The organism is Polaromonas sp. C04 (genome assembly GCF_002002705.1).
In the GTDB taxonomy this organism is placed as follows: domain Bacteria; phylum Pseudomonadota; class Gammaproteobacteria; order Burkholderiales; family Burkholderiaceae_C; genus Rhodoferax_A.
Genome location: NZ_MUNS01000028.1, coordinates 54284 through 167018 on the forward strand (window position 1 = coordinate 54284; position 112735 = coordinate 167018).

The window sequence follows — 112735 nt, forward strand, 5'->3', positions numbered from 1 at the left end:
ATACTCGTCGTGCTTGTCGAACTTGCCGGCCGTGGGCGTGAGTGCGCGCACGATGTCCTGCGCGACCGACGGCTTTTCTGCAATGACCAATGTTTTATTGAAAGCTTCGCTTTTCATCTGACTACAATCCAGTTCTCTCGCGGGCGCGCAGGCGCCCGCACATGCACACGTGGGCGCACGCGCCCACACATGAATTCACCATACCAAATTTTCAGCCGTGCCCAAAAACCCGTCGTTTGCATCAGGCCGCCGCATTCAAACCCGCCGCTCGGGGGTGCACGGCAAGGGCGTGTTCGCCGTGCAGGACATTGCCGAGGGTGAGACCATCATCGAGTATGTGGGCGAGGTGGTGACGTGGAAGGCCGCGCAGGCGCGCCATCCACACGATCCCAAGGATCCGAACCACACGTTTTACTTTCACATCGATGAAAAGCACGTGATCGACGCCAAGTTCGGCGGCAACTCCTCGCGCTGGATCAACCACTCGTGCGATCCGAACTGCGAGGCCGACGAAGAGGGCGGGCGCGTCTTCATCAAGGCGCTGCGCAACATCGCGGCGGGCGAAGAGCTGAACTACGATTACGGCCTGATCATCGACGAGCGCTACACGCCCAAGCTCAAGGCCGAGTACCCGTGCTGGTGCGGCGCGAAGAACTGCCGCGGCACGCTGCTGGCGCCCAAGCGACGAAGGAGTTGAAGCCATGAGCACACAGGTCATTGCCTGGCCCACGCAGGCCATACAGGCGGCGGTGGCGCCGTCGCTGCCGGGTTTTGCGGTCGAGGTGCTGTCCGAGATCGACTCCACCAACACCGAGCTGATGCGCCGCGCCCGGGCCGGGCGCATGGCGCCGGTGCTGCTGCTGGCCGAGCAGCAAACGGCGGGGCGCGGGCGGCTGGGGCGGGACTGGCAGAGCCAGCGGGGCGAGTCGCTGACGTTCTCGCTCGGCCTGCCGCTGGCGCCGGCGGACTGGTCCGGGCTGTCGCTGGCGGTGGGCATCAGCGTGGCGGAGAGCCTGCACCCGGACATCCGCCTGAAGTGGCCCAACGACCTGTGGCTCAGCGATGCGCGCGGCGAGCGCAAGCTGGCCGGCATCCTGATCGAGACCGCCAGTTTTGGCGAGCTGCGCTACGCCGTGATCGGCGTGGGCCTGAACATCACGTCTCGCGACGGCGCCGGTTTGGCCACGCCTCCTGGCGGGCTGCAGGAGCTGCTGCCCGGCGTGGACGCGCCGCAGGCTCTGGCGCGCGTGGCGGCGCCGCTGGTGCAGGCAGTGCAGGCTTTTGAGGCGCTGGGTTTTGCGCCGTTCCAGGCCCGCTTCAACGCCCGCGACGTGCTGCGCGACCGCGAGGTCAGCGTCAGTGACGGCCAGGGCGGCGAGACCCGCGGCAGTGCCCACGGCGTGAGCGAGACCGGCGCGCTGCTGGTGCACACCAAGGCCGGCATGCAGCCAATCACCAGTTCCGAAGTCAGCGTGCGCCCCCTGCACTAGCGCGCAGATCCGTCCGCCTGCTGCCGTGCTGAGACTGCTTGCCCTGCTGCTGTTGCTGGCCAATGGCGCCTACTTTGCCTGGTCGCATGACTGGCTGCGCCTGTATGGCATGGGGCCCGTACAGCAATCCGAGCCGCAGCGCGTGGCGCAGCAAATCAGGCCGCGGGACCTGCTTTTGTTGAAGGACGGCGCAACCCCGGCCGCCACGGCGTCTGCACCGGCTGGCACGCAGGGCTCGATACCCTGAAAATGGCAGCGGCCGGCAAAGCGCTGCAAGTCTGCCCCCGAACTACTTGAAACGGAATCCACCATGCCACTGAAGCTCTACTACGCCCCCGGCGCCTGCTCTTTCGTGCCCCACACCCTGCTGGAAGCCACGGGCGAGCCCTACGAGCCCTTGATGGTCAAGATCCACAAGGGCGAAAACTACGAGCCGGCCTACCGGAGCGTCAACCCGCGCAGCCAGGTGCCGGTGCTGGTCGATGACGGCGAGGTGATCACGCAGATCGTGGCCATCGTGACGTACCTGGCCGAGCGCTTTCCGGGTATGGGGTTTTTGCCCGCCGAGCCGCTGGCCAAGGCGCGGGTGCTGGAAACGCTGGCGTGGATGAACAACACCGTGCATCCCACCTTTACCCATATCTTCATGCCGCAGAAGTTCGCCGACAACCCGGCCGTGCATGGCGACCTGAAGCGCTACAACACCCAGCTGTACCGCGGCATGCTGGGCGAACTGCAGGCGCTGGTGGCGGCGGCCCAGGCGCGCGGCTGGGCCTGGCTCGGGGGCGAGCGCTTCGGCCCGCTCGACGCCTATGCGCTGACCCTGCTGCGCTGGGGCAGCATCGCGGGCATCGATCCGGCCGGTTTCCCCGTGCTGTGGGCCGCCGTGCAGCGCACCGCCGCGCTGCCGCACGTGGCGCGCGTGATCGAGCGCGAGCGGCTGCAACTCAATCTGTATCGACCAGGGTAGTAGAGCCCCCACGCTTGTCGCTGCGCGTACTACGCTGCCCTCCGAGGGGGCTGAACTGGCTCGGGGCGGCCCTTCGCGGCGTTCATGTCGTAAAGCGCACGCTGAAGCGCGCGCCGGGCGGCATCTGTCCGGGGTGCGCATCTTCCAGGCTGACCGCCGCGCCATGCTGGCGCGCGATCTCGAGCACGATGGGCAGGCCCAGGCCGGAGCCGTCGGCCTCGCTGCCCAGCACGCGGTAAAAGGGCTGGAACACCAGGTCCTGCTCCGCCAGCGGAATGCCCGGACCCGAATCCTCCACCTGCAGCAGCAGCACCTTGCCGAAGGTGTCGGCCAGCACGCGCGCGGTGACCACCCCGGGGTGCTCGGCGCTGGACGGCGTGTAGTTGATGGCGTTGTCCAGCAGATTGCGGATCAACTCCGTGAGCAGCGTGGCATTGCCCTCGAGCAGCACGCCCGGCGCGGCGGGCTGCGCGCCCTCGTAGCCCAGGTCGATGCGCTTTTCCAGCGCACGCGGCAGGCAGTCCTGCACCGCGTCCATGGTCAGGCGCACCAGGTCGCAGGGCTGGCGTGCAAGGCTGGCGCCGCTGCTCTCGGCGCGCGCCAGCGCCAGCAGCTGGTTCACGGTGTGCGTGGCGCGGATGCTGGAGCGCCCGATCTGGCGCAGCGACTGCTTGAGATCGTCCGTGGAGCCCTCGCGCAGGGCCATGTCGGCCTGCATGCGCAGGCCCGCCAGCGGTGTCTTGAGCTGGTGCGCGGCATCGGCCAGAAAGCGCTTTTGTGTCGCGATCGAGTCCTTCAGGCGCGTCAGCAGGTCGTTCACGGACGACACCAGCGGCGCCACCTCCAGCGGCACGGCCTTGTCGTCGAGCGGGCTCAGGTCGTCCGGGCGGCGCGCGCGAATGCGCTCTTCGAGCTGGCTCAGCGGCTTGATGCCACGCACCAGCGCCAGCCACACCAGCAGCACGGCCAGCGGCAGAATGGCGAACTGCGGCAGCATCACGCCCTTGATGATCTCGGTGGCCAGCACCGAGCGCTTCTCGCGCGTCTCGGCCACCTGCACCAGCGCGGGCTGGGCCCCGGGCAGACCCAGAGCGACCTGGACGTAGGCAATGCGCACGTCCTGTCCGCGCATCTCGCCGTCGCGCAGACGCACGTCGCCCACGGGTGGTCTTTCCTCGTCGGTCGGCATCGGCAGGTCGCGCTCGCCGCTCAGCAGTTCGTTGCGCGGGCCGAGCACCTGGTAGTACACCTGCACGTCGTCGTCGGCGCGCAGCAACTCGCGCGCCGGCTGCGGCAGGCTGAACTGCGCCTGCTGGTTCTGCACCGAGACCAGCTGCGCCAGCGCCTGCACGTTGTATTCCAGAGCGCGGTCGAACGGCCGGTTGGCAATGCCCTGCGCCACCAGCCAGGTCAGTGCCAGGCTGACCGGCCACAACAGCAGCAGCGGCGTGAGCATCCAGTCGAGGATTTCCCCGAACAGCGAACGCTGCTCACGCTGGAACAGTTTCACGTGAGCGACGCCGGGCCGTCCCAAGGCGCGAAGGCCCCCTCGGGGGGCAGCGGCCACACGCAGTGAGGGAGCGTGGGGGCCATATTCACGGGATTTTTTCAAGGCAGTAGCCGAGGCCACGCACGGTGGCGATGCGGATCGGGCCCTTCTCGATTTTCTTGCGCAGGCGGTGGATGTAGACCTCGATGGCGTTGTTGCTCACCTCCTCGCCCCACTCGCACAGGCGCTCGACCAGTTGGTCCTTGCTGACGAGACGCCCGGCGCGCTGCAGCAGCACCTCCAGCAGGCCCAGCTCGCGCGCCGACAGCTCCACCATCTTGCCGTCGATCGTGGCCACACGGCCCGCCTGGTCGTACACCAGCGGTCCGTGCTTGATGGTGCTGCTGGCGCCGCCCATGCCGCGGCGCACCAGTGCGCGCACGCGCGCTTCGAGCTCCTGCAGCGAAAAGGGCTTGGCCATGTAGTCGTCGGCGCCATAGTCCAGCCCCTTGACGCGTTCTTCCACGCTGTCGGCCGCGGTCAGGATCAGCACCGGCAGCGCCGAGCCGCGCGCGCGCAGCTTCTTCAGCACTTCAAGGCCATGCATTCTGGGCAGTCCGAGATCCAGGATCAGCAGGTCGAACTCGTTGTTGGTCAGCAGCGCCGCGTCCGCTTCGGTGCCGCTGGCCACATGGTCCACGGCAGCGCCCGAGGCGCGCAGCGTGCGCAGCAGGCCGTCTGCCAGCACCTGATCGTCTTCGGCAATCAGAATCCGCATGCATGTCTCCGGTTAGGCGCTTTGGTGGGGTCGGCGCACTTGTGGGCAAATTCTAGGCCCGTGCCGGCTTCCAGGCCGCATAAATCTCCAGCCCGATCATCGCCACGGTCGCCACCTCAGGGCCCACGTCGGCGCGGAATTCGGCCTCCGCCTGCACCACGGCGTGCCGGAAGGCCTGCAGCCAGTCCAGCCCGGTAGGCGTGAACCGCACCAGCCGCGCGCGCGCATCGCGCGAATCGGGCGCGCGCGTGACCAGCCCCCAGGCCTCGCACTGGTCCACCAGCTGGCCCATGGCCTGTTTGCTCATGCCCGCGCGCTCGGCCAGCTCGGTCAGGCGCGAGCCCTGCAGCGACAGGTGGCGCGTGATGTGGATGTGGGCCGCGCTGACCTGGCCGCGCGCCGCCAGATTCGACAAGGCCAGCGGCACCTCGATGTTTTGCGCCATCAGCTGCAGCACGCGCTCGTCGAAACGGCGCATCGCGTGGCCCAGCAATCGGCCCAGATGGGTTTGCCGCCAGCCGTCTTCCGCCGGGGGATGCGGTGGATTTTCAGTCATCGGTCAATGGTAAATCAAACTGACTAAAAATCGCGTTTACTTTATTCGACCCGCCACGTTAAACTACTGTTCAAGCATCCAGCCTGTCGTTAACAACAGAAATCACGGCACTGGACGCCCCGAGCCCAATGGCTCATTAACCGTTGATTTTCAAGGAGTTTCCCATGGATGCACCCGTCAAGGGCCTCGCCCCCACCAGCGAAAAAGCCAAGGCCCTGCAGGTCGCCCTGGCCCAGATCGAGAAGCAGTTCGGCAAGGGCACCATCATGCGGCTGGGCGAAGGCGAGGTGATCGAGGACATCCAGGTGGTCTCCACCGGCTCGCTCGGGCTCGACATTGCGCTGGGCGTCGGCGGCCTGCCGCGCGGGCGCGTGGTGGAAATCTACGGTCCGGAATCGTCGGGCAAGACCACGCTGACCCTGCAGGTCATCGCCGAGATGCAAAAGCAGGCAGGCACCTGCGCCTTTGTCGATGCCGAGCACGCACTCGACATCCAGTACGCGCAAAAACTCGGCGTGAATCTGCAGGACCTCTTGATCAGCCAGCCCGACACCGGCGAGCAGGCGCTCGAAATCGTGGACAGCCTGGTGCGTTCGGGCGCGGTCGACCTGATCGTGGTGGATTCGGTCGCCGCGCTCACGCCCAAGGCCGAGCTGGAAGGCGAAATGGGCGACAGCCTGCCCGGCCTGCAGGCGCGGCTCATGAGCCAGGCGCTGCGCAAGCTCACCGCCCACATCAAGAAAACCAACTGCATGGTGATCTTCATCAACCAGATCCGCATGAAGATCGGCGTCATGTTCGGCAGCCCCGAGACCACCACCGGCGGCAACGCGCTCAAGTTCTACGCCTCGGTGCGGCTCGACATCCGGCGCATCGGCACGATCAAGAAGGGCGACGAGGCGATTGGCAACGAAACCCGCGTCAAGGTGGTGAAGAACAAGGTGGCGCCGCCGTTCAAGACCGCCGAGTTCGACATCCTGTTCGGCGAAGGCATCAGCCGCCATGGCGAGATCATCGACATGGGGGTGGAGGCGCGCATCATCGAAAAATCCGGCGCCTGGTACGCCTACAACGGCGAGAAGATCGGCCAGGGCCGCGACAATGCGCGCGAATTCCTGCGCGAGAACGCCGCGCTCTCGGCCGAGATCGAGAACAAGGTGCGCGAGTCGCTGGGCATTCCGCTGCTGGCCGAAGCCGTCGATGCTGCCGTATCCGAAAAAATCAAGGCTTAAATCAGCCTCCAGCCCATGCCCCACCTGCGCAGGGCGCTACTGATTTAATAGTACTGGGGACTTGATGGCTTTTGCTGCCCCGTCTCTCAAAGGCCGCGCGCTGCGCCTGCTCGGCCAGCGCGAGCATTCACGCGCCGAGCTGGAGCGCAAGCTGACCCAATACGAGGAAGAACCCGGCACGCTGGCGCGCGCACTCGACGAGCTCGCGGCGAAGGACTTCATCAGCGAGGCGCGCGTGGTCGAGTCGGTCCTGCACCAGCGCGCGCCGCGCCTGGGCGCGATGCGCGTACGCCAGGAGCTGGTGCAAAAAGGCATCGCGCCCGAGGCCATTGCCCAGGCCGTCGCCGCCCTGCAGGCCACGGAGCTCGAGCGCGCGCACGAAGTCTGGCGGCGCCGCTTCGCCGCGCCGGCGCAGGACGCTAGCGGGCGCGCGAAACAGGCGCGCTTCCTGCTGGCGCGCGGATTCGCGGGGTCGGTAGTGGCGAAGGTGCTGCGCGGCGCGGAGCCAGATGAATAGACGGAGCCCCTCTGCGCCTTCTCCCTCTCCCTCTCCTTCTCCCTCTCCCTCTGGGAGAGGGCACCTTCTCTTGAAGAAGCTGAAGCTCAGAGCCCGAGCATCAGCTTGAGGTTCTGCACCGCGGCGCCGCTCGCGCCCTTGCCCAGGTTGTCCAGCCGGGCCACCAGCACAGCCTGGCGCAACGCTTCGTTTCCGAACACGCGCAGCTCCATCTTGTTGGTGTCGTTGAGCGCCATGGCTTCGAGTTTGGTCGCCTCGCCCACCGGCTCGACCGTGACCCAGTGTTCGCCATTCGCCGCCGGCTCGCTGGCCGCGTAATGCCGCGCCAGCGCATCGTGCAGGTCGGCCACCTTCGGTTGGCCCGGCAGCAGGTCCAGATGCAGCGGCAACTCGACCAGCATGCCCTGCTTGAAGTTGCCCACTGAGGGCACGAATATCGGCCGGCGCGTGAGGCCGGTGTACTTCATGATCTCGGGCAGGTGCTTGTGCTGGAGGTTCAGCGCATAGGTCTCGAACAGCGGCGCGTGGCCGCTCTCATAGGCCTCGATCATGCTGCGCCCGCCGCCCGAGTAGCCGCTTACGGAGGGCAGCGTCAGCGGGAAATCCCTGGGGATCAGGCCCGCATCGACCAGCGGGCGAATCAGCGCGATTGCGCCCGTGGCGTAGCAGCCGGGGTTGGCCACGCGCTCGGCGTGCATCACGGCCTCGCGCTGCCCCACCACCAGTTCCGGAAAGCCGAAGACCCAGCCCGGCGCCGTGCGGTGCGCCGTCGAGGCGTCAATGATTTTCGGGCCTTTTCGCCCTGTAGCCCTTGCCAGGTCATCGATCATCGCTACAGATTCAATAGCGGCGCCGTCGTGCAGGCAAAGCACCACCAGGTCCACCGTGCCCATCAGCGCGCGCTTCGCGGCCGGGTCTTTGCGCAATTCGGGGGCGATGCTGACCAGCTCGATCTGCGGCATCTGCTGCAGCCGCTCGCGGATTTGCAGGCCAGTGGTGCCGGCCTCGCCGTCAATAAAGATTCTGGGCATTGGGTGCTCCTGCCAACGTGTTCATGAATACACTGTATGCCCGCGCCGGGTTTGGTGCATTGCAACATGATACAGTTCACAGCTGCCAAGTCCATCGTCCGCTGCGCGGCCATCGCCGCCGTATCCAGGACCAAAACCATCCATTCCTGAGAGAGACCTCATGAAGATTCACGAATACCAAGGCAAGGAAATCTTGCGTCAATTTGGTGTGCCGACGCCGCGCGGGATTCCGGCGTTCACGGTGCAGGAGGCGGTGGAAGCCGCGCAAAAACTGGGCGGCCCGGTGTGGGTGGTGAAGGCCCAGATCCACGCCGGCGGGCGCGGCAAGGGCGGCGGCGTCAAGCTCGCGCGCTCCATCGACGAGGTCAAGAAACTGGCCGGCGAAATCCTCGGCATGCAGCTGATCACGCACCAGACCGGCCCCGAGGGCCAGAAGGTGCGCCGCCTGTTGATTGAGGACGGCGCCGACATCAAGAAGGAATATTACGTCTCGGCCGTGACCGACCGCGCCTCGCAGCGCGTGGCCATGATGGCCTCGTCCGAGGGCGGCATGGACATCGAGGAAGTGGCGCATGCCACGCCCGAGAAAATCATCAAGGTGTTTGTCGATCCGGCCGCGGGCCTGACCGACGCGCAGGCGACCGAACTGGCGAACGGCATCGGCGTGCCGGCCGGCTCGACCGCAAAGGCCGTCGATGTGCTGCAAAAGCTCTACAAGTGCTACATGGAAACCGACGCCTCGCTGGTCGAGGTGAATCCGCTGATCCTGGAGGGCAACGGCAACATCAAGGCGCTGGACGCCAAGTTCAACTTCGATCCGAATGCGCTGTTCCGCCACCCCGAAATCGTGGCCTACCGCGACCTTGACGAAGAGGACCCGGCCGAGATCGAAGCCAGCAAGTTCGACCTCGCCTACATCTCCCTGGACGGCAACATCGGCTGCCTGGTGAACGGCGCGGGCCTGGCGATGGCGACCATGGACACCATCAAACTGTTCGGCGCCGAGCCGGCCAACTTCCTGGACGTGGGCGGCGGCGCGACCCCCGAGAAGGTCACCGAGGCCTTCAAGATCATGCTGAAAAATCCCAAGGTCAAGGCCATCCTGGTCAACATCTTCGGCGGCATCATGAAGTGCGACACGATCGCCACCGGCGTGATCACGGCCTGCAAGGCCACCAACCTGGGTGTGCCGCTGGTGGTGCGTATGAAGGGCACCAACGAAGAGCTGGGCAAGAAGATGCTGGCCGAGTCCGGTCTGCCCATCATCAGCGCCGACACCATGGCCGAAGCGGCGCAAAAAGTGGTGGCTGCCGTCAAATCTTGAAGCTTTGCGGGACAGACCGCAGGCCGCGCAGCGGACCAGCTCTGTCCTCAACTGACTAGGAAAACATCATGTCGATCCTCATCAACAAAGACACCAAAGTCATCACCCAGGGCATCACCGGCAAGACCGGCCAGTTCCACACCGAGAAGTGCCAGGAATATGCCAACGGCAAGAACTGCTTCGTCGCGGGCGTAAATCCCAAGAAAGCGGGCGAGTCGATTTTCAATATCCCGATCTACGCCTCGGTCAAGGAAGCCGCGGACAAGACGGGCGCGACCGTGTCGGTGATCTACGTGCCGCCCGCGGGCGCCGCCGCCGCGATCTGGGAGGCCGTGGAGGCCGACCTGGACCTGGCAATCTGCATCACCGAGGGCATCCCGGTGCGCGACATGCTGCTGGTGCGCAACAAAATGCGCGCCAAGGTGGCGGCCGGCGGCAAGGAAACCCTGTTGCTCGGCCCGAACTGTCCCGGCCTGATCACGCCGGACGAAATCAAGATCGGCATCATGCCCGGCCACATTCACCGCAAGGGCCGCATCGGCGTGGTCAGCCGCTCCGGCACGCTGACCTATGAGGCGGTGGCGCAGTTGACCGAAATCGGCCTGGGCCAGTCCAGCGCGGTCGGCATTGGCGGCGACCCGATCAATGGCCTCAAGCACATCGACATCATGCGGCTGTTCAATGACGACCCGGACACCGACGCCGTCATCATGATCGGCGAAATCGGCGGCCCGGACGAAGCCGAAGCCGCGCGCTGGTGCAAGGACCACATGAAAAAACCCATCGTCGGCTTCATCGCCGGCGTCACCGCCCCGGCAGGCAAGCGCATGGGCCATGCCGGCGCGCTGATCTCGGGCGGCGCCGACACGGCCGAGGCCAAGCTGGCCGTGATGGAAGAGTGCGGCTTCACGGTCACGCGCAACCCGTCCGAGATGGCCAAGCTGCTCAAGGCGCTGCTGTAAGCCGGCAGGCCGTGTCGTAAGCAATATTACGAACCGGCAGGCGGTGATCCGGCCGCTAGACTCCAGACAGGACCAGGAAGCGCCCGAACCGCAAGTGACGGGCGCTTTTTGCATTGACAAGCACCGGAGCACCCCATGGAGTTACTGCAAAGCCTTGATTTCTGGATCGGGTTGATCGAGATCATCTGGATCAACATCATCCTGTCCGGCGATAACGCCGTGGTCATTGCGCTGGCGGCGCGCTCGCTGCCGCCAAAGCAGCAGCAAAGGGCCATCGTGTTCGGCTCGGGCGCTGCGGTCGTGCTGCGCATCGCGCTGACCGTGGTGGCCGCCAAGCTGCTCGCGCTGCCCTATCTGCAAATCGTCGGCGGCTGCCTGCTGCTGTGGATCGGCGTGCAGTTGCTGGGCGAAGAGGAAGAGGGCGAAGGCGAGAGCAAGACCTATGGCAGCCTGCTGGCGGCGGTGCGCACCATCCTGATTGCCGACCTCGTGATGAGCCTGGACAACGTTATTGCCGTGGCCGCCGCCGCGCAGGGCAGCATGGTCCTGTTGATCTTCGGGCTGGCCATCAGCATTCCGCTGGTGGTGTTCGGTGCGTCCCTGATGGTCAAGCTGATGGCGCGTTTCCCCTTCATCATTACCGTGGGTGCGGCCCTGATCGGCTGGGTGGCCGGCGAGACCATCGTCGGCGATGCGGTCCTGAAGGGTGTGTTGGCGGCCGCCCCATGGCTGCATTACGCCGCCGGCGCGGCGGGCGCATTGTTCGTGGTGGGGGTTGGCAAGGCGCTGTCGGCGCGTAGCCACGCCGCGCCGGCCGCCGGCTGAATGCCCGCCGCCTCGGCCGGCGGCGGCACTTTTGCAACAAGTCGCGGGGCCGCCCTGTGAAGTTTCTTGTTTGCCGCCAGCGCCTCTGGTAACGTGCTGAAACAAGTATTTGCTGTCTGCATGGTCGCCGCCATGGGACCAGCCGGATGCAGTGGACAAAAGGCGGCCCGTTGATTTACCAGTTTTGCGCACATACCGACCCGGGTCTCGTCCGGGGCAACAACGAGGACTCCGTCACGTTCGACGCGTCATCGGGGCTGGCCGTGCTGGCCGATGGCATGGGCGGCTACAACGCGGGCGAAGTTGCCAGCGCCATGGCCACGACTTTCATTCGCTCCGAACTGGGGCGCTGGCTGACCGAGGCGGGCCAACAGACCGCTGCCCGTGATGTGCGCCGCGCCATGGAGATTTGTGCAGACCATGCCAACCGCGCCATCTTCAACGCAGCCAACGCCAACCCGCAGTACGCGGGCATGGGCACCACGCTGGTGGTGGCTGTGTTCCAGGGCGAGCGCCTCATGCTCGGGCACATTGGCGACTCGCGCTGCTACCGCCTGCGCGAGGGCCTGCTCGAGCGCATCACCCGGGACCACTCGCTCTTGCAGGAGCAGCTCGATGCCGGCCTGATCACGCTCGAGGAGGCGGCCGGCTCGCTGCACAAGAACCTCATCACCCGGGCGCTGGGGGTCGAGGACACCGTCCTGCTCGAGGTCAAAGAGCTTCGCACCGCGCCAGGCGACCTTTACCTCTTGTGTTCGGACGGGCTGTCGGACATGATGGACGAGGAAGACATTGCGGCCATCCTGCGCACGGACGCGGCGCTGCCGCAAATGGCGACACGGTTGATCGACAACGCCAACGCCAACGGGGGGCGCGATAATATTTCAGTGCTGCTCGCCCAGCGCAACGACAACTTTACAAAACGGGGCTTGATTTCCAGAATGCTGGGAAACTAGCCATTGATCCCAGCGGGCCACACAGCCATTACAGAAACAGGAGCCGGCCATGCCGAAAATGATCGTGTCGATCGACGGTGTCGTCATCAAGGAATTTCAGCTGACCAAGGACCGCACGACGCTGGGCCGGCGGCCATATAACGACATCGTGATCGACAACCTGGCCGTCAGCGGCGAGCACGCTGCCCTGCAGATGGTGGGCGGCGAGGTTTACCTCGAAGACCTCAACAGCACCAATGGCAGCTACGTCAACGGCAAGTCGATCAAAAAGCAGTTGTTGCAAAACAACGATACGGTCGAAGTGGGCAAGTACAAGATTCGGTTCGTGAATGAAACCGCCGGTGCGACGCCCGACAAGATCGCGGCGATGCAGCCGGCAGCGTCCGCTGCCATGACGCCGCCAGCCTCGGCCCCGGCCCCCGTTGCGGTGGCTCCCGCCGATGTGGACCTGCGCCCGGGTGCTGCCATCAAGGTGCTGTCAGGCGCAGCGGCCGGGCGCGAGGTGCAGCTGGTCAAAGTCGTCACCACCATCGGCAAGCCCGGCGTCGCGGTCGCGGCCATCACCCGGCGCCCGCTCGGTTTTGTCGTTGCGCACGTCGAAGGCGCCAGCGTGCCGACCCTCAACGGCATTCCCGTCAGCGGCGCGCCCGTCGCGCTCAAAAACGGCGACCTGCTGGAGCTGGCCGGCACGCGGATGCAGTTCATGCAGGCCTGAGGCGGTACCGCCCAGGGCGGCCAGGCGCGCCGGCCCGGGGCTTTGCCCTACGGGCGGCCCGATTTAAAGCGCATTAATGCCAACAAATACCTTTACCGGCGCCATTCAGAGCGAGTAGCCTTGAACATCTTGCCGCCATTCGATCCCGCAGGGGCTGGCGCAACCCGTTTCAAAACCAGGTAACCACACAGCAAGGGCTTGCATGAAGGTGCGCGTATTGGGCTGCTCCGGCGCCATCGCCAAAGACTGCCGAACCACGTCTTTTCTGATCGACGACGACGTGCTGATCGACGCGGGCACCGGCGTGGGCGACCTCACGCTGGCCGAGATGTACCGCATCGATCACGTGTTCCTGACGCATTCACACCTGGACCACATCGCGGCGCTGCCGCTGATGGTCGATGCGGTGGCCTCGCGCCGCAGCACGCCGCTGCAGATTCATGCATTGGCCGGCACCATCGAGGCGCTCAAGACCCACGTGTTCAACGACGTCATCTGGCCCGATTTCACGCGCATTCCCTCGCAGCAGGCCCCGCTCGTCAGCTTTCATGAGCTGGCCATGGGTCAGATCCTGTCGATCAACGACAAGCAGATCGAAGCCCTGCCGGCCGCCCACACCGTGCCGGCCGTCGGCTACGCTGTCAGCGCCGGCGGCCGCGCCTGGGTTTTCTCGGGCGACACCGAGCGCAACCCGCCGTTCTGGCAGCGGCTGAACCAGCTCGACGTGGCGATGCTGATCATCGAGACCGCGTTCAGCAACCGCGAAAAAGCGGTGGCGCTGCGCAGCCTGCACCTGTCGCCGGAGGTGCTGGCCGACGAGTTGCGCGGCATCGCCAAAGGCAAGTGCTACCCCATCTACATCACCCACACCAAACCCGCCGAAACCGAGCTCATCATGTCCGAGGTGACGCGCTTCGACCAGACCCGGCCGTTCGGCCCCGGGGTCAGTCACGACATCCGCTGGCTCGCTGCCGGCCAGGAGTTCGAACTATGAGCGCAGTCTTGCCCCCGCCCGTCGACAAGGACGCCGAGCAGGCGTTTTTCGACTCGCAGCGGCTGCCGCCCGAAAAGCGCGGCGTCACCTTCGAGGTGCTGTTTTTCCGCCAGCTCCAGCAGGTCACCACGCGCATTCATGAAACCGAGAACCTCGACCAGATCATGCTCGAGGTCAGCGACGACATCTGCAAGCTGTTCAACGCCGACCGCCTCACGCTGTATGCCGTCAACGAAGACCGCAGCGCCATCGTCTCGCGCTTCAAGACCGGCCTGAACACCACGGGCGCGCTCAAGCTGCCCATCAGTGCGCAAAGCCTCGCGGGCTACGTGGCCTTCAGCCAGCAGCGGCTCAACATTGCCGACGTGTACGACGCCGCAGCGCTCAAACGCATCGACCCGCAGCTGAGCTTCCTCAAGGAAGTCGACAAACGCTCGGGCTACCGCACCAAGCAGATGCTGGTGGAGCCCATCCTCGATGGCGCCACGCTGTATGGCGTGCTGCAGGTCATCAACAACCACAGCGACGCGCCGTTCGGCGCGCTCGAACTCGAAGGCGCCAAGCAGCTGTGCAAGACACTGGCCACCGCCATTCGCCAGCGCCGGCAAAAGGCGCAGGACGCGCGGCGCAGCAACAAGACCACGCCGTACGACGGCCTGGTGGCCGATGGCGTGCTCAGTGACGCCGAGCTCGCGCAATGCATGCAAAAGGCCCGCGAACAAGGGCGCCCGGTGGAGCATGTGCTGGTGGCGGCGTACCACCTCCAGCCGGCCCAGATCGGCGCCTCGCTGGCCCGGTTTTTCGGCGTGCCCTACGAGCCGCTCAGCCCCGGGCGCATCCGCTCCGAGATGCTGCACGGCTCGCTCAAGCGCGAATTCCTGGAGCAGCAGGGCTGGATTCCGCTCGAAGAATCGCCCGACGGCCTGGTCGTGATGTGCCTGGACCCCGAGGCCGTGCGCGGTTCGCGCGTGGTGCCGCAGGTGTTTCCGCGTGCGCGCAAACTGGCCTGGCGCGTCACCACCCAGACCGAGTTCGACGAAACCCTGGCCCAGCTGTTCGGCAGCGCCAGTGACGAGGGCGGCTCCATCGACCAGTTGCTGGCCGACCTCACGGCGCCCATGGACGACGACGGCACCGAAGACTCGCTGGAGTCCGCCGCCGCCGACAACGAGCTCGTCAAGTTCGTCAACAAGGTCATCATCGACGCCTACAACCAGAAGGTGTCGGACATCCACATCGAGCCCATGCCGGGCAAGGCCAAGACCGGCATCCGCTTTCGCATCGACGGCATCCTGGCGCCCTACATCGAAGTGCCGGCGCATTTTCGGCAGGCCATGGTCACGCGCCTGAAGATCATGTGCGACCTCGACATCTCCGAGCGCCGCAAGCCACAGGACGGCAAGATCAAGTTCAAGAAATACGGCCCGCTCGACATCGAGCTGCGCGTCGCCACCATTCCCTCGGCCGGCGGCGTGGAAGACGTGGTCATGCGGATCCTGGCCGGCGGCGAGCCCATTCCGCTCGACAAGCTGGGCCTGACGCCGCACAACAAGGCGCGGCTCATCAAGACCATTGAAAAACCCTATGGCCTGTTCTATGTCTGCGGCCCCACGGGCTCGGGCAAGACCACCACGCTGCACTCCATCCTCAAGCACCTGAACACGCCCGAGACCAAGATCTGGACCGCCGAAGACCCGGTCGAGATCACGCAAAAAGGCCTGCGCCAGGTGCAGATCAACAAAAAGGCCGGCATCGACTTCGCGCTCATCATGCGGGCCTTCCTGCGCGCCGACCCCGACATCATCATGGTCGGCGAGTCGCGCGACAAGGAGACCGTGTCCATGGGCGTGGAAGCCTCGCTCACCGGCCACCTGGTGTTCTCCACGCTGCACACCAACTCGGCGCCCGAGTCCATCACGCGGCTGCTCGACATGGGCATGGACCCGTTCAACTTCTCCGATGCGCTGCTCGGCATCCTGGCGCAGCGCCTCGCGCGCAAGCTGTGCGACTGCAAGCAGGCCTACGAGCCCACCTCGGCGGAAATCAACGATTTCATCAAGGAATATGCCGACGAACTGTGCCACACCGTGGCCTGGAAGCTGGATGCCGGCGGCGAGGCGCAAAAGCTGCTGGAAGCCTGGACCGGGCAGTACGGCAAAGACGGCAAGCTCACTTTCTACCGCGCCGTGGGCTGCGACAAATGCAATCAAACCGGCTACAAAGGCCGCGTCGGCCTGCACGAACTGCTGATTGCCGACGACATCCTGAAGAAGCTGGTGCAAGAGCGCGCCCGCGTGTCCGAGATCTTCGCCGCCGCGGTCGAGAGCGGCATGCGCACCCTCAAGATGGACGGCATGGAAAAGATCATGCTGGGCATGACCGACCTGAAACAGGTGCGCTCGGTCTGCATTAAGTGACGAAAATTGTCAGTCCCCTGGTCTGAGTGGGTCAAAAACGGTCGATCTGGAGCCGCCAAAGCGTGAAAAGGTTCACAAAAAAGCGGGATGGACGCCCTGGCACGCAACCTGCTGTAACTTATTGGCATTTCGGTTTCCTTTCGTTTCAACCAAGGAGTTTTTCATGAAGCGTTCCATGCAGAAGGTTCAACAGGGTTTCACCCTGATCGAGTTGATGATCGTCGTCGCGATCATCGGCATTTTGGCGGCCGTGGCACTGCCGGCGTATCAGGACTACACGGTCCGCGCGAAGGTGACCGAGTTGATTCTGGCAGCTGATACTTGCAAAAACGCCATCACAGAATCATCTCAGACGGGTTTGACCACTGCACCCGGAGCTAACGGCTTTGGTTGCGAAAGCGCGTCTGCCACGTCTCACTACGTTGCTTCGATTGCAACCGACGCAACCGGAGTGATCACCGTCCTGGCGCAGAACATCAGTAGTGCCGTCCCTGCTACGGCCGGTATTACTTTGACGCCTTACTCCGATGCCGCACTGAGCAGCCAGATGGCCGCTGCTGGCTATGTCTCGGGTACCAACACCCCTGTGGCCGGGTGGAAGTGTGCTGGAAACGCCACGATGCTGCAGAAGTTCCTTCCTTCCAGCTGCCGTAGCTAAGCACCCATCGTCTGAATCAATCCTTTGACGGAAGCCGCCTTCGGGCGGCTTTTTTACTGCAATTGCGTCCGCAATAGCTGCGCGATCAGGCAAGAATTGAGGAGACGGATTCATGAAAATGGAGTGGATCAGACATCAGCGGCCTTTGTTCAACTGATAGCACCAGACGAACTCTCGTGAATATATTGACCATCTTGACCACCGCCGCCTGGCTGGTGCCCAACCATTACCCGCCGTGGACCGCGGCCTGGAGTGACGGGTTGGCAATCGCAGGGCTGTTGCTGCTGCTGCCAGCCGTCACTGCAAGCATAGTCACCGGTGCTCGTGTTTCATGGCAGCTGGCGGCCATCGCCGTTGTGTGCTGCGCCGTGGTGCTGGCGCAACTCATCACCGGAAAGCTTCTCTTCGTCGGTGATGCGCTGATGGCGGCGCTGTATATCGGCTTGTGGCTCGCGGCCGTAGTGGCGGGTAGCTTGATGGCTGCCGACGACAATCGCAGCGGCGGGCTGAACGTCTTGATGGCGGCCTGGTGCTTCGCCGCGCTACTGTCGGTCGGCGTTGCGCTGGTGCAGTGGACCGGCGCGCTGAGCCTGAACATCTACGCGGCCGACCTGCCGCCCGGCGCGCGGCCCTTCGGCAACGTGGCCCAGCCGAACAACTTGTGCACGCTGTGCTTTCTCGGCCTGTGCGGCCTGCTGTGGCTACAGCAGCGCCAAAAGGTCAACGGCACCGCCTTCTGGCTGGGCGCCGGCTTCTTGTTGTGGGGCATGGTGATGACGCAGTCGCGCACCGGCTGGCTGCAAATCGGCTTGCTTGTCGTGTGGGGTCTTGCCCTGATGGAGCGCGCAAACCTGCGCATCACGCGCACGCAACTACTGGTGCTGGGCGTGCTGTTTGCGGCCGGCGTGCTGCTTTGGCCGATGGTCTGCGATGCGCTGATGCTGTCTAGTGGGCGCTCGTTTGGCGACCAGATGCGGGCCGGCCCGCGGCTGCCGTATTGGCGGGCCATGCTGGACGCGATTGGGCGCGAGCCGCTGTGGGGCTACGGCTGGCAGCAGGTGGGGGCGGCGCAGGAGCGCGTGGCGCTGGATCATCCCGTCCTCGGGTACCTTTTCGACCACAGCCACAACCTGGTATTAGACCTGTTGTTATGGAATGGCGTGCCGATCGGCGGCCTCATCATCGCGGCGCTGGCTTGGTGGTTCATTGCGCACATTCGCGCCTGTCGCGATGCGCGCGCCGTGTGGCTCCTGGCGGCGGTGGGCGGTGTGGTCACGCACGGCATGCTCGAATACCCGCTGGAGTACGCCTACTTTTTGATTCCGGTCGGGCTGGCGATGGGCGCGGTGGATGGCTTTTCGCCGGCAGGCGGGGTGTCGCTGCGTCTGCCGCGCTGGGCGGTGCTGTCGTTCACCGTGCTGCTCAGCGTGGTGTTTGTGGGCGTGGCCATGGACTACCTGAAGGCCGAGGAAAACTACCGCATCCTGCGCTTTGAATCGGCGCATATCGGAACGGACCGCATCGTGACGCCGGCGCCAAAGCTGCGCTTGCTCACGCAACTCGAAGCCTATCTGCAATTCGCGCGCACCGAGGCCACACCCGGCATGACCCCGCAGCAGGTGGACTGGATGCGCAAGGTGGCCGAGCGCTATGGGTTCTCGTCGGTGCTGTTCCGCTATGCGCTGGCGGCTGGCCTGAATGGCCAGCCCGAGGTTGCGCGCGACACGCTGGCGCGCATATGTCGCATTCATCAGCCCAAGCGCTGCGCAGAGGCCCGTGAGGGCTGGGCAGCGCTGCAGGTGCGCTATCCGCAGCTAGCGGGGGTGGAAGTGCCGAAATAACTCAGGTCAGATAACAATCGGTCTGCATACCCCGAAGGATTCATCGCCTGCCAGCGCCAAGCGTCCTCGCACATGCGCACCAGGTCGTGCTCGGCCTGCCAGCCCAGCAGGGTGCGCGCCAGGGTGGTGTCGGCATAGCAGGCGGCCACGTCGCCGGGGCGGCGCGCCACATGGCGGTGCGCGATGGGCCGGCCGGCCACGCGCGCAAAGGTGTCGACCAGCTGCTGCACGCTGACGCCGGAGCCGGTGCCCAGGTTCACGGTGATGGAGGACTGCTGCTTTGCCAGGTGGTCGAGCGCCGCCAGATGGCCGCGCGCCAGGTCCATCACGTGGATGTAGTCGCGCACGCCGGTGCCGTCCGGCGTGGGGTAGTCGTTGCCGAAGATGCTCAAGTATTCGCGCTGGCCCACGGCGACCTGGGTGATGTAGGGCATGAGGTTGTTCGGCACGCCGCTGGGCGCTTCGCCGATCAGGCCACTGGCGTGCGCGCCGACCGGGTTGAAGTAACGCAGAATCGCGACCTGCCAGTGCGGATCGGCGCGCTGCAGGTCGCGCAGCATGTCTTCGCAGACGAGCTTGGTGCGGCCGTAAGGGTTGGTGGCGCTCAAGGGCGCGGTCTCGGGGATCGGCACCTGCTGCGGCTCGCCGTACACCGTGGCCGATGAGCTGAACACCAGCCGGCGCAGATTGGCGCGCTCCATCGCCTGCAGCAGGCTGAGGGTGCCGCCCACGTTGTTGTCGAAGTAGCGCAGCGGCTGCGCGACCGACTCGCCCACGGCCTTGAGGCCGGCAAAGTGGATCACGCTGGCCACAGCATGCCGCGCGAAGACGCCGTCCAGCGCGGCGCCGTCGCGCACGTCTGCCTGCACGAACTCGAAGGCATCGCCGCACAACTGGCGCAGCCGCTCCAGCACATGCACGCTGCTGTTGCTCAGGTTGTCGACGATGACAACCCTGTGCCCCGCCTCCATGAGCAGGGCGGCCGTGTGCGAGCCGATGTAGCCGGCGCCGCCGGTGATGAGGATGGGGGGTGTCATGGGTGGGCCTGTCGTAACGCTGGATTATCCCAAAGGCCGCGCCTGCAGCGTCCCACACCTGCGGCACACTTGAGGCGTATGCAATCCATCCCGATTTTCTTCCTGATCGCCCTGCCCTGGCTCAATCCGTTTGCGCCCGGGCCGTCGCCGGCCGCGGTGCCGCTGCTGTTCTCGTGGGCCTGCGCCGCGGGTTTGCTGGCGCTGTGCAGCCGTCTCTCGGACCGGGATTTCTGCGGGCGCCTGGTCACCGCCGCCGCATGGGCCTGGCTGGCGGCCGGCCTGCTCAGCAGCGTCATGGGGCTGTGCCAGTACTTCGGCGCGGGCGCCAGCCTGCTGCCATGGGTGAACCAGACCGAACTGGGCGAGGCTTTTGCCAACCTGCGCCAGCGCAACCAGTTTGCGACGCTGACCAACATGGCGCTGGCCGCGCTGCTGTGGTTGGTGGCGACGGGGCGTTTCGGCGGACGCCGGGCTTGGCTTGGCTGGGCCGCGGCCGCGCTGCTGATGGCGGGCAATGCCGCGTCTTCGTCGCGCACCGGGCTGCTGCAACTGGTGTTGCTGTGCGCACTGGCCTGGCTGTGGGGCGGCTGGCGCCAGCCGGCCCTGCGCCGCGTCCTGTTGGCGGCCGTGCTGGCCTATGCGCTGGCCGCGGTGCTCCTGCCATGGCTGGCCGGGTTCGGGCTGTTCGGACACGATGCTTTTGCGCGTCTGCGCGCCGGCGACCGCCTTTGCGCCAGCCGCCTCACGCTCTGGGCCAACGTGCTGCAACTGATCGCCCAGCACCCCTGGCTGGGCTGGGGTTGGGGCCAACTCGCCTACGCGCACTACATCACCTTGTACGACGGCCCGCGCTTTTGTGAAATTCTGGACAACGCGCACAACCTGCCGTTGCAGCTCGCGGTGACGCTCGGCATCCCAGCGGCGCTCTTGGTGTGCGGCGGCTTTGTGTGGTGGGCATGTCGGCAGCGGCCATGGCGCGAGGCCGACCCGACGCGCCGCATGGCGTGGGCGATTCTGGCGGTGATCGGGCTGCACAGCCTGCTCGAATACCCGCTGTGGTACGGGCCGTTCCAGATCGCGTTCGGCCTGTGCCTGGCGTGGCTGTGGCTGACGGGGGCGCGCCGGAATGTGACATCAAATCGGCCTGTAGTCCTTGGTGTATCTGCGCAGTTAGCTATTGTTTCGGTAGCGTTTGCGGTGTTGACGGCCGTGCTGTACGCCGCCTGGGACTACCACCGCGTGAGCCAGATCTACCTCGCCCCCGAGCAGCGCGACGCCCCCTACCGCGACGACACGCTGGCCAAGGTGCGCGACTCAATGCTGTTCAGGAACCCCGTGCGTTTTGCCGAACTCACCATCACCGAGCTGACACCGGGCAATGCGGCGCAAATGCGCGCGCTGGCCGGCCGCTTGCTGCACTACTCGCCCGAGCCGCGCGTGATCGAAAAACTGATAGCGGCCGACGTGCTGCTCGGCCGCGATGACGACGCGCTGTTCCATCTGGCGCGCTTTCGGGCGGCATTTCCAAAGGACTATGCGCAGTGGACGGCGGACGACACCCGCCTGCCGCAAAAGCTGCGGGCGCCTGCGCCGTAGCGGGAAGGTTGATATATACCATGGTATGTATTAAGATGAACTTTTTTGAACTCGGGAGCTGCCATGCAAACTGCCAAAGTCTTCAAAACCGGCCGCAGCCAGGCGGTGCGGCTGCCGGCCGAATTCCGCTTTGACACCGATGAGGTCTTTATCCGTCGCGATCCGCTGACGCAGGATGTGGTGCTGTCACGCCGCCCCGCCGACTGGAGCGAATTTTTTGCGCTGGCCGATGCGGCGCGGATTCCAGAGGACTTTCTGGCCGATCGCGGTGACGTGGCCTCGCAGGTGCGCGAAGACCTTTGATGGCCGCGCCGACTGCGCCCGCCGCGCCCACGCGCTGGATGCTCGACACCAATATGGTGAGCTACGCGCTCAAGGGCACCCACCCCGCAGTGCGTGTGCACATGGCGCGCCACCCGCCGGCCGCGCTGTGCATTTCGGCCATCACCCAGTCCGAGCTGCTGTACGGCGTGGCGAAGAAACCGGCCGCTACCCGCGTCAAGGAGGTGGTCGATGAATTCCTGCGCTGGGTGGAGGTGCTGGACTGGAACGCCAACGCGGCGGCCATGCACGGCGCGCTGCGCGCCGATCTGGAGCGCCGTGGCGTGGGCCTCGGTGCCTTTGACTTGATGATTGCCGCCCATGCGCTGGCACTGGATGCGGTGCTGGTCAGCAATGACCGTGCTTTTGCGCAGGTGCCCGGTTTGAAGCTGGAGAACTGGGCAACGAACGAGGGTCAGGGGTGAAAGGCCATGGCCTCACGGATTGACGAAACTGCCCGACTTGCCGCCGTGCTTTTGCAGCACGCGCACATCGGTCATGGTCATGCCGCGGTCCACGGCTTTCACCATGTCGTAGATGGTCAGCAGCGCGACCTGCACGGCGCTCAAGGCTTCCATCTCCACGCCGGTGGGGCCCACGGTTTCCACGGTTGCGGTACAAAATATGGCTGAATCCCCCGCTGCATCTACGCTGTTAGCTTCGAAATCAATAGCAACCCGGGTGAGCGCGAGCGGGTGGCACAGCGGAATCAGCTCGCTGGTTTTCTTTGCGGCCATGATGCCGGCGATGCGCGCCACGCCCAGCACGTCGCCCTTCCTGGCCGTGCCGGCCTCGATCAGGGCCAGCGTCTCGGGCCGCATGGTGATGCGCCCGCCGGCCACGGCAATGCGGTGCGTGGCGGCCTTGGCCGCCACATCGACCATGTGGGCCTGGCCTTGCGCGTCGAAGTGGGTCAGGGCCGTGGCGGGGGGGACATTGCGGGTGCTCATAGGTAACAAAGGCGGTTGGTAAAAACCATTGACAGAACGGATTTTTCTTTCAAGCATCATACGGCCATGACTTACCGCATCAACATGCTCGTGCGGGCGCTGGCCGCCGCCGTGCTGGCCTTGCCCCTGCTGTTTTCACCGACGTGGTCGTACGCGCAATTGCCCACGCTGGGCGATGGCGGCGAGATGAGCACCGGCGCCGAGCGCCGGCTGGGCGAGCGCATTGCGCGCGAGCTGTACCGCGACCCCGACTACATCGACGATCCGGTGCTGGCCGAGTACGTGCAGGGCATCTGGACGCGGCTGCTGGCGGCGGCGCGCGTGCGCGGCGAGCTCACGCCCGAGATGGACGACCGCTACGCCTGGCAGGTCATCCTCGGGCGCGACCGCGAGATCAATGCCTTCGCCCTGCCCGGCGGCTACCTGGGGCTGCAGCTCGGGCTGATCGCCATCGTCGACAGCCCGGACGAGCTGGCGTCGGTGCTGGGGCATGAGCTCAGCCACGTCACGCAGCGCCACATCTCGCGCCTGATGGCGCAGCAGAGCCGCATGACGCCGCTGATGATCGGCGCGATGATCCTGGGCGTGCTGGCGGCCAGCAAGAGCCCCGATCTGGGCGGTGCCATGATCAGCGGCGGGCAGGCCGCGGCCATGCAGGGGCAGCTGAATTTTTCGCGCGACATGGAGCGCGAGGCCGATCGCATCGGCTACGGCGTCATGACGCAGGCGGGCTATGCGCCGCAGGCCTTTGCCACCATGTTCGAGAAGCTGCAGCAGGCCTCGCGCCTGAACGACAACGGCTCGTTTCCGTACCTGCGCACGCACCCGCTGACCACCGAGCGCATTGCCGACATGCAGGCCCGCGCGCAGCTGAATGCCACACCGCCGCTGCCCGCGCTGAGCCTGGAGCAGGCCATGATCACGGCGCGCGCGCAGGTGCTGTCGAATCCCGGCGTGGATGCGCTGCGCGCTGCGGTGGCCGGCGCCTCCCCGGCGGCCGCTGCCACCATGACACCCGCGCGCCAGGCGGGCGCGCTGTACGCGGGGGCGCTGGCCAGCATGAAGCAGCGCAACTTCGCCCAGGCGCGCCAACTGGTGGCCCGGCTCACGCCGCTGGTGGCCGGTGACGCGACCGCCGCGCGGCTGGCCAATTTGCTGGCCGCCGAAGTGGCGTGGGCCGCGGGCGATGCACCGCGCGTGCTGGCGCTGGTGGATCCGGCCGCGCCCGGGCGCCCGGAGCTGGTGCTCTCCAGCGAGGCGCGCATCCGCACCGGCAAGGCGCTGGAGGCGGCGCAGCGGCTGCAGACCTGGGTGGCTTCGAACCCGCGCGACGCCAGCGCCTGGCAACTGCTGGCCAGCGCCTACAGTGCGCAGGGCGAGACTTTGCGCGCCATCCGCGCCGAAGCCGAGGCGCAGGTGGCGCAGCTCGACTACGCGGCCGCCGTGGACCGCTTCAAGGCGGCGCAGGATCTGGTGCGCAAGGAGGGCACGGGGCGCGATCCGGAGGGCCACATCGAGGCCTCGATCATCGACACCCGGCTGCGCCAGGTGCAGCTACTTCTTAAGGAACAGGCTCTGGAGCACTGAGTCGATCAGCACGCCCAAGAGCGAGTAGATCAGCGAGCCGATCAGCGCGGCGCCGAAACCGGTCACGTGAAAGCCCGCCAGCAGGCCCGAGGCGGCCCAGAACATGAGCGCATTGATGACGAACAGAAACAGCCCGAGCGTGATCAGCGTCACCGGCAGCGTCAGCACCACCAGAACCGGGCGCACGATGGTGTTGAGCAGACCGATGACGAACGCGGCAATCAGCGCCGCCGTGAAGCTCTTGACTTGCACGCCGCTGTACAGGCCTGCCACCGCCAGCAGCGCCACCGCGTGAAGCAGCCATTTAAAGATGAGTTTCATGGTGGGGGAGCATAGCATCCGCTGCCAGCCTGCGGCGATGCCACCAGCCCGCGCCCAGCACGCCGGCCACGGCCAGCGCATAAGTGCCCCAGCGCGCCGCCGTGTGAAGGGTTCCAGGGTCGGCGAACACGCCGCGCAGCACGGGCTCGCTCACGATCATGCTGGCGGCGGTCAACGCCAGCACCGCCGCACCGGCCTGGATGATGAGCGGAAAACGATCCACCAGTTTGAGCACCAGCGTGCTGCCCAAAACCACGATCGGCACGCTGATCACCAGGCCGATGAGCACCAGCGCGAACGAACCGTGCGCCGCACCGGCCACGCCCAGCACGTTGTCCACACCCATCAGCGCATCGGCGACCACGATGGTTTTCATGGCGCCCCAGAAGGTGTTGGCGGCGGGCTTGTCGTGCGCGTCGCCGCCGCTGCCGGTCAGCAGCTGGTAGGCGATCCAGAGCAGCGCGAGGCCGCCGAGCAGCATCAGGCCTGGCACCTTGAGCAGCCAGACCACGCCCACGGTCATGGCGGCGCGCACCACGATGGCGCCGACCGTGCCCCAGACAATCGCGCGGCGCTGCAGCGATTGGGGCAGGCTGCGCGCGGCCAGCGCGATGACGATGGCGTTGTCGCCCGCGAGCACCAGGTCGATGAGGATGATGGCGAGGAGAGCGGACCACCAGGCGGAGGAGAAAAATTCCATGGCAAAACTCTGTCGTATTGTCGTGTCGGTTCAAACAACACCCGGTGGGCAACGCGTGGCGCGCCGGAGGGGGGCGGCCTTCGCGCTGCACAACCAGTGCATGGCGAAGGTCTTGCTCGATTGGGGCCGCGTGTGCGGCCTCGATCTGGGGAACCGGATGAACTGGCGGACAGTTCTTCGTGTTGACGATTCACCCACAGGGAGCTACTCCCCTTCTTGGCCGCGATTGGACCATCGAACGCGGAGACCCCGCAAACCAAAAGGCTTTGTTGGGGCGTCGCCGATACCCCAATGGCGCCAGGGCCGCAGGCGCGGCGCTATCATCCGGTTCCGCTCTACTGCACCTCATGGCCGGAATCCACATCACCGATATCGAAGCCGCCATCAACTATTGGCGCGACAAGGCGCCGTCGCCGGACGGCGTCACGCTGAGCGCCGAAATCCGCGCGCTGGCGGAGGTGTATGCGCTAATGGTCTTCTACCATGAGGACGAGGCCGACGAGGCGTCCTTCCCGGCCCGCGCGCTGGCCGCCTGGCGCACCTGGTACGACACTACGCCCGACACGCCCTGCATCGCGATTTGCTCGACCAGCCAGGGCGACGCCGTGTGCAAGGGGTGCGGGCGCACCTTCGGCGAAGTGCAGCACTGGACCGACATGAGCCCGGCCGAAAAGCGCCACACCTGGCGCCGCATCACGCAGGAAAACACGGCCTGGCGCTTCAACCGCTATGCCGAACGCGCTGCCGAAGGCTGGGTCCGCCCGGCGACGCCGGCGCCCGCCGCCGCGCCGGCCTGAGGCGCCTGCGGTCCGCCATGCTGCGCCTGGCCCAGGCCCCGAACATCGCGATTGCCACGCTATGGGTTGACGTGCTGCGCCAGGCCGGCTTCGACGCCTCGATGCAGCGCTACTTCCTGGGCGGGGCCGCGGGCGACTTGCCGCCCGACCAGTGCCTGCCCGAAGTCTGGCTGATGGACAAGGCGCAGGAAGCCGAGGCGCGCAGCCTGCTGCACGCGTTCCAGAACCTGCCGCAGCGGCGCTGGCACTGCGTGTGCGGCGAACTGGTGGAAGGCGGCTTCGAGCAGTGCTGGCGCTGCGGCGTGCCGCGACCGGCCTGAAGCGTCGTTGCTATTGGAAAAATAGCGGCAAGCGTATAACTGATATGGGCTAAAGGCCTGAAACGCCGTTATTTCCAGCGCTGGCACTCGATGTCGATGCCGTGCGCGTCGTCGCCCAGCATCAAGGCACCTTCCTGGATCGTGGCCTGCAACTGCATGCTGCGCTGCGCCAGCCGGGCGAGCAACTGCGAGGCCGCGGTCGGCACCCGGTACACGCTCAGGTTCTGCGGGCGCGACAGTTTGCCCTCCATCGTGCGCCACCAGATCTCCGCCGCATGCGAGAAGCAGTACAGCACCACCTCGTCGGCCTTGCCGCAGGCCTTGATCAGCGGCTTGTCCTCGGGCTGACCAACCTCGATCCACAGCCGCGTCTGGCCCGTGAAGTCGCGCAAGAAAACGTCGGGCTCGTCGGGGCTGGACAGGCCCGCGCCGAACGCGAGCGTGCCGTCGCCGCCGCACACGCTCTGCAGCTTGTGCGCCTGCAGCGCCAGCGCCACCAGGCGGACCATCATGCGTTCGTCGGTCTCGCTCGGATGGCGCGCCAGCGTCAGCGTGTGGTCCGCGTAGTAGCCGTGGTCGATGTCGGCGATCTGCAGGCTCGCCTTGAAGATGGTGGATTTGAGGGCCATCAGAGTCGCCGCTGGCCCGTCTTATAGCGTGCAACGCCGAGCGTGGGGGCCGGCCGCAGCGCCGGGCCGCCCCAAGCAAGGCCAGCCCCCTCGGGGCCGGGCCGAAGCGTGATGCCTCGGCACGTGCATAGCGTAGGCCCGGCATGGGCTCGCTGCACTGTACAGCTGCGCGCACGGATGTTGCGCGAGCCCAGCGCAGTACGCGCAGCGACAAGCGTGGAGGTCACGTCTAGACGCGCCGCGCCAGCTCGGCGGCCTTGCCGGTGTAGCTGGCCGGTGTCAGGGCCAGCAGGCGCTCCTTCTCGGCCTCGGGGATGGCCAGCGAGCGGATCAGGCCGTGCAGCGCCTCGGCGCTCACGCTCTTGCCGCGCGTGACTTCCTTGAGCTGTTCATACCCGCCGCGCAGGCCGTAGCGCCGCATCACGGTCTGGATCGGCTCGGCCAGCACTTCCCATGAGCGCTCCAGGTCGGCCGCCAGCGCCTCGGTGTTGATCTCCAGCTTGTTCAGCCCGGTCAGCAGCGAGTTCCAGGCCAGCACCGCGTAGCCGAGCGCCACGCCCATGTTGCGCAGCACCGTGGAGTCGGTCAGGTCGCGCTGCCAGCGGCTGATCGGCAGCTTCTCGCTCAGGTGCCTGAGCAGCGCGTTGGCCAGGCCCAGGTTGCCCTCGGCGTTTTCGAAATCGATGGGGTTGACCTTGTGCGGCATGGTCGAGGAGCCGATTTCGCCGTCCTTGAGGCGCTGCTTGAAATAGCCCACGCTGACATAGCCCCAGACGTCGCGCGACCAGTCGATCAGGATGGTGTTGGTGCGCGCCAGGGCGTCGCACAGCTCGGCCATGTAGTCGTGCGGCTCGATCTGGATGCTGTAGGGCTGGAACGTCAGCCCGAGCCCGAGCGGCGTCGGCGTCTCCACCACCTTGCGCGCGAAGGCCTCCCAGTCGAAGTCGGGCCACGCCGACAGGTGCGCGTTGTAGTTGCCGACCGCGCCGTTCATCTTGCCCATCAGCTTGACGGCCGCGATTCGCTCGCGCGCAGCCGCCAGGCGCACCACCACGTTGGCCACTTCCTTGCCCACGGTCGTGGGGCTCGCGGTCTGGCCATGCGTGCGGCTGAGCATGGCCACGTCGGCGTAGGCGTGCGCCATCTCGCGCAGCCGCGTGATCAGGGCGTCCAGCGTGGGCAAGATGACCTGCTCGCGCGCGGCCTTGAGCTGCAGCGCGTGGCTGGTGTTGTTGATGTCTTCGCTGGTGCAGGCAAAGTGCACGAATTCACTGATGGCGACCAGCTCGGGCCGGGCCTCGAACTTGGACTTGATCCAGTACTCGACGGCCTTGACGTCGTGGTTGGTGGTCTTCTCGATCTCCTTGATGGCACTGGCATCCGTTTCGGAGAAATTTTTCACCAGACCGAGCAAGTAAGTGCGTGCTCCGGGGCTGAGGGGCTTGAATTCGGCAAAGCCGGCATCGCTCAAGGTGATCAGCCAGGCAACTTCGACCTGCACGCGGCGGTGCATATAGCCCTGCTCGCTCATCAGGGGGCGCAGCATGGAGAGCTTGGCCGCGTAGCGGCCGTCGAGCGGCGACAGCGCCGTGAGGGGGGAAAAAGACATCCTGTCATTGTAGTTGTGTCGGTTGCGCGCCACGATCTATGCTTGACAAAGTGACCGTGCCAAATTGCGTCGGGGTGAATCTATAGAATCGGGTTTTCCGGCGGATTTCCCCCGGCAAACCAGCGCCCAAAGTCAACATGCCCATGAAATTGATCGGATCCGACAGCAGCCCTTACGTGCGCAAGGTGCGCATCGTGATGGTTGAAAAGAAACTCGACTACCAGTTCGTCACGGAAGACGTCTGGGCGGCGGGCACGGCGATCGGGGCCTCCAATCCGCTGGGCAAGGTGCCGTGCCTCGTACTTGAAGGCGGCGAGGCAGTGTTCGATTCGCGTGTGATTGTGGAATACCTGGACACGCTGTCGCCAGTGGGCAAGATGATCCCGCCGCCCGGGCGCGAGCGCGCGGAAGTCAAGACCTGGGAAGCGCTGGCCGACGGCCTGTTAGATGCCGCCATCCTCGCGCGGCTGGAGTCCACCTGGGCCGGGCGCACGGATGGGCAGCGCAGCCAGGCCTGGATCGACCGCCAACTGGGCAAAGTGCAGGCCTGCCTCAAGGCGATCAGTCAGGGGCTGGGCGACAAGCCTTTTTGCAGCGGCATTCACTTGAGCCTGTCCGACATCGCGGTGGGCTGCGCCCTTGGCTATATGGAGTTCCGTTTCCCGCAGATCGGCTGGCGCACCGATCACCCGAATCTGGCCAGGCTGCACGACAAGCTGACGCAGCGCCAGAGCTTCATCGACACCCGGCCGGCTTGAGCCGATCGGCGCTGGCGGGCGGCCTCGGCGGCGGCCTGCCCAATTAAAAATGCTGCGAAACGTCCCGAAGCGAAGCAGAGAGTGAGGGAGGAGGAGAAGCGCCTCGGGGGGGACAACTGGATTGTAAAAACCCGGAAGGCTTCGCAGCAGAAAACCGGTATATCCAAAACCTGAAGATGGGCTAGTTCTGTCTATGGACACCCGCAGGCGTCAAAGAGTTCCGCCCGCCGGGGGCCGCCAAAATGTAAAGAATCGAAACGTTTGTGCGCCGGCGCCCGCTCAGCCGAACACCGCGGCCCACAGCGCCAGCACCGCGTCCCGCTCGGCCTGCAGCGCGGGCGGGCTGACCTGGGTGGGCTCTTCGTTCAGGCGCGCGCGGTGCTGCACGCGGCGCAGTTCGCGGTAGGCGCGCGCGGCCGCCTCGCCGATGCCGCGCGCCAGCAGGCCGCAGGCCTCGGCGCGCTGCAGCAGCGCGATATTGCCGACGTTGGGACGCAGCTCAGGGTGCTGCCTGGATTGCGACAGCACCAGGAACTGCACCGCGAATTCGGCATCCACCATGCCGCCCGCACTGTGCTTGACGTCGAAGCGGTCGCCCTTGACCGGCCTGGCGGCGCGCACCTTGTCGCGCATCGCCACGATCTCGCCGCGCAGGGCGCCGGCATCGCGCGGTGCCGTGATGACGGCCTCGCGTACCGCGTCGAAGCGCGCGCGCAGCGTATCTTCGCCGAGCACGAAGCGCGCGCGCGTCATGGCCTGGTGCTCCCAGGTCCAGGCGGTGTTGCTGCCGCGCTGCTGCTGGTAGTTCGCGTAGGCCTCGAAGCTGGTGACGAGCAGGCCCGAGTTGCCGTTCGGGCGCAGCGCGGTGTCGATCTCGAACAGGTCGCCCTCGCCGGTCTTCACGCTGAGCCAGTTGATCAGCTTGCGCACCAGCGCGGCGTAGGCTTCCGGGGCGCGTTCATCCGCGTCCTCGTAGACGAACACGATGTCTAGGTCGCTGCCGTAGCCGAGTTCCTTGCCGCCGAGCTTGCCGTAGCCGATGATGGCAAACAGCGGCTCCTCGCGGTGCCGGTTTTTCAGGCGCTGCCAGCACCAGCGCACCGTGACGCGCAGCACACTGTCGGCCAGCGCGCTCAGGTCGTCGGCCACCTGCTCGACCGTGATGCGGCCTTCCACATCGCGCGCCAGCGTGCGAAACACCTCGGCGTGGTGGGCGCGGCGCAGCAGATTCAGCAGGGTCTCGTCGTCGTCCTCTTTGGTGCGCGCCAGTGCGCTGCGGCGCTGCTCGAGTTCCTGCTCGAACTCGGCGGGCGCGAAGCGCTCGGCCAGCATGCTGTCGTTGGCCAGCTCGTCGATCACGCCGGGGTGCTGCACCAGGTAGCGCGCGGGCCAGCGCGCGGCGCCCAGCAGGCGCAGCAACCGCTCATGCACCTGAGGGCGTTCCAGCAGCAGGGCCAGGTAGCTCTCGCGGCGCAGCAGCGGCTCGATCCAGTCGGCCAGGCGCACGGCGCCGTCCTCAACGACGGTGCCCTGCGCCAGCCACTGCGCGGTGCGCTCAAGCAGCCGCAGCAGGCGCGCCCGAGCCTCGTCGCGCAGCGCCAGCACGCGCGGGTGTTCCTGCCACTGCCGGATGCGCTCGCGAAAGCGCTCGGGCATCTGCGCCAGCAGGTCCTCCAGTTCGGGCGTCGCCGCTTTGGCGCCGCCGTGGCAGCCGCGGCAGGTCCTTTCGTCGGCGCCGCCCAGGAGCGTGTCGAACTCCTGCGCCACCAGCTCGCGGTGCATGTCGAGATCGCTCAGGAACGGGCACACGCTGGCATAGCCCAGGGTGTGGGCGATCCAGGCCAGGTCGTCGTCGCGGGTCGGCAGCACGTGTGTCTGCTGATCGTCCAGGTACTGGATGCGGTGCTCCACGCGACGCAGGAATTCGTAGGCGCGGGAGAGCGCGTCTGCGGTGGCCTGCGGCATCAGTCCGGCATGCGCCACGCGCTTGAGCGCATCCTGCGTGGGGCGCGTGCGCAGCTCGGGAAACTGGCCGCCGCGCACCACCTGCAGCAGTTGCACGGTGAACTCGATCTCGCGAATGCCGCCGCGCGAGAGCTTCACGTCGTTGGCGCGCTCGGGATGGCCGGCGCTGCGCTTGGCCGCGTGCTCGCGAATCTGGCGGTGCAGGATGCGCAGCGCATCGAACACGTTGTAGTCCAGGTAGCGCCGGAACACAAAGGGCAGCACCACGCCGCGCAGCGCCTGCGCCGAGCGGTTTTCAATCGCGGCGCGGGGCGCCACCACGCGGCTTTTCAGCCAGGCAAAGCGCTCCCACTCGCGCCCCTGCGCCTGCAGGTAGTCCTCCAGCGCGCCGAGCGAGACGGCAGAGGGGCCGGAGTTGCCGTGCGGACGCAGCGCCAGGTCCACGCGAAACACCAGGCCGTGCTCGGTGGTTTCACCGATCAGGCCGTAGATGATCTTCACCGCCTTGGCGAAATACTCGTGATTCGACAGGCGGTTGCGGCCTTGTTCGATGCCGGCGCTCTCGCCATCGTGGTCGTAGACGTAGATCAGGTCGATGTCGCTCGACACATTGAGTTCGCGCGCGCCGAGCTTGCCCATGCCCACGACCCACATCTGGGCGCGCCCTCCATTCGGCGCCAGCGGCGCGCCGTGGCGCGCATCGAGTTCGGCGAAGGCCTGCGTGCAGGCCGCATCGAGCGCCAGCTCCGCCAGTTCGGTGACGGCACGCGTGACCACGGCCAGGGGCGCCTGCTGGTCGCAGTCGAGCGTGATCAGGCGCTCCAGCACCAGCTGGCGCAGCACGCGCAGCGCAGCACCGCACGCCAGGCCCTGGGCCTGCAACGCCGCCAGTGCCTGGCGCATGCCGGCGCGTTCCGGCGCGCCCGCGGGCAGCAAGGGCAACTGGCTCTCATAGCGCCGGTGCAGGCGCTGCAGGAAGCGCGAATGCATTGAGAGCGGTGCGGGAGCGCCGGCTGCGGCGTTTAACAAAACTTCACCCCCCGGTGCTGAACCCACAGAGCTGCTGCGGGTCATAATTCCTGCCACGTCCTGATGCCTGATGAATGAACTGACACCCTCCCCCTCGCGGCGGCTCCGAGCCTTCTCTGTTGCAGTGCAATGGGTGTTGTGGTTGTTGCTGGGTGCATGGCTGTTGCTGGGGCTGGCCTGGGGCGGGCTGCACGGCTGGATTGTGCCGCGAATCGGCGAGTTTCGCCCGATGCTCGAAATCCAGGCCAGCAAGGCACTGGGGGTACCGGTGCGCATCGGCGCCATCAGTGCGCAATCCACCGGCATGATCCCCTCGTTCGAGCTGCGCGACGTGACCCTGCTCGACGGCGCTGGCCGGGTGGCGCTGCGGCTGCCGCGCGTGCTGGCCGCGCTGTCGCCACGCTCGCTCTTAAGGCTGGGCTTCGAGCAGTTGTACATCGACCGGCCGGAGCTCGACATCCGCCGCACCGCGGACGGGAAAATCCTGGTCGGCGGGCTGGACTTCTCCAGCACCACCAGCCACGACGCCCGTGCGCTCGACTGGTTTTTTTCGCAAACCGAGTTTGTGATCCACGACGGCCTGCTGCGCTGGAGCGATGAGCAGCGCGGCGCGCCGCCGCTGGTGCTCCAGCAGGTCGATTTCGTGCTGCGCAACAAGGCGCGCAGCCACGCCATGCGCATCGACGCCACACCGCCGCCGCAGTGGGGCGAACGCTTTCACCTGGCAGCGCTGCTACGCCAGCCGCTCCTCGCCCGCCATAGCGGGCAATGGCAGCAGTGGGTAGGGCAGGTGTACGCCGACTTCGCGCGCGTCGATCTGGCGCAGTTGCACAGCTACGCCGATCTGCCGGATCTCACGGTGGAGCGCGGCAACGGCGCGGTGCGGGCCTGGGCCGACGTGAGCCATGGGCGGTTTACCGGCGGCACCTTCGATGTGGCGCTGGCCGAGGTCGCTGCCACGCTCGGGCCGCAGCTGCAGCCGCTGGTCCTGCAGTCGGTGGTCGGGCGGTTCGGGGGCCGGCTGCTGGCGGGCGGGTTCAACTTTTCCACGCAGGGGCTGCAGTTCAGCACGCCGGACGGTTTGCGCTGGCCCGGCGGCAATGCGCAGGTGACCTACACGCAAGCCGAGGGGCGCGTGCCGGCGCAAGGCGAGGTGCGGGCCGACAAGCTGGATCTGGCAGCCCTCACGCAAATCGCCGACCGCCTTCCCCTGAGCCCCGGCGCCCACGCGGCGCTCGCCGCCTACGCGCCCAAAGGCCTGGTCGAGCAGGTTGCCGGCAGTTGGCAGGGGCTGCTGGAGGCGCCCGTCAAGTTCAGCGCGCGCGGGCGCGTGGTGCAACTGGAGATTGCCGCGCAGCCCGCTGCGGCGCCACCCGGCCCGCCGGCCCACGTGCCTGTGAGTGCGCCAGTGGGCACGCCGGGTGTTCGCGGCGCAACGGTGGACTTCGACCTGACCCAGTCGAGCGGTAAGGCCCGGATCGCCATCCAGGCCGGCGCCCTGGACCTGCCGGGCGTGTTCGAGGACCCGGTGGTGCCGCTGGACCAGCTGGCCGCCGATGTGCAGTGGCAGGTCAACGGCGAGCAGATTGCCACGCAGCTCACGAATGTGAAATTCTCCAACGCGGACGCCCAGGGCGATCTGCAGCTCAGCTGGAAGACCAGCGACCCCGCGCACTCGCCCAGCCATGCGCGTTTTCCCGGCGTGCTGGACCTGCAGGGCAGCCTGGCGCGGGCGCAGGCCGCGCGCGTGTACCGCTACCTGCCGCTGGTGCTACCGGCATCGGTGCGCGACTATGTGCGCGACGCCGTGCTGGCGGGCAGCGCCAGCACGGTCAAGTTTGTCGTCAAGGGCGATCTGCACGACCTCCCGTTTGCCGATCCCAAACAAGGTGAATTCCACGTTGCGGCGAATCTGCAAAACACCACGTTTGCGTTTGTGCCGCGCAGCCTGCAGTCGGCGGGCGAGCTGCCCTGGCCGGCGCTGACCCAGCTCTCCGCCACGCTGGTGTTCGACCGCCAGTCCATGCAGATCAAGGGTGCCACGGGCAAGTTTGCGGGCGCGGGCGGTCTGCCGGTCACCAAGGCCGATGCGCAGATTGCCGACCTGGCGCATGCCGCCACCGTGGTGGTGGATGCGCAGACGAAAGGTCCGCTCAAGGACATGCTGGGCTTTGTGGCGGGCTCGCCGCTGGATGCCATGACGGGGCAGGCCCTGAGCCAGGCCAGTGCCAGCGGCCCGGCCGACCTGAAGCTGCATCTGGAGCTGCCGATTCACAGCATGGCCAAATCCAAAGTGCTGGGCAGCGTGACGCTGGCCGGCAACGACCTGCAGATGTCGCCCGGCACGCCGCTGCTGGGCAAGGCGCAGGGCGTGGTCAGCTTCACCGAGAGCGGGTTTGCCATCAACGGCGGGCAGGCGCGCATGCTGGGCGGCGACATCCGCATCGAGGGCGGCATGCGCGCGCCCACCGCCGCGCAGCCCGACTCGCCGATCGTGATCCGGGCCCAGGGCAGCGTCACGGCGCTGGCCCTGCAGCAGGCGCGCGAGCTGGGGGCTGTCGCGCGGCTCGCGCAAAACGCCACGGGCAGCACCACCTATGCCGCGGTGCTGGGGTTTCGCAAGGGTGTGCCCGATCTGTCGGTGACGAGCAGCCTGCAGGGGCTCGCGCTGAACCTGCCCGCGCCGCTGAACAAGAGCGCGGACGCAGCCCTGCCGCTGCACCTGGAGAGCAGACGGCTGCCCGGTGCCGCAGGCCAGGCGCAGGACCAGTTGAGCCTGGAGATCGGGCGCATCGCCTCTGCGACGTATGTGCGCGATCTCTCCGGCGCACAGGCGCGGGTCGTGCGCGGTGCCATCGGCGTCGGCTTGGGCGCGGGCGAGGCGCCCTCGCTGCCCGATGCGGGCGTGGTCGCCAGCGTGAATCTGGAGCGTCTCGATCTGGATGCGTGGCAGGCGCTGCTGCACCGGGCCGCCACGCCTGGCGCGGGCGCGGTTGCGTCCCAGGCGGCTACGCCGGTCGCCACGCCCGCCGACGAATCCGACTACCTGCCCACGGTGGTGGCGCTGCGCGCGCGCGAGTTGACGGTGCAGGGGCGCACGCTGCACAACGTCGTGGTGGGGGGCTCGCGCGATGGACGCACCTGGCGCGCCAATCTGGATGCCGACGAACTCGATGGCTACGCCGAGTACCGGCCCCCGTCGGGCGCGGGCGCCGGGCGCGTGTACGCACGGCTGGCGCGCCTGAAGATCGCCGCGAGTTCCACCAGCAAGGTCGAGGAGCTGCTCGAGAAGCCGACCGACAGCGTGCCGGCGCTGGATATCGTGGTGGACGATTTCGAGCTCAAGGGCAAGCGGCTCGGGCGCGTCGAGATCGACGCCGTGAATCGCGGCCCGGCGGCCGCGGCGCGCGAAGCCGGCGTCCGCGAGTGGCGGCTGAACAAGCTCAACATCACCCTGCCGGAGGCCACCTTCAGCGCGACTGGCAACTGGGCCGCGCCCGACGCGCAGGCCGCAGCGCCAGGCGGACTGCGCCGCACGATGATGAATTTCAAGCTGGACATCAACGACTCGGGCGCGCTGCTGGCGCGCTTCGGCATGAAGGACGTGATCCGCCGGGGCAAAGGCACGATGCAGGGCCAGGTGACCTGGACCGGCTCCCCGTTCACCCTGGACTACCCGACGATGGGCGGGCAGTTCAACGTCAACATCGAGAGCGGGCAGTTCCTCAAGGCCGATCCCGGCCTGGCCAAGCTGCTCGGCGTGCTCAGCCTGCAGTCGCTGCCGCGGCGCCTCACGCTCAATTTCAGCGACGTGTTCAGCGACGGTTTCGCGTTCGACTTCGTGCGCGGCGACGTCAAGATCAACCATGGCATCGCCGCCACCAACAACCTGCAGATGAAGGGCGTCAACGCGGCCGTGCTGATGGACGGCCAGGCCGATCTGGATCGCGAGACGCAGAGCATCCGCGTGGTGGTGGTGCCCGAACTCAACGCCGGCACGGCGTCCCTGATCGCCACCGCGATCAACCCGGCCATCGGCCTGGGCAGCTTTCTGGCGCAGTATTTCCTGCGGCGCCCGCTGATGGAAGCGGCAACCCAGGAGTTCCACATCGACGGGACCTGGACCGACCCCAAAATCACCAGGGTGGAGCACAAGACAGGAGTCACACAATGAAAGTTGCCGCCATCCAGATGGTCTCGGGCGTGAGTGCCGAGGTGAACCTGCGCCAGGCCCACGTGCTGCTGTCCGGGGCCGCGCACGCGGGGGCCGAACTGGCTGTGCTGCCCGAGTATTTTTGCCTGCTGGGCCGGCGCGACACCGACAAGCTCGCGGTGCAGGAGGTTTTTGGTGGCGGTGGCGGCAGTGGCGTGATCCAGCAGTTCCTGGCCGATACCGCGCGCGAACTCGGGCTGTGGATCGTCGGCGGCACGCTGCCGCTGGCGACACCCGATCCGGCGCATGTGCGCAACAGCACCCTGGTCTTCACGCCGCACGGCGAGTGCGTGGCGCGCTACGACAAGATCCACCTGTTTCGCTTCGACAACGGGCATGAGCGCTACGACGAATCGCGCGTACTCGAGCCGGGCCGCGAGCCCGTGATGTTCGATTTGCCCTCACGCGACGGCCATCGCTGGCGCGTGGGCTTGAGCGTGTGCTACGACCTGCGCTTTCCCGAGCTGTACCGCGCCTATGCCGCGCGCGGCGCCGAGTTGCTGCTGGTGCCCAGCGCCTTCACCCACACCACGGGCCAGGCGCACTGGGAGGTGCTGCTGCGCGCGCGCGCCATCGAGAACCTGGCCTATGTGGCGGCGCCGGCGCAGGGCGGCCTGCACGAGAACGGGCGCCGCACCTGGGGCCATTCGATGCTGGTGGATCCCTGGGGTGTGGTGATCCAGACGCTGGCCGAGGGCGCCGGTGTGGTGCTGGGCGAACTTGATGCGGCGCGGCTCCAGGTGGCGCGCCAGCAGCTGCCCGCACTGGAGCACCGCGTCCTGTGAGGGCCTCGCTGCGACCGGCGCTGGACAAGCTGGCGCTGGCCTGGCGCCGCTGGTCGCTCTGGGCCTTGCTGGCGGGGCTGGTGCTGGCCGTGCTCGCGACACTGGTGTTCCTGGCCGGGCGCTACGAGGCCAGCCAGGTGCAGGCCAAGCTCGAGCGCGACACGGCCAACACCATCGGCGACATCCGCGCCGGCCTGGCGCGCAATGTGCAAAGCCTGCAGGCCCTGCAGGCCGGCAGTCCGGCGCCCGAGGCCTGGGCGCTGCGCGCCCGTGCGCTGCTGCACGAGCGCCGTGAGCTGATGCGCATCGAATGGCGCGATGACGCACTGGCGATCCTGGAGCATGTGGACTCGCCGTTCCACGTGCCGGTGTTCAGCCGCTACGACCGCTCCATCGCGCAGTCCGACATGGCCCTGGCCTGTGCCAACGCGCACCGCTTCAGCGGGCCGGCTTACTCCAACAGCTATTTCGTGCCGCAGTCGGATGGGCTGGGCATGGAGATGATGGATGTGTGCCTGCCGCTCGCCAGCGGCGGGCAGCCGGCGGGCTATCTGGTGGCCACCTACTCGCTGCAGGAGATCCTGTCCGATCTGGTCGAGAAGCAGCTCACGCGCAGCCAGGAGGTGTCGTTCACCGAGGCCGACGGCACGCGCCTGGCGCTGCACGGCCAGGGCCGGCGCGGCTCGCGCGTGTTCACGGCGCAGCAGCTGCTGAATTTGCCGGGCTACACGCTGGTGCTGCGCATGGACAGCTGGCGCGCCGCTCCCGATCTGTTTCCCGATGTGCTGACCGCGCTGGTCAGCGTCATGTCGATTGCGCTGGTCTCGGTGCTGGTGCTGCTGGCCAAGGACATGCGCCGGCGCCTGCGCGCCGAGCGCGGCCTGGCCGATGCGCTGGCGTTTCGCAAAGCCATGGAGGACTCGCTGGTCACCGGGCTGCGTGCGCGCGACCTGCAGGGCCGCATCACCTATGTCAATCCGGCGTTTTGCCAGATGGTGGGCTTTGCGCCGGAGGAGCTGATGGGCCACAGCGTGCCCGCGCCCTACTGGCCGCCCGAGCAGGCCGACGAATACCGCCAGCGCCACGCGATCCGCATGAGCGGCAGCAGCGTGCCGCCGCGCGAAGGCTTCGAGTCGGTGTTCGTGCGCAAGGACGGCACGCGCTTTCCGGTGCTGATCATCGAGGCGCCGCTGATCGATGCGCAGGGCGTGCAGACCGGCTGGATGGGGGCCTGCCTGGACATCAGCGAGCAGCGCCGCGTGCAGGAACTCACGCGCGCCACGCAGGAGCGGCTGCAGGCCACCGCGCGGCTGGCCACGGTCGGCGAGATGGCCTCGCTCCTGAGCCACGAACTGAACCAGCCGCTGGCCGCCATCTCCAGCTATGCCACGGGCTCGATGAACCTGCTCCAGGGCGACCCGGGGCCGGACGGGCATTCTTCCCTGGCGCTGGCCATGCGCCGCATTGCCGAGCAGGCCGGGCGCGCGGGCAAAATCATCAAGAGCGTGCACGACTTCGTGCGCCGGCGCGACGAGGCGCGCGAGGTGGTGCGCCCGCAGGACCTGTTTGACGCCATCCTGCCGCTGATCAGTTTGCAGGCGGGCAAGCTCGGCGTGCGCGTGGAGCTGTCGTTCGAGAAAGACCTGCCCTCCGTGCTGTGCGACCGCACCATGGTCGAGCAGGTACTGCTGAATCTGGCGCGCAACGCCATGCAGGCGATGGACGAGCCGGCCATCACCCGGCGCCTGCTGGTGCTGGCGGTGCGGCGCACAGCGGCCACCGAGCGCACGGCGCACAGCCCCGGCTGGCTGGAGTTCTCGGTGGCAGACCTCGGTCCAGGCATTGCGCCGCAGGTTGCACAACAACTGTTCACGCCGTTTTTCACCACCAAGCGAGAGGGCATGGGGCTGGGCCTGAGCCTGTGCCGCACGGTGGTGGAGCAGCATGGCGGCTTCCTCGCGCTGCAGCCGAACCAGCCGCAGGGCATGATTTTCCGATTCACGTTGCCCGTTCATTCACCGGCCGCGGCCGCCGCAGATGCATAGCTGATTAGCGAGAGCCCCCACGCTTGCCACTGCGTGTGCTGCGCTGCCCCCGAGGGGGCTCACTTGCTCGGGGCGGCCCGTCGCTGCGTTAGGATGCGCCCATGCAACCCGCGTTGAATGCAACCGTTTTTTTGGTGGACGATGATGCCAGCGTGCGTGAAGCGCTGGCCTGGCTGCTGCGTTCGCGCCATGTGCCCAGCGACTCCTACGACAGTGCCGAGGCATTCATGCGAATGCTGCAAACCGGTTTCGTGCCGACCCAGCCCTGCTGCCTGTTGCTCGACGTGCGCATGCCGGGCATGAGCGGCCTGGCGCTATTCGACCAACTCGCCCTGCGCGGCCTGGTGCAGGCCATGCCGGTGATTTTTTTGACCGGGCACGCGGACGTGCCCACCGCCGTGGCCGCCGTGAAACGCGGCGCCTTCGACTTTTGCGAAAAGCCGTTTTCCGACAACGCACTGGTCGATCGCGTCGAGCAGGCGCTGCAGCAGTCGGCGCAGATCCTGCAGGCGCGCAGTGCGCAAACCAGCGTGCAGTCGCGCCTGGCCGGCCTGACCGAGCGCGAGCACGACGTGATGCGCCTGGTGGTGGAAGGCCTGCCCAACAAGCTGATTGCCGACCAGCTCAACATCAGCGTGCGCACGGTGGAGGTGCACCGCTCGCGGGTGTTCGACAAGATGGAAGTCAAGTCGGCCGTGGAGTTGGCCAATGCGCTGCGAAATGTATAGCGCATCGTGCACGCCACACAAGGGCTCAGGGCTTGCTTTCCTCTGAAATTGTGATGTCTGGCGCATCCTTCGGAGCCGGCTCCGGCAGCGTCAACTCGCCCTGCTTTCGGCCCGAGAACATGGTCCACCAGACGATCAGCAGCAGCGCCGCCAGGGCGGCCAGCGCTTCAACCAAAAGCAAAATCATGAATCGACTCCTGTGGCGGCTCTCGCGGTGTGTGGCCAGTGCGGCGATTGTAGGGACGCTGTGGGGCTGCGCCAGCGCGCCGCCCTACAACCCTGCGCGAGAGGCCGGTATCGCCGCCCCGGCGCCCGGCGCCCTGCCCGGCGACAACGGCCCGCTGCCGCCCGCCCTGCAGCGCGGCAAGAGCCGCTGGGTGCCGGTGCGCTGGGCCGATCTGCCGGGCTTTACCGACGACCATCTTTTCGAGGCCTGGAACGCCTGGATCAAGAGCTGCGAGCGCCCCGGCCCCACCTTTGCGCCGCTGTGCGCCGAGGTGCGCCGTCTGAGCATCGGCACGGGCGAGGAGCAGCGCGCCTGGATGATGCAGCGCCTGCAGCCGTACCGCGTGGAGCCGCTCGCAGCAGGCGGCCCCGGCGCGTCCGAGGGCCTGCTGACCGGCTACTACGAGCCGCTCATGGACGCCTCGCGCCTGCCCGGCCCCGGCTACACGGTGCCGCTGTACCGCCCGCCGGCCGGTTTGAACCAGCGCCGGCCCTGGTACACGCGCCAGCAAATCGACACGCTGCCCGAAGCCCGGGCGGCACTGCGCGGGAACGAGATTGCGTACGTGGCCGACCCGATCGATGCGCTGATTTTGCAGATCCAGGGCTCGGGGCGCTTGCGCATCGCCGAGCCCGACGGCAGCCAGCACCTGGTGCGGCTGGCGTTTGCTGGCACCAACGACCAGCCGTACCAGAGCGTGGGGCGCTGGCTGCTGGACCAGGGCGCCACCCGTGACGCGACCTGGCCGGGCATCCGCGCCTGGCTCGCGCAAAACCCGCAGCGCATGAACGAGCTGCTTTGGAGCAACCCGCGCGTTGTGTTCTTCCGCGAGGAGCCGCTGTCTGAACTGGACGCCGCCTTCGGCCCGCGCGGCGCCCAGGGCGTGGCGCTCACGCCCGGGCGCTCCATCGCGGTGGATGCCGCCAGCATTCCCTACGGCACGCCGGTCTGGCTCGCCTCCAGCGGCGCGCAGGTGAATCTGCAAAAACTGGTGTTGGCGCAAGACACCGGCAGCGCCATCGTGGGCGCGGTGCGGGCCGATTATTTTGCCGGCTGGGGCGCGCAGGCGGGGGAACTGGCGGGGCGGCTGAAGCAGCCGCTCAGGCTTTGGGTTTTGTGGCCAAAACAGGCTGAAACCCGGTAATAGTCTGGGTCGTTTGCTATCGAATAGTGAGCGTTGGCCGGCCTGGTCACGCGGGCCCGCGGCTCAGTAGTTGACGTTGACCACCACGCTATCGGTATAGGTGTCGGGCTGGAAGTCCGCCGACGCGGCGCGCGCGTAGACGGCGATGGACTGCGCCACTCCCGTGCCGGTGCCGGCCACGCCGTTGCCGGCGCTGGTCGCGGTCGCGGTGTTGCCCCAGACCGTGCTCAGCCCCGCGTTCTGGTACAGCTGGTACGGCACCTTGCTGCTATTGCCGCCGGTGCCCGACATTGCACCGGCGCCCGCGCTGTTGTTGTTCGACGGCAGCAGCCCGATGTAGTACGGTGTGGTGTTGCTGCAGGTCACGCTGATGCTGGTGTTGCCCGCGACGTTGGTGGCGGTCGGCGCGACCGTGCCGAGGTTCAGGTTCGAGGTCGCGCTCACGGTGCACTGCTTCGCGACCGACGCGCTGACGGTGAACCGGAAGTAGACCGACGTCGACGCGGTGCCGCATGTCGTCGGTGCGGTCCCGCTCTGGGCATCGTTGACCGTCAGCGCCGTGTCGCCGTTCGCATAGACATCCGCGTAGCTGTCGGGGATCGCGCCGGTCTGGCCGCCCAGCACCTGACCGTACAGCGTGGCCTGCTTATTGTTTGCACTGGCGCCCTTGGTCAGCGTGATGGGAATCTGCAATGGCGTCAGAAAGGTACCGAAGAACTGACTGCCCCAGACTTGGGTGCGGGCAGCGTCCTGGTACAGCTGGAACTGCAGCTTGTTCGCGCCGCTGCCGCTCATCAGCCGCGGGTTCGTCTGCGCACCGCCGGGCTCGCCGATGCTGAAGCACAGCAGCGCCGAATGGGTGTTGTTGTTGTCGCCATTGCTGCAGGTGTAGCTCAGCGTCGCGTTCACGGTGGTTAGACTGGCCAGCGGGTTCACCGTACCGAAACTGAGCGCGGTCATCGATGCGCTGGAGCAGGTGATGCCGCTGGCGGCACGCGCCGGCGCCGCGCCAAGCAGCAGCGCGAGCAGCATCAGCAGGGGCAGCAACGCCTTCATGGGGTGTCGGGGTGATGAACTCATGGTCTGGCCTCCAGGGTGCAGGAGAGCGGCCCGATCTGCGGAATACCGCCGCTCGCGTCCTTGTGGTAATCGAAGCGTGCGCTGCAGATGCCCTGCGGCGTGTGCACCGCAACAACGTTGTGCGCGGCCAGCGTGTCGAAGTACACGTCGCCGTCGTAGCCGACGAGCGCGGTGCCGGGTTGGCCATTCACCTGGACCCGGCTGCCCAGCGCCAGCGGCTTGCCGGTCGCGTCGACCAGCGTGACCGAGGCTGAACGCACCGGCGTGATGCCGAACTCGACCAGCGTGCCGGCGCGGTCGCCCGGGGTCGCAATCGCGTCCACGCGATCGATACGCAGATCCGCCGGCAGGTTCATCGGGTCGATGCCGAGCTTGTTGTTCTGGTACGCGTTCAGTGGCGTGACCAGCAGCTGGCCGTTGCCGTCGGTGCTGCCGACCGGGCGGTTTTCCAGCAGCACCGGCACGCCGGGCACGCCGTCGGTCGAGACCAGCGCGAACGCGTCGTTGATCTGGCGCGCGGCGAACGGGTGCCCGCCCATGAACACCAGCGCGCCATTCGCATCGCCGTACGCATATCGGGTGCCGTTGAACGCGCTCACGCCAGCGGTGTAGCGCCCCCAGCGGCCCAGGTAGTCGAGCTCGCCCTGACCGCCGTTCTGATCGTCGCCCTGGCGCAGCGCGGCGTTCCAGCCCCAGCCGCCCTCGCTCGGGGTTGCGCGGCTGGTGCTGGCCGTCACGAAGTTGCCGGTGTTGTCGTGCTGTAGCCCGGTGCTGACGCTGGTGCGCGCATCAAGCGCCCAGGTCAGGTTCACGAACACGCCGCGCAGATTGCGGTTCACCAGATCCTGGTTCGCGGTGACCGACAGCGTGGTCGCCCGACCCAGCGACTTGAACCAGCCGGCGCTGGCATAGCGCGACGCGGTTTGACCCGGGTACTGCTGGGACAGGTAGCTGAGCGAGAAGCTGCCGATATGGTCGGTGTTGTAGCCGACCGTGGCGCTGCCGCTGGCGCGCGCCGGAAGACTCCCATACAGCGCGGCTACGTCCTGGTAGGCGCCTTCGGTGCGGGTGCCGCTGAAAGCGACATTGAAGCGGCTGTCGGTCCAGTTGTAGCCCAGGCCGAGCTGCGAGCCGCTCTGCCCCGAGCCGCCGGAATGCGCGAGCGAGCCGGTCAGCACGCCGGCCCGTCCCAGCAGCCATGCGCCACCGGCGCCGGCGCTCGCCAGGCCGGCGGTCGCTTCGGCGTGCGTCTCGACGGTGAAGCTGTTGCTCAGGCCATAGCGCCAGGTGCCGCTGGCCACCAGGTCGCGCCCGTAGTCGTTCGACACCAGGCCGTAGTTCTGGCGCACGCGGCCGAGCTCGACCGACCAGCTGGACAGCCCCTGTTTCAGCAACTGCTGCGTGCCGTACAGCGAGAAGTTCAGCGTCGTGCTGCGGCCGAACGCGTCGGTCAGCACGACCTGCGCGTTGCCGGCGCCGCTGATGTTCGGCAGCGTGTTCAGCTGGAACGGGCCGGCCGGCACCTGGCCGTTGAACTGGCGCATGCCGTTCACGTACAGGTCGAGCTGTGACGGCAGCGTGGCCGAGCCCAGCAGCGCCGGCACCGGGGTCGTGATCTGGTACGGCTGCAGCGCGAAGTTGCTGCCGATCTGCAGGCCGCCGATGCGTGTGGCGCGGGTCCAGGTCAGCGCGTCGGTCAGCGTGTCGCCGACGCGAAGCGTCAGCAGCTTGTCCGGCCAGGACTGGCTCCAGGCGGTGTCCAGCCGCACTGACTGGCGCTGCCACGCCCCACCGTCGGCGCGCGTCTGCTGCGACAGCGCGGTGCTGCTCGCCACGCCCCAGGCGCCGAAGGCGCGCAGTTCGGTGAACGCGCTCAAGGACGCGGCCGAGCCCTCGCCCTGGGTGCCGTACAGGTCGTAGTTCAGCAGCAGGCCCGGCGACGTGGTGACCCTGTGCGGCGTGATGCCCGGCACGGTCAGCGCCGTTTCGGGGAGCTTCAGCAGCGACAGCGGCGCGGTAAGCAGCACGCGCTGCTGCTGTGCGTCGTACTGCACCTGCAGACCGGCCAGGCTTTGCAGGCGGACCGGGTCCGGGCCGCCGGCCGGCAACACGAACCCGAGCGCGCGCAGGCTGGCGGCCGGGGCCCAGAGCTGGCCGCCACGATCGCCGAAGTGCACGATGCCGCGCGCGCTGCCGTTCAGCGTCACGTCGAGGTACACGTCCTGCCCGTTCGCGCTGGCCAGGCTGTCGTCGGACGCGCCAGCGATCTGCGTTGCCGGGTCCGGGCCGGCATTCGCGACTTGCGCCCCACCGGCGAGCAAGGCCAGAGGCAGCAACAGGACCTCAGCGAGGACGCTCGGCCAGCGTGATGCTTTGGTCCGTCTTGCCATTGATCATGGCCTCCCAGCGGCCGCCGTCCGCAAGCGCGGCGGCCGGCACGCGCACCGCCCAGCGCATGCGCGCACCCGCCAACACATAGCCGAGCAGGCCGCGCGCGATGTCGCCGCGCTTGCCTGCTGCGTCGGTGTAGCCGACGTCGGCGATCTGGGCGTGCGTGCCGCCGCTGTTGCTGACTTCGAGCAGTAGCTTGTCGCCTTCGCGCCTGAGCGCCCATTGCAGTTGCGGTGCGCTGGCCGGCACGCCGGCCGGCTCGACGAACACCGGCACCGAGTAGCGCAGCACGTACTGCAGGCCCTTCTGGCTCGGGTCGTGCACCGGTAGTTCGTCGATGATCAGGCGGTACGCTTCCTCGGCGCCGCCGGCAGGCGGCGCGCCGAGCCGGATCGCGCGGATCAGCTGCCGGTCACCCGCCGCCAGCTCCACCATCGGCGGGCTCGCGACCAGGCCACGCGTCGTCGCGAGCTTGTCGGCATCGTCCTCCTGCGTCCAGCGGTAGACCCGCACCTGCGCATGCACCACGTTGTCGCCGGTGTTGCTGAGCCACAGGCCGTCGGCGTTCTGCGAGCTGGCCAGCGTCAGCGAGACCGGCGCGACCTGCAGGCCGCTGGCGAACGTGGCGGCACAGCCAAGCGCTGCAACGCAGGCGGCGAGACGGGGCAGCAGGAGGGAGAAGAGTCGGCGCATGTCTTGGGGTGGGCAGTTCGGGCTGCTCAGTAATGTACGCTGACCGTCACCGTGTCCGCATAGCGGTCCGGCATGAAGTTGACGTTGGTCACCTTCGCGTACACGGGGAACGAGACGGCGTTTGCCGCAGCCATGCCGGTGCCGGTGCCGGCGACGCCGTTGCCTCGGCTTGTGCTGGTGGCGGTGTTGCCCCAGACCTTCGTCAGCGCTGCGTTGGAGTAGAGGGTGTAGGGCACCTGAGCGCCGTTCCCCGCCTGCGCGCCGAACATCGCCCCCTTGCCGTTGCTCTTGCCGTTGGAGGGCGCGAGACCGATGTAGAACGGCGTCTTCTTCGAGCAGTTGACCTCGAGCGTCGTGCTGCCGTTGTAGTTCACGGCGCTGGACTGGGTCGTAACGGTGCCGAGGTCGATGGCCGTGGGCGAGAGGGTCACCGCACAGGACGAGGTGACGGTCATCTGGATGCGGAAGGTTGCGACCGCCGGCCCAGCGTGGGCGACACCGGCCAGCAGGGCTGTCATCGCGAGCCCGGCGATCGGTCGCGTGTTCATGCGCAGGCTCCTATAAAGGTTCGCGGCGTCCGCATGAAGTTGTGCGGACACCGGGTGGTGTGCAAACGAGTTGGGCGACCGTGCCGGCGCGGTCGCGCAGCGCGGATCAGTAGTTGACGTTGACCGTCACGGTGTCCGTGTAGGTGTCGGGCGTGAAGTCTGCGCTCGTGGCCTTGGCGTAGGCGGTGAACGAGACCGCGTTTCCGCTGGCCATGCCGGCGCCGGTGCCAGACTTGCCGTTGCCGACGCTGGAACTGGTTGCGGTGTTGCCCCAGGCGATGGAGTAGCCGGAATCCGAGTACAGCGTGTACGGCACCTTGTCAGCGTTGCTGCCGGTGCCCGACATCACGCCGGCGCCGACGGTGTTGTTGTTCGACGGCGACAGGCCGATGAAGAACGGCGTGCTCTTGGAGCAGTTCACCTTGAAGGTGGTGTTGCCCGTCTGGGTCACCGCGGCGGTCTGGGCGACCACGCTGCCGAGGTTGATGTTGGTCGGCGCAGTGGTCACCGAGCAGGACGAGGTGATCGTCATCTGGACCTGGAAGGTTGAGGTGGCGAGGCCGGCGTGTGCGGCGGCGGCACCGGCACCGAGGGCGATCAGGGCGAGCTTGGCAAAAAGTTGCTTATTCATATTAACTTTCCTTTCCTGCGGCGAGCCGCGTTGTAGAACCGTTTATAAGAGTTAGTACTTAAAAACCTTGGTACTACTCAAAACGTGACGAATGGTAGTTGCGACATGGAGTCAGCGTCAACGTTCAAAGCTCTTAGAAACGAGAAAAACAACACGTTTTCAACGACTTGGAGTCGATACTTAAAAAAACGCTGAGAATTTTGTGACATATGTCACGGCGGCGCACTCCGACTTTCAGGTCAGAAAGTGTTAACTACTTTGTGGTTACACGTGTAACCGCACTCAAATGCCCCAGCGGCAGCGCGCTGCGCGCCTTGACCTCGCCCAGCGAGAAGCTGGTGTGCATATCCTTGACGTTGGGCAGGTTGATCAGGCTTTGCAGCGCAAAGCGCGAAAAGCTGTCCAGATCCTGCGTCACCACCTGCAGCTCGAAGGTGCCGGTGCCGCTGATGTAGTGGCAGGCAATCACCTCGGGCAGCTGCTTGATGGCGGCTTCCAGCTGGCGCGTGGCGTCGCCCGAGTTGCGGTCGGCGTCGAGCCGCACGAAGGCCAGCACGCCCAGGCCGATCTTGTGGCGGTCGATCACCGCCTGGTAGCCGGTGATGTAGCCGCGCTCCTCCAGCGCGCGCACGCGGCGCCAGCATGGCGCGGCCGACAGGCCGACGCGGTGCGCAAGCTCTGCATTGGTCAGGCGGCCATCGGTTTGCAGTTCGTGCAGGATGGCGATGTCAAACTTGTCGAGTGTTTCCATATGGTCAAATTTTAAGCAAGATTCTTTCTTGAGAAGGCCTTTGGCAGGCAAAGAAAGCAAACACTTATCTGGCGCTGCGACATACACTTTGCGGTGGATTCCCGCACCCCGATCTGAGTCGGGGGCAGGCCGCGCGGGAATGACAAAAATCTTGGAGACTGACGTACATGAACGCCCCGCTGCCAGAACACATCCGCAAAGCCCTGGAAACCGTCGCGCTCGACGACAAGTACTCGCTGGACTACGGTCCGGCCTTCATGAGCGGAGTGCAGGCGCTGGTCAAGCTGCCGATGCTGCAGCGGCTGCGCGACCAGCTGGCGGGCAAGAACACGGCGGGCTTCATCAGCGGCTACCGCGGCTCGCCGCTGGGTGGCTATGACCAGGCACTGTGGAAGGCCGCCAAGTACCTGAAGGCGCAGAACATCGTGTTCCAGCCCGGCGTCAACGAGGAGCTGGCGGCCACCGCGCTGTGGGGCACGCAGCAGCTCGGGTTTTCACCGGCGGGCACGAACAAGTTTGATGGCGTGTTCGGCATCTGGTACGGCAAGGGGCCGGGCGTGGACCGCTGCTCGGACGTGTTCAAGCACGCCAACATGGCGGGCACCACCGAGTTTGGCGGCGTGATCGCGGTGGCCGGCGACGACCACATCAGCAAGAGCTCGACCGCCGCGCACCAGAGCGACCATATCTTCAAGGCCTGCGGCACGCCGGTGTTCTTCCCGGCCACGGTGCAGGAGATCCTGGACCTGGGCATCCATGCCTTTGCCATGAGCCGCTTCTCGGGTGTCTGGGCCGGCATGAAGACGATCCAGGAGATCGTTGAGTCCAGCGCCACGGCCATGATCGACCCCGAGCGCGTGCAGATCAAGATCCCGACCGACTTCGAAATGCCCCCGGGGGGTCTGCACATCCGCTGGCCCGACCACGCGCTGGAGCAGGAGGCGCGGCTGTTCCATTACAAGTGGTACGCCGCGCTGGCCTACATCCGCGCGAATCGGCTCAACTACAACGTCACCTCCGGCCCGCACGACCGCTTCGGCCTGATGGCCTCGGGCAAGGCCTACAGCGACACGCGCCAGGCGCTGATCGACCTGGGGCTGGACGACGCCGCCTGCCAGCAGCTCGGCATCCGGCTGCACAAGGTCGGCGTGGTCTGGCCGCTGGAAGCCCAGCTGACGCGCGAGTTCGCCACCGGGCTGCAGGAAATCCTGGTGGTGGAAGAAAAGCGCCAGGTCATCGAATACCAGGTCAAGGAAGAACTCTACAACTGGCGCGCGGACGTGCGCCCCAACGTGGTGGGCAAGTTCAGCGAGCAGAGCGAGGGCGACTTCAGCGGCGGCGAATGGTCCATGGCGAATCCGACCGCGAACACGCTGCTGCGCGCCAATGCCGACCTGTCGCCAGCGCTGATTGCCAGCGCCATCGCGCAGCGGCTCAAGAAGCTCGGGGTCGATGGCGACATGGCGGCGCGCATCGACGCGCAGCTGGCGATCCTGCAGGCCAAGGAGCGTTCCATGCAGGTGCTGGAAGTCAAGGCCGACCGGCTGCCGTGGTTCTGCTCGGGCTGCCCGCACAACACCAGCACGGTGGTGCCCGAGGGCTCGCGCGCCATGGCCGGCATCGGCTGCCACTTCATGGCGACCTGGATGGACCGCAGCACGGTCGGCTTCACGCAAATGGGCGGCGAGGGCGTGCCCTGGGTCGGGCAGCAGCCGTTCACCACCGACCAGCATATCTTCGCCAACCTGGGCGATGGCACCTACTTCCACAGCGGTCTGCTGGCGGTGCGCCAGTCCATTGCGGCCGGCGTCAACATCACCTACAAGATCCTGTACAACGACGCGGTCGCCATGACCGGCGGCCAGCCCGTCGGCGAGCGCCCCGAGGGGCACTCGGTGGTGCAGATTGCCCAGTCCATGCGGGCCGAAGGTGCGATCAAGATCACCATCGTCACGGACGAGCCCGAAAAATACGATGCCGTTAAAGGACTGCCCGAGGGCATCGCCATCCAGCACCGCGACACGCTGGACGCGGTGCAGCGCGAGTTCCGGGAAATCAAGGGCACCACGGTCATCATTTACGACCAGACCTGTGCGACTGAGAAGCGCCGCCGGCGCAAGCGCGGCACGCTGGTGGACCCGGCCAAGCGCGTGGTCATCAACGAGCTGGTGTGCGAGGGCTGCGGCGACTGCGGCGAGCAAAGTAACTGCCTCTCCGTGGAGCCGCTGGAGACCGAATTCGGGCGCAAGCGCCAGATCAACCAGAGCAGTTGCAACAAGGACTATTCCTGCGTCAAGGGCTTTTGCCCAAGCTTCGTCACGGTCGAAGGCGGCCAGCTTCGCAAGAAAGCCAAGGACAAGGCCGCGTCGCCGTTCGAGCTGGGCGTGCTGCCCGAGCCGGTGATCCCCGAGGCGCGTGATGTGCCGGGCGGAGTCTGGGGCATCGTCGTCGCGGGCGTCGGCGGCACCGGCGTCATCACCATCGGCCAGCTGCTGGGCGTGGCCGCGCATCTGGAAGGCAAGGGCATCGTCACGCAGGACGCGGGCGGGCTGGCGCAAAAGGGCGGCGCCACCTGGAGCCATGTGCTGATCGCCAACCGGCAGGACGACATCCGCACCACGCGCGTGAGCATGGCCGCGGCCGACCTCATCATCGGCTGCGACCCGATCGTCGCGGCCGGCAAGGAGACGATGCTGCGCATGCGCGAGGGCCGCACCCATGTGGCGCTGAACACGCACAGCGCGCCGACCGCGGCGTTCGTGCACGACGCCAACTGGAAGAATCCGGGCGAGGCCTGCGCCGGGGAGATCGCCAAGGCGGTGGGTACAGCAGCGGTCGGTTCGTTCGATGCCGACACGGCCGCCACCCAACTGATGGGCGACAGCATCTACACCAACCCCATGCTGCTGGGCTACGCCTGGCAAAAGGGCTGGATCCCGCTGGGCCGCGATGCGCTGCTGCGTGCCATCGAGCTCAACGCCGTGGCGGTGGACAACAACAAGGCCGCGTTCGAATGGGGCCGGCGCGCCGCGCACGATCCGCAGGGCGTGGCCGCGCTGGCCTCACCGGGCCAGGTGATCGAGTTCAAGAAACGGACCTCGCTGGACGACATGATCGCCACGCGGGTTGAATTCCTGACCGGTTACCAGAACGCCGCCTATGCGGCCCAGTACCGGGCCTTTGTCGACAAGGTGCGCCAGGCGGAGTCGGCGCTGGGCAAGACGCTGCTCGCCGAGTCGGTGGCGCGCTACCTGTTCAAGCTGATGGCCTACAAGGACGAGTACGAGGTGGCGCGGCTGCATACCGACACGGCTTTTCTCGCCAAGATCAACGGCATGTTCGAGGGCGACTTCAAGCTCAACTACCACCTGGCCCCGCCGCTGCTCGCCAAGCGCAACGACAAGGGCGAACTGCAAAAGCGGCCCTTTGGCCCCTGGATGCTGACGGCCTTCAAGCTGCTGGCCAAACTCAAGGGTCTGCGCGGCACCGCGCTCGACATCTTCGGTAAGACCGGGGAGCGCCGCACCGAGCGCGCGCTGATTGGCGAGTACCGGGCCAGCATTGAGGAGATGCTGAAGTCGCTCAGCGCCGCCAACCACGCCACCGCCGTCGAGATTGCGCGCATCCCCGAGCAGATCCGCGGCTACGGCCATGTGAAGGAGCGCCACCTGAAGGCCGCGCGCGTGCAATGGAAAGCGCTGCTGGCGCAGTGGCGCGATCCGCAAGGGGTCAGGAAAGTGGCCTGAGCCGGGGATTTGTCACTCAAATACCCCGTCGTTCGCAGGGACGGGCGTGTATGGGTGTAGGTCCATCAGAAGGCACGGCCGGTCTCGCGGGCAGACATGATAGCGCGGCATACAATCCCGCATTGCCTGCTTTCGGGCGCATTCCTGCGCCCGGGGGTTTCCATTGATCCAATCGTTGTGGAGTTTTCCCCGTGTTTATTTCTTCTGCCTTTGCCCAAACCGCTCCCGCCGCCGCTGCCGGCGGCGACATGATGTCGTCGCTCACCAGCATGGCGCCTCTCGTGCTGATGTTTGTGGTGCTCTACTTCGTGATGATCCGCCCCCAGATGAAAAAACAAAAGGAACACCGGACCATGCTGTCGGCGCTGGCCAAGGGCGACGAGATTGCCACCGCAGGCGGCGTGCTGGGCAAGGTCACCAAGCTGGGCGATAGCCTGCTCAGCGTCGAGATTGCCAGCGGCGTGGAAGTGCAGCTGCAGCGCAGCGCGGTGGTGCAGGTGCTGCCCAAGGGCACCATCAAGTAATCCGTTCGATGGCTTTCAGGTCAGTCGTTTCAAGTCGTTAAAGAGCAAAGCGCGAACATGAACCGTTATCCGGTGTGGAAGTACGCGATCATCGTGATCGCATTCCTGGTGGGGGTGATCTATACCCTGCCCAATTTCTTTGGTGAAGCGCCGGCCGTGCAGGTGTTGTCGGCGAAGTCCGTCGTGAAGGTGGACGCCACCACGCAGACCCGCATCGAAGACGCGCTCAAGGCAGCAAATATCACGGCCGATGCCGTGACCTTCGAGGGCAATTCCATCAAGGCCCGCTTCAACAACACCGACATTCAGCTCGCGGCCAAGGACGCGATCCAGAAGGCCCTGAATCCCGATCCGTCGGATCCGGGCTATGTGGTTGCGCTGAACCTGCTGTCGCGCTCGCCGGCCTGGCTGACGGCCTTGCATGCGCAGCCGATGTACCTGGGGCTGGACCTGCGCGGCGGCGTGTACTTCATGCTGCAGGTGGACATGCACGCAGCGCTGACCCAGAAAACGGAGTCCATGAGCGGGGATATCCGTACGCTGCTGCGGGAAAAGGACTTGCGCTACAGCGGCATCAACCGCAACGACACCGTGATCGAGATCGCGTTCCGCGACAGCCAGACGCTGCAGGGCGCGAAGAACCTGATTGCGGACCAGTTTGCCGACCTGCAGACCACGGACGCGCCCGATGGCCTCGGGTACAAGCTCATGGCCTCCATCAAGCCCGAGGCCGTGCGGCGCATCCAGGAGCAGGCGCTCAAGCAGAACATGGTGACGCTGCATAACCGCATCAACGAACTCGGCGTGGCCGAGCCGGTGATCCTGCAGCAGGGGCTGGACCGCATCGTGGTGCAGCTGCCCGGCGTGCAGGACACGGCCAAGGCCAAGGACATCCTGGGGCGTACCGCTACGCTGGAAGTGCGCATGGTCGATGAGGGCACCGAGGCGCGCGTCGCCGAAACCGGTGCCGGTGCGGTGCCGTTTGGCGATGAACGCTACCTGGACCTGAACGGCCAGCCCGTCATCGTGAAGAAGCAGGTGGTGTTGACGGGTGAGAACCTGACTGATGCACAGGCCGGCTTCGACAGCCAGACACAGGAGCCCACCGTCAACCTCACGCTGGATTCCAAGGGTTCGCGCATCTTCCGCGATGTCACGCGCGACAACGTAGGCAAGCGCATGGCCATCATCCTGTTTGAAAAGGGCAAGGGTCAAGTGGTTACGGCGCCGGTGATCCGCAGCGAGATCGGCGGCGGCCGCGTGCAAATCTCCGGGCGCATGACCGCGATGGAGGCCAGCGACACCGCGCTGCTGCTGCGCGCCGGCTCGCTCGCCGCACCGATGGAGATCATCGAGGAGCGCACCATTGGCCCGAGCCTGGGCGCCGACAACATCAGCAAGGGCTTTCACAGCGTGACCTGGGGGTTTTTGGTGATCGTCGCGTTCATGTGCGTGTACTACATGCTGTTCGGCGTGTTCTCCAGCCTGGCGCTGACCTTCAACCTGCTGCTGATCGTTGCGGTGCTGTCGATGCTGCAGGCCACGCTGACGCTGCCCGGCATCGCGGCCATGGCATTTACCATGGGTATGGCGATTGACTCCAATGTGCTGATCAACGAGCGGGTGCGCGAGGAGTTGCGCGGCGGCGCCTCGCCGCAAGCGGCGATTCACGCCGGCTACGACCGGGCCTGGGCGACGATTCTGGACTCCAACGTCACGACCCTGATTGCCGGTCTGGCGCTGCTGGCGTTTGGCTCCGGTCCGGTGCGCGGTTTTGCCGTGGTGCACTGCATCGGCATCCTGACCAGCCTGTTCTCATCGGTATTCTTCTCGCGCGGCCTGGTGAATCTCTGGTATGGGCGCAAGAAAAAACTCAAGAGCGTGTCGATTGGTACGGTCTGGCGCCCGGCGGCAGAGACCGCCGTCGCCAAGGCGAAATAAGGGGCGGCACCATGGAATTTTTCAAAATCCACAAGGACATCCCGTTCATGCGGTATGCCCTGTTATTCAACGTGGTCTCGGCAGTCGTTTTCGCGCTGGCGGTGTTTTTCCTGATCTCGCGCGGCCTGAACCTGTCGGTGGAGTTCACCGGCGGTACCGTGATGCAGGTCACCTACCCACAGCCGGCCGATCTGGCCAGGGTGCGCAACGACACCGCGAAACTTGGATTTTCCGATGTGCAGGTGCAAAACTTTGGCAATTCGCGCGATGTGATCATTCGCCTGTCGGTCGAAAAGGGGGTGACCTCGGCGCAGCAGAGCGAGAAGGTCCTTGCCGCCCTGAAGGCAGATGACCCTGGCGTCGTCATGCGCAGCACTGAATTCGTCGGGCCGCAGGTGGGCGAAGAACTGGTCACGAACGGCCTCAAGGCGCTGGGCACGGTGGTGGTTGGCATCATGATTTACCTTGCCATGCGCTTCGAGTGGAAGTTCGCGGTGTCGGCGATCATCGCCAACCTGCACGACGTGGTCATCATCCTGGGCTTCTTCGCCTTCTTCCGCTGGGAGTTCTCGCTCTCGGTGCTGGCGGCGGTGCTGGCCGTGCTGGGCTACTCGGTGAATGAGTCGGTGGTGATTTTCGACCGGGTGCGCGAGGCCTTCCGGCGCTTTCGCAAGATGGACTCGACGCAGATCATCAACCATGCCATCACTGCCAACATCAGCCGCACCATCATCACCCACGGCTCGACCCAGATGATGGTGCTGTCGATGCTGCTGTTTGGCGGCCAGACGCTGCATTACTTTGCATTGGCGCTGACTGTGGGTATCCTGTTCGGTATTTACTCATCGGTATTCGTGGCCGCCGCGATTGCGATGGAGCTCGGCATCAAACGGGAAGACATGATCAAGACGCCGGTCCGCAAAGAGGGAGAAGATCCGAACGACCCGAATGCGGGAGCCCAGGTCTAGACCAGCATGGCTGTTGCGCGCCCGTCCACCCCTGATTCACTCTTGGCGCGCCAGGCGCGCGAGCAGTTTGTCGCCGAGGTGGGGGACGTTTTCGCCGAGATGGCCAGCGCGATTCAGGCGCGGCTGGCAGCGCTGGCCGATCAGGTCGGCAACCCCCGCAACATGCAGGAGCGGCGCGATGCGATGCTGGCCTTTCAGAAGCTGGGTCCGCGCTGGCAGGATGGCGTGCAGCAGGGCTGGCGTAGGACCCTGACGCCGGCCGTTGCCGTGGCGCGCGACATGCAGGCAACCCAACTGCTGTCGCTGGTCGGCAACGAAGAGGTCGAAAACACCATCCTGGCGTCGCGCCTGGTTCAATCCATCCTGGACAAGACCAGCTGGGAGCTGAACGACTTGCGCCTGCGCATCCAGCGGCTGGACGGCATGCATGAAATGGACAGCCATGATGCCTTTCGCCCCGAAGTGCTGGCTGCCCTGGTGGTGCAGGAATGGACCGCCTGCGGGCTGGACCGGGTGGCGTGGGCGCTGGTCAACGACGTGATCCGGCACCACCTGGTAGACCGCCTGATCGAGGCCTATCACCATGCCAACGAGTTCCTGATCCAGCGCGGCGTCATGCCCGAGATCGATCTCAAGCCGCTGGTCAAGCGCAGCGCCGGCGGCCGGCTGGGGGCGCGCCGCAGCGCCGACGCTCCGAACACGGGCGGGGACACGCCAGCCGACACCACGGGCGGCCACTCCGAGGGGTCCGGCTTCACCGGAGGCGGTGGTGCTGGGGGCCGCGCTGCGGGAGGGGGTCCGGCCGGCAGCGGCGGTGTTTCCAGCGGCAGCGGCGTGCCACCGGTCGCAGGCCGGACCGGCGTGAGCCGTCTGGCCGACGAAACCCGCATGTTGACGGGCAGCACGCCGCTGGCGCGGGTGCGCATGCGCGCCCAGGGCGTGATCGGACAGCTCAAGCGCCTGCTAAGCGACCGGGTCTCAGGCTACGACATGACGCGCCCGATGCAGGCCTCGCCGGCGCTGGCGCAGGCGATCTCGGACATCCAGGCCACACAGCTGGCTGCCTATGAGGGCTTCGAGGTCAGTTACGACGCACCGGGTGTCGAGCAGGCAGTGCACCAGATTCGCGAGCGCACCGCCAGCCTCAAAAGCCGCGCAACCAACGCCAACGAGAAGGCGACCATTGAAATCGTGGCGCTGATGTTCCAGAGCATCCTGGCCGAGGAGCGCATTCCGGCCAGCGTGCGCGTCTGGTTTGCCCGGCTGCAAATGCCGGTGCTGCGCGTGGCGATCGCCGAGCCCGAGTTCTTCGGCACGCTGCAGCATCCGGCGCGCCAGCTGATCGACCGCATGGGCTCGTGCGTCATGGGCTTCGATGCGCGCGCCATCGGCGGCAGCACGCTGGAGGCCGAGATCAAGCGGGTGGTGCAGGTCATTGAGCAATACCCCGAGACCGGACGCCGGGTGTTCCAGCTGGTGCACGATGAATTCCAGAAATTCCTGGCCAAGTTCCTGACCGAAAAAGACGTCACACAGCGCGTTACCACGGTGGCGCAGCAGGTCGAGCAAAAGGAAACACTGGCGATCCAGTACACCATCGAGATGCGCAACATGCTCAGCACCATGCCGGTGCGCGACGAGATTCGCGATTTCCTGTTCAAGGTCTGGGCCGAGGTGCTGGCACTGGCAGCCGTCAAGAACGGCCCGCAGCATGACGACACCCTGCTGCTCAAGCGTGCGGCGGTGGATCTGGTGTGGGCCGCCAGCGCCAAGCCCAACCGCAGCGACCGGGCCCGCGTGATCCAGGACTTGCCCAAGCTGCTGCAGCAGCTGCGCCAGGGCATGACCCAGCTCAATATGGGCAAGCCGGTGCAGGAAGTTCACCTCAAGGTGATTGGCGATACGCTGGCCGACGCCTTCCTGTCCAAGACCGCCGCCATCCCGCAGGCGCAAATCGACGACATGGCGCAGCGGCTGGCGAATCTGGAAGACTTTGTCACCGACGACGGCACCGGCGACCTGCCGTTCGATGCCGAAAGTCTCGAGATGATGCTGGGCATCGACGCCTCCAGCATCGACGTGGTGTCGGACGGCGGCTCGCGACCCACCGAAGCCATGCTGGGCTGGGCGCAGGAGCTCGAGCTGGGGAGCTGGTTCACGCTCGACCACAACAACAAGCTCAGCCAGGCCCAGTATGTCTGGCGCAGCGAGCGCAAGCAGCTGCACCTATTTGCCTCGACCGACGGGCGCAGCTACCTGATCCAGGCGCGCCGGCTCGCAGCCTATCTGCAGGCCGGCCTGCTGGTGCCGACCGAAGAAGAGGCACTGACGGTGCGCGCCACGCGCGAGGCGCTGGCCAAGCTCGATGCCAATCCCGAGCGTTTGCTGAACTGAAAAAAGCGGCTGCTCTTGAGCGGCGCCGGGTGTGCGAGCCGGCCGCCGCGCCGGGCCGCCCCAAGCAAGGCCAGCCCCCGCGGGGGGCAGCGCAGTACGCGCAGCGACAAGCGTGGGGGCTTTCTAGTGCGCCAGCCGGCCGGATGCGTCGTCGCACAGCTCATCGAGCACCAGCGAGTCGGGCTCCTCGCCAAAACGCCAATACACCATCAGCACGATGATCTTGAGATCGTCCAGCGAGACCGGGTCGCCAGGCGCGGCCATCGCGCGGTCCAGCACGATTTCGCGCATGGGCGCGGGCAGCACCCCCGACGATTCGAGAAAACTGATGAATCCCAGGCATTGCGCGCCCAGATGGTCCTGCTCGGCCACCGAGTACACGCGCATGCTGATGGGCGACTGGCGCGGTGCGGCGGGGTCGGCTACCGGCGCCATCTGCGTGTCCTGCGCGGCCAGATTCAGTCCATCGAGCCAGGCGAGGGCCTGCGCAATCTCGTCTTCCTCGAAGCCGACGATGCTCAGCTTGCGCCCGAGCTGCTGCAGCTCGGGGCACGCGTCGCCTCGCCAGTAGTTTTCGTAGACGAACACGAGCACTTCAAACATGGCCCCAATATAGCGCAGAAGCCTGGCGAGCGCGGGGGCCAGCGAACGCAGCGAAGGGCCGTCCCGAGCAAGTTCAGCCCCCTTGGGGGGCAGCGCAGTACACGAAGTGACAAGCGTGGGGGGCCTTTTAAGCCCGGCCCATGCGCTGGAACAGGCCGCCGGGCAGCCGCGCCACCTGGCCATCGAGCTCCAGTTCGAGCAGTTGCGCCTGCAACTGTGCCGTCGCCAGCCCGGTTCGGGCTTGCAGGGCGTCCAGGCTGACGGGGTCGTAACCCATCTGCTTGAGCAGGCTTTGTTGTGAAGGATTTTGGCTCTCAGCCCCCGTGCTGTCTGGGCTAGATGCTATGTTGTTGATAGTGCCCGGGAGCCGGAGTTCTTCGAGCACGTCCTGCGCCGTCTCGACCAGCTTGGCGCCCTGCCTGATCAGTGCGTGGCAGCCGCGCGACTGGGTGGAGGCAATCGAGCCGGGGATGGCAAACACCTCCTTGCCCTGCTCGGCGGCAAGCCGGGCGGTGATCAGCGAGCCCGATTGCAGCGCTGCCTCCACCACCAGGGTGCCCTGCGCCAGCCCGGCCAGAATGCGGTTGCGCTTGGGGAAGTTGGCCGCCAGCGGCGGCGTGCCGATCGGGAACTCGCTGATGATCAAGCCGTGGCGCGCAATCCGGTGCGCCAGCTCCAGATGCTTTTTGGGGTAGACGCGGTCCAGTCCGGTGCCGACCACCGCCACGGTGGCCAGCCGCTGGCCCCCCACCGCCGCGCCCTCCAGCGCGCCCAGGTGCGCCTCGCCGTCGACTCCCAGCGCCAGCCCCGAGATCACTGTCAGGCCTGCTTCGCTGAAGGCCCGGGCAAACTGGCGCGCGTGGACGGCGCCCTGCGGCGTCGGGTTGCGGCTGCCGACGATGGCCAGGCTGCGCCGCAAGTCATTCGCTATCAGATGAGGAGCTGATTGTGCAGGCCCCGTATGGGCTACAGCCTGATTTTCCTCAAAATTCCCGGCGCCGAGCAGGTACAGCATCAGCGGCGGATCTTCGATCGTCAGCAGCGAATCCGGATAGTCCGCGTCGCCCAGCGCCAGCACCCGGCGCTGCGTGCCCGGTGCCGCCTCGTGCAGCCATTGCCAGGTGGCGTCGAGTTGGGCGGCCAGTTTGGGCGGCTCGGCCAGCAGCGCACTGGCCTGGGTGGCGCTGACGATCTGGCGCAGCGCCGTGGCGGACTGGCCGAACACGGCCTGCGGCAACCCGAACGCGGCCAGCAGCTTGCGCGCGCTGGCGTTGCCCACGCCGGGGGTCAGTGTGAGCCTGAGCCAGGCGGCGAGTTCGTCGTGCTCCATGGGCGTGGCGGCCGATCAGGCCGCAGGCGCGGTGGCACGGGCGAAGGTGGGCATGTCCTAGCGCGGATTCACGACGCGGTCGCCGACCTTCACGCCGTCGGTGATCTCCAGGATCAGCGCGTAGGACAGCTTCTCGAACGGGCGGAACACCATCAGCAGGCCGTTGCGTTCATCGGGCAGTTTGATGTGCGCCCTGGCCGGGTCGGTCGGGTCCACCAGGCGCTGGCCGTCTTTCACGATGGCCAGCACGTCGCCGCTCTCGATGCCGTCACTGGTGCCGCGGTTGATCACCACCACCTGGTTTTGCGCCGCATTCACCACGGCACTGCCGTACACCGACACGATGCGCCCTTTGACCTCGCCCTGCGGGGCATGCGGCGTGTAGCTGAGGAACTGGCGCGGCGGCTCGGGCAACAGGCGGTCGCCGACGCGAATTTCTTCCTTGGCGGAGACGATGTCGATGGTGGCCGGCACGATCTCGGCCTGCAACTTGCCATCGACGCGATCGTCGGTGGAGGTCGATTCGCCGCGCACGAGACGCGCCTTGCCCAGGTATTGCGCCTCGTAGCCGAGCACCATGCCGGTGTCCGGATCCTTCAAGGGCGTGGCGTTGCGGAACACGCGGAATTCGGACGCCTTGCCGGCGTCGTCCTTCAAGGGGGCGCTGGCATCGCCGCGTGCATAGGCGCGGTCGCCGCGCGTCAGCAGCACGCGGTTTTCCTGGGTCGCGACGATGCGGGGCGCGTGCGCCAGGCCGTTTTCATCCACGATGATGGGCTCGGCCAGGAACGGCTCGATCAGGTCCGAGCGCAGCGTGGGCAGCGCATTGCCGGCCAGCGTTTCGTAGCGGGTATGCGGTGACAGGCGCACCGTATCCATGGCGGAGCCGTTGCCGGCCGGGCCTGTGCGCAGCCGGGCCCGCCCGTTGGACTTGTCCAGATACAGGTTCTGGCCGGGATAGATGAGGTTCGGATTGCGGATTTCCTGCAGGTTCATGCCCCACAGCTCGGGCCAGCGCCACGGGCGCTGGAGGTACAGGCCCGAGATGGCCCACAAGGTGTCGCCACGTTTCACGGTGTAGCTGTCGGGCGCATTCGGTGCGAGCTCGCCAATTGGCACGCCGGCCTGCGCGACCTGCTCGGCCGTGGCGCGCTGTGTGGGGGTGACCGGGTAATTCTGGGTCTGGGTCTGGGTCTGGGCCTGCGCGGGCGCTGCGAGCCACAGGCTTGCGAGGGCGGTGAGGACCAGCACAGGGGTCCGGACTGTGAGCGTGGTGGTTGCCGTGTTCGTTCCCGCCATCATGTGTTTCATATTTTTCTGCATCACGGACGCCGCAAAGGAGACTGAATCGGGCCGTCTGCGCGTGGCGGAAAACCCGGCGAAAATCTTGATAAATCGCGGTTGATTCTGCACTCAAGCCCTTGATTGGGCAACGTTTATTGGCTTTTGCGACGGCCGGCGGCGGCAAAAGTAGCGAAAATAGCGACATCTATTTTGAGATTCCATGGCTTTACTTCCCATTCTCTGTTACCCCGACCCCCGGCTGCACACGGTGGCCAAGCCGGTGCGCGCGGTCGACGCGCGCATCAAGACCCTGATCGCCGACATGCTGCAGACCATGTACGAGGCGCAGGGCATCGGCCTGGCGGCAACGCAGATCGACGTGCACGAGCGCCTGCTCGTGATCGACGTGTCCGACGAGCGCAACCAGCCGCTGGTGCTGATCAACCCCGAAATCATCTGGGCCAGCGCCGAGCGCCATGTCAGTGACGAGGGCTGCCTGTCGGTGCCCGGCATTTATGACGGCGTGGAGCGCGCTGCCGCCGTCAAGGTGACGGCGCTGGACGGCCAGGGCGAGGCGTGCACCCTCGAGGCCGAGGGCATGCTGGCCGTGTGCATCCAGCACGAGATGGATCACCTGATCGGCAAGGTGTTTGTCGAATATCTGTCGCCGCTCAAGCGGAACCGCATCAAGACCAAGATGCTCAAAGCCAGACGCGAAGCGGAAAAGGTCTGATCTGCGGCGCGCATCCGTTTCACAGGAGAGGCCCATGCACGTGTGCAAACCAGTGCTGTCGGTGGCGGCCGGGCTGCTGCTCACGGCCTGCGCCGTCTTTTCACCCGTGCAGCCCGGCATGACCCGTGCCGAGGTGCTGTCGCGCCTGGGCACGCCGACGGCGGTGGTGGCGTTGCCGACGGGCGAGCGCCTGCAGTACTCGGGCCAGCCGTTGGGCCAGACCGCCACCATGGTGGACCTCGACGCCTCGGGCCACGTGCTGCGGGCGCGCCAGGTCCTGACGGCGGCCGAGTTCGCCAGGATCCAGCCTGGCTGGAGCCGTGCCGACGTGCTGCGCGAATTTGGCCGCCCGGCAAAGATCGATCGCGTGTACAGCTGGGATGGCGACATCTGGACCTATCGCTGGCGCGCCGACGGCGACATGTTCTACTGGGTCTACTTTGACCCCGCCGGCAAGGTTGCGCGCACCCAGCAGGGCATGGAGTTCCTCAACGCGCCCAACGACAACAAACAATAGCCTGGAGCCCGCCGTGCGCGGCGGCCCAACCCACCCGACGTTCTGACCGATGCGCCTGATCTTTGCCGGTACGCCCGAATTCGCCCGTGTTGCCCTGCAGCAGCTGCACGCTGCCGGCCACCAGATCGCGCTGGTGCTGACGCAGCCCGACCGCCCGGCCGGGCGCGGCCTGAAGCTGCACGCCTCGCCCGTCAAGCAGTTCGCGCTGGATAACGGTTTTGCCGTGGCGCAGCCGCGCAGCCTGCGCCTGGGTGGCAAGTATCCCGAGGACGCGGCGGCCGCGCGCACGGCCATCGAAGCGGCGCAGGCCGATGCGATGATCGTTGCCGCTTACGGGTTGATCCTGCCGCAGTGGGTGCTCGATGTACCGCGTTTGGGGTGTTTCAACATTCACGCCTCGCTGCTGCCGCGCTGGCGCGGCGCGGCGCCGATCCACCGCGCCATCGAGGCCGGCGATACCGAGACCGGGGTCACCATCATGCAGATGGACGCGGGGCTGGACACCGGCGACATGCTGCGCGTGGCGCGCGTGCCGATCACGCCGCAGGACACCACCGGCAGTCTGCACGACACGCTGGCGCTGCTCGGCGGGCGGCTGATGGTCGAGACGCTGGCGCTGGCCGCCGGCACTGGCCTTCAACCGGTCCCGCAACCCGCCGCCGGCGTGACCTATGCGCACAAGATCGACAAGCATGAAGCGGCGATCGACTGGTCGCAACCAGCGCCGGTGATTGCACGGCGCATCCGCGCGTTCGACCCGTTTCCAGGCGCTTTCAGCCAGCTCGGCGGCGAAACCCTGAAACTATGGCGCTCTGAAATCGATAGTGCATTGCCCATGATTGATAAGGGCTGCGGCACGATTTTGTCCGCCAATGCCGACGGCGTGCGCATTGCCTGCGGCACCGGCGTCCTGCGCGTCACCGAGCTGCAGCGCCCCGGCGGCAAGCGTCTCGCGGCCGCCGATTTCCTGCGCGGTTTTGCGCTGGAGCCCGGCATGGCCTTTGACCCATTGACGCCCTAGTGTTTTTCCTGCGCGCCAACTTCACCCACCCCGAATTCCGCCGGGGCCTGCGCGAGATGCTGCCGATCGCGCCGGGCATCGCGGCCTGGGGCCTGATGACCGGCGTGGCCATGGTCACGTCGGGCATGAGCGACTTCCAGGCCTGCCTGATGAGCCTGATCGTGTTTGCGGGCAGCTCGCAGCTGGCCGCCATTCCCCTGATCAGCGCGGGCGCGCCGATGTGGGTGATCCTGGCCACCGGCCTGTGCGTGAACCTGCGCTTCGTGGTGTTCAGCCTGCACCTGCGCCCGTACCTGATGCACCTGCCGCTGTGGCGCCGCATGCTCACCGGCTACCTGACGGCGGACCTGAGCTACGTGATGTTTGTGCAGCGCTTTCCCGAGCCCGGCGGCGATGCGGCGCGGCTGAGAGCGCAGGAGGCGTATCTGGCCGGCAACTGCTGCATGAACTGGGTCAGCTGGGTCGGCGCCAGCCTGCTTGGCGTGGTGTTGTCCAACGTGATCCCGATGGCCTGGGGACTGGACTTTGCGGGCATCCTCGCGCTGATCGGCATCACCTGCTCCATGACGAATACGCGCTTGCGCCGGGTCGCGGCCGGGGTCGCCGGCGCCGCGGCGGTGGCGGCCTACGCCTTGCCGCTCAAGCTCAATATCCTGCTGGCCATCGCGGCCGCAGTGGCCGTGTGCCTGCTGCTCGAGCCGCGCCCGCCCGAAGGCGCGAAGGCCCCCCTGGGGGGCAGCGAGCCACACGCAGTGGGCGGGCGTGGGGGCGATTCCACATGACCAGCTCCAACTTGTGGATGCTGACCACCATCGTCGGCCTGGCCTGTGTCACGGTGCTGGCGCGCTCGTTCTTCCTGATCTCGGCCAAACCCTGGAGCCTGCCACGCTGGGTCCAGCGCGGGCTGCACTACGCGCCGATTGCCGCGCTGGCGGCCGTGATCGTGCCCGAAATCGTGATGACGCAGGGCCATCTGGTCAGCACCTGGCAGGACGCGCGCGTGTATTCGGCCGTCGCGGGCGCGCTCTGGTTTTTCTGGCGTGGCAGCATGCTGGGCACCCTGTTGGTGGGCATGGCGGTGTACTTGCCGCTGCATGTGGGGCTGGGCTGGTAGCGGCCCCGCCTGGGCCGAATGCGCCGACGCTGCCACTAAAATCGGCGCTTGCCCCGCCCCTTCGTCCTTGCGAGCCCGTCCTGCCATGAATTTCATCCGTTTCTCCGATCTGTGCGCCCAGGGCAAAGTCCGTGGCCAGCGCGTCTTCATCCGCGCCGACCTGAACGTGCCGCTGGATGAGATGGGGCGCATCACCGAAGACACGCGCATTCGCGCCTCCATCGCCTGCATCCGGATGGCGCTGGACGCCGGTGCGGCCGTGATGGTGACCTCGCATCTCAGACGCCCGACGGAGGGCGAATTCCAGCCGCGGGACTCGCTGGCGCCGGTCGCGGCGCGCCTGGGCGAACTGCTGGACCGCGAGGTGCCGCTGATCGCCAACTGGGTCGATGGCTTCCAGGTCGATGGCAAGGATCTGTCCCCCGGCCAGCTGGTTCTGCTGGAGAATTGCCGCCTGAACCGCGGCGAAAAAAAGAACGACGAAGTGTTGGCCAGGAAAATGGCCTCGCTGTGCGACATCTACGTGCACGATGCCTTTGGCACGGCGCACCGCGCCGAAGCCAGCACTTACGGCATCGCCCAGTACGCGCCGATCGCCTGCGCCGGCCCGCTGCTGGCGGCCGAGATGGATGCCATCGCGCGTGCGCTGAGCAACCCGAAACGCCCGCTGGTGGCGATCGTGGCGGGCTCCAAGGTGTCGACCAAGCTCACCATCCTGAAAGCCCTGGCTGCCAAGGTCGATCAGTTGATCGTGGGCGGCGGCATCGCCAACACCTTCATGCTGGCCAGCGGCCTGGCTATCGGCAAGAGCCTGGCCGAGCGCGAGCTGTTGGACGAGGCCCGCGCCGTGATGGATCTCATGAAGGCGCGCGGCGCCGAGGTGCCGATCCCCACCGACGTGGTGACAGCCAAAACCTTTGCCGCCGACGCGCCGGCCACCATCAAGGCCGCCACCGAGGTGGCCGACGACGACCTGATTCTCGACATCGGCCCGCAGACCACGGCCCGGCTCGCGGCGCAGCTGATGGCGGCCGGCACCATTGTCTGGAACGGGCCGGTCGGCGTGTTCGAGTTCGATGCGTTTGCCCACGGCACCGAAGGCATCGCGCGTGCGATTGCCCAAAGCGCGGCGTTTTCGATTGCGGGTGGCGGCGACACGCTGGCGGCGATTGCCAAATACGGCATCGAGAAGCAGGTGGATTACATCTCGACCGGCGGCGGCGCCTTTCTCGAAGTGCTGGAGGGCAAGACCCTGCCGGCGTTCGAGATCCTGCAAAAGCGCGCCAACGGTTGAGTTCGCGGCGCGGGCGACTGCGGGTCCGGGTGAAAGACTTTCACCCGAATCGACTGCAATGCCGGGGATTTCGTAACTGACATGTTCCCCGATTGCGGCGAGAATCCGAAACTTAATTACATCGGAGACTCACCCCATGCCGCGTCGCGCCACCAAAATTGTTGCCACCCTGGGCCCCGCCTCCAGTGACCCGGCGTTGCTGGAGCAGATGATCCGGGCCGGCGTCAACGTGGTGCGGCTCAACTTCAGCCACGGCAAGGCGCAGGACCACATCGACCGGGCCGCCCTGGTGCGCGAGGCGGCCAGGCGCGTTGGCCGCGAAGTGGCCATCATGGCCGACCTGCAGGGTCCGAAGATCCGCGTGGGCGTGTTTGCCGACGGCAAGGTGCTGCTCGCGCCGGGGCAGAAGTTTGTGCTCGACGCCTCGCGCACCGAGCCGGGCGACCAGGACGGCGTCGGTCTCGACTACAAGGAGTTGCCGCGCGACGTCAAGCCGGGCGATTTGCTGCTGCTCAACGACGGGCTGATCGTGCTGACGGTCGATGTCGTGCGCGGCGAGCAGGTGCACACCACCGTCAAGCTCGGCGGCGAGCTGTCCAACAACAAGGGCATCAACAAGCAGGGCGGCGGCCTGACCGCGCCGGCGCTGACGGCCAAGGACATGGAAGACATCAAGACCGCGATGAGCTTTCAGGCCGACTACCTGGCGGTGAGCTTCCCGAAGAATTCGACCGACATGGAAATGGCGCGCCAGCTCGCCAACGTGGCGGCGGCGCCGTACCAGCACAAGCCGGGGCTGATCGCCAAGATCGAGCGCGCCGAAGCCATTCCGCGGCTGGAAGAGATCCTCAAGGCCAGCGACGGCATCATGGTCGCGCGCGGCGACCTGGCGGTCGAGGTCGGCAACGCGGTGGTGCCGGCCCTGCAAAAACGCATGATCCGCATGGCGCGCGAGATGGACAAGCTGGTGATTACCGCCACGCAGATGATGGAGAGCATGATCAGCAACCCGGTGCCGACGCGCGCCGAGGTCAGCGATGTGGCCAACGCCGTGCTGGACGGCACCGATGCCGTGATGCTGTCGGCCGAGACGGCCGCCGGCAAGTACCCGCTGGAGACGGTGCAGGAAATGGCCAAGATTTGCGCCGAAGCCGAGAAGGCCGAGTACGCCGAGCTGGAGGCCGATTTCTCGGGCAAGACGTTCGGGCGCATCGACCAGTCGATTGCCATGGGCGCGCTGTTCACCGCGCACCACCTGGGGGCCAAGGCGATCGTGGCGATGACCGACAGCGGCTCGACCGCCCTGTGGATGAGCCGGCACCGCATTCATGTGCCGATCTACGCGCTCACGCCCAAGGTCGCCACGCAGCGCAAGATGGCGCTGTATCGCAACGTGCGCCCGCTCTTGATGGATACCAGCGTGGACCGTGATACCGCGCTGGCCGAGGCCGAAGGCCATCTGAAGAGCCGCAACATCGTGCAGCGAGGCGATGTGTACGCGATCACCTGCGGCGAACCCATGGGCGCGCCGGGCGGCACCAACATGCTCAAGATCTGCCAGGTCAGCTGATAGCGCCCGCCAAAGAGCGCACGATTCGTGCGATAACCGGCGCCACGTTAAAATCGCGGCTTGGTTACCAGACGGTTACCAAGCCGCTTTGGCGCCGGTCAGGTGCCGGTTTTCAACTCTCAGGGATCATTCATCATGGCACTCGTTTCGATGCGCGAGCTGCTGGACCATGCCGCCGCTCACGGCTACGGCATTCCGGCTTTCAACGTCAACAACCTGGAGCAGGTCCAGGCCGTCATGTCGGCCGCCGACGAGGTCGGCGCGCCGGTGATCCTGCAGGCCAGCGCCGGCGCGCGCAAGTATGCCGGGGAGCCTTTCATCAAGCACCTGATCCAGGCGGCGCTCGAAGCGTATCCGAAGATCCCGCTGGTGATGCACCAGGACCATGGCCAGAGCCCCGACGTCTGCCAGGGCGCGATCAACCTGGGTTTCTCCTCGGTCATGATGGACGGCTCGCTCAAGGCCGATGGCAAGACCATTGCCGACTACGACTACAACGTCGACGTCACCCGCAAGGTGGTTGACATGGCGCACGCCACCGGCGTGACGGTCGAAGGCGAACTCGGCTGCCTGGGCTCGCTGGAGACCATGAAGGGCGACAAGGAGGACGGCCACGGCACCGAGGCCACCATGACCCTGGACCAGTTGCTGACCGACCCCGAGCAGGCCGCCGATTTTGTCCAGCGCACCCAGCTCGACGCGCTGGCGATTGCCATCGGTACCAGCCACGGCGCCTACAAGTTCACGCGCAAGCCCACCGGCGATATCCTGGCGATCGGCCGCATCAAGGAAATCCACCGCCGCATCCCCAACACGCATCTGGTGATGCATGGCAGCTCCAGCGTGCCGCAGGATTTGCTGGCCGAGATCCGTAAATACGGTGGCGCCATGAAGGAGACCTACGGCGTGCCGGTCGAGGAAATCCAGGAAGCCATCAAGCACGGCGTGCGCAAGATCAACATCGACACCGACATCCGCCTCGCCATGACGGCGGCCATCCGCAAGTACCTGTTCGAAAACCCCGACAAGTTCGACCCGCGCGATTACCTCAAGCCGGCGCGCGAAGCCGCCAAACAGATCTGCAAGCAGCGCTATGTCCAGTTCGGCTGCGAAGGCCAGGGCGCCAAAATCAAGGGCCACAGCCTGCAGGTGGTGGCGGGCCAGTACGCCCGGGGCGAGCTGGCGCAGGTGGTGCACTGAGCGTCGCCCAGACCGCGCCCCAGCCGCAAAAGCCACCGACCCGGTGGCTTTTTTGCCTTGAGTGAGAATAGACTTAAGTGTTGGCGCTCGCCCTCGAGCGCCACCGTCATCGAACCCGAACACCCACTGACATGACCAGCCCTGCTCCGTCCCTGCACACCTCCTCCCTCAAATCCCTGCCGCTGCTCGCGCGCGGCAAGGTGCGCGACAACTATGCCGTGGGCACCGACCGCATCCTGATGGTGGCGAGCGACCGCATCAGCGCGTTCGACGTGATCATGGGCGAGCCGATTCCGGGCAAGGGCGTGCTGCTCACGCAAATGGCGCTGTTCTGGTTCGACAGGCTGGGGCACCTGTGCCCGAACCACCTGACCGGCGCGGCACCCGAGAGCGTCGTAACGCCCGAGGAAGTGGCGCAGGTCAAGGACCGCTCCATGCTGGTCAAGCGCCTGAAACCCATCCCGGTCGAGGCCGTGGTGCGCGGCTACCTGGCCGGCAGCGGCTGGAAGGAGTACCAGCAGGGCCAGTCGGTCTGCGGCGTGCCGCTGCCCGCCGGCCTGAAAAATGCCAGCAAGCTACCCGAGCCCATCTTCACACCGGCCGCCAAGGCCGAGGCTGGCGCGCACGACGAGAACATCAGCTACGAACACATGGTCAAGGTGGTCGGCCCCGCACTGGCCGCGCAGATCAAAAAGATCAGCATCGAGATTTACCGGACCGCCGCGGCCTTTGCGCTGAGCAAGGGCATCATCATTGCCGACACCAAATTCGAGTTCGGCCTGGACGAGCAGGGCATGTTGACGCTGATGGACGAGGTGCTGACGCCCGACTCGTCGCGCTATTGGCCGGTGGAGGGCTATGAAGCGGCCTTTGCCGCCGGGCAGAACCCGCCGAGCTACGACAAGCAGTTCCTGCGCGACTGGCTGGAAGCCGTGCGCATCAATGGCAAGCCCTGGGACAAGACCCCGCCGGCGCCGCATCTGCCGCCGGACGTGGTTGCCAAAACCGCCGCCAAGTACCAGGAAGCGCTGCAGCGGCTCACTGCCTGATGGCTGTCGTTCCCGGCTTGACCGGCAATCCACGGTAGTGGTCTGCGGGAGGCGGATTCCTGCCTGCGCGGGAATGACAGAGGTCGCGCGGGCGGCGCTGGACCTGCTTGGGGCGCGTCAACTCAGGATCACGCTGCTCAGGCGCCGGCGGTAGCTCGCCACCGTCGGATCATCGGGCGGGATCTGGCCGTCGGCCACCTTGGGTTTGGGCGGCTCGATGATGTCCAGGATGGCGATACAGGTCTTGCGCGCGAGCTCCTCGCTCCAGGTCTTGTCGCGCATCAGGATCTCCAAAAGTTCGTCGAGCGCGTCAGTCCAGCGCTGCTGCGCCATCAGCCATTGGGCCTTGTGAAAGCGCGCCTCGAAGTCGCGCTTGTTGACCGCGATTTTCGCATCAAATGCGGCCTCAGCCCCTACCCCGTCTGCGTGGCTAGCTACAAAATCGATAGCATCCATCCAGCGCTGCAGCGAATCGAAGCGGCGCACCGTGGCGGCTTTGTCAAGCACGGGCGCGAACGCCACCCTGGCATCGTCGACATGGCCCTGCTGCAGCAGCAGCTTGACGTAGTCGAAGCGTGCGTCATCGTTGGCCGGGTCGGTGGCCACGGCGTACTGCAGCTTTTCCAGTGCGCTGCCGGTGTCGCCCTCCTGCAGCGCGTCCTGGGCCTGCGCGTCCGCCTCCTCGGCCTGCGCCTGTTCGGCACTGGCCACGTGCTTGTCGAGGAACTGGCGGATCTCGGCCTCCGGGATGGCGCCCACGAAGCCGTCCACCGGCTGCCCGGCGTTGAAAAGCACGCAAAACGGGATGCTGCGCACGCCGAACATCTGGCTCAGCTGCTGCGAGATTTGCGGCACCTTGTCGGCGTCCAGCTTGGCCAGCGCGAAGCGCCCGCCATAGTCCGCCTCGAGCTTTTCCAGCACCGGGCCGAGCTGCTTGCACGGGCCGCACCATTCGGCCCAGATGTCGAGCAGCACGGGCTGGGCGTTCGACGCATCGATCAGGTCGGACTGAATATTTTCAAGGGTGATGTCGATCATTGTGGGTAGTTCGGGGTGAAAACGTAAAATTCAAAGATGACTATTCAAATCGGCGTGGTGATGGGCTCGGCCAGCGACTGGGACACGATGCAGCACGCAGTGCAGATTCTCCAACAGTTCGGCATCGCCTATGAAGCGCGGGTGGTTTCGGCGCACCGCATGCCCAACGAGCTGTTTGCCTATGCCGAATCGGCCGTGCCGCGCGGGCTGCGCGCCATTATCGCGGGCGCCGGCGGCGCCGCGCATCTGCCGGGCATGCTGGCAGCCAAGACGCTGGTGCCGGTGCTCGGCGTGCCGGTGCCCAGCCGGCACCTGCAAGGCGTGGATTCGCTCTACAGCATCGTGCAGATGCCCAAGGGCGTGCCGGTCGCCACCTTTGCCATCGGCGCGGCGGGCGCGGCCAATGCAGCGCTGTTTGCGGTGGCTATGCTGGCGGGGGAGGACGCGGCGCTGCGTGCGCGGCTCGAAGCCTTCCGCGCCGAGCAGACCGAGGCCGCGCGCGCCATGACCTTGCCACCCGCAGGCGCCGCATGAACACGCACGAAGCGACAAGCGTGGGGGCGCCCATCCTTCCAGGCGCGACCCTGGGCGTCATGGGCGGCGGCCAGCTCGGGCGCATGTTCGTGCAGGCGGCCCAAAGCATGGGCTACTTCACGGTGGTGCTCGACCCCGATGCCAGCAGTCCGGCGGGGCTGGTCAGCCACTACCATCTGCAGGCCGGTTACCAGGATCCGCAGGCCCTGGCGCAGCTGGCGCAGCGCTGCGATGCCATCACCACCGAGTTCGAGAACGTGCCCGCGCCGGCGCTGCGACAGCTCTCCGCGCAGCGCCGGGTGTCGCCCGGTGCCGATGCGGTCGCCATTGCGCAGGACCGCGCGCGCGAGAAGGCGCATTTCGTGGCCTGCGGCGTGCCCTGTGCGCCGCATGCCGTGATCGAAACCGCGGCGCAGCTGGCCGCCGTCTCCGAGGCACTGCTGCCCGGCATCCTCAAGACCGCGCGCCTGGGCTATGACGGCAAGGGGCAGATCCGCGTCAAGACCCGTGCCGAGCTGGCCGCGGCCTGGGCCGAATTGCATGGTGCGCCCTGCGTGCTGGAAAAAATGCTGGCCCTCAAGGCGGAATGCTCGGTGATTGTGGCGCGCGGCCTGGATGGCGCCATGGTGCATTTCCCGGTGCAGCGCAATCTGCACCGTGACGGCATCCTGGCCGTGACCGAGGTTTATGAAGGAAATGTGCCGCCAGCCCTTGCCCGGTCTGCGATAGAGGCTACCGAATCAATAGCAAACGGCTTGCAGTACGTGGGCGTGATGTGCGTTGAATTCTTTGTGCTGCAGGACGATTCGCTGGTCGTCAACGAGATGGCGCCGCGCCCGCACAACAGCGGCCACTACACGATCGACGCCTGCGACCTCTCGCAGTTCGACCTGCAGCTGCGCACCCTCACTGGCCTGCCGCTGGTGGCGCCGCGCCAGCACAGCCCGGCCATCATGCTGAACCTGCTCGGCGACCTGTGGTTCCCCTCGGGTGACGAGGCGGTGACGCCGCCCTGGCGCGAGCTGCTCGCGCTGCCGGGGGCGCACCTGCACCTGTACGGCAAGCAGCAGGCGCGGCGCGGGCGCAAGATGGGGCACCTGTGCATCACCGGCGCCAGCGTGGCGCAGGCCCGTGCCACGGCGCAGCAGGCGGCGCAGCTGCTGGGGCTGGACGCATTTTGAGCGCGCCACGCCGGAGCGCCTGCGCATGATCCTGCCGGCAGACGCCGCAGATTCGATCGCCATCGCCGCGCGTGCGCTGGCGGCGGGCGATCTGGTGGGATTTCCGACCGAGACGGTGTACGGCCTCGGCGCCGACGCCGGTGTGGACGCGGCCGTGGCAAAAATCTTTGCCGCCAAGGGCCGCCCGCGCGAGCATCCGCTGATCGTGCATGTGGCCGACCCGGACCCGAACGGCGCAGGCGTGGCGCACTTTGCGGCCAGCGTGCCGGAGTTCGCGCAAAAATTGATGCGCGCCTTCTGGCCCGGCCCGTTGACGCTGATCCTGCCGCGCCGCCCCAAGGTCGGGGCCGCCGCGGCCGGCGGGCAGGATTCGATCGGCCTGCGCTGCCCGTCGCACCCGGTGGCGCTGGCGCTGCTGCGGGCCTGCAGTGCGCTGGGCGTGTATGGCGTGGCCGGCCCCAGCGCGAACCGTTTCGGGCGCGTCAGTCCGACCACGGCCGCGCATGTGCAGCAGGAGTTCGGCGACGCGTTGCTGATTCTGGACGGCGGCGCCTGCGCTGTCGGCATCGAGTCCAGCATCGTCGATTGCACGCGCGGCGCGCCCGTGCTGCTGCGCCCGGGGGTGCTCACGCGCGAGCAGATCGAGGCGGCCTGCGGCCACAAGCTGCGCACCAAAGAGGAACTGCAGGATGCGGGCGCCGCACCGACGCCGCGGGCCTCGGGCACGCTGGCGGCGCACTACGCGCCCAACGCCAAGGTGCGCCTGATGGACGCACATGCGCTGCAGACCGCGCTCGACCTGCTGGGGGCCGACCTGGACCAGTCGACGGCGCGCATCGCCATCTATTCCCGCGCTGTTTTGCGCAGCCGTTCGTCGCGCGTGATGCGCCGGCGCATGCCCGACGACGCCGGCGCCACGGCGCAGCAGCTGTTTGCGGTGCTGCGCGAGTTCGATGCGCAGGGCGCGACCCTGATCTGGATCGAGACCGTGCCCGACACTCCCGACTGGGACGGCGTGCGCGACCGGCTGCAGCGCGCCGCGGCCGCCTGAGCGTGGCGCCGCACGGCGCGCTTTACCGGGCTGACACCGGGCCTCGTTAAACTACCGCCCAAGACTTTGGAGATTGCAATGACAGGAAATTGGTTGCGCCGCATCATCATGCTGGCGGCCTGCGCGTCGGTGGCGCTGCTGGCGGGCTGCGGCAGCTCGGTCGAGTCGGCCCTCACGCCTACGCGCTTCATCTCGTTCGGCGACGCCTTCAGCGATGTCGGCAATCTCGGCGTCAACAACAAGTACACGGTGAACGACGGCAGCGTCAACAACTGGACGCAGCAGCTGGCGGCCAGCTACGGCCTGAGCATCGCGCCCTCCAGCAGCGGCGGCCTGGGTTATGCGCAGGGCAACGCGCGCATCACCGTCACGCCCGATGCCGCCGGCAGCACCGCCACCAAGACGGTGACGCAGCAGATCGACGCCTTTTTGGCGTCCAACACGCTGCAGCCCAGCGACGTGGTGCTGATCAATGGCGGCATCAGCGACATCGTGGCCGAGTGGGAAGCCATGGTGGCGGCAGGTAGCACCACCGCAGCCCAGGCCCAGATGACCGCCAATGTCACACAGGCGGCCAAGGATCTCGGGGCCCAGGTCCAGCGTCTGGTGAACGCCGGCGCCCAGCACGTGGTGCTGGTCGGCACCTACGATCTGAGCGTCTCGCCCTGGGCCGCGGCCATTGGCCAGCCGCGCCTGAACTCCCTGCTGAGCAAGACGACGGTGAATTTCAATAACGCGCTGCTGCTGAGCGTCGTCAACCTTGGCGCCGATGTCCTGTACGTCGATGCGGCCTTTTACTTCAATATCGTGACGGCAGCGCCGTCGGGGTATGCGCCGCTGGGCACGACCGGAAACTACCCCACCCCGACCCCGGTCTGCACCTCGGTCGATCCCGGCCCGGGCATCGGTATCGGCGCGAACCAGGTCAACTCCTCGCTGTGCACGACCTCCACCCTTCTTCCCGGGGTCGACTACACCACCTACCTGTTTGCCGATCCCCTTTATTTCGCGCCGAGCGCGCAGCGCCTGTTCGGCACCAACGCCTACACCAAGCTGAGCCAGCGCTGGTGAGGTTGGCGGGCGCGCCGGCCGACAGCTATTACTGATCCTTCACCGTCCACTCCACCAGCGCATCCAGCGCGGGCCGGGCGGTGGGGGCGTTCGGGTGGTTGATCAGGCCGACCAGCGCATAGCGCCGCCCGCTGCGCCCCGTGGCGTAGCCGGCCACCGCCGCGACGTCACGCAGCGTGCCGGTCTTGAGCCATGCATTGCCGATGGCGTCAGGCGCGGTGCCGCTGCTGCGCATGCGGGCCACCGTGCCGTCCACCCCGGCGAGCGAGAGCGACTGCTCGAACACATCGGCCGTGGGCCGCTGCGCCGCCGTGCGCAGCAATTGCGCCAGCGCCAGCGCCGAGATGCGCCCGTCGCGGCTCAGGCCCGAGCCGTTGTCGAGCACGGGCGCCGGGGGTCCGCCGGCGCCAAAGGTCTGGCGCCACCAGCGCGCCACGACCTCGCGCGAGGCGGCAAAGCTGCCCTGGCCGCGCTGCTGCGCGCTCAAGGTCAGGAACACCTGCTGCGCCATCACGTTGTTGCTGAAATGGTTGACGTCGGCAATGATGCTGGACAGCGGCAGCGACGGCGCCTCCAGGATGAGCCGGGCCGTGGGCGGTGTGGTCCCCGGGCGCACCTGGCCGTCCAGCACGCCGCCCGAGGCCGCGAACACGGCCGCCATCACGCGGCGTGCGTAGCTGGCGGGGTCGGCATAGGCCAGCGGCCAGATCTGCTCGCCGCAGCGCACGCTGTAGCTGCCGCCAAAGCGGATGCGGTCCGGGCTGGAAAAATCGGCCTGCAGCGCACCGCGCCAGCCGGCGCAGTCGTCGCTGCTCAAAGGCACGCTGGCATCCACCGTCAGGCCGGCCAGCGGCGGCTCGCTGGTGACGCGCGCCGTGTGGCTCGCCGGGTCGGGCACGAAGCCCAGCAGCACGGACTTGAAGTTGACCAGCAGGCCGCTGGGCGCGCTGTTGTAGGGGCGCATCGGCTCGCCATCGAAGGCGCCGGGGTCGTGCGCGGGCACGTCGAAGAGGCTGGCATCGAGCACGATGTCGCCACGCACCTCGCGCACGCCGCGCTCGCGCAGGGCCTGGAAGTCCGCCGTGATGCGCTCGATCACCCATTTCGGATCGCCGCCGCCGCGAATCACCAGGTTGCCGTTCACGACGCCGTTGTCCAGCGTGCCGTCGATGTAAAAGCGCGTCTTCCAGGTGAAATCGGGCCCGAGCTGGTCCAGCGCCGCGAAGGTGGTCACCAGCTTCATCACCGAGGCCGGGTTCATGGAGGCCTGCGCGCGGTGGCTCAAGCGGGCCGGGCCGCCGTCGAGCGGCAGCACCAGCAGGCTCACGGCGTCCAGCGGCACCCTGGCGCGGGCCAGCGCGCTGGCGATCTCGGGGGGAATGGGTTGGGCGCAGGCCGTGCCCAGCACCAGGGCAGACAGCGCCAGCGCGCAGCGGGACAGGAATGACATGCGCGGATTATCCGGCCCCTCGATAATGAGGCCATGTGTTCTCCTGCCCCGTTGTTTCGCCCGTGCCACGATTGCCCCGCATGAAGCTGCTTGCCTTCGATACCAGCACCGAAGCCATGTCGATTGCCGTGGCGCATGGCGCGCAGCTGTGGCAGCACACCGGCGCGGGCGGCGCACAGGCTTCCAGCACGCTGATTCCGGCGATCCAGGCGCTGATGGCGCAGGCCGGCCTGCGGCTCGAGCAGCTCGACGCGATCGCTTTTGGGCGCGGCCCGGGCTCGTTCACCGGGCTGCGCACCGCCTGCTCGGTGGCGCAGGGGATGGCCTTTGGCGCCAGCGCCAGATTGTTGTCCGGCAGCGGCGCCTTGTCCGAAGTGAAGGTGCTGCCCATCGACACCCTGCTCGCCGTCGCCGAAGAAGCGCGTTACCTGCACGGCGCCACGCGCGTGCGCGCCGTGCTGGACGCGCGCATGGACGAGATGTACCTTGCCGACTATGAATTTGAGAGCAACCTGTGGAGGCCTGACGGGGACTTCAGCCTGATTCGACCCGAAATCCTGCAGGCCAGGGCGGGCTGGGCGCTGGCCGGCAATGTGTTTGCCGCGTACGGCGCGCGTCTGCCGCAAGGCATGCCGCGGCGGGAGGCGCTGCCCACGGCCACGGCGATGCTGCGGCTGGCTCCAGGCCTGATCGCGGCGGGCCGCGCGGTTCCTGCCGACCAGGCCCTGCCGCTCTATATTCGCGATAAAGTGGCAAAAACCACCGACGAGCGTGCGGCCGAGCGCGCCGTGCTGTCGCCCACGATCTGACCCTTTCCACCTGTCCTGTGCCATGAGTGCCGTCCTGAAAACCCTGGAAGCCCAGTTCGAGCCCCTGACCGCGGCGCGCATCGACGAGGTTGTGGCGATCGAGCAGATCGCCTATGCGCATCCGTGGGCGCGCCACCACTTCGCCGACTCGCTGGCGGCCGGCTACCAGGCCCAGTTGCTCACGGCGGGCGAGAACCTGCTGGGCTACTTCGTGGCGATGCGCGGCGTCGATGAGGTGCATCTGCTCAACATCACCGTCGCGCCGGTGCACCAGGGCCAGGGCTGGGCGCGCGTGATGCTGGACGCGCTCACCCTGTGGTCGCGCGCGCAGGGCGCCCAGTGGCTGTGGCTGGAGGTGCGCATCAGCAACTATCGTGCGCAGCAGATTTACGAGCGCTACGGCTACCGGCGCGTCGGCCAGCGCAAGAATTACTATCCCGCCGTGCAGGGCAAGCGCGAGGACGCCATCGTCATGAGCCTGAAGCTGTGAGCCTGGACCTCGACGAACGCCAGCGCGCCATGCTGGCGGAGATGAACATCCCGGTCTGGTGGCCGCCAGCGGCGGCCGAAGCCGAGGTGGAAGGCGTTGCCGTGGTCGCGCCGGTCGTATCCGCCGCCATGCCGCGCACGGTCAGCCCGCCGGTTGCTCCTGAATTAATAGCTGCCAGCGAACAACCAGCAAGGGCTGCAGGCCTAAAACCTTCAGAAGATCGGGCGACGTCGGCGCTGCAGCCATTGCCCGCCGGCATCGCCACCATGGACTGGCCGGCGCTGCAGGCCGCGGTTGCCGGCTGCCGCGCCTGCAAGCTGTGCGAGGGCCGCCACAACACGGTGTTCGGCGTCGGCCCGGCCGCGTCCGCGCCAGGCCGGGCGCCGCAGGTGGACTGGCTGATCGTGGGCGAGGCGCCCGGCGAAAACGAAGACCTGGCGGGCGAGCCCTTCGTCGGCCCGGCCGGCAAGCTGCTCGACAACATGCTGCGCGCCATCGGACTGGACCGCCACGCCAACGTCTTCATTGCCAACGTCATCAAATGCCGCCCGCCCGGCAACCGCAACCCCGAGCCCGGGGAGGTGGCGCAGTGCGAGCCCTACCTGCGCCGGCAGATCGAATTGCTGCAGCCGAAAATCATTCTGGCGATGGGCCGCTTCGCCGTGAACGCGCTGCTGCAGGCCACGGTGCCCGAGGTGCACAAGCTGCCGCTGGGCAAGCTGCGCGGGCAGCCGCACCAGTACCGCGGCGTGCCGGTGATCGCCACCTACCACCCGGCCTACCTGCTGCGCAACCTGCCCGACAAGGCCAAGGCCTGGGCCGATCTGTGCCTGGCGCTCGAGGTACTCCAGCGCGCGGCCTGAAGCGCTTTAGCGTAGAAGGACAAATAGAAGAATAATGACGAGAAGAGTGCCAATACCGATATACATACAAGCTCCTGCGGCGCTGCCCGCCCCCGACAGGGATGCTGGAGCACACGCCAGTGCTTGATTGAGCGCCTTGAGGCGTGCTCTCGTCTGTGCTCCAGCCCACGCAGCGCGAGAAAGGTTGCCGCCGCTGGCACCTTCAAGGAATGAACATGGCCGACCCGTACAACCTGGAGCGCTTCGTGCAGGCGCAAAACCCGGTTTACCAGCAGGTTTGCGCCGAGCTGGCGGCCGGCCGCAAGACCAGCCACTGGATGTGGTTCGTGTTTCCGCAGATCAAGGGATTGGGCAGCAGTGCCATTGCGCAGCACTTCGGCATCGCCTCGAGGGCCGAGGCCGAGGCTTATTGGCACCACGCGCTGCTCGCGGCGCGGCTGAAGGAGTGCACCCAACTCGTGCTGGCCGTCGAAGGCCGCACGGCGCTGCAGATCTTCGGCACGCCGGACGACCTCAAGTTCCACTCGTCGGTGACGCTGTTTGCGCAGGTGGCGCCGGACGAGCCGGTCTTCCAGCGGGCACTGACCCAGTATTTCGGTGGGGAAGGCGACGCGGGGACGCTTGAACGCCTCAGCGATCGACCGGCAGGAACAGGCTTTCCTTGACCTCTTCCATCACCACGTAGCTGTGCGATTCGGCCGTCACGGGCAGTTTCTTGAGAATGTCGCCGAGCAAATGGCGGTACTCGCTCATGCCGCCGAGCCGCGCCTTCACCAGGTAGTCGAAGCTGCCAGACACCAGGTGGCACTCCATGACCTCGGGCACGTGCAGCAGTTCCTGGCGTACCTTGTCGAACACGTCACCCGACTTGGACGAGAGCGTGATCTCCACGAACACCAGCAAGGTCTTGCCGAGTGCCACCGGGTCCACGCGGGCGTGGTAGCCGGTGATGACCTTTTCGCGCTCCATGCGCCGCACACGCTCGGAACACGGCGAGGTCGACAGCCCGATCTGTTCGGCCAGATCGGTCATGGAAATACGTCCCTGGCGCTGCAGGATGTCGAGGATTTTCCGGTCGATGCGGTCAAGGTCGGTCATTTCACTTCTCCAATGGCTGGAACGCAACAGATTCAGCTGAAATATCTCAATTGTTTAATTATTTCAGTGAATCTTGTGGCAATCAAATTAATAAACTAGCGACATATCTTGTTAACTGTGGGGTATGCCATGAAAGTGATCGTTTTGGGCGGCGGTGTCATCGGCACCACGACGGCGTATTACCTGGCCCGTTCGGGCGCCGAGGTCACCGTGCTCGATCGCCAGGGCGGCCCGGCGCAGGAAACCAGCTTTGCCAATGCCGGTCAGGTCTCGCCCGGCTATTCCACACCCTGGGCTGCGCCCGGCATTCCGCTCAAGGCGCTGAAGTGGATGTTCCAGAAGCATGCGCCACTGTCGATCCGGCCCGATGGCAGCCTGTTCCAGCTGCGCTGGATGGCGGCGATGCTGAAAAACTGCTCGGCCGACCGCTACGCGGTCAACAAGGAGCGCATGATGCGCGTGGCCGAATACAGCCGCGGCTGCCTGCGCCAGCTGCGTCTGGATACCGGTATCCAGTACGAGCAGCGCACCGGCGGCACGCTGCAGCTGTTTCGCACGCAGGCGCAGCTCGACGCCGTGCAGCGCGATGTGGCCGTGCTGCAGGAGTGCGGCGTGCCCTTTGAGTTGCTCGATCGCGACCAGCTCGCCATTGCCGAGCCGGCCTTGGCCCAGGCGCGTGAGCGTTTGACCGGCGGCCTGCGCCTGCCGAACGACGAAACCGGTGATTGCCACCTGTTTACCCAGGGCCTGGCCGCGCTCGCGCGGGGGCTGGGCGTGGATTTTCGTTTCGACCAGACGGTCGATGGCCTGGTCACCGAGGGCGGCCGCATCACCGGCGTGCGCGCGGGTGGTCAGGTCTTGACGGCCGATCGCTACGTGCTGGCCTTCGGCAGCTATTCGCGCCGCTTTATGGCGCCGCTGGGGCTCGACCTTCCGGTCTATCCGGTCAAGGGCTACTCGCTGACCGTGCCGCTGCTCAATCCCGAACTGGCGCCGCAATCGACCGTGCTGGACGAGACCTACAAGGTGGCCGTGACCCGCTTCGACAAGCGCATCCGGGTCGGCGGCATGGCCGAATTGGCGGGCTTTGACCTGCGCCTGAACCCGCGCCGGCGCGCAACGCTGGAGCATGTCGTGAGCGACCTGTTCCCGGGCGGCGACCTGCCCAAGGCGGAGTTCTGGACCGGCCTGCGCCCCATGACGCCCGACAGCACGCCCATCATTGGCGCCACGCCCTATGCCAACCTGTTCCTCAACACCGGCCACGGCACCCTGGGCTGGACCATGGCCTGCGGCTCCGGCAAGCTGGTGGCCGACCTGGTGACGGGCCACAAGCCCGAGATCCGCACCGATGGTCTTGCGCTGGATCGCTACCTGCCGCCCTCGCGCACACGGCCAGCCAGCACGGGGCCGGCCGGCGCTCCGGCGTGAGCCGCAGGGCGCCTCCCAACGTTCTCAAGCCGAATACTGCAGCGTGGCGCTGATTACTCTTCCTCGCGCACCCGGTGCTGCCCCACCAAGGTCTGCTGCATGGCCGGTGGCACAGCTTCGTAATGCGACAGTGCAATGGTGTAGCGGCCCTGCCCGCTGGTCATGGCATTGAGCCGCGACTGGTAGCCTGACAGCTCGGACAGCGGCACCTGGCCGCGAATCAGCATCATTCCCGCCGCCACATTGGACGTGCCGGTGACCAGGCCGCGCCGGGTCGACAGGTCGCCCGTGACGTCACCTGTCGACTGGTCGGGCGCCGCGATGTCGATCTGGACGATGGGCTCCAGCACAATGGCGCGCGCCTCGCGGATCGCCGCCATGAACGCCTTGCGTCCCGCGGTGGCAAAGGCGATGTCCTTGCTGTCGACGCTGTGGTGCTTGCCGTCGTAGACCACCACGCGCACATCGACCACCGGGTAGCCGGCGATGGCGCCTTGCGTGAGCACCTCACGCACGCCTTTCTCGACGGCGGGGATGTACTGGCTCGGGATCGTTCCGCCCCTGACCTGGTCGACGAACTCGAAGCCGGTGCCGCGCGCCAGCGGTTCGACGCGCAGGAACACCTCGCCGAACTGGCCAGCCCCGCCCGTCTGTTTCTTGTGGCGATGGTGACCTTCGGCCGGCACCGTCACGGTCTCGCGGTAGGCAATGCGCGGCGGGCGTGTATTGACTTCGAAGTGGTACACCTCGCGCAGCCGCTCGAGCAGCACGCGCAGGTGCAGCTCGCCCAGGCCGTAGACCACGGTCTCGTTGGTGGCCGCGACATGCTCGACCCGCAGGCAGGGGTCTTCGCCGACCAGCTTGCCGAGGATCTCCCACATGCGCTGCTCGTCGCCGTGCCGCTTGGGCTCGATCGCCAGCCCGTGCACCGGGATCGGAAAATCCAGCGGCGCCAGATGAATGCGGTCGTCCTCGGGCGCGTCGTGCAGCACGGCGTCGAACTGGATCTCATCGACCTTGGCGACTGCCACGATGTCGCCCGGCAGCGCCCGCGGCACCTCCACATGGTCCTTGCCCTGGAGCATGAACAGATGGCCCACCTTGAACGGCTTGCGACTGTCGCCGATATAGAGCTGGCTGTCCCGGGTGAGCGTGCCCTGGTGCACGCGGAAGATGCCCAGCTTGCCGACATACGGGTCCACCGTGACCTTGAACACATGCGCCAGCACATGCAGCGACGGGTCGGGCCTGGCGCGCATGGGCCGCGCGGCAGCGCCTTCACCGACGAGGAAATCGGGCGGGTTGGCCTCCGTGGGGTCGGGCAGCAGTTTGACGATCACGTCCAGCAATTCGGCCACGCCGGCCCCGCTGCGGGCCGAGGCGAAACAGACCGGAATCAGGTGCCCTTCGCGCAGGGCCTGTTCGAGCGGCGCGTGCAGCTCGCGGGGGTCGACATCGCCCTCATTGAGGTAGCGGTCGACGAATGCCGCATCGACCTCGACCACCTGCTCGACGAGTGCGCGATGCGCCGCGTCGACCGCGCCGATATCGGAATGCCCGTCGCGATTGAAGAAGCAGTCGACGACCCGCGTGCCCGCGGCGTCAGGCAGGTTCAGCGGCAGGCATTCGCGCCCGAAGGCGGCCTGAATCTGCGCCAGCAAATCCGCCAGATTGACCCCCTGCGCGTCGATCCTGTTGACGATGATCATGCGCGTGAGGTGGCGCGATGCCGCGTACTCCATCATGCGCAGCGCCATCGGCTCGATGCCGGTGCTGGCGTTGATGACGATGGCCGCGGTTTCCACCGCCTCCAGCGCGGGCAGGCTCTGGCCGAGAAAATCGGGCCCGCCGGGCGTGTCGATGAAATGGAGCCGCGTCCCGGCGTGTGTCAGGTGCATCACTGACGCGTTGAGCGAGTGCTGCATGCGGCGCTCCAGCGGGTCATGGTCGCTGACGGTGCTGCCGCGCTCAATGCTGCCCGGCGCGCCGATGGTGCCCGACCGGTACAGCAAGGCCTCGGCAAGGGTGGTCTTGCCTGCGGCAGACGCCCCCACGAGCGCCAGCGTGCGCACTGCTTGCATTTCGGCCGCGAGGCCGTTCGATCGGCTTGGCATGAGTGAGTCTCCTCCAGCCCGCAAGGCGGGCCGGGCCGTCCGGTTGAGATCGCGAGTTCCGCTTTGACGACAATCCAGCGTACAGGAATGACCGATCCGGCGCAAGCCGGCTTTGTAGCGCCAGGGCCGTCGCCGCGCAGGCTCAGGTCTTGCGTGCCGGCGCCAGCACCGAGCCGATCGCCGCCACCATCAGCACCACGGCCGTCCAGTCCTGCCAGTGCAGCACCTCGTGCAGCCATACGGCGCCGCTGAACACGCCCAGGATGGGGGTGAGCATCACGCTCAGCGTGGAGGCCACCGGCGGCAGGCCGCGCGCCAGGAAAAACCAGGCGGCCTGGGCAAAGCCGAAGACCAGCACGGCATTGAACAGGATCGCGGCCCAGGTCGCGCCGGACGGTGTCTTCCACTGCGATGTCTCGAACAGCAGGGCCAGCAGCGTCATGACGGCGGTGGTCAGCGCCGTCATCCAGAACGACAGCGTGAGCGTGGCCACCGGCAGGGTCGTGCGGCGCAGCATCTGCGTGCCGACCGCCCAGGCGGCGGCGGCAACCAGGGCCTCCATCACGCCCAGCGGGCTGCCCGTGAGGTGCGTGAATTCGTACCACAGCAGCAGCACCACGCCGGCGCCGGCCGCCACCACGCCGGCCCAGGCGCGCGGCAGCATCCTGTTGCCAAAGAACAGGGCGCCCAGCACGGCCGAGAAGATCGGCATGGTGTAGCCCAGGATCGCCGCGCGCCCGCTGGACAGCGACTTGACGGCCAGGATGATCAGGCCCTGCCAGATAAACATGTTGGCGAAGGCGAGCCAGAACAGCTCGCGCCAGTGTTCGCGCGCGACGCCCAGCGGCACCCTCATCCCGCGCAAGACCAGCCACAGCACCGGCAGGCTCAGCCACATCGAGAGCGCGCGAAAGGTCAGCGGCGGGAAGTCGGTGACGCCCAGTTTCATGATCGGCCAGTTCAGGCCCCAGATCAGGGTCAGCAAGGCCAGGGTGACGAGCTGGCGCCGGGAAAGTGCATGCATGGGGGCCGATTGTGCCGGTAACCGTAAAATTGCCGCCATGACCTTCCTCGACATGCTGCACAGCGCCGAGCGCCGCAACGGCTCCCTGCTGTGCGTGGGGCTGGACCCCGAACCGGCCAAGTTCCCGGACCACCTCAAGGGCGACGCCAGCCGGATTTACGACTTCTGCGCCGCCATCGTCGATGCCACGGCCGACCTGGTGATTGCCTTCAAGCCGCAGATTGCCTACTTCGCCGCGCACCGCGCCGAAGACCAGCTCGAGCGGCTCATGGAACATCTGCGCCGCAATGCACCGCAGGTGCCCGTCATCCTGGACGCCAAGCGCGGCGACATCGGTGCCACGGCCGAGCAGTACGCCAGGGAGGCGTTCGAGCGCTACGGCGCCGATGCGGTGACGCTGTCGCCCTTCATGGGCTTCGACTCGATCCAGCCCTACCTCCAATACGAGGGCAAGGGCGCCTTCTTGCTGTGCCGCACCTCCAACCCGGGCGGCGACGACCTGCAAAACCAGCGCCTGTCCAGCGTGCCCGGCGAGCCGCTCCTGTACGAGCACGTGGCGCGGCTCGCGCAGGGACCGTGGAACCTGAATGGCCAGCTCGGCCTGGTGGTGGGCGCGACCTATCCCGCCGAGATCGAGCGCGTGCGTGCGCTCGCGCCCACCGTGCCGCTGTTGATTCCCGGCGTCGGCGCGCAGGGCGGCGATGCGGCGGCCACGGTCAAGGCCGGCTGGCGCGCCGATGCGCCGATCGTGGTGAACTCGTCGCGCGCCATCCTCTACGCGTCGTCGGGCGAAGGCTTTGCCGAGGCCGCGCGGCGCGCGGCGCGCAAGACGCGCGACGTGCTGCAGGCGGCGCGGGGCTGAATCCTGGTTGCTATTGATCCAGTAGCTAGATGTGCTGATCCGGTAAGGGCTGGAAGCTCTTTTTGTTCAGATACCGGTCACCAAACAAGACGCAAGCCAGCGCCGCGACCACCAGCGCAATGCCCGCCCATTGCCAGGCGGTGACGCTCTCGCCGAGTACCAGCATGCCGGCCGCCAGCCCCACCACCGGCACGCCCAGTCCGAAGGGCGCCACGCGGTTGGCGGCGTGGCGCTTGAGCAGCGCAGTCCACAACCCATAGGCACCGGTGGTGGCGGCCCAGCCGAGGTAGGCAATGGCGAACCAGGTGCTCAGCGGCACAGCGCGCCAACTGGCCAGGTGCAGCCAGCGTGTGGCGCCGTCGTCGAACACCATGGACAGCGCGATGAACGGCACGATCGGCACCAGGCTGCTCCAGACCACGAACGCCAGCGCGTCGAACTGCGGGGTGGCCTGCTGCGCCTTGCGCGCCACGATGTTGGAGCCCGCCCACATGGCCGCGGCGCCCAGGTTCAGGACAAAGCCCAAAGCGGTGGTAGCCCGCGCGGTGTCGAGATGAGGTGCTATGTAGTTCATGGCAAAGCAGGCCAGCCCCAGGGCCGCCAGCAGCAGCCCGGCCTGCAGGGCGCGGGTGGCGCGTTCACGCAGCAGCACGAAGCTGAATATCGCAGTGAAAAAGAGCTGGGTCTGCATCAGCACGGAGGCCAGCGCCGCCGTCATGCCGACCTTGAGCGCCATGAACAAAAAGCCGAATTGCCCCAAGCCCTGGAACAGGCCGAACAGCACGACCCACTTCCAGTGCAGCCTGGGCGGGCGGATGAAAAAAACCAGGGGCAACACGGCCGCCGCGAAGCGCGCCGCGCCCAGCTGGAACGGCGTGAAGTCGTGCAGCGCGAACTTCATGGCGACAAAATTCAACCCCCAGATCACCACCACGGCCAGCGCGGCCAGCAGATCGCGGGGGGTGAAGCGGGCGTGCCTCATCATGCGGCGGCCTGCGAGACGCAGGGCTGCTCGCCGAGCAGAAGCCGTTTCAGATAGCGCCCCGTGTGGCTGTCCGGATTCGCCGCGATGGTCTCGGGCGTGCCCACGCCCACCACCAGGCCGCCGCCGGCGCCGCCTTCGGGGCCCATGTCGATGATCCAGTCGGCGGTCTTGATGACGTCCAGGTTGTGCTCGATCACCACGATGGTGTTGCCCGCGTCGCGCAGGTGCTGCAGCACGTGCAGCAGCAGGGCGATGTCGGCGAAGTGCAGGCCGGTGGTCGGCTCGTCCAGGATGTACAGCGTGCGTCCCGTGTCGCGCTTGGACAGCTCGAGCGCGAGCTTGACGCGCTGCGCCTCGCCGCCCGACAGCGTGGTGGCGGCCTGGCCGAGCTTGAGGTAGGACAGGCCGACGTCGAGCAGGGTCTGCAGCTTGCGCGCGATGTTGGGCACGGCCTTGAGGAATTCGTGCGCGGCCTCGACCGTGAGGTCGAGGATCTGCGCAATGTTTTTGCCCTTGTAGAGCACCTCCAGCGTTTCGCGGTTGTAGCGCTGGCCATGGCAGACATCGCAGGGCACGTAGACATCGGGCAGGAAGTGCATCTCGACCTTGACCACGCCGTCGCCCTGGCAGGCCTCGCAGCGCCCGCCCGCCACGTTGAACGAAAACCGCCCCGGGCCGTAGCCGCGCTCGCGCGCCATCGGCATCTCGGCCATCAGTTCGCGCATCGGCGTGAACAACCCGGTGTAGGTGGCCGGGTTGCTGCGCGGCGTGCGCCCGATCGGCGACTGGTCGACGTTGATGACCTTGTCGAAATGCTCGATGCCGAGGATCTCTTCGTGCGGCGCCGGCTCGTCGTGGGCGCGGTACAGCGTGCGCGCCACGGCCGTGTACAGCGTGTCGTTCACCAGCGTGGACTTGCCCGAGCCCGAGACGCCGGTCACGCAGGTCAGCAGCCCGACCGGGAACGCGACACTGATTGAGCGCAAGTTGTTGCCGGTGGCATTCACCACGCGCAGCGACTGCAGCTCGCCCTGGGTTGCCAGGTGCGCCGCCTGGCGCTCGGCGCGCGCGACCCCGGCGGCGCTCGGGGGAAACCGGGACGGGCCTTTCTTCTCCACGGTGGCCGGGGCCACGGTCGGCAGCCAAGGGGTGCGCCGCGCAGGCACGGCGATCTTGCGCACGCCCGCCAGGTACTGGCCGGTCAGTGAGTCCGGGTTGGCCCGGACCTGCTCGAAGGTGCCCTGCGCGATCACGCGCCCGCCGTGCACGCCGGCGCCCAGTCCCATGTCGATCACATGGTCGGCGGCGCGCATCATGTCCTCGTCGTGCTCGACCACCAGCACGCTGTTGCCGATGTCGCGCAGGTGTTTCAGCGTGCCGATCAGGCGGTCGTTGTCGCGCTGGTGCAGGCCGATGCTGGGCTCGTCCAGCACATACATCACGCCGGTCAGGCCCGAGCCGATCTGCGAGGCCAGGCGGATGCGCTGCGACTCGCCGCCGCTGAGGGTTTCGGCGCTGCGGTCCAGGCTCAGGTAGTTCAGGCCCACGTCGTTGAGGAATTTCAGCCGCAGGCCGATCTCGCGCACCACCTTGTCGGCGATCTCGCCCTTGGCGCCGCGCATCTTGAGGGTGCTGAAATAGGCAAAGCTGTCGCGCAGCGTGGCCTGGCTGATCTCGAAGATGGCGCGCGCCTGCGCGCCCTCTCCCACCTTGACGTGGCGTGCCTCGCGTTTGAGCCGCGTGCCGCCGCACTCCACGCAGGGCTGGGTGCTGCGGTAGCGTGCCAGGTCTTCGCGCACCAGCACCGAGTCGGTCTCGCGCCAGCGCCGCGCCATGTTCGGGATCACGCCCTCGAACGGGTGCTTCTTGCTGACCTTCTTGCCCTGCGAGGCGCCGGAGTCCATCACATAGCTGAAGCGGATCTCCTCCTCGCCCGAGCCGTGCAGGATGGCGTCGCGGATGTGCGGCTCGAGCGTCTCGAACGGCGCTTCCAGGTCGAATTTGTAGTGCCGGGCCAGGCTTTCCAGCAGCGCAAAGTAGTAGCCGTTGCGCCGGTCCCAGCCCTTGATGGCGCCGCTGGCCAGGCTCAGCGAGGGAAAGGCGACGACGCGGGCCGGGTCGAAAAACTCCTGCGAGCCCAGGCCGTCGCAGGCCGGGCAGGCGCCGACCGGCGAGTTGAAGGAAAACAGCCGTGGCTCCAGCTCGCTGATGGAGTAGCCGCACACCGGGCAGGAGAACTTGGCGTTGAACAGGTGTTCGCGGCCGCTGTCCATCTCCAGCGCGATGGCCCGGCCGTCGGCCAGCCGCAGCGCCGCCTCGAAGCTCTCGGCCAGCCGCTGCTGCAGGTCGGGCCGCACCCGGACGCGGTCTATCACCACGTCGATGTTGTGCTTTTCGGCCTTCTTGAGCTTGGGCAGGTCGTCGTATTCATACGCCGCCCCATCGACCCGAAAGCGCACGTAGCCCTGCGCCTGCAGGTCGGCAAACACGTCCAGAAACTCGCCCTTGCGGTCGCGCGCGATGGGCGCAAGGATCATCAGCCGTATGTGCTGCTGTTCGCCCCCACGCTCGGCACTGTCGTGTTCCTGCTGCCCCCCGAGGGGGCTCTCGCTGCTTGGGGCGGCCCGGCGCTGCTCCGGCAGCGCCAGCACCGCATCGACCATCTGGCTCACGGACTGCTGCTGCAGCGGCAGGTCGTGGTCCGGGCAGTAGGGCGTGCCGGCGCGCGCGAACAGCAGGCGCAGGTAGTCGTGGATCTCGGTCACCGTGCCGACGGTGGAACGCGGGTTGTGGCTGGTGGCCTTCTGCTCGATCGAGATGGCCGGCGACAGGCCCTCGATCATGTCCACGTCGGGCTTGTCCATCAGCTGCAGAAACTGGCGCGCATAGGTGGACAGGCTCTCGACGTAGCGGCGCTGGCCCTCGGCATACAGCGTGTCGAAGGCCAGGCTCGACTTGCCCGAGCCCGACAGCCCCGTGATCACCACCAGCTGGTTGCGCGGGATGTCGAGGTCGATGTTCTTGAGGTTGTGCGTGCGCGCGCCGCGGATGCTGATGCGCTGCTGCTGCAGCGCCCGGGCCAGGTATTGGCCGTTTTCAGCGGGATCGATGGGCGGGCCGTCGAAGGGAGAGTTCAAAATCGTGCGCGTTCGGGAAAACCCACCATGATAGTCGTTCGCACCAGGCGGTGTGGCGCCCGGCCGGCCGGCGAACCGGCAAGGTCAGTGGGCAGACTTTGGGGGTGGTTGAACGGACCAGGCCACAAACAGCCAGACCAGCGATAGCGCCGCGCAGGCCAGGAAAACGCCCTCGCCGGACCAGGCTTTTGCAATCCACCCGCCCAACGCGCCGCCGGCAAACAGCCCGAGCGATTGGGCGGTGTTGTAAATGCCGAGCGCCAGGCCCTTGCGTGCCGGCGGGGCCGTGCGCGACACCAGCGACGGAATCAGCGCCTCCATGAGGTTGAATGCGACGAAGAACGAAAACAGGGCCGCAATCAGCGGCACCGGCCGGGTGTAATCGAAAGCAAACCCGAGCATCGTCAATGTCATCAGCGCCACCGCACCAATAAATACGGGGCGCATGTGACCGCGACTCTCAGCCCAGATGATCCCCGGAACCGCCACGAGGAACGACCCCAGCGTCACGGGCAGGTAAACCATCCAATGCTGTTGCACGGCGATGCCCGCGTTCTGCACCAGGGCCACCGGCACCACCACGAACATGGCCACCTGCGTGAAATTGACAACAAAAATACTGAAGTGCAGGCGCAGCAGGGCGGGGGTGAAGACGGAATCGCGCGGCGCGGACGCGTGCCGCTCTTTGGCGTGCGTGGTCATGGGCATGTCGGGCACGACCCACTTGATCACCGCAATGGCAAGGACCGCCAACACCCCGGTCAGGATGAACATGCCGGGCACGCCAATCAAGTGATACAGGAGCGGCGCGGCAATCAGGGACACGATGAAGCTCATGCCAATGGTCATGCCGACAATGGCCATGGCCTTGGTGCGGTTCTCGTCCCGGGTGGAGTCGGCGATCATGGCGGAAATGGCGGCCGAGATGGCCCCGGCTCCCTGGACCGCCCGGCCCACGATGATGCCGTCCAGCGTGTGTGCGGTACCGGCCATGAAGGAACCGATCGCGAAAATGACCAGGCCGAACATCATGACCGGTTTGCGTCCAAACCGGTCGCTCGCGAGCCCGAAGGGAATCTGCAGCGCCGCCTGGGTCAGACCATAGATGCCCAGTGCCAGACCGACCAGAAACTGATCGCTGCCGCCGGGCAGGGTGCTGGTGTAGATGGCAAACACCGGCAGGATGAGGAAGAGCCCGAGCATGCGCAGGCCGTAGATCGATGCCAGCGTGATGCTGGATCGGCGCTCCTGCGCGCTCATGCTGACTCGGGGAACCCTTTTGAAGGTTTCTGGCGAAGCTGTGATAGCCATGGGGTCGATGTTTCGGTTGGTCGGTCTGGCGTGAGCAGCACTGGACGCGCCGCACGGCGCCCCGCAATGACCCACAGGTTCTGCCAAGCCTGCCACCGGGCCTCGGCCAGCCCTGCAGCCTGTGCAACGACGGGTTCTGGGGTTTTGCCGGATGCCAGGCCGGGGACGCTTGTGCCAGCGCCGTATTGTCTCACGCGCGGAACCTGCTGGCCGGCCGGCGCGACGCCCGCTTGCGGCACAATCGGGCTGTATGCGCCGCGTTGCGCGTATTTCTGTAGCTTCTTACAAGGCAGGACATCATGGCATCCGTGAATAAAGTCATCATCGTCGGCAACCTGGGTCGAGACCCGGAAGTGCGCACCTTCCCCAGCGGTGACCGCGTGGCCAACGTCACCGTTGCCACCACGGACAAATGGAAAGACAAGCAGTCCGGCGAGATGAAGGAGGCGACCGAATGGCACCGTGTCGTCTTCAACGGCCGGCTGGCCGAAATCGTCGAGCAGTACCTGCGCAAGGGCTCGCAGGTCTATGTCGAAGGCAGCCTGCGCACGCGCAAGTGGACCGACAAGGACGGCATCGAAAAATACAGCACGGAAATCCGCGCCGACCAGATGCAGATGCTGGGCAGCCGCCAGGGCATGGGCGGCCCCGGCGCGGATGATGCGGGCGGTGGTGGCTATGCGCGGGCGCCCGCGGCGCGCGCCGGCGCTCCCGCGCCGCGCGCCGCGGCCCCGGCCCCGGCCAAGTCGGCCAGCGGCTTCGACGACATGGATGACGATATTCCGTTCTGATCGGTGGCGCGGCGGCCGGTGCGCCGCCGCCGGGGCTCTGGGCCTGCTGCTGGCGACGGCGGCAGGCGCCAACACCGACCCCCTGAGCGACCTGCTGACCATCCCCGGCAGTGCCGGGCTGGGCGCCATGACGCGCATCGAGCGCTCGCCCTATGTGGGCGGCGGCACGCGCTACGACCTGCTGCCGCTGTACCTGTACGAAGGCGATCGGCTGTTCTTGCACGCCAGTCGCGGCGGGTTCAAGATTTTCAAAAACGAGACACAGCGCGTCGACATTTTTCTGGATCGCCGCTTCGACGGCTTTCCCGCCGACCGGGTCCCGCCCAGCCTGGCCGGCATGGCGCCGCGCGAACCCGGCGTGGACCTCGGTGTGTCGTGGCGCTATCGCCAGCCGTGGGGCACCGTACAGGCGGAGTTGCTGCACGACGTCGAGGGCGCCTCCAACGGCAGCGAGCTGCGGCTCGCCTATTCGTTCGACTGGCGCTCGGGCCGGCTGGCGCTGCGCCCGAGCGTGACGCTGTCGGCGCGCGACGCCAAGCTCAACAACTATTACTACGGCGTGGCGCCATCCGAAGCCCTGCCGGGGCGGCCGGCCTACGCGCCCGGCGCCGGCATCGACACCTCGCTGGCGCTGTATGGCTCGTACGACCTGTCCGAGCGCTGGCGGCTGCTCGGCGGCGTCTCGGTCACCCGGCTGTCCCGCGCGGTACGCGCCAGCCCGATCGTGCAGCAAGGCGTCTACCCGGCCGTTTTCGTCGGTGCCGCCTACGACTTCGGCAGCCGCGAAAAAGCTTGGGACGGGACCCGTTCGCCCACGTACGTGAAGGTGCTGCACGGCGCGGCGGCGGCCGACGGCTGCCATCTGATCCGCATCATGACGCTGCACTGCGCCAGCATCGACAACGTCCACCCGACCAGCGTGACAGCGGTGCAGATTGGCAAGCCTTTCATTGAAAAGCTGGGGGGCTGGCCGCTCGATTTCGTCGGCTATGTCGGGCTCTTGCGCCACAACGACAGCGGCCTGCAGCCAAATGGCTGGCAGGCCGATGCCTTCATGAAGGCCTATTACTACGGCTTCCCGTGGAGCGCGCGGGTGCGCACGCGGCTCGGCTTCGGCGCGGGTGTCTCGGTGGCGCAGCATGTGCCGTATGCGGAGGCCAGCAGCCTGGCCACGACCTCGCGCGTGCTCAACTACCTGGACCCGACGATCGACGTCAGCGTGGGCGACCTGATCGGTTCGCGCGCGCTGAAAGACACCTACCTTGGGTTTGGCGTGTCGCACCGCTCGGGGATTTTTGGCTCCTCGAGCCTGCTCGGCAATGTGAACGGCGGCTCGAACTACCTCTACACCTACCTTGAGATGGTGCTGTGAGCCGATCTTCGCTGTTGACTATCAAATACATAGCGAAGTGCCAATGCTCTGTATGGGCTACAGGCCGATTCCATTCATAAATCAGGCGCTGGCCGTGATCACGCCGCCGCCCAGGCAAACCTCGCCGTCGTACAGCACGGCGGACTGCCCCGGCGTCACCGCCCATTGGGGCTCGTCGAAATTCAACTGGAAGGCTCCGTTGGCGCCCCCGGCCAGCGTGCAGGCGGCGTCCCGCTGGCGGTAGCGGGTCTTGGCAGCCAGCGCGAGGGGGCCGGTGGCGCTCCCGGCGTCGGGCGCTGCGGCGGGCGCCGCGCCCGCGACCCAGCTTGCGTCGTCGGCATCCAGCGTATTCGACAGCAGCCATGGGTGCTCGTGGCCCTGCACCACCCACAGCGTGTTGTGGGCAATGTCCTTGCGCGCCACGAACCATGGCGCGTGCTCGCCGCCGCCGCGCGGCGCGCCGCGCGCCTTCACGCCGCCAATGCCGAGTCCCTGGCGCTGGCCCAGCGTGTAAAAACTCAGGCCCTGATGCTGGCCCAGCACGCGGCCGCGCTCGTCCTTGATCGGGCCGGGTTCCTTCGCGATGTAGCGGTTCAGGAAGTCGCGAAACGGCCGCTCGCCGATGAAGCAGATGCCGGTGGAGTCCTTTTTTTTCGCATTCGGCAGCCCGATCCCGGCCGCGATGCGGCGCACCTCGGTCTTGTGCAGTTCGCCCACCGGAAACAGCGTTCTGGCGAGTTGCGCCTGATTCAGACGGTGCAAAAAGTAGCTCTGGTCCTTGGAGGGATCCAGCCCCTTGAGCAACTCGTGGCGGGCGCTGGCGTCGTTGTAGCGCACCCGGGCGTAATGACCAGTGGCAATTTTGTCGGCGCCGAGCCGCAGCGCGTGGTCCAGGAAGGCCTTGAACTTGATCTCGGCGTTGCACAGAACGTCGGGGTTGGGCGTGCGCCCGGCACGGTACTCGCGCAGGAACTCGGCAAACACCCGGTCCTTGTACTCGGCGGCAAAGTTGACGTGCTCGATCTCGATACCCAGCACGTCGGCCACGGCCGCGGCGTCCACGAAGTCGATGTTGGAGGAGCAGTACTCGCTGTCGTCGTCATCTTCCCAGTTCTTCATGAAGATGCCGACGACCTCATAGCCCTGCTGCTGGAGCAGGTGCGCGCTGACCGCAGAGTCCACGCCTCCGCTCAAACCGACGACCACCCGCTGCCCGCTGTTGCGCTTGTCCATAGGCATGGGATTATCCCCGCGCGTGAGGGGATCGCCGCCGCGGGGCCGTCCGGCGGACGAGTCACATCCGCCGGCGCAACCCCTTGTTACTGCGTATAGCCGAACGCCGGACCGTTGACGGAGAAACCGGGCGCCGACTGGTTCTCGATCAGGGTGGCGATGGTGTGCCCGAAGAAGAAGCTGGCGCCCAGATCCAGGGTGGGGTTGCTGCCCAGTCTGCCGCCGTCTGCCGCCAGGCCGGGGATGACGTTGTAGCCGGGGTTGGCGGCCACCGCGCTGTTGGCGTTGACGACGAGCACATTCGCCGTTGCCGAAGTGGCCGATGGCCCGGTGCTGGTGGCGGTCAAGGTGAGCGACGAAGCGGGGCACAGGTAGCCCGTGCCTGCCAGCGAGCCCGAGGCGCAGGCGGGCAGGCTGACCGTGCCCGTGGTGGGCATGAAGTTGGCGGAGGACCCGCTGTCGATGAAGCTGCGGGGCAGCGTGTTGCCGTTGAAACTGGCCGTGAAATAGCCGCCCGCGTCGGTCTGCAGAACCGCGCTGGCAGACGGCAAGGCGTTGTTCGCCCGCGTGCCGATGCCCAGCACCAGCAGGCCGCTGGCCTGCGGCGCGGCGCCGGCCGGCAGGCTGATCAGGCTGCCATTGTTGTCACTGGCCATGGCAGACACCGGGTTCGGGATTTGCTGGGCCACCGGCATGGCGATGGCACTGCACGAACCGGCGCCTGCACCTGCGCATTGGTAGTAGATCGGTGCCGCGACCTGCGCACAGGTCGCGCCGCAGTCCTGTGCGAACAGGCCGATGCCGACAACGCCGTTGCCGCCCAGGGTGCTGGCGCTCTGCAGCGGTGTGCCCTGACCCGTGCAGCTCGACGGCGTCGCGGCGACGCGCGGGTCGGTGTCGCCAATGACCTGGATCGGGAGGTTGAGCGCCGCGTTGCCGTTGTAGCCGGCGCTGGCCCAATGCAGGTCCACCAGGCGCACGCCGCCCCACGCCACCCCCGAGACGAAGGGCAGGCATTCGCCGACCACCGAACCCGCAGCGGTGGACGCCTGGGGCAGGGCTCCGAGCAACGCGGCGTTGGCCGTGTTGACGGCCGAAGCCAGCAGGCGCAGGCCCACCGAGCCGGTGTCCACCAGCACGTGATGGATGATGGCGCAGTTGCTGCTGCTCCCCGGTGCGCAGATCTCGATGTCCGTGAAGATCGCGTTGGGGATGGCGCTGGTCGATGCCGACGCACCGCCGTCGACATAGATGGGCACGGCGTTGGCGTCGCCGGCAACGGCCGATGGTGCGGTGGAGCTGCTCGGGTTTGCCGCCGGTGTGCCGGAGGTGCCTCCACCCCCTCCACAGGCGGCCACGGCGCAGGCCAGCAGAAAAGCGAAGCTCCATTGCGGCAACCGGGTCCAGGCGCCGGCGCCGCAAGCGACGGGAACGCGTTTCGGGGTAGTGGTCATTGCGCAAGCTCCTGCAGGTCGAATCCGGCAGGCAATCTGGAGCGCAGATAGGAATAGCCACTGTAGGCCCGCAGGTGGCCGGTGGAGACCAGTACCCAGTCCCCGTCGTCCGCCTGCAGCAGGCGCGGGGAGCGCAAGGTGTGTGGGGCCTGCTGGGCGGTGTCGAGGCTGGCCTTGTAGCTGCCCAGCAGCACCGAGAGGTCGGGCATGATGGGCGCCGCCCAGGACACCGCGAAGACATTGCCGCTGGCATCCACAAACTCCACGGCACTGCCGCCGGCCGGCAGCGTTATCTGATGGCGTGTGAAGGCCGCCCCGGTGGCCGTACCGGCCCGGGTCTGGGCCGAGAAGGCGCGCGCCTGCAGCCGCGTGGCATCGGCGGGGACGTCGGTGGCATGGCCGCCCAGGGCGGCCCGGGCGGCACCGGTGGCCAGCACAAGCGCCAGCGTTGCGGCAGATCGCGGAAGGTGCATGGCTTGCTTTCGTGAAGGTGATTCCTGTGGGTTGATGCATTGTGCCGGCAACGGGAATGTCTCCGGCCTGCTGGCCGTAGCCATAGGGCAGCGCTGCTCAAACGCTGTGCGAAGTAATGTAAGCTTGAGGTAAACCCAGATTCAACAACGAGAGGAGACGCTCCATGCAGATTGGCGTACCTGCCGAAACCACGGTGGGCGAGACCCGCGTTGCCGTCACCCCCGAGACGGCCAAAAAACTCATCGCCCAGGGCCACACGTTGCACGTCCAGTCGGGCGCCGGCGTGGCCGCCAGCGTTACCGACGAAGCCTATGCCGCGGTCGGCGTGCAGATCACCGATGCGCCGGGGGCTTTTGGCTGCGAGCTGGTGCTCAAGGTGCGAACCCCGTTCGGCGGCGAACTGGCGCTGATGAAGCCCGGCACCGCGGTCGTGGGCATGCTCAACCCGTTCGATGCGGCGGGCCTGCAAAGCCTGGCCGGCGCCCAGCTCACCGGCTTTGCGCTCGAGGCCGCACCGCGCACCACCCGCGCGCAGAGCATGGACGTGCTCTCCAGCCAGGCCAACATCGCGGGCTACAAGGCCGTGATCATGGCGGCCGACGGCTACCAGCGCTTTTTCCCCATGCTGATGACGGCGGCCGGCACGGTCAAGGCCGCCCGCGTCGTGATCCTGGGGGTCGGCGTGGCCGGGCTGCAGGCCATTGCCACGGCCAAGCGGCTGGGCGCCGTGATCGAGGCCTCCGACGTGCGCCCCAGCGTGAAGGAGCAGATCGAGTCGTTAGGGGGCAAGTTCATCGATGTCCCCTATGAAACCGACGAGGAGCGCGAAGCGGCGGCCGGTGTCGGCGGGTACGCGAAACCGATGCCGCCGAGCTGGCTCGCGCGCCAGCAGGTCGAGGTGGCCAAGCGTGTCGCGCTGGCCGACATCGTGATCAGCACGGCGCTGATCCCGGGCCGCCCGGCCCCCGTGCTGATCACCGAGGAGATGGTCAAGTCCATGAAGCCGGGCTCGGTGATCGTGGACCTTGCGGCCGGCAAGGGCCCGGGCGGCGGCGGCAACTGCCCGCTGACCGAGACCGACCGCACCGTCGTGAAATACGGCGTGACGCTGGTCGGCGAGACCAATCTGCCCGCACTGGTGGCGGCCGATGCGTCGTCGCTCTATGCGCGCAACGTGCTCGACTTCCTCAAGCTGATCCTCACCAAGGAAGGCGCGCTCAAGATCGACCTGGAAGACGACATCGTGGCGGCCTGCCTGATGACCCAGAACGGCGAAGTGCGCCGCAAATAACGACCCAATTACCAGGAGCGACATCATGGACGCCGTCTCACCCACCATTCTCAATCTGATCATTTTCGTGCTGGCCGTGTACGTCGGCTACCACGTGGTCTGGACTGTCACGCCGGCCCTGCACACGCCGCTGATGGCGGTCACCAACGCGATCTCGGCCATCGTCATCGTCGGCGCCATGCTGGCTGCCGCGCTGACCGAAACCGGGCTGGGCAAGACCATGGGCGTGCTGGCGGTGGCGCTGGCCTCCGTGAACATTTTTGGCGGCTTTCTGGTGACGCGCCGCATGCTGGAGATGTTCAAGAAGAAAGAGAAAAAGGCAGCGCCCGCGGCCGACAAGGGGAATGCGGCATGAGCATGAACGTCGTCACCCTGCTGTACCTGTTTGCCTCGATCTGCTTCATCCAGGCCCTCAAGGGGCTGTCGCATCCGACCACCTCGATCCGCGGCAACTTCTTCGGCATGGTCGGCATGGCGGTGGCCATCCTGACCACGGCGGCCCTGATTGTCGAACGGTCCGGCGGCCAGGCGCTGGGCATGGCCTGGGTGCTGCTCGGCGCGGTCGTCGGTGGCGGCTACGGCGCCTACCGCGCCAAGACCGTCGAGATGACGCAAATGCCCGAGCTGGTGGCCTTCTTTCACAGCATGATCGGTCTGGCCGCGGTGTTCATTGCCGTGGCCGCCGTGGCCGAGCCCTCCGCCCTGTTGGAAGGGCTGGCGAAAGGCGCTGCCATTCCCACCGGCAACCGCCTTGAATTGTTCCTGGGCGCGGCCATCGGCGCCATTACCTTCAGCGGCTCGGTGATTGCCTTCGGCAAGCTCAGCGGCAAGTACAAGTTTCGCCTGTTCCAGGGTGCGCCGGTGCAGTTCTCCGGTCAGCACATGCTGAACCTGGTGCTGGGCCTGCTGACCATAGCGCTCGGCATCGCCTTCATGGCGACCGAGAGCTGGACGGCGTTTTTTGCGATGCTGGCGCTGAGCTTTGTCATGGGCGTGCTGATCATCATCCCGATCGGCGGGGCCGACATGCCGGTGGTGGTGTCCATGCTCAACAGCTACTCGGGCTGGGCCGCGGCCGGCATCGGCTTCTCGCTCAACAACGCGATGCTGATCATCGCCGGCTCGCTGGTCGGCTCCTCGGGCGCGATTCTCTCCTACATCATGTGCAAGGCCATGAACCGCTCGTTCTTCAACGTGATCCTGGGCGGCTTCGGCGGCGAGACGGCGAGCGCCGCGGCCGGCAGTGCGGTGCAGCGTCCGGTCAAGAGCGGCAGCGCCGACGACGCCGCCTTTGTGCTCAGCAATGCCGAGACCGTGGTGATCGTGCCCGGCTACGGCCTGGCCGTGGCGCGCGCCCAGCACGCCGTGAAGGAGCTGGCCGAGAAGCTTACCGAGAAAGGCATCAGCGTCAAGTACGCGATCCATCCGGTGGCCGGGCGCATGCCGGGCCACATGAACGTGCTGCTGGCCGAGGCCGAGGTGCCGTACGACCAGGTGTTCGAGATGGAAGACATCAACGGTGAATTCGGCCAGGTCGACGTGGCCATCATCCTGGGCGCGAATGACGTGGTGAACCCCGCCGCGCTGGTCAAGGGCAGCCCGATCTACGGCATGCCGATCCTGGAAGCCTACAAGGCCAAGACCGTGATCGTGAACAAGCGCTCGATGGCGGCCGGCTACGCGGGCCTGGACAATGAGCTGTTCTACATGGACAAGACCATGATGGTCTTTGGCGACGCCAAGAAGGTCGTTGAAGAGATGGCCAAGGCCATCGAGTGAGGCCGCACCGGGCGCGGCCGTGACGGCCGCGTTGCCCGATTAGAGGTCCGACTCTTGAAATTCCTAGGGAAAACACACTCGGCGCAGGCGGGAGCGGCGCAGACAATGCCCGTGTTTCGTCGTTTTGGAAGTTTGGAGACCGCCTCATGACTGCTCGCCCCTGGCTCAACGCCTACCCCGCCGGTGTTCCGGCCGACATCGACGTCAACCAGTACACATCGCTGGTGGAGCTGATCGACAGCGCATTCCAGAAAAACGCAAACAAGCTGGCCTACAGCTTCATGGGAAAGGCCATCAGCTACGCGCAAACCGACAGCCTGTCCCGGGCCTTCGCCGCCTACCTGCAAAGCCTGGGCCTGCAGCAGGGCGACCGCGTCGCCATCATGATGCCGAACGTGCCGCAGTACCCCGTGGCGGTGGCCGGCATCCTGCGCGCCGGCTACGTGGTCGTCAACGTGAACCCGCTGTACACCCCGCGCGAGCTCGAACACCAGTTGAAGGACAGCGGGGCCAAGGCCATCGTGATCATCGAGAACTTCGCCGCTACGCTGCAGCAGTGCGTGGCGCAAACGCCCATCAAGCACATCGTGCTGTGCGCCATGGGCGACTCGCTGGGCCTGATCAAGGGTGCCCTCGTCAACTACGTGGTGCGCAACAAAAGAAAAATGGTGCCGGCGTTCAACCTGCCGGGCGCCGTGCGGTACAACGACGCGATCGCGCGTGGCACGCGCGGCAGCCTGAAGAAGCCGCCGATCAAGGCGGACGACGTGGCGGTGCTGCAATACACGGGCGGCACCACCGGCGTCGCCAAGGGTGCCACGCTGTTGCACCGCAATCTGGTCGCCAACATCCTGCAGTCCGAAGCCTGGTACCAGCCCGCCCTCAAGAAGATCCCCGCGGGCGAGCAGATCGTCACCGTCTGTGCGCTGCCGCTGTATCACATCTTCGGCTTCAACACCAACATGATGCTGTCGCTGCACATGGGCGGTGCCAATATCCTGATCGCCAATCCGCGCGACCTGGGCGCCACGCTCAAGGAGCTGTCGCAGCACAAGTTCCACAGCTTTCCGGCCGTCAACACGCTGTTCAACGGCCTGCTGAACCACCCGGATTTCGCCACGGCGAACTGGAGCGGGCTGAAAATTTCGGTGGGCGGCGGCATGGCGGTGCAAAGTGCCGTGGCCCAGCAGTGGCTGGAAAAAACCGGCTGCCCGATCGTGGAAGGCTATGGCCTGTCGGAAACCAGCCCGTCGGTCACCTGCAACCCGGTGGACAGCACGGCCTACAGCGGCAACATCGGCCTGCCCATGCCCAACACCGAACTCAAGCTGCTGGACGACGACGGCAACGAGGTGCCCGCGGGCCAGCCCGGAGAAATTGCCATCCGCGGCCCGCAGGTCATGGCGGGCTACTGGCAGCGGCCGGACGAGACTGCCAAGGTCATGACGGCGGACGGCTTTTTCCGCTCCGGCGACATCGGCACGATGGACGAGCGCGGCTTCTTCAAGATCGTGGACCGCAAGAAGGACATGGTGCTGGTCAGTGGCTTCAACGTCTACCCCAACGAGGTGGAAGACGTGGTGGGGCAGATGCCCGGTGTGCTGGAATGCGCCGTGGTCGGGGTGCCCGATGCCAAGTCGGGCGAGGCGGTCAAGCTGGTCATCGTCAAGAAGGACCCTGCCCTGACCGAGGCCCAGGTGCGCGCCTTTTGCAAGGCCAACCTGACCGGCTACAAGCAGCCCAAGGTGATCGAGTTCCGCACCGATCTGCCGAAGACGCCGGTCGGCAAGATCCTGCGGCGCGAATTGCGCGACAAGAAGTAACACTTGTCAGCGCCTGGCGAGTGCGTGGCATGCGTCCGCCAAGCCGCCAGAAGCCTCCCGTTTCATGACCCGCACCGCCATCCTCAGCGCCCTCGCCGAGGAGCAGCATGGGCTGCTGGCGCTGCTCCAGCGGCCGAAAAAAATCAGCCATGCGGGCCGCGACTTCTGGCTCGGCGAGCTGCACGGCAAGCCCGTGGTGCTGGCCCTGTCGCGCATCGGCAAGGTGGCGGCGGCGACCACCGCAGCCGCGCTGATCGAGCAATTTGGGGTGGCGCGCATCGTGTTTACCGGCGTGGCCGGCGGCCTCGCACCGGGCGTGCAGGTGGGCGACGTGGTGGTGGCGAGTGGCTTTGTACAGCACGACATGGACGCCTCGCCGATCTTTCCGCGCTACGAGCTGCCCTTGTACGGACGTTCACTGATCGCCTGCGATGCGGCCTTGTCCGCTCTTCTTTTTGAAGCGGCCAGGGCTTATCTGGCAAAGGCTGGTGCCGGTTTTGACTCCTCATCGGGAGTGGCGGCGCACCGGGTGCATCGTGGCCTGATCGCCAGCGGCGACCGCTTCGTGTCGGCAGCCGGCGAGTCCGCCGCACTGCGCAGCGCCTTGCAGTCGGCGGGACATGAGGCGCTGGCGGTCGAGATGGAGGGCGCGGCGGTGGCCCAGGTCTGCCTCGACTACGGCGTGTCGTTTGCCGCCGTGCGCACCATCTCGGACCGCGCGGACGAGCAGGCGCATGGCGACTTCGCGCTGTTCGTGCAGACCGTGGCCAGCCGCTATGCCGACCACATCGTGCACGGGTTTCTCACGGCACTATGAAGTTAATAGCTACCAGCGTTTAATGAATAAGGGCTGGAGGCCAATTTGACTGAAGTATGCAACTGGCGCCGCCCCCTCAGGGGGGAGTCATTTCAACCAGCCGCGCTTGCGAAAGTACCACATCGGCAGCAGCGCACTGGCTGCCATGATCAGCAGCGCGTAAGGGTAGCCGAGCGACCAGTCGAGCTCGGGCATGGCCTTGAAGTTCATGCCGTAGATGCTGGCGATCAGGGTGGGCGGCAGCAGCGCCACGCTGGCCACCGAGAAGATCTTGATGATCTTGTTCTGGTTGATGTTGATGAAGCCGACCGTGGCGGCCATCAGGAAGTTGATCTTGTCGAACAGGAAGGCGGTGTGCGAATCGAGCGAGTCGATGTCGCGCAAAATCTGCCGCGCGTCCTCGAACTGCTCGGCGCCCAGCATCTTGCTGCGCATCATGAAGCTGAGCGCGCGGCGCGTGTCCATCATGTTGCGCCGGATGCGGCCGTTCAAATCCTCGTGGCGCGCAATCGCGCCCAGCACCTCGCCGGCCAGCGCATCGGTCACGTGGCCGGACAGCACCTGGGTGCTGACTTTCTCCAGCTCCACGTAGATGCCCTCTAACGTGTCGGCCGAGTATTCGGCGTCGGCGTCGAACAGCTTGAGCAGCACCTCCTGGGCGTCCTCGATCAGGCCCGGCGCGCGGCGCGCGCGCATGCGCAGCAACCGGAACACCGGCACGTCCTCGTCGTGGATGGAAAACAGCACGCCGCGGCTCTTCAGATCGGTGTTGTGCTGGTTCAGGATGAAGGCCACGCGCACCGTGCGCGGCTCGGTCTCGTCGGCGATCAGGAAGTCGCTGCGGATGTGCAGATCGCCGTTGTCTTCCTCGTAAAAGCGCGCCGACTCCTCGATGTCCTCGTCCATCGCATCTTCCGGAATCGACAGGCCGTAGTACTGCTGAATCCAGCGCTTTTCTTCGACCGTGGGAGACTCCAGGTCGACCCAGATCGGCTGGAACTGCGACAGCTCTTCCAGCGACTCGATCTCCTCCTGGAACAGGCGGCCGTTGACGAGCGAGAAGATGTTGAGCATGGCGGGCGGGGTGAGCCGGGATTATCGCATCGCGCCCCGCCTCAGGCGCCCGCAAAGAAGGCCAGCAACTCGCCCTTGCGCGCATAGGCGTCCTGCCTGCCCAGCGTCATCAGGGTCTGCACAAAACCGGGCTCGAACAGCAGGTAGCTGGCCAGCGCGGCGCCGCCGCCATTGGACGCACCCAGGCCGCCGAGTGCGCGGCGCACCCCGGCGGGCAGCTCGTGGGCGTGCACTTGCGCCAGCGCATCGAGCGATTGGCTGGGCTGGATCGCCAGCACGTCGACGCTGCGGTAGGACAGGCCGGCCACCAGTTCGCGCGGCAACTGCTTCATGGTTTTGGTCACGCGCTGGGCCTGCTCGACGTCCGCCTGCAGCGTGTCGTGGAACACGCTGGCCATGGCATGGCCGGCAATGCTGCCCAGTGTCGGGCCGTGCGCGCCCTCTTGCACGGTGCTGCCGACCAGGCTCGAGCGCTGCGGTTGCCCGACGCCCACCACCAGCACCTTTTGCGCGCCCAGGTGCATGGCCGGCGACAGCGGCGAGACCTGTCGCATCGAGCCGTCGCCAAAGAACTCGCGCCGCCCGTCGACCCACAGCGGCGTGGCCGGAAAGAGAAACGGGATCGCGCTCGAGGCGATCAGGTGCTCGATGGTGATGGGCTGGAACTCGGCGCGACGCCCCGGCCGGATCCACGTCTGCGGCGCGGCATCGTGCGCCGTATGGCAAAACGTCCAGTGCACGCCGCTGGTGTAGCTGGACGCGGTGACGGCCAGCACCTCGATGGTTCCGCTGCGCAGCGCCTCTTCGATGGCCGGCAGCGAGATGGCGCGGTGCAGGGTGTCCACCAGTGGCGTGTTGTTCAGGATGGCGCCCTGCGCCAGCGCCTGGCGCGACAGGCTCAGCGCCGCCAGAAACCGGCCGGTCTGGCCTGGCCAGGGGACCCACGACGAGACATTGAGTGCGTAGACGTGGTCCGAGCGCAGTTGCTCCCAAAATTGCGCCAGCCGGTCGAAGGCTTGCAGCCCCGTGGTGGCGCAGCCCGCCAGAAACGTCGTGTTCAAGGCGCCGGCGGAGGTGCCCACCAGGATCTGGAACGGGAAGCTTTGCGTTGCCTGCGGCCGCAGCCGCAGCATGGCCGAGAGCGCCTGCAGCACGCCGACCTGGTAGGCGGTGCGGGCGCCCCCGCCCATGAGGACCAGCGCGTTGCGGGGATGGGGTGCCAGGGTAAACCCTGCGTGAATAACGGTGTCCAGACTCATGGATGAAAGGGTAGGGCAAGGGCCGGGGGTGCGGCCGGGATGGAAGGCCCCTGCTTCATAGGGCCGATACTGATGGCTGTCAAGACTTCTGCGGGCCGGGGATTGCTTTTAACGGGCAACCGGGGCATAGTGAACTTGCCTTCGGAAATTCACGCTTCGCCTGCCACTTGCGGTCACGCGGGTGGCAATTTCAACCCAGAGCCCAGGAGGTTTTTATGAATTTGACGATCAGCGGTCACCACCTTGAAGTCACCCCTGCCCTGCGCAGTTACGTGACGACCAAGCTGGATCGAATCAGCCGCCACTTTGACCAGGTTGTCGATGTCAAGGTGCTGCTTACCGTTGAGAAACAGAAGGAAAAAGAAGGAAGGCAACGCGCCGAGTGCAATATCCATGTCAAAGGGAATGACATGTTTGCAGAAAGCTCGCACGAGGATTTGTATGCCGCCGTGGATGAACTGGTCGACAAGCTGGATCGCCAGGTGGTGCGCCACAAGGACCGGCTGCAGCAGCACAACCATGTAGGGGCCAAGCGCGTGATGGTGATGTAAACGCCGCGTGGATCCTCCCGCGCCGATCACGCCGAGCCGCCCGACCTTCGGGCGGCTTTTTATTGATGCCGTGACTTAGTTGGCACTTCAGCCCGGCAATGATGGTGTTTTATGACGGGCGCATGACCACCGCGCGGCGCAGGTGCATAATCCGTTTTGATTACCCCTATGAACCGTCTCGCGTCCATCCTTCCAGCCGCTCAAGTTCTCGTGAGCGTCGATGCAACCAGCAAGAAGCGTGCTTTCGAAGAAGCCGGCTTGCTGTTTGAAAACCTCCATGGCCTGTCGCGTGCGCTCGTCACTGACAGTCTGTTCGCCCGCGAGCGGCTCGGCTCCACGGGCCTGGGCCATGGCGTGGCCATTCCGCACGGACGCATCAAGGGCCTGAAGGCGCCCATGGCTGCCGTGTTCCAGCTGGCGCAGCCGATCGGATTCGATGCGCCTGACGAGCAGCCCGTGGGCTTGCTGATCTTCTTGCTGGTGCCCGAGGCCGCAACCCAGAAGCACCTGGAAATCCTCTCGGAGATTGCCGAATTGCTGAGCGATGCGGCGCTGCGGGAAAAAATCAAGGCCAGCACGGATGCGACGCTGTTGCACTCCCTGATCTCGACCTGGCAATCGGCTCAACTGGCCTAAGGTATGACCCCCACGCTGGTCACTGCGTGTGATGCGCTGCCCTCCAGGGGGGCCTTTGCGCCCGCGCCGCGAAAGGCTGCGCTGCGCTTGCGTGGCGGCCCGGCGTCGCTCCAGCATCCTGCTTTTCGATGAAACCGACGGTCGTCAGCGCCGACGTCCTGTTCGAAGTGTTCCGTGCCGCCCTCAAATGGGAGTGGGTGGCGGGCTTGGGCGCCTCCGAGCGCCGCTTTGATGAGGACGCGGTGCAGGCGGCGCGCTCCGGCGCGGATCTGGTGGGCTACCTCAATTACATCCACCCCTACCGTCTGCAGGTGCTCGGGCCGCGCGAGGTGGCCTATCTGCTGCGGGGCACGACCGAAGACTGCGCGCGCCGCATTTCCCGCATCGTGACGCTGGAGCCTCCCGTACTGGTGCTGGCCGACGGGCAGGCCGCGCCCGACGCCCTGCTGGCGATGTGCGAGCGGGCCCAGATCCCGATGTTCGCCACGCCGGAGCCATCGGCCTTCGTGATTGACGTGCTGCGCGCCTATCTGTCCCGGCACTTTGCCGACCGAACCTCGATGCACGGCGTGTTCATGGACATCCTGGGCCTGGGCGTGATGATCACCGGCGAGTCCGGCCTGGGCAAGAGCGAGCTCGGGCTGGAGCTGATCTCGCGCGGCAACGGCCTGGTGGCCGACGATGCGGTGGAACTGGACCGCATCAACCAGACCACGATCGAAGGCCGCTGCCCCGAACTGCTGCAAAACCTGCTCGAGGTGCGCGGCATCGGCCTGCTCGACATCCGCGCCATCTTTGGCGAGACCGCCGTGCGGCGCAAGATGCGGCTCAAGCTGATCGTCCACCTGGTGCGCAGCGAGACCCTGGAGCGCGACTACGAACGCATGCCCTTCGAGCCGCTGACGCAGGACGTGCTCGGCGTGCCGGTGCGCAAGGTGGTGATTCAGGTGGTGGCGGGGCGCAATATTGCCGTGCTGGTCGAGGCAGCGGTGCGCAGCACCATTTTGCAACTGCGCGGCATCGACACCTACCAGGAATTTGTGGCGCGGCACCGCCGCGCGATGGACCGGAAAAGCTGACGCAGCGAGCAGCGCAGTACGCGCAGCGACAAGCGTGGGGGCCAGCTAACCGCGGTGGTGTGCCACCGCCGGCCGGTTCGGGCAGTCCTGTTTGGTGCAGTTGGCATACAGGCTCAGCGCGTGGTCGGCGATCGCGAACCCCTTGGCCTTGGCCACCGCATGCTGGCGCTCTTCGATTTCAGGGTCGTAAAACTCCTCCACCCGCCCGCAGTCCAGGCACACCAGATGGTCGTGGTGCTGGCCTTCATTGATTTCGTACACGGACTTGCCGCTCTCGAAATGGCTGCGGCTCAAAATGCCGGCCTGCTCGAACTGGGTCAACACGCGGTACACCGTCGCCAGCCCGATATCGGAGCGCTCTTCCAGCAGGACGCGGAACACGTCTTCGGCCGTCATGTGACGCTGCGCACCTTTCTGGAAAATCTCGAGGATTTTCAGGCGTGGCAGCGTGGCTTTCAACCCGGTGCTCTTGAGTTCGTCGATGTTGGCCATGTGCGTCTTTCGGTGCGGGTGGGCAGGCTGCCTTGACAGGCCCAGCCGCTACAATGGGTTGATCATATCGCCATACATTTGCCCATGCGTTCCATGTTCCTTCGAGGCGCCCGACTGGCCCTGAGCCTGCTGGCCGGCGCCGGCCTGGCCGCCTGCAGCACTTTCAACAGCGCCAGTACCAGCGTGGCCGGCATCATCACGCCCTACAAGGTGGAGATCGTGCAGGGCAACTTTGTGTCCAAAGAGCAGGTCCAGGCGCTACAGCCTGGCATGAGCCGCCAGCAGGTCAAGGATTTGCTGGGCACGCCCCTGCTGACCGACATGTTCCATGCGGACCGCTGGGACTATGTGTTCACCCTCAAGCGCCAGGGCGTGGAACCCCAGTCGCGCAAGCTGACGGTGTTTTTCAAGAACGACGTGCTCGAGCGCTTTGAGGGCGACGAGATGCCCAGCGAGGCTGAATTCGTGGCCGCGCTGTCGTCCGGCCGCAAGCCGGGCAAGGTGCCGGTGCTGGAAGCCTCCGAAGAAAGCCTGAAGAAATTCCCCGCAGCGCCGCCTCCCGCCGATGCGACGCCGTCGTCCAGCGCCCCGCTGCCCACCAGTTACCCCCCGCTTGAAGCGCCCGGGCGCTGAAACCCGCTGGCCGTTGACCTCATGACACAGACCCCCTCCCAACCGGTGCGCGGCACCGCTGCCGCCCCGCACCGAATTGCCGTGGCCGGCGCCAGCGGCCGCATGGGCCATATGCTGATCGAGGCCATCCGGGCCAGCGACGACTGCCAGCTGGCCGGCGCACTGGACATGGGCCAGAGTCCGGCGATTGGTCTCGATGCGGCGGCCTTCCTGGGGCACGCCAGCGGCGTTCCCATTACCTTCGACGTGCGCGCCGGCCTGCAAAACGCGCAGGTCCTGATCGACTTCACGCGCCCCGAGGGCACGCTGGCGCACCTGCGGGTGTGCCGTGAGCTGGGCGTGAACGCGGTGATCGGCACCACCGGCTTCAGCGATGCGCAAAAGCTCGAGATCGCCGCCGCCGCGAAAGACATCGCCATCATGATGGCGCCCAACATGAGCGTGGGCGTCAACGTCACGCTCAAGCTGCTGGAGATGGCGGCCCGGGGGCTGGCCACCGGCTACGACATCGAAATCATCGAGGCCCATCATCGCCACAAGGTCGACGCGCCCTCGGGCACGGCGCTGAAGATGGGCGAGGTCGTCGCCGGCGCGCTGGGGCGCGACCTGAAGGACTGCGCCGTGTACGCCAGGCAGGGCATTACCGGCGAACGCGACCCGTCCAGCATCGGCTTTGCCAGCATCCGCGGCGGTGACATCGTGGGCGACCACACCGTGCTGTTTGCAGGCATTGGCGAGCGCATCGAAATCAGCCACAAATCGTCCAGCCGCGCCACCTACGCGCAGGGCAGCCTGCGCGCGGTGCGCTACCTGGCCGGACGCCGCGCCGGCCTGTTCGACATGTTCGACGTGCTGGGCCTGAAGTAGACATGGGCGTGTGGGCGCTGTTCGCGCAGGGCGATCTCATCACCAAACTGGTCACGGCGCTGCTGCTCCTCATGTCGGTCGCCAGCTGGGTTGTGATCCTGTGGAAGACCTGGCTGCTGCGCCGCGCCGGCGGCGACGTGGGCCGCAGTACGGCAGCGTTCTGGCAATCCGCGACGGTCGACGAGGCGCGCCAGCGTGTGGCAGCCTTTGACCGCGAAGCCCTTGTCCTGCCTTTGATTGCAGCGATCAAAACGCAAGCGCCCCAAACGCTGGCCAGCGCCGGCGACCGCTCCCAGCAACTGACCCGGGTGCTGCGCGACGCGCTGCATGGCGTGCTGCGCAAGCTGCAGTTCGGCCAGGTGCTGCTGGCCACGGTGGGCTCTACGGCGCCGTTTGTCGGCTTGCTGGGCACGGTCTGGGGCATCTACCACGCGCTTATCGGCATCTCCGGGGTCGGCCAGATCACCATCGACAAGGTCGCCGGCCCGGTGGGCGAGGCGCTGATCATGACCGCGGCCGGTCTGGCCGTGGCGATTCCGGCGGTGCTGGCCTACAACGTGCTGGGGCGCTTTGTCGGCAGCATCGAGGCCGACCTCGAAGGCTTTGCCCGCGACATTCGCGAATTGATGGCAAGCCATCCGGGCGAGCGCTCGCCTCATCCCTGATTCCATGCCACGGGCTGCACCATGGGTTTTGGCCGTTTAGAACGCAGCGAGCGCCCGACGCCGATGAGCGACATCAACATGACGCCGCTGGTCGACGTCATGATGGTGCTGGTGGTGATTTTCATCCTTACCGCGCCGCTGCTGGCCAGCTCGATCCGTCTGGATTTGCCCCAAACCGGTGCGGCCGGCCCCAGTGATGCGCCGAAATTCGTCACCCTGGTGGTCGACAAGACGGGCCAGGCGTTCCTGAACGACAAGCCCGTGACCCAGGCCGAACTCGCCGCCAGCCTGGTCGAGGCGGCTGCCCGCAACCCCGACACCGAGGTGCAGCTGCGCGCCGACCAGGCGGTGCCGTACGGGCGCGTGGTGCAGGTCATGGGCGCGGCGCAACAGGCGGGGCTGAACCGGATTGGCTTCGTCGCCGATCCGCCCAGGCCGGCGCAGAAGTAAGCGCGCCCCACGCGCGCGGCTGCTGCGCCTAAAATCCAGCATTCGTGCAGGGCCGCTCCGTGCCTGCAACCTCATCGCTGCGACAGGTTTCCTCTTCCATGCAAGAAAAATACAGCCATCTCGACGTAGAACAAGCGGCGCACGCCCACTGGACAGCCGTGGATGCCTACCGCGTCACCGAGAACGCGCGGGACGCGCGCGGCGAGCCCCGAAAGAAGTTCTACGCCTGCTCCATGCTGCCCTACCCCAGCGGCAAGCTGCACATGGGCCATGTGCGCAACTACACCATCAACGACATGCTCACGCGCTACCTGCGCATGAACGGCTACAACGTGCTGATGCCCATGGGCTGGGACGCGTTCGGCCTGCCCGCGGAAAACGCCGCGATGAAGAACGGCGTGCCGCCCGCGAAGTGGACCTACGACAACATCGCCTACATGAAGCAGCAGATGCAGGCGATGGGTCTGGCGATCGACTGGAGCCGCGAGGTGGCGACCTGCGATCCGAGCTATTACAAATGGAACCAGTGGCTGTTCCTGAAGATGCTGGAAAAAGGCATTGCCTACCGCAAGACGCAGGTCGTCAACTGGGATCCGGTGGACCAGACCGTGCTGGCCAACGAGCAGGTGATCGACGGCAAGGGCTGGCGCACCGGCGCGCCGGTGGAAAAGCGCGAAATCCCGGGCTACTACCTCAAGATCACCGACTACGCCGAGGAACTGCTGGAGCAGGTGCAGACCGGGCTGGCGGGCTGGCCCGAGCGCGTCAAGCTGATGCAGGAAAACTGGATCGGCAAGAGCGAGGGCGTGCGCTTCGCCTTCACGCACGACATCCGGGGCGACGACGGCGCGCTGATCCAGGACGGCCGCATGTACGTATTCACCACGCGCGCCGACACCATCATGGGCGTGACCTTTTGCGCCGTGGCGCCCGAGCATCCACTGGCCACGCAGGCCGCCAGATCGAATCCGAAGCTCGCGGCCTTCATCGAGGCGTGCAAAAAGGGCGGCACCACCGAGGCCGAGCTTGCCGCACGCGAAAAAGAAGGCATGTTCACCGGCCTGTACGTGACGCACCCGCTGGAGGGCGATCCGATTCCGCTGTGGGTCGGCAACTACGTGCTGATGGGTTATGGCGACGGCGCCGTGATGGGTGTGCCCGCGCACGACGAACGCGATTTCGCCTTCGCGAAGAAATATGGCCTGCACATCAAGCAGGTGGTGCTGGTGGACGGCGAGCACTACGACTTCCACCACTGGCAGGACTGGTATGCCGACAAGGCGGCAGGCGTCACCATCAATTCCGACAGCTTCAGCGGCATGGGCCTGCAGGAGGCCGTGCTGGCCGTGGCGCACGCGCTCAAGCGCAAGGGCCTGGGCGAGTTGCGCACCACGTGGCGCCTGCGCGACTGGGGCGTGAGCCGCCAGCGCTACTGGGGCACGCCGATTCCCATCATCCACTGCCCCGAGCACGGCGCGGTGCCGGTGCCGGAAAAGGATCTGCCCGTGGTGCTGCCGCAGGACTGTGTGCCCGACGGCTTGGGCAACCCGCTGCTCAAGCACGAGGGCTTTCATGCCGGCGTGACCTGCCCGATCTGCGGCCGGGCGGCGCGGCGCGAAACCGACACCATGGACACCTTTGTGGATTCGTCCTGGTACTTCATGCGCTACTGCGATCCGAAGAATGAGCAGGCCATGGTGGCTGAGGGCGCGGCTTACTGGATGCCGATGGACCAGTACATCGGCGGCATCGAACACGCCATCCTGCACCTGCTGTATGCGCGCTTCTGGACCAAGGTGATGCGCGACCTCGATCTGGTCAAGGTCGACGAGCCCTTTACCAGGCTGCTGACCCAGGGCATGGTGCTGAACCACATCTACTCGCGCCGCACCGACAACGGTGGCAAGGAATATTTCTGGCCGCACGATGTCGAGCCCGTGATCGACCCGGACGGCAAGCAGGTGGGCGCCCGCCTCAAGAACGCCGTCGGCAATCTGCCGGCCGGCCTGCTGATCGACTACGAAGGCGTGGGCACCATGTCCAAGTCCAAGAACAACGGCGTCGATCCGCAGGACCTGATCGAGAAATACGGCGCCGACACCGCGCGCCTGTACACCATGTTCACCGCGCCGCCCGAGGCCACGCTGGAATGGAACGACCTGGCGGTAGAGGGCTCGTACCGCTTCCTCAAACGGGTTTGGGGATTTGCTACGAAAAACGTAGCTGTCTATGCAGGCGGGACAAGGGCCAAGGTCGAATTTGACTCAAAAGCCCGTGCGCTGCGACTGGACATCCACGGCCTGCTCAAGCAGGTGGATTACGACTACCAGCGCATGCAGTACAACACCGTCGTCTCGGGCGCGATGAAGATGCTCAACGCGCTGGAGAGCTTCAAGAACGACGGCTCGGCGAGCAGCCACGCCGCGCTGGCCGAGGGCTTTGGCATCCTGCTGCGCTGCCTGTACCCGGTCTCGCCGCACATCACCCATGCCCTGTGGCAGGAACTCGGGCTGGCCGCACAGCATGGCGAGCTGCTCGATGCGCCCTGGCCCCAGGTCGATCCGCAGGCGCTGGAACAGGACGAGCTGGAGCTCGTGCTGCAGGTCAACGGCAAGCTGCGCGGCGCCATCCGCGTGCCTGCCGGCGCCAGCCGCGAGGCGATCGAGCGCATCGCGGTTCGCAGCGAAGCCTTCATCAAGGTGGCCGACGGTGCCAAGCCGAAGAAGATCATCGTGGTGCCGGGCCGTCTGGTCAACGTGGTGATTTGACAGCTATGGCCCCCACGCTTGCCGCTACGCGTGCTGCGCTGCCCCCCGAGGGGGCTGTCGCGCCTGGGGGCGGCCCGGCGGCGCGACGCCGCCTGATCCTGGTGAGCGCGGGCGCGGGCCTGCTCACGGCCTGCGGCTTCCAGCTGCGCCAGGCGCCCCACTTTGCGTTCACCTCGCTGTACAGCGCCGCCGCCACCCCGCTGGGCAACGAGCTCAAGCGCGACCTGGTGGCCGGTGGCAAATTGAAGGTGATCAGCGACGCCAAGCAAATCGACAGCGCCCAGGTCATTCTGGATATTCTGGGGGACCAGCGCGAGCGCGTGGTGGTGGCGCTGAACTCCGCGGGCCAGGTGCGCGAGCTGGAGTTGCGCCTGCGCGTGCGGTTCAGGCTGCGCGGCAAGGATGGCAAGGAGCTGATTCCCGAGACCGAGCTGCTGCAGCGGCGCAACGTCAGCTACAACTCCTCCGTGGTGCTGGCCAAGGAGGCCGAAGAGGCCCTGCTGTACCGCGACATGCAGACCGACGTCGTGCAGCAGCTCATGCGCCGCCTCGCGGCCGTGAAGGAAATATGAATCTTTGCGGGACAGACCGTAGCGCCAGCGGCGCGGAGCTCTGTCCCCAACTGACTAGAGATTGCGGGACAGACCGTAGCGCCAGCGGCGCGAAGCTCAGTCATCAACTGATCAGGGTTTGAGGCCTGACTGAACCATGCCGCTCGACCCGACCGACCGCAAACTGCTGGCCGCGCTGCAGCGCGATGGCCGCGCCAGCATGGAGGCGCTGTCGCAGCTGGTGCACCTGTCGGCGCGCGCCACCCTGAACCGCGTGCGCAAGCTGGAGGCCGACGGTCACATCGAGGGCTACCGCGCCGTGCTGGCGCGCGCCAGCCTGGGTGAGCATGTCTCCGTGTTTGCCGAGATCGCGCTGAAAGACCAGCGCCGCGCCGTCGTCGAGCGCTTCGAGCAGCGCATGGCGGCCACGCCCGAGGTGGTGGCCTGCTACGTGATCAGCGGGCGCTACGACTACCTGGTGCGCGTGGCCTGCCGCGACCTGGCGCACTACCACGAGCTCATCAGCGCCTGGTTCGACGATGTGACGCTGGGCGTCGAGAAGATCGTGACCAACACCGAGCTGCAAACCATCAAGGAATTTGCCGGTTTTCCCCTACCGCTGACCAAGCCCTGAAATCAACTTCCGGATCGGAAGTTTAAGGTGCGAGTCGCAGCCAACCTGGCCGCACCGGTGCGCCCATCTTCACCACTGCCGCAGCCGCTTGCGACCTACACTGATCTCTATCCAGGAGATCATCATGGCTATCGAAAAAAGAGCGGCAGCACAAGAATTCATCAAAGCTGAGGCGCAGTTCTGTGCGCACAACTACCATCCGGTGCCGGTCGTGGTGGAGCGCGCACGCGATTGCCTGGTGTGGGATGTGGAGGGCCGCGAATACCTCGACATGATGAGTGCGTATTCCGCCGTCAGTCACGGCCATCTGCACCCGCGGCTGGTCGCGGCGGCCACGCGCCAGCTGGGCCAAGTGGCAGTCACCTCGCGCGCGTTTCACAGCACGGTGCTGGGGCCGTTCCTGGAAAGACTCTGCCGGCTCGCCGGCTTCGAGCTGGCGCTGCCGATGAACACCGGCGCCGAGGCGGTGGAAACCGCCATCAAGGCGGCGCGCCGCTGGGGCCACCGCGTCAAGGGAATCGCCGACGGCACGGCCGAAATCCTGGTGGCGCGCAGCAACTTCCACGGCCGCACCACCACCGTGATCAGCGCCTCGAGCGAGCCCGACTACAAGGCCGGTTTCGGGCCGCTCACGCCCGGCTTCAAGTTCTTCGATTTCGGCGACATGGCCAGCGTGCGCGCGGCCGCCTCGCCGCG

Annotated in this window: 105 protein-coding genes (2 of these 105 cut by a window edge); 69 read left to right on the forward strand and 36 right to left on the reverse strand. The window is 66.6% G+C overall.

Annotated features, from left to right (window positions below):
- Positions 1-117, reverse strand: the start of a protein-coding gene (locus B0E49_RS08420; protein WP_077561747.1) for a DNA topoisomerase III. Its footprint begins 2928 nt before the window's first position; only the first 117 of its 3045 coding nucleotides appear in the window; the start codon lies at positions 115-117; its stop codon lies off the left edge, out of view.
- 100 nt (positions 118-217) lie between these two features.
- Between B0E49_RS08420 and B0E49_RS08425 the strand changes: the two genes are divergently transcribed.
- The 4 genes from B0E49_RS08425 to B0E49_RS08440 all read left to right on the forward strand — a co-directional run bounded on the left by B0E49_RS08425 (position 218) and on the right by B0E49_RS08440 (position 2460).
- Complete coding sequence (locus B0E49_RS08425) at positions 218-697, forward strand: SET domain-containing protein (protein ID WP_077561748.1); 480 nt, start codon at positions 218-220, stop codon at positions 695-697.
- 4 nt (positions 698-701) lie between these two features.
- Complete coding sequence (locus tag B0E49_RS08430; RefSeq protein WP_077561749.1) at positions 702-1490, forward strand: biotin--[acetyl-CoA-carboxylase] ligase; 789 nt, start codon at positions 702-704, stop codon at positions 1488-1490.
- A 25-nt stretch (positions 1491-1515) separates the two neighbouring features.
- Complete coding sequence (locus tag B0E49_RS08435) at positions 1516-1737, forward strand: hypothetical protein (protein WP_077561750.1); 222 nt, start codon at positions 1516-1518, stop codon at positions 1735-1737.
- 63 nt (positions 1738-1800) lie between these two features.
- Positions 1801-2460 carry a glutathione S-transferase family protein gene (locus B0E49_RS08440; protein WP_077561751.1) on the forward strand — a complete coding sequence of 220 codons (660 nt, stop codon included), beginning with the start codon at positions 1801-1803 and terminating at the stop codon, positions 2458-2460.
- Positions 2461-2542: 82 nt separating this feature from the next.
- On the opposite strand, the gene B0E49_RS08445 is transcribed toward B0E49_RS08440, so the two are convergent.
- The 3 genes from B0E49_RS08445 to B0E49_RS08455 form a co-directional block, all read right to left on the reverse strand.
- Positions 2543-3970, reverse strand: a complete 1428-nt coding sequence (locus B0E49_RS08445; RefSeq protein WP_077561752.1) for a sensor histidine kinase — start codon at positions 3968-3970, stop codon at positions 2543-2545.
- Between the two features lie 85 nt (positions 3971-4055).
- Positions 4056-4727 carry a response regulator gene (locus B0E49_RS08450; protein WP_077561753.1) on the reverse strand — a complete coding sequence of 224 codons (672 nt, stop codon included), beginning with the start codon at positions 4725-4727 and terminating at the stop codon, positions 4056-4058.
- A gap of 52 nt (positions 4728-4779) precedes the next feature.
- Positions 4780-5283: a MarR family winged helix-turn-helix transcriptional regulator gene (locus tag B0E49_RS08455; RefSeq protein ID WP_077561754.1), complete on the reverse strand. Its 504-nt coding sequence runs from the start codon at positions 5281-5283 to the stop codon at positions 4780-4782.
- Between the two features lie 164 nt (positions 5284-5447).
- Between B0E49_RS08455 and recA the strand changes: the two genes are divergently transcribed.
- Positions 5448-6515, forward strand: coding sequence for a recombinase RecA (gene recA, locus B0E49_RS08460; RefSeq protein WP_077561916.1), 1068 nt, complete (start codon positions 5448-5450; stop codon positions 6513-6515).
- 64 nt (positions 6516-6579) lie between these two features.
- On the forward strand, positions 6580-7032 hold the full coding sequence (gene recX, locus B0E49_RS08465; protein ID WP_077561755.1) for a recombination regulator RecX: 453 nt from the start codon (positions 6580-6582) through the stop codon (positions 7030-7032).
- Positions 7033-7118: 86 nt separating this feature from the next.
- Here recX and argC read toward each other — a convergent pair whose 3' ends face one another.
- Positions 7119-8063, reverse strand: a complete 945-nt coding sequence (gene argC, locus B0E49_RS08470) for an N-acetyl-gamma-glutamyl-phosphate reductase (protein WP_077561756.1) — start codon at positions 8061-8063, stop codon at positions 7119-7121.
- Positions 8064-8223: 160 nt separating this feature from the next.
- On the opposite strand from argC, the gene sucC reads away from it, so the two are divergent.
- From sucC to B0E49_RS08515, 9 genes are all read left to right on the forward strand, one after another.
- A complete protein-coding gene (gene sucC / locus B0E49_RS08475; RefSeq protein WP_077561757.1) occupies positions 8224-9387 on the forward strand; it encodes an ADP-forming succinate--CoA ligase subunit beta in 1164 nt (387 codons plus the stop codon).
- Between the two features lie 68 nt (positions 9388-9455).
- On the forward strand, positions 9456-10349 hold the full coding sequence (gene sucD / locus B0E49_RS08480; RefSeq protein WP_077561758.1) for a succinate--CoA ligase subunit alpha: 894 nt from the start codon (positions 9456-9458) through the stop codon (positions 10347-10349).
- 135 nt (positions 10350-10484) lie between these two features.
- Complete coding sequence (locus tag B0E49_RS08485; RefSeq protein ID WP_077561759.1) at positions 10485-11174, forward strand: TerC family protein; 690 nt, start codon at positions 10485-10487, stop codon at positions 11172-11174.
- Positions 11175-11344: 170 nt separating this feature from the next.
- The gene (locus B0E49_RS08490; protein WP_077561760.1) at positions 11345-12130 is read left to right on the forward strand and encodes a Stp1/IreP family PP2C-type Ser/Thr phosphatase; all 786 of its coding nucleotides are present in this window, start codon (positions 11345-11347) and stop codon (positions 12128-12130) included.
- 49 nt (positions 12131-12179) lie between these two features.
- A complete protein-coding gene (locus B0E49_RS08495; RefSeq protein WP_077561761.1) occupies positions 12180-12845 on the forward strand; it encodes an FHA domain-containing protein in 666 nt (221 codons plus the stop codon).
- Between the two features lie 202 nt (positions 12846-13047).
- Positions 13048-13839: a 3',5'-cyclic-nucleotide phosphodiesterase gene (locus B0E49_RS08500; RefSeq protein WP_077561762.1), complete on the forward strand. Its 792-nt coding sequence runs from the start codon at positions 13048-13050 to the stop codon at positions 13837-13839.
- Positions 13836-16256 (forward strand): ATPase, T2SS/T4P/T4SS family, encoded by a 2421-nt coding sequence (locus tag B0E49_RS08505; RefSeq protein WP_077561763.1) that lies wholly within the window; start codon positions 13836-13838, stop codon positions 16254-16256. Before B0E49_RS08500 ends, B0E49_RS08505 begins: the two co-directional genes overlap by 4 nt.
- A 163-nt stretch (positions 16257-16419) precedes the next feature.
- The gene (locus B0E49_RS08510) at positions 16420-16914 is read left to right on the forward strand and encodes a pilin (protein WP_286137884.1); all 495 of its coding nucleotides are present in this window, start codon (positions 16420-16422) and stop codon (positions 16912-16914) included.
- 194 nt (positions 16915-17108) lie between these two features.
- A complete protein-coding gene (locus B0E49_RS08515) occupies positions 17109-18755 on the forward strand; it encodes a PglL family O-oligosaccharyltransferase (protein ID WP_168175022.1) in 1647 nt (548 codons plus the stop codon).
- Here B0E49_RS08515 and galE read toward each other — a convergent pair.
- Positions 18719-19792, reverse strand: a complete 1074-nt coding sequence (galE, locus tag B0E49_RS08520) for a UDP-glucose 4-epimerase GalE (protein ID WP_077561766.1) — start codon at positions 19790-19792, stop codon at positions 18719-18721. The two genes, B0E49_RS08515 and galE, sit on opposite strands and share 37 nt — an antisense overlap.
- A 78-nt stretch (positions 19793-19870) precedes the next feature.
- Here galE and B0E49_RS08525 point away from each other — a divergent pair, with 78 nt between their 5' ends.
- The 3 genes from B0E49_RS08525 (at position 19871) to B0E49_RS08535 (ending at position 22134) form a co-directional block, all read left to right on the forward strand.
- On the forward strand, positions 19871-21388 hold the full coding sequence (locus tag B0E49_RS08525; RefSeq protein ID WP_077561767.1) for a PglL family O-oligosaccharyltransferase: 1518 nt from the start codon (positions 19871-19873) through the stop codon (positions 21386-21388).
- Positions 21389-21451: 63 nt separating this feature from the next.
- Positions 21452-21691 carry an antitoxin gene (locus B0E49_RS08530; protein ID WP_077561768.1) on the forward strand — a complete coding sequence of 80 codons (240 nt, stop codon included), beginning with the start codon at positions 21452-21454 and terminating at the stop codon, positions 21689-21691.
- Entirely contained in the window at positions 21691-22134 is a 444-nt protein-coding gene (locus B0E49_RS08535; protein WP_217349228.1) for a type II toxin-antitoxin system VapC family toxin, read from the forward strand. Before B0E49_RS08530 ends, B0E49_RS08535 begins: the two co-directional genes overlap by 1 nt.
- Before the next feature lie 12 nt (positions 22135-22146).
- Here the strand turns inward: B0E49_RS08535 and moaC are convergent, their stop codons facing one another.
- On the reverse strand, positions 22147-22659 hold the full coding sequence (gene moaC, locus B0E49_RS08540) for a cyclic pyranopterin monophosphate synthase MoaC (protein WP_077561769.1): 513 nt from the start codon (positions 22657-22659) through the stop codon (positions 22147-22149).
- Positions 22660-22725: 66 nt separating this feature from the next.
- On the opposite strand from moaC, the gene B0E49_RS08545 reads away from it, so the two are divergent.
- Positions 22726-24246, forward strand: a complete 1521-nt coding sequence (locus tag B0E49_RS08545; RefSeq protein ID WP_077561770.1) for a M48 family metalloprotease — start codon at positions 22726-22728, stop codon at positions 24244-24246.
- On the opposite strand, the gene B0E49_RS08550 is transcribed toward B0E49_RS08545, so the two are convergent.
- Both B0E49_RS08550 and B0E49_RS08555 read right to left on the reverse strand, forming a co-directional pair.
- Entirely contained in the window at positions 24214-24567 is a 354-nt protein-coding gene (locus B0E49_RS08550; protein WP_077561771.1) for a phage holin family protein, read from the reverse strand. The two genes, B0E49_RS08545 and B0E49_RS08550, sit on opposite strands and share 33 nt — an antisense overlap.
- A complete protein-coding gene (locus B0E49_RS08555; protein ID WP_077561772.1) occupies positions 24551-25267 on the reverse strand; it encodes a TerC family protein in 717 nt (238 codons plus the stop codon). Before B0E49_RS08555 ends, B0E49_RS08550 begins: the two co-directional genes overlap by 17 nt.
- Positions 25268-25614: 347 nt before the next feature.
- Between B0E49_RS08555 and B0E49_RS08560 the strand changes: the two genes are divergently transcribed.
- Positions 25615-26064: a DUF3717 domain-containing protein gene (locus B0E49_RS08560; protein ID WP_077561773.1), complete on the forward strand. Its 450-nt coding sequence runs from the start codon at positions 25615-25617 to the stop codon at positions 26062-26064.
- Positions 26065-26081: 17 nt separating this feature from the next.
- A complete protein-coding gene (locus B0E49_RS08565; RefSeq protein WP_077561774.1) occupies positions 26082-26384 on the forward strand; it encodes a hypothetical protein in 303 nt (100 codons plus the stop codon).
- Positions 26385-26452: 68 nt separating this feature from the next.
- Here B0E49_RS08565 and B0E49_RS08570 read toward each other — a convergent pair whose 3' ends face one another.
- Positions 26453-27013, reverse strand: coding sequence for a YaeQ family protein (locus B0E49_RS08570; RefSeq protein WP_077561775.1), 561 nt, complete (start codon positions 27011-27013; stop codon positions 26453-26455).
- Positions 27014-27242: 229 nt separating this feature from the next.
- Positions 27243-28622 carry an adenylosuccinate lyase gene (gene purB / locus B0E49_RS08575; protein WP_077561776.1) on the reverse strand — a complete coding sequence of 460 codons (1380 nt, stop codon included), beginning with the start codon at positions 28620-28622 and terminating at the stop codon, positions 27243-27245.
- A 143-nt stretch (positions 28623-28765) separates the two neighbouring features.
- On the opposite strand from purB, the gene B0E49_RS08580 reads away from it, so the two are divergent.
- Positions 28766-29380 carry a glutathione S-transferase C-terminal domain-containing protein gene (locus B0E49_RS08580; protein WP_077561777.1) on the forward strand — a complete coding sequence of 205 codons (615 nt, stop codon included), beginning with the start codon at positions 28766-28768 and terminating at the stop codon, positions 29378-29380.
- Positions 29381-29659: 279 nt separating this feature from the next.
- On the opposite strand, the gene glnE is transcribed toward B0E49_RS08580, so the two are convergent.
- Entirely contained in the window at positions 29660-32335 is a 2676-nt protein-coding gene (gene glnE, locus B0E49_RS08585) for a bifunctional [glutamate--ammonia ligase]-adenylyl-L-tyrosine phosphorylase/[glutamate--ammonia-ligase] adenylyltransferase (protein ID WP_286137886.1), read from the reverse strand.
- Positions 32336-32507: 172 nt separating this feature from the next.
- Between glnE and B0E49_RS08590 the strand changes: the two genes are divergently transcribed.
- From B0E49_RS08590 to B0E49_RS08605, 4 genes are all read left to right on the forward strand, one after another.
- Positions 32508-36548: a YhdP family protein gene (locus tag B0E49_RS08590; protein WP_286137887.1), complete on the forward strand. Its 4041-nt coding sequence runs from the start codon at positions 32508-32510 to the stop codon at positions 36546-36548.
- Positions 36545-37372, forward strand: a complete 828-nt coding sequence (locus B0E49_RS08595) for a carbon-nitrogen hydrolase family protein (protein WP_077561780.1) — start codon at positions 36545-36547, stop codon at positions 37370-37372. The genes B0E49_RS08590 and B0E49_RS08595 overlap by 4 nt, the downstream gene beginning before the upstream one ends.
- Positions 37369-39417, forward strand: a complete 2049-nt coding sequence (locus B0E49_RS08600; RefSeq protein WP_077561781.1) for a two-component system sensor histidine kinase NtrB — start codon at positions 37369-37371, stop codon at positions 39415-39417. The genes B0E49_RS08595 and B0E49_RS08600 overlap by 4 nt, the downstream gene beginning before the upstream one ends.
- 101 nt (positions 39418-39518) lie before the next feature.
- Positions 39519-40145: a response regulator transcription factor gene (locus B0E49_RS08605; protein WP_077561782.1), complete on the forward strand. Its 627-nt coding sequence runs from the start codon at positions 39519-39521 to the stop codon at positions 40143-40145.
- Positions 40146-40170: 25 nt separating this feature from the next.
- Here the strand turns inward: B0E49_RS08605 and B0E49_RS20490 are convergent, their stop codons facing one another.
- Positions 40171-40332, reverse strand: a complete 162-nt coding sequence (locus tag B0E49_RS20490; protein ID WP_168175023.1) for a hypothetical protein — start codon at positions 40330-40332, stop codon at positions 40171-40173.
- On the opposite strand from B0E49_RS20490, the gene mltA reads away from it, so the two are divergent.
- Positions 40265-41515, forward strand: coding sequence for a murein transglycosylase A (mltA, locus tag B0E49_RS08610; RefSeq protein WP_144264504.1), 1251 nt, complete (start codon positions 40265-40267; stop codon positions 41513-41515). The two genes, B0E49_RS20490 and mltA, sit on opposite strands and share 68 nt — an antisense overlap.
- Before the next feature lie 63 nt (positions 41516-41578).
- On the opposite strand, the gene B0E49_RS08615 is transcribed toward mltA, so the two are convergent.
- The 6 genes from B0E49_RS08615 to B0E49_RS08640 form a co-directional block, all read right to left on the reverse strand.
- Positions 41579-42595, reverse strand: coding sequence for a Csu type fimbrial protein (locus B0E49_RS08615; protein ID WP_077561784.1), 1017 nt, complete (start codon positions 42593-42595; stop codon positions 41579-41581).
- Positions 42592-44931 (reverse strand): fimbria/pilus outer membrane usher protein, encoded by a 2340-nt coding sequence (locus B0E49_RS08620; protein ID WP_286137888.1) that lies wholly within the window; start codon positions 44929-44931, stop codon positions 42592-42594. Before B0E49_RS08620 ends, B0E49_RS08615 begins: the two co-directional genes overlap by 4 nt.
- 7 nt (positions 44932-44938) lie before the next feature.
- On the reverse strand, positions 44939-45679 hold the full coding sequence (locus B0E49_RS08625; RefSeq protein WP_077561786.1) for a fimbrial biogenesis chaperone: 741 nt from the start codon (positions 45677-45679) through the stop codon (positions 44939-44941).
- Between the two features lie 26 nt (positions 45680-45705).
- A complete protein-coding gene (locus B0E49_RS08630) occupies positions 45706-46227 on the reverse strand; it encodes a Csu type fimbrial protein (RefSeq protein ID WP_077561787.1) in 522 nt (173 codons plus the stop codon).
- 106 nt (positions 46228-46333) lie between these two features.
- Positions 46334-46858: a Csu type fimbrial protein gene (locus B0E49_RS08635; RefSeq protein WP_077561788.1), complete on the reverse strand. Its 525-nt coding sequence runs from the start codon at positions 46856-46858 to the stop codon at positions 46334-46336.
- A gap of 253 nt (positions 46859-47111) precedes the next feature.
- Complete coding sequence (locus B0E49_RS08640) at positions 47112-47609, reverse strand: Lrp/AsnC family transcriptional regulator (protein ID WP_077561789.1); 498 nt, start codon at positions 47607-47609, stop codon at positions 47112-47114.
- A 167-nt stretch (positions 47610-47776) separates the two neighbouring features.
- Between B0E49_RS08640 and B0E49_RS08645 the strand changes: the two genes are divergently transcribed.
- The 5 genes from B0E49_RS08645 (at position 47777) to B0E49_RS08665 (ending at position 57182) form a co-directional block, all read left to right on the forward strand.
- On the forward strand, positions 47777-51355 hold the full coding sequence (locus B0E49_RS08645; protein ID WP_077561790.1) for an indolepyruvate ferredoxin oxidoreductase family protein: 3579 nt from the start codon (positions 47777-47779) through the stop codon (positions 51353-51355).
- Between the two features lie 191 nt (positions 51356-51546).
- A complete protein-coding gene (gene yajC / locus B0E49_RS08650) occupies positions 51547-51879 on the forward strand; it encodes a preprotein translocase subunit YajC (protein ID WP_077561791.1) in 333 nt (110 codons plus the stop codon).
- Positions 51880-51936: 57 nt separating this feature from the next.
- The gene (gene secD / locus B0E49_RS08655; protein WP_077561792.1) at positions 51937-53820 is read left to right on the forward strand and encodes a protein translocase subunit SecD; all 1884 of its coding nucleotides are present in this window, start codon (positions 51937-51939) and stop codon (positions 53818-53820) included.
- An 11-nt stretch (positions 53821-53831) separates the two neighbouring features.
- Entirely contained in the window at positions 53832-54788 is a 957-nt protein-coding gene (gene secF / locus B0E49_RS08660) for a protein translocase subunit SecF (protein WP_077561793.1), read from the forward strand.
- A 6-nt stretch (positions 54789-54794) separates the two neighbouring features.
- Positions 54795-57182: a DUF1631 domain-containing protein gene (locus B0E49_RS08665; protein WP_077561794.1), complete on the forward strand. Its 2388-nt coding sequence runs from the start codon at positions 54795-54797 to the stop codon at positions 57180-57182.
- Positions 57183-57305: 123 nt separating this feature from the next.
- On the opposite strand, the gene B0E49_RS08670 is transcribed toward B0E49_RS08665, so the two are convergent.
- The 3 genes from B0E49_RS08670 to B0E49_RS08680 all read right to left on the reverse strand — a co-directional run bounded on the left by B0E49_RS08670 (position 57306) and on the right by B0E49_RS08680 (position 60417).
- Positions 57306-57785: a Smg family protein gene (locus tag B0E49_RS08670; protein WP_077561795.1), complete on the reverse strand. Its 480-nt coding sequence runs from the start codon at positions 57783-57785 to the stop codon at positions 57306-57308.
- Positions 57786-57912: 127 nt separating this feature from the next.
- The gene (dprA, locus tag B0E49_RS08675) at positions 57913-59115 is read right to left on the reverse strand and encodes a DNA-processing protein DprA (protein WP_077561796.1); all 1203 of its coding nucleotides are present in this window, start codon (positions 59113-59115) and stop codon (positions 57913-57915) included.
- Positions 59116-59172: 57 nt separating this feature from the next.
- The gene (locus B0E49_RS08680) at positions 59173-60417 is read right to left on the reverse strand and encodes a LysM peptidoglycan-binding domain-containing protein (RefSeq protein WP_077561797.1); all 1245 of its coding nucleotides are present in this window, start codon (positions 60415-60417) and stop codon (positions 59173-59175) included.
- 202 nt (positions 60418-60619) lie between these two features.
- On the opposite strand from B0E49_RS08680, the gene def reads away from it, so the two are divergent.
- The 9 genes from def to B0E49_RS08725 all read left to right on the forward strand — a co-directional run bounded on the left by def (position 60620) and on the right by B0E49_RS08725 (position 68897).
- The gene (gene def, locus B0E49_RS08685) at positions 60620-61132 is read left to right on the forward strand and encodes a peptide deformylase (RefSeq protein ID WP_077561798.1); all 513 of its coding nucleotides are present in this window, start codon (positions 60620-60622) and stop codon (positions 61130-61132) included.
- A 34-nt stretch (positions 61133-61166) separates the two neighbouring features.
- A complete protein-coding gene (locus tag B0E49_RS08690) occupies positions 61167-61649 on the forward strand; it encodes a hypothetical protein (protein ID WP_077561799.1) in 483 nt (160 codons plus the stop codon).
- Between the two features lie 49 nt (positions 61650-61698).
- Complete coding sequence (fmt, locus tag B0E49_RS08695; protein WP_077561800.1) at positions 61699-62670, forward strand: methionyl-tRNA formyltransferase; 972 nt, start codon at positions 61699-61701, stop codon at positions 62668-62670.
- Positions 62670-63452: an AzlC family ABC transporter permease gene (locus B0E49_RS08700; protein WP_077561801.1), complete on the forward strand. Its 783-nt coding sequence runs from the start codon at positions 62670-62672 to the stop codon at positions 63450-63452. The genes fmt and B0E49_RS08700 overlap by 1 nt, the downstream gene beginning before the upstream one ends.
- Positions 63449-63784: an AzlD domain-containing protein gene (locus B0E49_RS08705; protein WP_077561802.1), complete on the forward strand. Its 336-nt coding sequence runs from the start codon at positions 63449-63451 to the stop codon at positions 63782-63784. The genes B0E49_RS08700 and B0E49_RS08705 overlap by 4 nt, the downstream gene beginning before the upstream one ends.
- Positions 63785-63869: 85 nt before the next feature.
- A complete protein-coding gene (locus tag B0E49_RS08710; protein WP_077561803.1) occupies positions 63870-65078 on the forward strand; it encodes a phosphoglycerate kinase in 1209 nt (402 codons plus the stop codon).
- 136 nt (positions 65079-65214) lie between these two features.
- Positions 65215-66648 (forward strand): pyruvate kinase, encoded by a 1434-nt coding sequence (pyk, locus tag B0E49_RS08715; protein WP_077561804.1) that lies wholly within the window; start codon positions 65215-65217, stop codon positions 66646-66648.
- A 135-nt stretch (positions 66649-66783) separates the two neighbouring features.
- Complete coding sequence (gene fba / locus B0E49_RS08720) at positions 66784-67848, forward strand: class II fructose-bisphosphate aldolase (protein WP_077561805.1); 1065 nt, start codon at positions 66784-66786, stop codon at positions 67846-67848.
- 131 nt (positions 67849-67979) lie between these two features.
- Complete coding sequence (locus B0E49_RS08725) at positions 67980-68897, forward strand: phosphoribosylaminoimidazolesuccinocarboxamide synthase (protein ID WP_077561806.1); 918 nt, start codon at positions 67980-67982, stop codon at positions 68895-68897.
- Positions 68898-69014: 117 nt separating this feature from the next.
- On the opposite strand, the gene B0E49_RS08730 is transcribed toward B0E49_RS08725, so the two are convergent.
- Positions 69015-69935 (reverse strand): tetratricopeptide repeat protein, encoded by a 921-nt coding sequence (locus B0E49_RS08730; RefSeq protein WP_077561807.1) that lies wholly within the window; start codon positions 69933-69935, stop codon positions 69015-69017.
- 36 nt (positions 69936-69971) lie between these two features.
- Between B0E49_RS08730 and purE the strand changes: the two genes are divergently transcribed.
- The 4 genes from purE to B0E49_RS08750 all read left to right on the forward strand — a co-directional run bounded on the left by purE (position 69972) and on the right by B0E49_RS08750 (position 73772).
- Entirely contained in the window at positions 69972-70469 is a 498-nt protein-coding gene (gene purE / locus B0E49_RS08735; RefSeq protein ID WP_077561808.1) for a 5-(carboxyamino)imidazole ribonucleotide mutase, read from the forward strand.
- Positions 70466-71650, forward strand: coding sequence for a 5-(carboxyamino)imidazole ribonucleotide synthase (locus tag B0E49_RS08740; protein ID WP_077561809.1), 1185 nt, complete (start codon positions 70466-70468; stop codon positions 71648-71650). Before purE ends, B0E49_RS08740 begins: the two co-directional genes overlap by 4 nt.
- Positions 71651-71675: 25 nt before the next feature.
- Positions 71676-72701: an L-threonylcarbamoyladenylate synthase gene (locus tag B0E49_RS08745; RefSeq protein ID WP_077561918.1), complete on the forward strand. Its 1026-nt coding sequence runs from the start codon at positions 71676-71678 to the stop codon at positions 72699-72701.
- A gap of 78 nt (positions 72702-72779) precedes the next feature.
- The gene (locus B0E49_RS08750; protein ID WP_077561810.1) at positions 72780-73772 is read left to right on the forward strand and encodes an SGNH/GDSL hydrolase family protein; all 993 of its coding nucleotides are present in this window, start codon (positions 72780-72782) and stop codon (positions 73770-73772) included.
- 28 nt (positions 73773-73800) lie between these two features.
- On the opposite strand, the gene dacB is transcribed toward B0E49_RS08750, so the two are convergent.
- Positions 73801-75222, reverse strand: coding sequence for a D-alanyl-D-alanine carboxypeptidase/D-alanyl-D-alanine endopeptidase (dacB, locus tag B0E49_RS08755; protein WP_077561811.1), 1422 nt, complete (start codon positions 75220-75222; stop codon positions 73801-73803).
- An 80-nt stretch (positions 75223-75302) separates the two neighbouring features.
- Between dacB and tsaB the strand changes: the two genes are divergently transcribed.
- The 4 genes from tsaB (at position 75303) to B0E49_RS08775 (ending at position 78049) form a co-directional block, all read left to right on the forward strand.
- The gene (gene tsaB / locus B0E49_RS08760) at positions 75303-76031 is read left to right on the forward strand and encodes a tRNA (adenosine(37)-N6)-threonylcarbamoyltransferase complex dimerization subunit type 1 TsaB (protein ID WP_077561812.1); all 729 of its coding nucleotides are present in this window, start codon (positions 75303-75305) and stop codon (positions 76029-76031) included.
- A 22-nt stretch (positions 76032-76053) separates the two neighbouring features.
- Positions 76054-76521: a ribosomal protein S18-alanine N-acetyltransferase gene (rimI, locus tag B0E49_RS08765; RefSeq protein ID WP_077561813.1), complete on the forward strand. Its 468-nt coding sequence runs from the start codon at positions 76054-76056 to the stop codon at positions 76519-76521.
- Positions 76522-76523: 2 nt separating this feature from the next.
- Positions 76524-77384: a uracil-DNA glycosylase gene (locus tag B0E49_RS08770; protein WP_286137895.1), complete on the forward strand. Its 861-nt coding sequence runs from the start codon at positions 76524-76526 to the stop codon at positions 77382-77384.
- Positions 77385-77599: 215 nt separating this feature from the next.
- Positions 77600-78049: a DUF1810 domain-containing protein gene (locus B0E49_RS08775; protein WP_077561920.1), complete on the forward strand. Its 450-nt coding sequence runs from the start codon at positions 77600-77602 to the stop codon at positions 78047-78049.
- Here the strand turns inward: B0E49_RS08775 and B0E49_RS08780 are convergent.
- Positions 78015-78482: an Lrp/AsnC ligand binding domain-containing protein gene (locus tag B0E49_RS08780; RefSeq protein ID WP_077561814.1), complete on the reverse strand. Its 468-nt coding sequence runs from the start codon at positions 78480-78482 to the stop codon at positions 78015-78017. The genes B0E49_RS08775 and B0E49_RS08780 overlap by 35 nt on opposite strands.
- 129 nt (positions 78483-78611) lie before the next feature.
- On the opposite strand from B0E49_RS08780, the gene B0E49_RS08785 reads away from it, so the two are divergent.
- Complete coding sequence (locus tag B0E49_RS08785; RefSeq protein ID WP_077561921.1) at positions 78612-79913, forward strand: D-amino acid dehydrogenase; 1302 nt, start codon at positions 78612-78614, stop codon at positions 79911-79913.
- Between the two features lie 53 nt (positions 79914-79966).
- Here the strand turns inward: B0E49_RS08785 and fusA are convergent, their stop codons facing one another.
- Both fusA and B0E49_RS08795 read right to left on the reverse strand, forming a co-directional pair.
- A complete protein-coding gene (fusA, locus tag B0E49_RS08790; protein WP_077561815.1) occupies positions 79967-82027 on the reverse strand; it encodes an elongation factor G in 2061 nt (686 codons plus the stop codon).
- Between the two features lie 142 nt (positions 82028-82169).
- Positions 82170-83051, reverse strand: a complete 882-nt coding sequence (locus B0E49_RS08795) for a DMT family transporter (protein ID WP_077561816.1) — start codon at positions 83049-83051, stop codon at positions 82170-82172.
- A 37-nt stretch (positions 83052-83088) separates the two neighbouring features.
- On the opposite strand from B0E49_RS08795, the gene pyrF reads away from it, so the two are divergent.
- Positions 83089-83913, forward strand: coding sequence for an orotidine-5'-phosphate decarboxylase (gene pyrF, locus B0E49_RS08800; RefSeq protein WP_077561817.1), 825 nt, complete (start codon positions 83089-83091; stop codon positions 83911-83913).
- Positions 83914-83938: 25 nt separating this feature from the next.
- On the opposite strand, the gene B0E49_RS08805 is transcribed toward pyrF, so the two are convergent.
- From B0E49_RS08805 to B0E49_RS08815, 3 genes are all read right to left on the reverse strand, one after another.
- Positions 83939-84895 carry an EamA family transporter gene (locus B0E49_RS08805; RefSeq protein WP_077561818.1) on the reverse strand — a complete coding sequence of 319 codons (957 nt, stop codon included), beginning with the start codon at positions 84893-84895 and terminating at the stop codon, positions 83939-83941.
- Positions 84895-88008: an excinuclease ABC subunit UvrA gene (locus tag B0E49_RS08810; RefSeq protein ID WP_144264508.1), complete on the reverse strand. Its 3114-nt coding sequence runs from the start codon at positions 88006-88008 to the stop codon at positions 84895-84897. Before B0E49_RS08810 ends, B0E49_RS08805 begins: the two co-directional genes overlap by 1 nt.
- 111 nt (positions 88009-88119) lie before the next feature.
- Positions 88120-89295: an MFS transporter gene (locus B0E49_RS08815; RefSeq protein ID WP_077561820.1), complete on the reverse strand. Its 1176-nt coding sequence runs from the start codon at positions 89293-89295 to the stop codon at positions 88120-88122.
- A 350-nt stretch (positions 89296-89645) separates the two neighbouring features.
- On the opposite strand from B0E49_RS08815, the gene ssb reads away from it, so the two are divergent.
- Positions 89646-90137, forward strand: coding sequence for a single-stranded DNA-binding protein (gene ssb, locus B0E49_RS08820; RefSeq protein WP_077561821.1), 492 nt, complete (start codon positions 89646-89648; stop codon positions 90135-90137).
- On the forward strand, positions 90118-91509 hold the full coding sequence (locus B0E49_RS08825; protein WP_077561822.1) for a MipA/OmpV family protein: 1392 nt from the start codon (positions 90118-90120) through the stop codon (positions 91507-91509). The genes ssb and B0E49_RS08825 overlap by 20 nt, the downstream gene beginning before the upstream one ends.
- Positions 91510-91590: 81 nt before the next feature.
- Here B0E49_RS08825 and mnmA read toward each other — a convergent pair whose 3' ends face one another.
- The 3 genes from mnmA to B0E49_RS08840 form a co-directional block, all read right to left on the reverse strand.
- On the reverse strand, positions 91591-92742 hold the full coding sequence (gene mnmA / locus B0E49_RS08830; protein ID WP_077561823.1) for a tRNA 2-thiouridine(34) synthase MnmA: 1152 nt from the start codon (positions 92740-92742) through the stop codon (positions 91591-91593).
- A gap of 86 nt (positions 92743-92828) precedes the next feature.
- Positions 92829-94196 (reverse strand): DUF3443 family protein, encoded by a 1368-nt coding sequence (locus B0E49_RS08835; protein WP_077561824.1) that lies wholly within the window; start codon positions 94194-94196, stop codon positions 92829-92831.
- Positions 94193-94669 carry a DUF2844 domain-containing protein gene (locus B0E49_RS08840; protein ID WP_168175024.1) on the reverse strand — a complete coding sequence of 159 codons (477 nt, stop codon included), beginning with the start codon at positions 94667-94669 and terminating at the stop codon, positions 94193-94195. The genes B0E49_RS08835 and B0E49_RS08840 overlap by 4 nt, the downstream gene beginning before the upstream one ends.
- 164 nt (positions 94670-94833) lie before the next feature.
- Here B0E49_RS08840 and B0E49_RS08845 point away from each other — a divergent pair, with 164 nt between their 5' ends.
- The 5 genes from B0E49_RS08845 (at position 94834) to B0E49_RS08865 (ending at position 100380) form a co-directional block, all read left to right on the forward strand.
- Positions 94834-95961: a Re/Si-specific NAD(P)(+) transhydrogenase subunit alpha gene (locus tag B0E49_RS08845; protein WP_077561826.1), complete on the forward strand. Its 1128-nt coding sequence runs from the start codon at positions 94834-94836 to the stop codon at positions 95959-95961.
- 25 nt (positions 95962-95986) lie between these two features.
- Positions 95987-96316, forward strand: a complete 330-nt coding sequence (locus B0E49_RS08850; protein WP_077561827.1) for an NAD(P) transhydrogenase subunit alpha part 2 — start codon at positions 95987-95989, stop codon at positions 96314-96316.
- Positions 96313-97740 carry an NAD(P)(+) transhydrogenase (Re/Si-specific) subunit beta gene (locus B0E49_RS08855; RefSeq protein ID WP_077561828.1) on the forward strand — a complete coding sequence of 476 codons (1428 nt, stop codon included), beginning with the start codon at positions 96313-96315 and terminating at the stop codon, positions 97738-97740. The genes B0E49_RS08850 and B0E49_RS08855 overlap by 4 nt, the downstream gene beginning before the upstream one ends.
- A gap of 146 nt (positions 97741-97886) precedes the next feature.
- Positions 97887-99563: a long-chain-fatty-acid--CoA ligase gene (locus B0E49_RS08860; RefSeq protein WP_077561829.1), complete on the forward strand. Its 1677-nt coding sequence runs from the start codon at positions 97887-97889 to the stop codon at positions 99561-99563.
- Between the two features lie 64 nt (positions 99564-99627).
- Positions 99628-100380: a 5'-methylthioadenosine/adenosylhomocysteine nucleosidase gene (locus B0E49_RS08865; protein ID WP_077561830.1), complete on the forward strand. Its 753-nt coding sequence runs from the start codon at positions 99628-99630 to the stop codon at positions 100378-100380.
- An 87-nt stretch (positions 100381-100467) separates the two neighbouring features.
- Here the strand turns inward: B0E49_RS08865 and corA are convergent, their stop codons facing one another.
- Together corA and B0E49_RS08875 are read right to left on the reverse strand one after the other, a co-directional pair.
- Complete coding sequence (gene corA / locus B0E49_RS08870; protein WP_077561831.1) at positions 100468-101454, reverse strand: magnesium/cobalt transporter CorA; 987 nt, start codon at positions 101452-101454, stop codon at positions 100468-100470.
- 41 nt (positions 101455-101495) lie between these two features.
- Positions 101496-102713, reverse strand: coding sequence for a patatin-like phospholipase family protein (locus tag B0E49_RS08875; protein ID WP_077561832.1), 1218 nt, complete (start codon positions 102711-102713; stop codon positions 101496-101498).
- A gap of 215 nt (positions 102714-102928) precedes the next feature.
- On the opposite strand from B0E49_RS08875, the gene hpf reads away from it, so the two are divergent.
- The 3 genes from hpf (at position 102929) to hprK (ending at position 104979) form a co-directional block, all read left to right on the forward strand.
- Positions 102929-103264 (forward strand): ribosome hibernation-promoting factor, HPF/YfiA family, encoded by a 336-nt coding sequence (hpf, locus tag B0E49_RS08880; RefSeq protein WP_077561833.1) that lies wholly within the window; start codon positions 102929-102931, stop codon positions 103262-103264.
- Positions 103265-103432: 168 nt separating this feature from the next.
- A complete protein-coding gene (locus B0E49_RS08885; protein ID WP_077561834.1) occupies positions 103433-103900 on the forward strand; it encodes a PTS sugar transporter subunit IIA in 468 nt (155 codons plus the stop codon).
- A gap of 128 nt (positions 103901-104028) precedes the next feature.
- Positions 104029-104979 (forward strand): HPr(Ser) kinase/phosphatase, encoded by a 951-nt coding sequence (hprK, locus tag B0E49_RS08890; RefSeq protein WP_077561835.1) that lies wholly within the window; start codon positions 104029-104031, stop codon positions 104977-104979.
- Positions 104980-105024: 45 nt separating this feature from the next.
- Here hprK and fur read toward each other — a convergent pair whose 3' ends face one another.
- Positions 105025-105471, reverse strand: coding sequence for a ferric iron uptake transcriptional regulator (gene fur / locus B0E49_RS08895; protein WP_077561836.1), 447 nt, complete (start codon positions 105469-105471; stop codon positions 105025-105027).
- A gap of 84 nt (positions 105472-105555) precedes the next feature.
- On the opposite strand from fur, the gene B0E49_RS08900 reads away from it, so the two are divergent.
- The 8 genes from B0E49_RS08900 to rocD all read left to right on the forward strand — a co-directional run.
- On the forward strand, positions 105556-106104 hold the full coding sequence (locus tag B0E49_RS08900) for an outer membrane protein assembly factor BamE (RefSeq protein ID WP_077561837.1): 549 nt from the start codon (positions 105556-105558) through the stop codon (positions 106102-106104).
- Positions 106105-106125: 21 nt separating this feature from the next.
- A complete protein-coding gene (gene dapB, locus B0E49_RS08905; RefSeq protein ID WP_077561838.1) occupies positions 106126-106971 on the forward strand; it encodes a 4-hydroxy-tetrahydrodipicolinate reductase in 846 nt (281 codons plus the stop codon).
- A 2-nt stretch (positions 106972-106973) separates the two neighbouring features.
- Positions 106974-107636 (forward strand): MotA/TolQ/ExbB proton channel family protein, encoded by a 663-nt coding sequence (locus B0E49_RS08910; protein WP_077561839.1) that lies wholly within the window; start codon positions 106974-106976, stop codon positions 107634-107636.
- A gap of 21 nt (positions 107637-107657) precedes the next feature.
- On the forward strand, positions 107658-108086 hold the full coding sequence (locus B0E49_RS08915) for an ExbD/TolR family protein (RefSeq protein WP_077561840.1): 429 nt from the start codon (positions 107658-107660) through the stop codon (positions 108084-108086).
- 98 nt (positions 108087-108184) lie between these two features.
- Positions 108185-110854, forward strand: a complete 2670-nt coding sequence (leuS, locus tag B0E49_RS08920) for a leucine--tRNA ligase (protein WP_077561841.1) — start codon at positions 108185-108187, stop codon at positions 110852-110854.
- A 5-nt stretch (positions 110855-110859) separates the two neighbouring features.
- A complete protein-coding gene (locus B0E49_RS08925) occupies positions 110860-111426 on the forward strand; it encodes an LPS-assembly lipoprotein LptE (protein ID WP_077561842.1) in 567 nt (188 codons plus the stop codon).
- A 136-nt stretch (positions 111427-111562) separates the two neighbouring features.
- The gene (locus tag B0E49_RS08930) at positions 111563-112039 is read left to right on the forward strand and encodes an Lrp/AsnC family transcriptional regulator (RefSeq protein WP_077561843.1); all 477 of its coding nucleotides are present in this window, start codon (positions 111563-111565) and stop codon (positions 112037-112039) included.
- Between the two features lie 124 nt (positions 112040-112163).
- Positions 112164-112735: the beginning of an ornithine--oxo-acid transaminase gene (rocD, locus tag B0E49_RS21005; RefSeq protein ID WP_077561844.1), read on the forward strand. The gene runs 1654 nt beyond the window's last position; the window shows 572 of its 2226 coding nt (coding positions 1-572); it begins with the start codon at positions 112164-112166; its stop codon lies off the right edge, out of view.

Bases quoted from the DNA above. Each gene is read 5' to 3' on its own strand.
- secF (WP_077561793.1), top strand. From the start codon at position 53,832: ATGGAATTTTTCAAAATCCACAAGGACATCCCGTTCATGCGGTATGCC.
- B0E49_RS08740 (WP_077561809.1), top strand. From the start codon at position 70,466: ATGAACACGCACGAAGCGACAAGCGTGGGGGCGCCCATCCTTCCAGGC.
- B0E49_RS08855 (WP_077561828.1), top strand. From the start codon at position 96,313: ATGAGCATGAACGTCGTCACCCTGCTGTACCTGTTTGCCTCGATCTGC.
- B0E49_RS08730 (WP_077561807.1), bottom strand. From the start codon at position 69,935: ATGATCGACATCACCCTTGAAAATATTCAGTCCGACCTGATCGATGCG.
- fmt (WP_077561800.1), top strand. From the start codon at position 61,699: ATGCGCCTGATCTTTGCCGGTACGCCCGAATTCGCCCGTGTTGCCCTG.
- B0E49_RS08430 (WP_077561749.1), top strand. From the start codon at position 702: ATGAGCACACAGGTCATTGCCTGGCCCACGCAGGCCATACAGGCGGCG.
- B0E49_RS08555 (WP_077561772.1), bottom strand. From the start codon at position 25,267: ATGGAATTTTTCTCCTCCGCCTGGTGGTCCGCTCTCCTCGCCATCATC.
- pyrF (WP_077561817.1), top strand. From the start codon at position 83,089: ATGACCTTCCTCGACATGCTGCACAGCGCCGAGCGCCGCAACGGCTCC.
- ssb (WP_077561821.1), top strand. From the start codon at position 89,646: ATGGCATCCGTGAATAAAGTCATCATCGTCGGCAACCTGGGTCGAGAC.
- B0E49_RS08745 (WP_077561918.1), top strand. From the start codon at position 71,676: ATGATCCTGCCGGCAGACGCCGCAGATTCGATCGCCATCGCCGCGCGT.
- B0E49_RS08565 (WP_077561774.1), top strand. From the start codon at position 26,082: ATGCTGCGCCTGGCCCAGGCCCCGAACATCGCGATTGCCACGCTATGG.
- B0E49_RS08485 (WP_077561759.1), top strand. From the start codon at position 10,485: ATGGAGTTACTGCAAAGCCTTGATTTCTGGATCGGGTTGATCGAGATC.
- B0E49_RS08505 (WP_077561763.1), top strand. From the start codon at position 13,836: ATGAGCGCAGTCTTGCCCCCGCCCGTCGACAAGGACGCCGAGCAGGCG.
- B0E49_RS08710 (WP_077561803.1), top strand. From the start codon at position 63,870: ATGAATTTCATCCGTTTCTCCGATCTGTGCGCCCAGGGCAAAGTCCGT.
- corA (WP_077561831.1), bottom strand. From the start codon at position 101,454: ATGCTCAACATCTTCTCGCTCGTCAACGGCCGCCTGTTCCAGGAGGAG.
- B0E49_RS08635 (WP_077561788.1), bottom strand. From the start codon at position 46,858: ATGAATAAGCAACTTTTTGCCAAGCTCGCCCTGATCGCCCTCGGTGCC.
- sucD (WP_077561758.1), top strand. From the start codon at position 9,456: ATGTCGATCCTCATCAACAAAGACACCAAAGTCATCACCCAGGGCATC.
- B0E49_RS08795 (WP_077561816.1), bottom strand. From the start codon at position 83,051: ATGCATGCACTTTCCCGGCGCCAGCTCGTCACCCTGGCCTTGCTGACC.
- fusA (WP_077561815.1), bottom strand. From the start codon at position 82,027: ATGCCAAGCCGATCGAACGGCCTCGCGGCCGAAATGCAAGCAGTGCGC.
- B0E49_RS20490 (WP_168175023.1), bottom strand. From the start codon at position 40,332: ATGATTTTGCTTTTGGTTGAAGCGCTGGCCGCCCTGGCGGCGCTGCTG.
- B0E49_RS08605 (WP_077561782.1), top strand. From the start codon at position 39,519: ATGCAACCCGCGTTGAATGCAACCGTTTTTTTGGTGGACGATGATGCC.
- B0E49_RS08450 (WP_077561753.1), bottom strand. From the start codon at position 4,727: ATGCGGATTCTGATTGCCGAAGACGATCAGGTGCTGGCAGACGGCCTG.
- rimI (WP_077561813.1), top strand. From the start codon at position 76,054: ATGAGTGCCGTCCTGAAAACCCTGGAAGCCCAGTTCGAGCCCCTGACC.
- B0E49_RS08510 (WP_286137884.1), top strand. From the start codon at position 16,420: ATGAAGCGTTCCATGCAGAAGGTTCAACAGGGTTTCACCCTGATCGAG.
- B0E49_RS08440 (WP_077561751.1), top strand. From the start codon at position 1,801: ATGCCACTGAAGCTCTACTACGCCCCCGGCGCCTGCTCTTTCGTGCCC.
- B0E49_RS08850 (WP_077561827.1), top strand. From the start codon at position 95,987: ATGGACGCCGTCTCACCCACCATTCTCAATCTGATCATTTTCGTGCTG.
- mltA (WP_144264504.1), top strand. From the start codon at position 40,265: ATGGTCCACCAGACGATCAGCAGCAGCGCCGCCAGGGCGGCCAGCGCT.
- B0E49_RS08640 (WP_077561789.1), bottom strand. From the start codon at position 47,609: ATGGAAACACTCGACAAGTTTGACATCGCCATCCTGCACGAACTGCAA.
- dprA (WP_077561796.1), bottom strand. From the start codon at position 59,115: ATGGAGCACGACGAACTCGCCGCCTGGCTCAGGCTCACACTGACCCCC.
- B0E49_RS08455 (WP_077561754.1), bottom strand. From the start codon at position 5,283: ATGACTGAAAATCCACCGCATCCCCCGGCGGAAGACGGCTGGCGGCAA.
- B0E49_RS08535 (WP_217349228.1), top strand. From the start codon at position 21,691: ATGGCCGCGCCGACTGCGCCCGCCGCGCCCACGCGCTGGATGCTCGAC.
- mnmA (WP_077561823.1), bottom strand. From the start codon at position 92,742: ATGGACAAGCGCAACAGCGGGCAGCGGGTGGTCGTCGGTTTGAGCGGA.
- pyk (WP_077561804.1), top strand. From the start codon at position 65,215: ATGCCGCGTCGCGCCACCAAAATTGTTGCCACCCTGGGCCCCGCCTCC.
- B0E49_RS08815 (WP_077561820.1), bottom strand. From the start codon at position 89,295: ATGAGCGCGCAGGAGCGCCGATCCAGCATCACGCTGGCATCGATCTAC.
- B0E49_RS08835 (WP_077561824.1), bottom strand. From the start codon at position 94,196: ATGACCACTACCCCGAAACGCGTTCCCGTCGCTTGCGGCGCCGGCGCC.
- galE (WP_077561766.1), bottom strand. From the start codon at position 19,792: ATGACACCCCCCATCCTCATCACCGGCGGCGCCGGCTACATCGGCTCG.
- recA (WP_077561916.1), top strand. From the start codon at position 5,448: ATGGATGCACCCGTCAAGGGCCTCGCCCCCACCAGCGAAAAAGCCAAG.
- B0E49_RS08785 (WP_077561921.1), top strand. From the start codon at position 78,612: ATGAAAGTGATCGTTTTGGGCGGCGGTGTCATCGGCACCACGACGGCG.
- B0E49_RS08500 (WP_077561762.1), top strand. From the start codon at position 13,048: ATGAAGGTGCGCGTATTGGGCTGCTCCGGCGCCATCGCCAAAGACTGC.
- def (WP_077561798.1), top strand. From the start codon at position 60,620: ATGGCTTTACTTCCCATTCTCTGTTACCCCGACCCCCGGCTGCACACG.
- argC (WP_077561756.1), bottom strand. From the start codon at position 8,063: ATGCCCAGAATCTTTATTGACGGCGAGGCCGGCACCACTGGCCTGCAA.
- B0E49_RS08780 (WP_077561814.1), bottom strand. From the start codon at position 78,482: ATGACCGACCTTGACCGCATCGACCGGAAAATCCTCGACATCCTGCAG.
- B0E49_RS08525 (WP_077561767.1), top strand. From the start codon at position 19,871: ATGCAATCCATCCCGATTTTCTTCCTGATCGCCCTGCCCTGGCTCAAT.
- B0E49_RS08550 (WP_077561771.1), bottom strand. From the start codon at position 24,567: ATGAAACTCATCTTTAAATGGCTGCTTCACGCGGTGGCGCTGCTGGCG.
- B0E49_RS08860 (WP_077561829.1), top strand. From the start codon at position 97,887: ATGACTGCTCGCCCCTGGCTCAACGCCTACCCCGCCGGTGTTCCGGCC.
- recX (WP_077561755.1), top strand. From the start codon at position 6,580: ATGGCTTTTGCTGCCCCGTCTCTCAAAGGCCGCGCGCTGCGCCTGCTC.
- B0E49_RS08645 (WP_077561790.1), top strand. From the start codon at position 47,777: ATGAACGCCCCGCTGCCAGAACACATCCGCAAAGCCCTGGAAACCGTC.
- B0E49_RS08805 (WP_077561818.1), bottom strand. From the start codon at position 84,895: ATGAGGCACGCCCGCTTCACCCCCCGCGATCTGCTGGCCGCGCTGGCC.
- B0E49_RS08580 (WP_077561777.1), top strand. From the start codon at position 28,766: ATGAAATTGATCGGATCCGACAGCAGCCCTTACGTGCGCAAGGTGCGC.
- B0E49_RS08690 (WP_077561799.1), top strand. From the start codon at position 61,167: ATGCACGTGTGCAAACCAGTGCTGTCGGTGGCGGCCGGGCTGCTGCTC.
- B0E49_RS08670 (WP_077561795.1), bottom strand. From the start codon at position 57,785: ATGTTTGAAGTGCTCGTGTTCGTCTACGAAAACTACTGGCGAGGCGAC.
- B0E49_RS08545 (WP_077561770.1), top strand. From the start codon at position 22,726: ATGACTTACCGCATCAACATGCTCGTGCGGGCGCTGGCCGCCGCCGTG.
- B0E49_RS08560 (WP_077561773.1), top strand. From the start codon at position 25,615: ATGGCCGGAATCCACATCACCGATATCGAAGCCGCCATCAACTATTGG.
- B0E49_RS08495 (WP_077561761.1), top strand. From the start codon at position 12,180: ATGCCGAAAATGATCGTGTCGATCGACGGTGTCGTCATCAAGGAATTT.
- B0E49_RS08825 (WP_077561822.1), top strand. From the start codon at position 90,118: ATGACGATATTCCGTTCTGATCGGTGGCGCGGCGGCCGGTGCGCCGCC.
- tsaB (WP_077561812.1), top strand. From the start codon at position 75,303: ATGAAGCTGCTTGCCTTCGATACCAGCACCGAAGCCATGTCGATTGCC.
- hpf (WP_077561833.1), top strand. From the start codon at position 102,929: ATGAATTTGACGATCAGCGGTCACCACCTTGAAGTCACCCCTGCCCTG.
- B0E49_RS08910 (WP_077561839.1), top strand. From the start codon at position 106,974: ATGGGCGTGTGGGCGCTGTTCGCGCAGGGCGATCTCATCACCAAACTG.
- purB (WP_077561776.1), bottom strand. From the start codon at position 28,622: ATGTCTTTTTCCCCCCTCACGGCGCTGTCGCCGCTCGACGGCCGCTAC.
- B0E49_RS08625 (WP_077561786.1), bottom strand. From the start codon at position 45,679: ATGCGCCGACTCTTCTCCCTCCTGCTGCCCCGTCTCGCCGCCTGCGTT.
- B0E49_RS08630 (WP_077561787.1), bottom strand. From the start codon at position 46,227: ATGAACACGCGACCGATCGCCGGGCTCGCGATGACAGCCCTGCTGGCC.
- B0E49_RS08725 (WP_077561806.1), top strand. From the start codon at position 67,980: ATGACCAGCCCTGCTCCGTCCCTGCACACCTCCTCCCTCAAATCCCTG.
- fba (WP_077561805.1), top strand. From the start codon at position 66,784: ATGGCACTCGTTTCGATGCGCGAGCTGCTGGACCATGCCGCCGCTCAC.
- fur (WP_077561836.1), bottom strand. From the start codon at position 105,471: ATGGCCAACATCGACGAACTCAAGAGCACCGGGTTGAAAGCCACGCTG.
- B0E49_RS08615 (WP_077561784.1), bottom strand. From the start codon at position 42,595: ATGAGTTCATCACCCCGACACCCCATGAAGGCGTTGCTGCCCCTGCTG.
- dapB (WP_077561838.1), top strand. From the start codon at position 106,126: ATGACACAGACCCCCTCCCAACCGGTGCGCGGCACCGCTGCCGCCCCG.
- moaC (WP_077561769.1), bottom strand. From the start codon at position 22,659: ATGAGCACCCGCAATGTCCCCCCCGCCACGGCCCTGACCCACTTCGAC.
- B0E49_RS08595 (WP_077561780.1), top strand. From the start codon at position 36,545: ATGAAAGTTGCCGCCATCCAGATGGTCTCGGGCGTGAGTGCCGAGGTG.
- B0E49_RS08840 (WP_168175024.1), bottom strand. From the start codon at position 94,669: ATGCACCTTCCGCGATCTGCCGCAACGCTGGCGCTTGTGCTGGCCACC.
- B0E49_RS08775 (WP_077561920.1), top strand. From the start codon at position 77,600: ATGGCCGACCCGTACAACCTGGAGCGCTTCGTGCAGGCGCAAAACCCG.
- B0E49_RS08570 (WP_077561775.1), bottom strand. From the start codon at position 27,013: ATGGCCCTCAAATCCACCATCTTCAAGGCGAGCCTGCAGATCGCCGAC.
- B0E49_RS08925 (WP_077561842.1), top strand. From the start codon at position 110,860: ATGGCCCCCACGCTTGCCGCTACGCGTGCTGCGCTGCCCCCCGAGGGG.
- leuS (WP_077561841.1), top strand. From the start codon at position 108,185: ATGCAAGAAAAATACAGCCATCTCGACGTAGAACAAGCGGCGCACGCC.
- B0E49_RS08865 (WP_077561830.1), top strand. From the start codon at position 99,628: ATGACCCGCACCGCCATCCTCAGCGCCCTCGCCGAGGAGCAGCATGGG.
- purE (WP_077561808.1), top strand. From the start codon at position 69,972: ATGACTATTCAAATCGGCGTGGTGATGGGCTCGGCCAGCGACTGGGAC.
- B0E49_RS08530 (WP_077561768.1), top strand. From the start codon at position 21,452: ATGCAAACTGCCAAAGTCTTCAAAACCGGCCGCAGCCAGGCGGTGCGG.
- B0E49_RS08665 (WP_077561794.1), top strand. From the start codon at position 54,795: ATGGCTGTTGCGCGCCCGTCCACCCCTGATTCACTCTTGGCGCGCCAG.
- B0E49_RS08915 (WP_077561840.1), top strand. From the start codon at position 107,658: ATGGGTTTTGGCCGTTTAGAACGCAGCGAGCGCCCGACGCCGATGAGC.
- B0E49_RS08885 (WP_077561834.1), top strand. From the start codon at position 103,433: ATGAACCGTCTCGCGTCCATCCTTCCAGCCGCTCAAGTTCTCGTGAGC.
- B0E49_RS08750 (WP_077561810.1), top strand. From the start codon at position 72,780: ATGACAGGAAATTGGTTGCGCCGCATCATCATGCTGGCGGCCTGCGCG.
- glnE (WP_286137886.1), bottom strand. From the start codon at position 32,335: ATGCATTCGCGCTTCCTGCAGCGCCTGCACCGGCGCTATGAGAGCCAG.
- secD (WP_077561792.1), top strand. From the start codon at position 51,937: ATGAACCGTTATCCGGTGTGGAAGTACGCGATCATCGTGATCGCATTC.
- B0E49_RS08845 (WP_077561826.1), top strand. From the start codon at position 94,834: ATGCAGATTGGCGTACCTGCCGAAACCACGGTGGGCGAGACCCGCGTT.
- hprK (WP_077561835.1), top strand. From the start codon at position 104,029: ATGAAACCGACGGTCGTCAGCGCCGACGTCCTGTTCGAAGTGTTCCGT.
- B0E49_RS08680 (WP_077561797.1), bottom strand. From the start codon at position 60,417: ATGATGGCGGGAACGAACACGGCAACCACCACGCTCACAGTCCGGACC.
- B0E49_RS08930 (WP_077561843.1), top strand. From the start codon at position 111,563: ATGCCGCTCGACCCGACCGACCGCAAACTGCTGGCCGCGCTGCAGCGC.
- sucC (WP_077561757.1), top strand. From the start codon at position 8,224: ATGAAGATTCACGAATACCAAGGCAAGGAAATCTTGCGTCAATTTGGT.
- dacB (WP_077561811.1), bottom strand. From the start codon at position 75,222: ATGTCATTCCTGTCCCGCTGCGCGCTGGCGCTGTCTGCCCTGGTGCTG.
- B0E49_RS08900 (WP_077561837.1), top strand. From the start codon at position 105,556: ATGCGTTCCATGTTCCTTCGAGGCGCCCGACTGGCCCTGAGCCTGCTG.
- B0E49_RS08705 (WP_077561802.1), top strand. From the start codon at position 63,449: ATGACCAGCTCCAACTTGTGGATGCTGACCACCATCGTCGGCCTGGCC.
- B0E49_RS08875 (WP_077561832.1), bottom strand. From the start codon at position 102,713: ATGAGTCTGGACACCGTTATTCACGCAGGGTTTACCCTGGCACCCCAT.